Below are 112905 nucleotides of genomic sequence, written 5' to 3' on the forward strand. Positions count from 1 at the left end.
TTCGGCGATCTCCGGATTGTCGTGCAGTGGCCGCATGCAAGACTGCCCAGCCGAATTCAACGGCACCGGCGGGTGCGGCCCCGCCGTTCCATCGTCGACAATGATGTCAGGTCGTTTCGCGGCAAGTTCGTCTGTGAGTGAGGCGGTGTATCTTTCCCTGAGGGCGGCCAGATCCTGGCGTATCGCGGGATCTTGTTCCAGCCCCATCAATATCCCCGCGTCATTGACCATCCAGCCCGATTGCTGGCGTGCCACGAAACGGGCGCCCGTCATCCGGGTGAGCGGATTGCTGGACTGCAGTTGCGAAGCGATCGACATTATGGTCGGATGATCGGTAGCGCGCATAATCGCCGCCGTCGCGGCATCCAGATCGCGGCGCGACTCGGTGAAGGCCAGCCCCTGCTGCATTGCCGTCAAGAGCACGATTGAGAACAGGCCGAGCGCGACGCCTGCCCTGGCGAGCAGCAGTGGGCCCCGGAACGGTTTCAGCTTGGTATATTGCAACATCAATGCCAGGACGCCAAGCGTCAGGAAAGGCAATGCTTGATAGGTCCAGCCCTTGCCCATGATGACGAAAGCCGGAACGTAAGCGGCCCCTGCCAGCAGCATCGTCCTGGCGTCTTGATCGGGACGACCAGGATAGGCCATGGCCAGCGTGGCCACCGTCATGGCCACGAACATCGTGACCTGCCACAGCATCAGCACGTCAACCATCGGCATGCGCATGGGCAGATAGACTTGACGCAGCAGCGGCATCACATCGGTGAAAAACGGCTGCATGAAGATAGTGAGTGCAATCAGATAGGCGATGGTGAGACTGGCCCCGATCATATTCTCGGTGGTCAGAAGCGGATGAAATGAGCGCCGTTGCAGCGCGTTCACCAGGGCCGGCACGGCCAGGGCCAGGACGCTGTAGGGCGGCTTGATCATGACAAAGATGCCGGCGCCGACACCCGCGACAATCCGCTCGGCTGCGCTGCCGGCCCTGAAATCGACCGTCCTGTCGCGCAAGCAAAACAGGGCCAGCCACGGGAGCAAGGCGATGATGGCGATCTGTTCGCGCTCGCCGAAATGGGCCGGAAACAGGAACAGCACGGAAAACACCGCGGCCGGCACGATCCAGGGATGTCCTTTCAGCGTTTGATCCGCCCGCATGGCAATGCGTGCTGAAAACCAGACCGATGCGATCGCCAGCGCGGCCACACCGACACTCACCCAGAATTCGGCCGGGAGACCGGTCACGCGCTCGAGCAACACAAACGGCAGATACAGCCACACCGAAAAAGCTGGATTGACCTCGATGATATCTACCGAGAGGCGCTCGCCGTCGAGCACGCGCTCGCCGATCGTAAGCAGCCACGACACGTCGACATTGCTGGGCACAACAAGAAACGAGACAAGGATTGCATAGGCAGCAATCAGCAGCGTCGCTGCCACCGGCCAACCAGACCGGACTGCGGGTACGGCCGCGGCCGATCGCAAACCGACCGGTTCGTCGGAAGCAATGAATGGCGCGTCCATGCCAGTGGCCTCACCAAAGCAGTAATCGAGCAGGATTTGTAACAAGCCGGCGGTTAAGGGCGTTCTAACTTGCCGGGTAATCGCGGCGTCAGAGCTTCCTCAGCGCCACTTCCTCGACCAGGTGGTCGGCGCCTTTGCGCAGGATCAAGTCGGCGCGGGCGCGTGTTGGCAGGATGTTCTCGCGCAGGTTCTTCAGGTTGATGTTGGTCCACAGGCCTTCGGCAATCGCCCGCGCCGAATCCTCCGACAGCTGCGAATAGCGATGGAAGAACGATTCCGGATTGCGGAAGGCGGTCTCGCGCAGCCGCATGAAGCGGGAAATGTACCATTCGTGGATCAGCTTCTCGTCGGCATCGATGTAGATGGCGAAGTCGAAGAAGTCGGATAGGAAGGGTACGATCTTGCCGTCCTGCGGCAGCTTGCCGGGCTGGAGCACATTGATGCCCTCGAAGATCAGGATGTCGGGCCGGTCGATGGTGACGAACTCGCCGGGAATGACGTCATAGGTGAGGTGCGAATAGACCGGGGCGCGGATATCGGGCAGCGCCGACTTGATGCCCGATAGGAAGCGCAGCAGCGCGCCGACGTCGTAGCTGTCGGGAAAGCCCTTGCGCTCCATCAGGTTTTCGCGGCGCAGCACCTCGTTGGGCAGCAGGAAACCATCGGTGGTGATGAGATCGACCTTGGGGCTGGACGGCCAGCGCGCGAGCAGTTCCTTCAGCACGCGCGCCGTGGTCGATTTGCCGACCGCGACCGAACCGGCGATGCCGATGATGAAGGGCGTCTTGACCACGTCCGAGGCGTTGAAGAATGCCTGGCGCTGCCGGAACAGCAACTGGCTGGCCTCGACATGCGCCGACAGAAGCCGCGACAGCGACAGATAGATGCGCTTGACCTCTTCGAGATCGATCGGATCGTTGAGCGACCGCAGGCGGCGGAATTCATCCTCGCTCAGCGTCAGCGGCGTGTCGGCGCGGAATTGCGACCATTGCTCGGCCGAGAAGAAGCGAAAGGGGGAATATTTCTCGGTCGGTGCGAGCTGATCCATCGAGATTCCTGCCCTCCTCGCGGTCAGCGCTTGGACCGTGACGCCTTCTCGGCGATGCCCGAACGCCCGGTGCGGCTTTCGAGCTCCCTGAGCACGTCGCCCAACGGCACACCCGAAATGCCGAGAACGACGAGCCAATGATATATAAGATCGGCACTTTCCGAAACGAGGGCCCGTTTGTCGCCCTTGACCGCGGCAATCACCGTCTCGACCGCCTCTTCGCCGAGCTTCTGCGCCGCCTTCTCAATGCCGCGCGCGTAAAGCTTGGCGGTCCAAGAGTCCGGATCGCCGGAATGGGCGCGTTCGCTGATGATTGTCTCCAGGTCGGAGAGTGAAAACTCAGTCATGGCGCCTTGGCCCTGTTTCTTAGCCGCAAGCCTCTAGGGCCGATCGCCCGAGGAGTCCAGCCGCATCGGCAGGCCGGCTTGCGCCATATGGGCCTTGGCCTCGGCGATCGTATAGGTGCCGAAATGGAAGATGGAGGCCGCCAGCACGGCACCTGCATGACCGTCGCGAATGCCTTCGACCATATGGTCGAGCGTGCCGACGCCGCCCGACGCGATCACCGGGGCGCGCACCGCATCCGACACCGCGCGGGTCAGCGCGATGTCGTAACCGGCCTTGGTGCCGTCGCGGTCCATCGAGGTCAACAGGATCTCGCCGGCACCGCGATCGACCATTTTCCGGGCGAATTCGATCGCATCCATGCCGGTTTTTTCCCGTCCGCCATGGGTGAAGATCTCCCAATGGTCGGCCTCGCCGGCGCCCGACACTTTCTTGGCGTCGATGGCGACGACGATGCACTGGTTGCCGAACTTGTCGGCGGCCTCGGCAACGAAATCCGGGTTCTTGACCGCTGCCGTGTTGATCGACACCTTGTCGGCGCCGGCCAGGAGCAACTTCCTGATGTCGGCGACCTGGCGCACGCCGCCGCCGACGGTGAGCGGCATGAAGCATTGCTCGGCGGTGCGGGCGATGACATCGAAGATGGTCTCGCGATTGTCCGATGACGCGGTGATGTCGAGGAAGCAAAGCTCGTCGGCGCCAGCCGCGTCATAGGCCTTGGCGGCCTCCACCGGATCGCCGGCATCGACGAGATCGACGAAGTTGACCCCCTTGACGACGCGGCCGCCCTTGACGTCGAGACAGGGGATGACGCGAGCCTTCAGCATGTCAACGGCCCTCGATCGTGGTCAGGAGATCGTTCAGCAATTCGCCGACGAGCGGTGGCACATTGGCCTGCGCATCGAAGGCCGGATCGTAAGCGGAAATGGTGATGCCCGATATGGGAACGGAGAGCGCCATAGCGCAGACCGCCTGGCGCAACTGTTCCGGGCCAGGGCCGCCCGGCGTGACATAGCGGTTGGCTTGCAGCGCCTCGGGATCGTGCACATCAAGATCAAGATGCATGTGCGCCCGTTGAGCCCCCGCAGCCTTCAGTTTCTCGGTCGCCTCTGCCGCTCCGGGACATTCCGTGCGGATCACCGGCAATGTGTCGAGCAGCTGTTTTTCGGCCGGATCGAGATCGCGCGCGTTGACCAGCACGCAGCGCGACGGATCGACAGGCTTGAAACCGGGGACGGCCGCCGCCATCGGGCGCCAGCACAGGCCTAGAACGGTGGCCAGCGCCATGCCGTCGAGAAACCCGTATATGGATGTGTCGGGTGTGTTGAGATCGCCGTGCTGGTCGGCCCAGATGATCGCGTCGGCGCCTTCGCCGGCGACCGCGCCGGCTGATGTCAGGCAGTTTCCGGCCAGCACGATGGGAAAGCGTCCCCTGTCGCGGGCGATGCGGACCTCGCCCGAAACGGCATTGCAGACAGCGAAACCGGTGGCGATCTCACGCTCCTGGGCATCGCCGACCTTGCCGATGTCCTCGACCGCGACATCGTGGCCGGCCATGGTCAGGGCTTCGACCAATCCGCCCGCAATCAGCGCGTCCGGCCCCTGGCCCATGCCGCCATGATAATGGCCGCTGTCATAGGAGGCCAGGATTATCGAGACTTTCAAGATCGCATCTCCACCGGGGGCGCGCCTTTCAGGACCGCCAATGCTTCGGCCGGATCGATACGGCCGTCGTAAAGCGCACGGCCGGAGATCGCCCCTTCGAGCTTTTGCGCGTCGGGCATGGTCATGCGCACGATATCGGCGATCGAGGCGAGGCCGCCCGACGCGATGACGGGGATCGACACGGCGTCGGCGAGGCTGATCGTGGAATCCCAGTTGATGCCGGTCAGCACGCCATCGCGGTCAATGTCGGTGTAGATGACGGCGGCGACGCCGACGCCTTCGAATTTCCTGGCCAGTTCAACGACGCCGAGGCTCGACGCCTCGGCCCAGCCCTCGACCGCTACCTTGCCGCCCTTGGCGTCGATGCCGACGGCGATCTGGCCTGGAAAGGCCTTGCAAGCCTGCCTGACCAGGTCGGGGTCGCGCACGGCCACGGTGCCCAGGATGACACGGGCAAGCCCACGGTCGAGCCAGTCCTCGATCTGTTCGAGCGTGCGGATGCCGCCGCCGAGCTGCACCGGGTTCTTCGTCGCCTTGAGGATGGCGCCGACCGCGGCGCTGTTGACGCTCTGACCCTGGAAGGCGCCGTTGAGGTCGACGACATGCAGCCATTCGAAGCCTTGCTCTTCAAATGCCTTTGCCTGGGCGGCCGGGTCTTCGTTGTAGATGGTCGCGGTCGCCATGTCGCCGTGCTTGAGGCGCACGCACTGGCCGTCCTTGAGGTCGATTGCTGGAAACAGGATCATTCTTTCAGGCGCCTTCGACAATGACGAAATGACCTGATGAGGCGGCCAGCCGGAATTTCGAGGCCTGCTGATATTCCGGCGAATGATAGCATTCCAACGCCTTGGCGTAGGATTCGAACTCGACCAGGACGTGGCGGTTGCCGGTCGGCCCTTCAGGGCTCTCGTGGCGCCCGGCCCGCACGACGAATTTCGCGCCGTACTTGGCGAAGGCAATGGCATTCGCCTCGATATACCGCTTGTACAAATCGGGATCGCGAACATCGATCATCGCCATCCAATAGCCCTTCTTGCTCATGGCTCCTCAGGGCCTCCAGCGCAGGAAATTGGTGATCAGGGCGAGGCCCAGCGCCTGGCTCTTCTCTGGGTGGAACTGCGTGCCGACGAGATTGTCGCGGGCGACGGCCGCCGTTACCGGGCCGCCATAGTCGGCGACCGCCAGTACCTCGTCGGGCTTGCGCGCATCGAGATGATAGGAATGGACGAAATAGGCGTGCAGGCCGGTTGGCCCGGTTGCAACACCGGAGAACAGCGGATGCTTGCGCATCAGCTCGATCGTGTTCCAGCCGATCTGCGGGATCTTCAGTGCCGGATCGGCCGGTGTGATCTCCTTCACGTCACCTGATATCCAGCCAAAGCCATCGGTGATCGTCTTTTCGAGACCGCGCTGAGACATCAGCTGCATGCCGACGCAGATGCCGAGGAATGGACGTCCCTTGGCGATGGCGACTTCCTCGACAGCTTCCCACATGCCGGGGACGGCACGCAGGCCGGCCGCGCAATCGGCATAGGCGCCGACGCCAGGCAGCACGATACGGTCGGCCGTGCGCACCCGCTCGGCGTCGGCCGTCAGGTCGATGCCGGCGGCGATGCCCGCCTCGCGCGCTGCGCGCTCGAAGGCCTTGGTGGCCGAGCGCAAATTGCCCGAGCCGTAATCGATGATCGCAACGCGCATGTCAGCGTCTTCCTGGAATGTGGGTCAGCCCAAGCGCCATGCCCGGCTGCGCCGGGCGCGCCAGGGCTGCGTCCGGCACCAGGCGCGGCGCGGGCTCGGCTTCATCCGCATGCCGCTCGGCCTCCAGGGCAAAGCGCGCATCGGCATCATCGAGCCAACCGGCTTCGACCACCCCCCATTCGCGCCAGCCGCGGCGGCGGAGCGCCGCTATGCGCAGCGCCTGCCCTTCCAGGCCGACATAGAGCGAGACCAGCAGGGACAGCAGCGAGCCGGCCCACCCAAGACCGAGCCTTTCGCCAAGCACCGAAAGCACCGCCATGACAATGAAGGTGAGTGCAGCTTCGATCCACAGCCGATGCCAGGCGAACCACAGCGGCGGCACCAGCAGGCCGAGCCAGGTGAAGCCGTCGCGGACAAGGGCCGTCGCATCGGCCTTTTCGCCAAGGCCGGGCGGTTCCATCACGACATAGCTGGCCATGACGCTATCCCTTCAAAGACCCCTTGGTGGAGGGAACAGCGTCCGGCTGGCGCGGATCGCGTTCCAGCGCCGCCCGCAGCGCACGCGCCACCGCCTTGAAACAGGTTTCCGCGATGTGGTGATTGTTGGCGCCATAGTGATTGGTGACATGCAGCGTGATGCCGGCGTTTTGCGCCAGCGCCTGGAAGAACTCGCGCACGAGTTCGGTGTCGAAGGTGCCGATCTTGGGCGAGGAAAACGAAACGTTCCACACCAGGAAGGGACGGCCGGAGACGTCGATCGCCGCGCGCGTCAGCGTCTCGTCCATGGCAAGATCGATCGAGGCATAGCGCATGATGCCGCGCCGCTCGCCCAGCGCCTTGGCCAGCGCCTGGCCGAACGCGATGCCGGTGTCCTCGACCGTGTGGTGGTCGTCTATGTGCAGGTCGCCCTTGGCCCGAACGGTCATGTCGATCAGCGAATGGCGCGAAAGCTGGTCGAGCATATGGTCGAAGAAGCCGACGCCGGTCACGATGTCCGATTTGCCGGAGCCGTCGACATGGACCGACACGGCAATGTCGGTTTCCCTGGTCTTGCGGCTGATTTCGGCGGAACGGGGCGGCATGGCCTTGTCCTTGTCCGTGAGTTTAAGCGCTTCAGGCGTTCGCCTGTTTGAAAACGAAAGCCTTCTAGCAGCATGATCCGGCGATTGCCAGTTGCCATCCAGGCCGGTATCGAGCGTTTGCAATCACCGCCCCCATGCATACATATGGGCCGATCAAAGTCACTCGTACCGCGCCAATCGCCTTTTAGGGATGACGCGAATCGGAGCAGCAAATGTCCAATGAACTGACCATGCACGCCACGACCATCGTGACGGTGCGCAAGGGCAACAAGGTGGTGATCGCCGGCGACGGCCAGGTCAGCCTTGGCCAGACCATCATGAAGGGCAACGCCAGGAAAGTGCGCCGCATCGGCAAGGGCGGCAACGTGATCGCCGGTTTCGCCGGCGCGACCGCCGACGCCTTCACGCTTCTGGAGCGGCTCGAAGCCAAGCTCGAACAATATCCCGACCAGTTGACGCGCGCCTGCGTGGAACTCGCCAAAGACTGGCGCACCGACCGCTATCTGCGCCGGCTGGAAGCGATGATGCTGGTGGCCGACAAGTCGGTCTCGCTGGCGCTGACCGGCACCGGCGACGTGCTCGAGCCCGAGCATGGCGTCATGGCCATCGGTTCAGGCGGCAACTATGCGTTGGCTGCGGCCCGCGCCCTGATGGACACAGACAAGGACGCCGAGGAGATCGCGCGAAAGGCGATGCAGATCGCATCCGACATCTGCGTCTACACCAACAACAATTTCGTCGTCGAAACGCTCGATGCCGGCTGACCGGCCGGCCATGATCCTGATCCAAAGAACCGCGTAAGAGATCATGGCCAAACAAGACGATAGCTATGATTTTCGGCCGGTGACCACGAAAGACCTGCCAATGATCGCCGGCTGGCTCGCCGAGCCGCATATCGCTGAGTGGTGGGACGACACCGAGACGGAAATCGCCGAGATTCGCAATCATATCGATTCGATTTCGGTCGAGCCGCTGATCGTTGAACTCGACGGCAAGCCGATCGCCTATCTGCAGAGCTACGATCCGCATCTGGAGGACGACCATCCCTATGCCGACCAGCCATTCGGGACGCTCGGCATCGACCTGTCGATCGGCCGACCGGAGCTGGTCGGCATCGGCCATGGCTCGGCGATCGTGCGCCAGTTCATCGAGCAGTTGTTCGAGGAGGGCGTGTCGCGTGTCATCATCGATCCCGACCCATCCAATGGCCGCGCCATCCGCGCCTATGAAAAGGCGGGATTCCGGGCAATCGATCGCCGGCAATCCAGATATGGCGATGTCGTGCTGATGGCTATCGATGCGCACGAGACGCAAGCGGGCGACACGGAAACAGGGAACTGACGGATGAACGCAGTCGGCGAGGACAGAACGCTCTCGGCCTATGAAGACAGCTGGCGCATGGGACTCCTGCTCGTCCTTGGCCTGGTCATCTTCCAGGCCGGAGCCCTCTACGGCATGGGGCACCCGCCGATCTGCACCTGCGGTTATGTCAAACTTTGGCACGGCGTGGTGAACAGTTCCGAGAATTCCCAGCATATATCGGACTGGTACACGTTCTCGCACATCATCCACGGCTTCCTGTTCTATGCGCTGGCAAGGTTCCTGTTTCCGCGTTCGCCGGTCGGCTTGCGGCTGGCTTTCGCCGTCTTCATCGAGGGCGGCTGGGAGCTGATCGAGAACAGCCCGTTCATCATAGAGCGCTACCGCGCCGGCACCATCTCGCTCGACTATTACGGCGACAGCATCATCAATTCGGTGTCGGACACACTGGCCATGGTGCTGGGATTTGTGATGGCGCGAAGGCTACCTATATGGGTGATCGTCAGCCTCGCCATCCTCTTCGAACTGGGCACCGGCTACCTTATCCGGGACAATCTGACACTCAACGTGATCATGCTGCTGCATCCGTTCGAGGCCATCAAGCAGTGGCAAAGTGGAATTTAGTGATATGAGCACATTTTCTCCCCGCGAAATCGTTTCGGAACTCGACCGTTTCATCATCGGCCAGAAGGACGCCAAGCGCGCCGTGGCCATCGCCTTGCGCAACCGCTGGCGCCGCCAGCAGCTGGAAGGGCAGATGCGCGAAGAAGTGATGCCGAAGAACATTCTCATGATCGGGCCGACCGGCGTCGGCAAGACCGAAATCTCGCGCCGCCTGGCGCGGCTGGCCGGCGCGCCCTTCGTCAAGGTCGAGGCAACCAAGTTTACCGAGGTCGGCTATGTCGGCCGCGATGTCGAGCAGATCGTGCGCGACCTCGTCGAGGTCGCCATCGGCCTGGTGCGCGAGAAGATGCGCGAGGACGTCAAGGCGCGCGCCCATGTCAACGCCGAGGAACGCGTGCTGGAGGCGCTGGTCGGCAAGACCGCCAGCCCTGCCACGCGCGATTCCTTCCGCAAGAAGCTGCGCGAGGGCGAACTCGACGACAAGGAGATCGAGATCGAAGTAGCCGATACCGGCAATGGCGGCATGCCCGGCTTCGAGATTCCCGGCATGCCGGGCGCCAATATCGGCGTGCTCAACATCAACGACATGCTGTCGAAGGCGATGGGCGGCAAGAAGACCAAATTGCGCAAGACGACGGTGAAGGAATCCTACGACCTGCTGGTCAACGACGAGTCCGACAAGCTGCTCGACCAGGACGAGGTGGTGCGCCGGGCGCTGGACGCTGCGGAAAATGACGGCATCGTCTTCCTCGACGAGATCGACAAGATCGCGGCCCGGTCGGATATTTCGGGCGGGCCTTCGCGTGAGGGCGTGCAGCGCGACCTGCTGCCGCTGGTCGAGGGCACGACGGTGGCGACCAAATATGGGCCGTTGAAGACGGATCACATCCTGTTCATCGCATCGGGTGCGTTCCACGTCTCGAAGCCGTCCGACCTGTTGCCAGAGCTGCAGGGCCGCCTGCCGATCCGCGTCGAATTGCGCGCGCTGGAGAAAGAGGATTTCGTCCGCATCCTGACCGAGACGGAAGCGAGCCTCATCAAGCAATATATCGCGCTGATGAAGACCGAAGGCGTCGACCTGACCTTCACCGACGACGCCATCGATTCGCTCGCCGGCATCGCCGTTGATCTCAACGCCAGCGTCGAGAATATCGGCGCAAGGCGGTTGCAGACGGTAATGGAGCGCGTGCTGGACGATATCTCCTACGATGCGCCGGACCGCAACGGCACTGCGGTGACCATCGATGCCGCCTATGTGGAGAAACATGTCGGCGACCTGTCGAGGAACACCGATCTGTCGCGCTTCATTCTTTGAGCAGGCGCGCGCCGGATCGTTCCGGCGCCTGTCGGGCGAATGGATCATGTGTGGCCGGATGGTATCATTCGGCCACCTTTCGTTCTGCCGAGCGCAGGGCCGCTCTCGACTCGACCAAGAGCTTTACCTAGTTTGCGCGGCAATTCTCTAGGCGGCGGGCGCATGAAAAAACTGATCCTGGTCATTCTCGGCTTGACGCTGGCGGCAACGATGTTCGGCGCCGACGCGGCGACCATGGTGCCGCCGGGGAACCGCAATGCCGAGCAGCCCGGCATTCCGGGAGCCTCAAGCCGGCGCACGCAGGCCACCAACACCACGTTCCAGGCGAAGTACCGCAAGGTCTATGCGCTGCTGCAGAACGACGCCGACCTGCGCGGCAAGATCAAGAAGGCGGCAAGCGTCTACGGCATCGATCCAATGCACATTGTCGGCGCTATCGTCGGCGAGCACACCTACAATGTCGACGCCTACGACCGGCTGCAGACCTACTACGTCAAGGCGATCTCCTATCTCTCCAGCAAGCTGTCCTTCGCCTATGACGGCGAGGACATCACGGATTTCGTGCAGCGGCCGGAATTCAGGAAATGCACTGGGATGTCCGACAGTTACGATTTGTGGGAATGCCGCGAGCAGGTGTGGAACCGTTCATTTCGCGGCAAGACCGTCGGCGGCGAGGATTTCCCCAACGACCGCTTCGGCGCCACTTTCTTCCAGCCCTACTATGCCGGCCAGACCTTTGGTCTCGGCCAGCTCAATCCGCTGACCGCGCTCCAGATGAGCGATCTCGTGCACAAGGTTTCCGGCCTGCCGAAGCTCGACGTCGGCGATCCCAATGCGGTCTACAAGACCATCATGGATCCCGACCTCACGCTGCCCTACGTTGCCGCGACGATCCGGAAATCGATCGACGCCTATAAGAGCATCGCCGGCTTCGACATTTCGGGCAATCCGGGCCTCACCGCCACGCTCTACAATGTCGGCAATCCCGAGCAACGCGCCTATGCGCTGAAGGCGGAGAACGACAAGCGCAGCGCCGCCGGCGAGCCTGTGAAGCTGCCGGAAGAGAATTATTACGGCTGGCTGGTCAATGACAAACTGCCGGAGCTGAAGGCGCTGTTTTAGGGAGCTCAGGCGCGCTGACGTTGATTTGCCAACGCCTGCGCCGCAGACCCTGACAGTTGCCGTTGCGTCCTACGCCGCCAGCAGCGATTTCAATTTCACCGCCTGCGAACCGAGCGCTTCCGGCGCCGGCCTCGCCCGTTTGCCGATCAGCATTTCAGCCAACCGGATGTCGCGGGCGACGGCATTGCCGGGGCCGATGCCGCTGGCGGCCACCAGCCTGCCGTCCTCGGCAAGGTGAAAGAGGATGAAGGCGCCCTCGCCGAGATCGCGGCGCACCGTGCTGCGGCCCTCGTCGGAGAGCCCCGCGATCTGCAGGGACAGGCCATACTGATCCGACCAGAACCACGGCACCGCCGCATGTGCCTCTGCGGCGCCCAGCATGTTTCTTGCCGCCAGCGCGCCCTGCTCCTGCGCATTGCGCCAGGCCTCCAGCCGCACGCGGCGGCCGCCATAGACGGCAAGCGGGAACGAGCAGCAGTCGCCGGCAGCGAAGATGTCGGGGTCGGTGCTGCGCAGTTCAGCGTCGACCGATATGCCGTTGTCGATGGCCAGTCCTGCTTCGGCGGCAAGCGCCGTCACCGGCACGGCGCCGATGCCGATGATGGCGAGATCGGCGGCTATTTCGCGGCCGCCGGCAAGCGCGATGCGCACTTGCCTGCCGTCGTCGGCGATCGAGGCAATGCCTTCGCCGCACGCTATGTCGACGCCTTCGGCGACGTGGGCTTCATGGACGACCTTGGCGATCTCGGCCGGTACACCGCGCATCAGGATACGCGGCTGCGCCTCGATGACGGTGACCGCAGCACCGAGCTTGCGGGCCGCCGCCGCGAGCTCGAGCCCGATGAAGCCGCCGCCGATGACGGCAATGCGGTTACCCGCCTTGAGGTGGGCGCGGATGGCCAGCGCATCGGCGAAGGTGCGGAGGTAGACGCAGCGCCCGCCAAGGCCAGGCATCGACAGTTTGCGGGGCGTCGAGCCGGTCGCCAGCAGCAGCTTGTCGTAGGGCAGAACCGAACCGTCCGACAGGCGCACAGTATGCGCGGCGCGATCGATCGCTGAAGCCTGAACGGAATGGATATGCCGGATCGACTTTTCGGCGAGGATCTCATCGCTTGCGATCGCCCTGATCTCGGGCGCGCCGCCGGCCATTGCGTCCTTGGACAGAGGCGGCCGTTCATAGGGCAGATGCGGCTCGTCGCCGACCAGCGTCACCGGTCCCTCATAGCCGAGATCCCGCAATGCAAGCGCTGCCCGGCCGCCGCATTCGCCAGCGCCGATGACAACCATTCCCCGCGCCATGCCGGTCATCCGATCTGAACGAGGATGCTGCCGGCGTCGACCTTGACCGGATAGGTCCTGAGATTGACGCAGGCCGGCGCGCCTTTGGCCTGGCCTGTCTTGTAGTTGAAGCGGCCATTGTGCTTGGGGCATTCGATGATGTCGTCCATGACAAGCCCGTCGGCGAGATGCACCTTTTCATGCGTACACAGGCCGTCGGTGGCGAAATACTCGTCATCGGGGCTGCGATAGATGGCGTAGCTGCGGCCGCCGTGATCGAACCGCATCACGTCTTCCTCGTCGATGTCTCCCACGGCACAGGCCTCGACCCAGTCGCTCATACATTCTCCCGCAAAATTTCCCGATGGCGCCTCACGGGCGGCTGTCACTCCGCCGCGGCGTTGAAGGCAGCATTGTCGTTGTGCAGATCTTCGCGGTACGGCCTGGCCGTCGGCGGCAGCTCGCGCTTGAGGAAATAATCCTCGTTGCGCAACTGGCGCCAGAAGACAGGAAGCATCTCGCGATAGCCGGCCAGGATCGACGGCGTCGGGGCCGGCAAATCGTGCTTGATCAGTTCATGCAGCTTCGGCAGCGCATGGTAAGGCACCATCGGGAACATATGATGCTCGACGTGGTAGTTCATGTTCCAATAGATGAAACGGCTGACCGGGTTCATGTAGACGGTGCGGCTGTTCAGCCGATGGTCGGTGACGTTGTCGGCAAGGCCGCCATGCTGCAGCAGGCCGACCATGACGTGGTGCCAGGCGCCATAGAGCCTGGGCAGGCCGACCAGCATCAAGGGCAGGAACGAGCCGGTATAGAGCGCCAGCGCGATGGTTGCGGCATAGATCGCGGTCCAGATGCGGGCGATGCGGATCGCCTTCGGCTGTTCCTGCTCGGGAATAAAGGTCTTTTCGGCCGCGCTGATGTTGCCGGCGGCGTTGCGCAGCATGTCTGACATCGCATGCCAGGCGTCGAGCACGCCGACAAAGCCGAGGATGGCGCGCACCAGGTCGGGCGGCCGCATGACCGAGATTTCCGGATCGCGGCCGACGATGATGGTGTCGGTGTGATGGCGCGTGTGGCTCCAGCGCCAGGTCACCGGGTTGCGCATGATCATGAAGCAGGCGACCTGATAGACCACATCATTCATCCACTGCGTGCGGAAGGCCGTGCCGTGGCCGCATTCGTGCCAGCGGGAATCGGTGGACGAGCCGTAGAGCACGCCATAGGCGAAGAAGAACGGCACGCACCACCAGGTGCCCCAGAACCAGGCACCGCCGGCGCCGCTGACGATGAGCGCGGCGATCCAGATCGCCGTGTCGCGGATCGCGGGCGCGTCGGAGCGCTGCATCAGCTCCTTCATCTGCTTGCGGGGAATGTCGGTGTGATACCATTCGGCCGCCGACAGGCCGGTCTCGACGGCCAGCCTGGCGTCGCGGCCGATCAGGCTGTAGTCACGCCGGGACGGCGCAGCATGCATGGTTGCCTCCTCGGCAAAGGCATCCGCCACGCGAATGCCCGACATTTCCTGACTTCGAGGCTGAAAATAACGCTAGCTCATGATAGACTCAACGTCATAAAGATAGTTTCTATCATTTCCTATCATCAAGATGTAGGAAAGACGCGCAGTCAAATGAGGACAGACATGACGAAACGGCCGACGATCACCGATCTGGCGCGCATCTCCGGCGTCAGCGTCGCCACGGTGGACCGCGTGCTCAACAGCCGCCTGCCGGTGCGCGAGGAAACGGCGCGCCGCGTCTATGATGCCGCGACCGAGATCGGCTATCACGCGGCGGGGCTGATCAAACAGCGCATGCGTCAGGAATTGCCCGAGTATCGACTGGGCTTTCTGCTGCTTCGGGGCAATGACGTTTTCTATGGCGATTTCGCGCGGGAACTCGAACTGGCGGTGGCACAATCGCAGCGCTTCCGTGGCGTCGCAACCATCGATTTCGCCACTTCCCTGGCCCCCGATGAGATCGCCGCCCAGATGCGCAGGCTGGCGGCGAAATCGCGGGCCATCGCCGTGGTCGGCCCTGACCATCCGACGCTGACGGCGGTCGTGGAGGCGCTAAAGGCCAGGGGGCAGCCGGTCTTCTCCCTGCTGTCCGACTTCGCTGCCGGCATCCGCGAGGGCTATGTCGGCCTCGACAACCGCAAGGTCGGCCGCACCGCCGCCTGGATGATCTCGAAGGCTGCGAGGAAGCCCGGCAAGGTCGCCCTTTTTGTCGGCAGCCATCGCTTCCACGGCCATGAGCTGCGTGAGATCGGTTTCCGCTCCTTCTTTCGCGAGCATGCGCCGGACTTCAACGTGCTTGAGACGCTGGTCAATCTGGAGGCCAACCAAGTGACCCATGATGCGATGATCGATCTTCTGGCGCGATATCCGGATCTTGTCGGCTGCTACGTCGCCGGCGGCGGCATGGAAGGCGCCGTCTCGGCGCTGCGGACAGCGAAGCCCGCCGACATGCCGGTGGTCGTCTGCAACGAGATATCAGCCGAATCGCGCGCCGCGCTTGCCGACAACATCCTGACGATGGTGATCTCGACGCCCCTTGCCGCGCTCTGTCGCGAGCTCGTCGATCGGATGGCGCATGCCATCGAAACCGGCGCGGCCAATGCGCCGGGCCAGACGTTCCTCCCCTTCGACATCTATTTGCCGGAAAACATCTGAAGCCATTTCAGGAATGCGTGCAGCGGTTTTCCGTCCAGGTCGCGTCAGGACGGAGGTAGAGCGTTTCCATGAAACGATAAAATGCCCGGGCAGCCCGGTCTGCCGCAAACTGGCCGCCTGAAATGATAGAATCCATCAGAGACGGCCGAAAATCGCACGCCCGGATTCGGAATCTCCCTTGACGCCCCGTTCCGAAATGGAATAAATATTTCACTGGCTGTACATTTTGGTTCTTTCGTTCCGAGAACATCTGGTTCGGGGCAGGCAGTTCGGCGGTCCAGCCGGTGATGAACCGCCCTGGGACGAAATGATATCAGGGAGAGATTCCCCGGGGAGACCGGGGATTCCGGATAGATCGGTGCGACCGGACACCCAAAGTGGAGGAGAGATACAATGAAGAAAATAATTTTGGGCGTTGCCTTCGCGGCGCTGATGAGTTCGTCCGCCATGGCCGCCAAGATCGGCGTGTCGATGGCCAAGTTCGACGACAATTTCCTGACCGTGCTGCGCAACGGCATGATCGAGCAGGCCAAGGGCATGAGCGGCGTGGAGCTGCAGGTCGAGGACGCGCAGAACGACGTCGCCAAACAGCTCGACCAGATCAAGAACTTCGCCGCATCGGGCGTCGACGCCATCATCGTCAATCCGGTCGACACCTCTGCCACGCAGGCGATGTCGGATGCCGCGGCCGCCGCCAAGATCCCGCTGGTCTATGTCAACCGCGAACCTGTCAATGTCGACACGCTGCCTGACAACCAGGCCTTCGTCGCTTCGAACGAGGCCGATTCCGGCACGCTTGAAACCAAGGAAGCCTGCCGCCTGTTCAAGGAAGCCGGCAAGAAGGAAGCCAATGTCTATGTGATCATGGGCGAGCTTTCCAACCAGGCGGCCGTGCAGCGCACCAAGGACATCGAAGAGGTGATCGCGACGCCGGATTGCAGCTTCATCAAGATCATCGACAAGCAGACGTCGAACTGGAACCGCGACGAGGCCCAGAACCTGATGACCAACTGGCTGTCGACCGGCAAGCCGTTCGACGGCGTCATCGCCAACAATGACGAAAGCGCCATCGGCGCCATCCAGGCGATGAAGGCCGCCAATATCGACATGAAGACGGTTGTCGTTGGCGGCGTCGACGCCACGCAGGACGCGCTTGCGGCCATGCAGGCAGGCGACCTCGACGTCACCGTGTTCCAGGACGCGGCCGGCCAGGGCGCCGGTGCGCTCGACGCGGCACTGAAACTGTCCAAGGGCGAGAAGGTCGAACACAAGGTCTACGTGCCCTTCCAACTGGTGACGCCGGCCAACATCGACAAGTTCCTGAAGAAGAACTGAGCGGCGGAACGGTTCACCCCCGGGGCGGCGCTCAAAAGACCGGGCGCCGCCCCACCTCTCAGCGCTTTTCAGGCGCCAGGGGCGACCGTGGCTGACGGAGGATAGACGATTGGCACAGACATCTCATGGCGTCGGCGGGGTCAGCTATGATGCGAAGAAGCGCATATGGCCGGCGGAATTCAACGTCTTCCTGGCGCTCGTCATTCTTGTCGTCATCTTCGAATTGATCGGCCGTGTCTTTCTCGGCGACAGCTTCCTGTTCAACACCCGCAGCAATGTCGGCGGCCTCTTCAACGAGGCGCGGCTGCAGATCATCATCCTGCAAGTGTCGATCGTCGGCATCATCGCCATCGGCGTGACGCAGGTGATCATATCGGGCGGCATCGACCTGTCCTCGGGTTCGATCGTCGGCGCCACCGCGATGATCGCCATGAGCTTCGCGCAGGTGGCGACCGTCAACGGCAATCCCAATCCCAAGGCGATGTTCCTGGCGCAGGGCTGGACCGACCTGCCCGTCATCGTGCCGCTGCTGGTCGCCATCGGCTGCGGGCTGCTTGCCGGCCTGGTCAACGGCGCCCTGATCGCCTACACGCGCATTCCGCCCTTCATCGCCACGCTCGGCATGATGGTGACCGCGCGCGGCATCGCCAAATGGTGGTCCAAGGGCCAGCCGATCTCGTTTCCCACCGACAGTTTCGCCGCGATCGGCAAAGGCCTGATGCCCGTCATCATCTTCCTGTCGCTCGCCGTGCTGTTCCAACTGATCATGACCTACACACGATATGGCAAGCATTGCTACGCCATCGGCTCCAACGAGGACGCCGCACGCATGTCCGGCATCAAGATCGCCAACCACAAGATCCTGGTCTATGTCATCGCCGGCATACTCGCATCGCTCGCCGCGGTGGTGCTCTCTTCCAAGAACCTCACCGCCCAGGCCGGCATGGGCGTGATGTACGAACTCGACGCCATCGCCATGGCGGTCATCGGGGGCGTATCGCTGTCGGGCGGCCGCGGCTCGATCGTCGGCACGGTGATCGGCGCTCTGATCTTCGGCGTCATCATCTCCGGCTTCACCTTCCTGCGCCTCGATGCCTACTACCAGGAGATGGTCAAGGGCGTGATCATCGTCGGCGCCGTCGTTCTCGACCAGTGGCGCCAGCGCCTGCGGGCATTGAGGGCTTGACCATGTCAGACATCGTCCTGAAGACCGAAAACCTGACCAAGCGCTATGGCGGCGTGCAGGCGCTGGAAGGCGCGAATTTCGAGCTGCGCAAGGGCGAACACGTCGCCATCATGGGCGACAACGGTGCGGGCAAGTCGACTTTCGTGCGCCAGATCACCGCCGTCGAGCAACCGACCAGCGGCCAGATCTGGTTCGACGGCAAGCAAGTCAATTTTTCGGGCCCTATCGAGGCGCGCGAGGCCGGCATCGAGACCGTGTTCCAGAACCTGGCGCTGGCCGACGACCTCGACGTGCCGTCGAACCTGTTCCTGGGCCGCGAAAAAGTACTGTTCAATCTGGGACCGTTTTCGATCCTGGACCGCCGGGGGATGCGCAAGGCGACCGAAGCCGCGCTGGTGCGCACGGCGGTGAAAATCCCCAACCTGTCGAACACCATCCGCCATATGTCGGGCGGCCAGCGGCAATGCGTGGCGATTGCCAGGACCGCGACCTTCGCCTCCAAGCTGATCATCATGGACGAGCCGACGGCAGCACTCGGCGTGCAGGAGACCGCGCAGGTCGAGAACATCATCCGCACGCTGAAGGACAATGGCGAGCCGCTGATCCTGATCAGCCATAACATGCGCCAGGTGTTCGACCTTTGCGACCGCATCGTCGTCTTCCGGCGCGGCCGCATCGTCGCCAATCTGCGCAAGGAGAACACCGACGGAAACGATATTGTTTCCTACATCACCGGCGCCAAGACCGGAGAGGCCGAACTCGCGGCCTAGGCCGGGCGCGGAGGCGGCGGTCATCGCTTCCCCGTCGATCTCGTCTTGACCGGAAAATCAGCCGCGCGCATGACCGGCGCCTCGCCAGCTTCGAACCATCCCAGAGGAAATTTCCATGACTCTCCGCTTCGCCCTCCTCGGTGCCGGCCGCATCGGCAAGGTCCACGCCCGCGCCGTCGGCTCCAATCCGCAGGCCAAACTGGTCGCCGTTGCCGACGCTTTCGAAAAGGCGGCGAGCGAACTCGCCACGGCCTACGGTGCCGAGGTGCGCACGATCGATGCCATTGAGAAATCCGGGGACATCGACGCGGTCGTCATCTGCACGCCGACGGACACCCATGCCGACCTGATCGAGCGCTTCGCCAGGGCCGGCAAGGCGATCTTCTGCGAGAAACCGATCGACCTCGACGTCAAGCGCGTCGAGCAGTGCCTGGCCGTGGTCGAGAAGGCCAAGGCGACGCTGATGGTCGGCTTCAACAGGCGCTTTGACCCGCATTTCGCCGCGGTGCGCAAGGCGATCGATGACGGCGCCATCGGCACGGTCGAGATGGTGACCATCACGTCGCGCGATCCGGGCGCGCCGCCGATCGACTACATCGCGCGCTCCGGCGGCATTTTTCGCGACATGACCATCCATGATTTCGACATGGCACGCTTCCTGCTCGGCGAAGAGCCGGTGGCGGTCAGCGCGCATGCCTCGGTGCTGGTCGACAAACAAATCGGCGAGGCCGGCGATTTCGACTCGGTCAGCGTCATCCTGGAAACCGCGTCGGGCAAGCAGGCCGTCATCTCCAATTCGCGCCGCGCCACCTATGGCTACGACCAGCGCATCGAGGTGCATGGCTCGAAAGGCATGGTGGCGGCCGAGAACCAGCGGCCGGTGTCGATCGAACTGGCCAATGAGAAGGGCTATACGCGCCCGCCGCTGCACGATTTCTTCATGACCCGCTATCTCGATGCCTATGCCATCGAGATAGCATCCTTCATCGCCGCCGCGACCTCGGGCAAGAAGGCAGCACCGAGCGGGACGGACGGACTCATCGCACTTCGGCTGGCGGATGCGGCGCTGAAATCGGCGACATCAGGCCAGACCGTCCGCCTCGACAAGTAACGACTTAAAGCACAGGAGCAGAGCGATGAGCGCATCAGCCGGTCGCAATTCACAAACGCGCGCCATCGTCACCGGCGGCGCACAAGGCATAGGCTTCGCGGTCGCCGAGGCATTGGCGGAAGAAGGCTGCCGGGCGCTGGCGCTGATCGGCCGCTCGCAGGAGAAGGGCGACAAGGCTGTCGCCACGCTCAAGAAGTCGGGCGTCGATGCTATCTTCATCAGCGCGGACGTCTCCAAGGTGGCCGATTGCAAGCGCGCCGTCGCCACCGCGCTTTCGCATTTCGGCACCATCAATGCGCTGGTCAACGCCGCCGCCACGTCGGCACGCGGCTCGCTGGTGGAGACCAGCGAGGAGCTCTTCGACACCATCTTCGACACCAATGTGCGAGGCCCATTCTTCCTGATGCAGGGCGTGGTGACGCATCTGCTTGAGAAAAAGGCCCCCGGATCGATCGTCAACGTGCTGTCGATGTCGGCGCATACCGGTCAGTCGTTCCTGACGCCCTATTCGACCAGCAAGGGCGCGCTGATGACGTTGACCAAGAATGTCGCCAACGCCTATCGCTTCAATCGCATCCGCTGCAACGCCGTGCTGCCCGGCTGGATGGACACCGAGGGCGAGGATATCGTGCAGAAGAAATGGCATGACGCACCCGACGACTGGCTCGAGAAGGCCGAGGCCGCACAGCCGATGGGGCAGTTGGTGAAGCCGGACCAGCTTGCCCGGCTGATCAGCTACATGGTCAGCCCGCAATCCGGCGTGATGACCGGCTCGCTGGTCGACTACGACCAGAGCGTCGCCGGGGCGTCGCCGGAATAGCGGCATAACATCGCCGAAAGGCCCACCGCGTCGCGGGGGTTCGGCATATCCTGAAATGGCTCTCATCAGGGTACGTGACAAAGGCCGCCGCTTCGACTATATGAGCCGCATGATCCACCTGACCGCCACCTATTGGTACTTTAGCAGCTCGCTGGCGGCGGGAGGATTGCGCTCAATCTGAAGATTGCAGCAAACAGTCCGACAAGCCGCCAGACCTGGCGGCTTTTTTGTTTCAGCCGGCAGGTCTTCTCTAAATCAAAGAGGAGCAGGAAGCCGTGTTGACCACCACAGACGACCTTCGGGTCAAGGAACTGAGACTGCTGAGCACGCCGGAAGAGGTGATGCGGGAGATACCGCGCTCACTCACGGCGACGCGCACCGTTGCCGCCTCGCGCAACACCATCCACTCAATCCTGACGGGGGCTGACGACCGACTTGTTGTCATCGTCGGCCCTTGTTCCATCCACGATCCGGTCGCGGCCGTTGACTATGCCAGCCGTCTGGCGGCGCTGCGCGAGGCTCTGTCCGACCGGCTCGAGATCGTGATGCGGGTCTATTTCGAAAAGCCGCGCACGACGGTCGGCTGGAAAGGCCTGATCAACGACCCCGACCTCGACGGCAGCTTCAACATCGACAAGGGGCTGCGGATGGCACGCAACGTGCTGTCCGCCGTCAACAATCTCGGCCTGCCGGCGGCAACGGAATTCCTCGACATGACGACGCCGCAATATATTGCCGACCTTGTCGCCTGGGGCGCCATCGGCGCACGCACCACGGAGAGCCAGATCCACCGGGAATTGGCATCGGGCCTGTCCTGCCCGGTCGGCTTCAAGAACGGCACCGACGGCAATCTCAGGATTGCCGCCGAGGCGGTGAAGTCCGCCGCGCAACCGCATCATTTCATGGCGGTGACCAAGGGCGGACGCAGCGCCATCGCGGCAACGACCGGAAACGAGGATTGCCATGTCATCCTGCGCGGCGGCGTCCAGCCCAATTACGATGCGGCAAGCGTCGAAGCCGCATCGGTCGAACTCGCCCGCATCGGTATCGTGCCCCGCCTGATGATCGATGTCAGCCATGCCAACTCAACCAAGAAGCCGGAGAACCAGCCCAAGGTCGCGGCCGACGTGGCGGGACAGGTCGCGGCGGGGGATACGCGCATCATCGGCGTCATGATCGAGAGCAATCTCGTCGCCGGCCGGCAGGATGTCGTGCCCGGCAAGCCGCTCGTCTACGGCCAGAGCATCACCGACGGGTGCATCGACTGGGCAACCACGGAGACGGTGCTGCACGGCCTTGCCGGCGCCGTGGAATGGCGCCGATCGGCGCGCCGCGCCTCGATGGAGAGCCGGCAGGGCGCCGCCTGATCTGGTAGGAGCAAAAGGGCGGCGTTTCCGGTTTCCGCCCGGGACCACGCCGCCCTTAGACCCCGCAGCCCTCCACCTCCTTGCATGCCATCGATCCGCATGTTACATACTGAACCAGATGGTTCAGTATTCTCCGACCCGCCTGGACGCCTCGTTCGCCGCGCTTTCGGACGCCACCCGACGCGGGGTTCTGGAGCAACTCGGCCGTGCGGATGCTTCGATCACGGACCTGGCCCAGAAATTCCACATGACCCTCACGGGCATGAAGAAGCATGTCGGCGTCCTGGAGCAGGCGGGGTTCGTCACCACGCAGAAGGTCGGGCGCGTGCGGACCTGCAAGCTCGGCCTGCGCCGCCTGGAGGAGGAGGCGGCATGGATCGAGAGATACCGCCAGCTCTGGGCCGCACGCTTCGACGAGCTGGACAAGGTTGTCGAGGAAATGAAACGGAAGGAGGAAGCCGATGGACAAAACAAGAGCGAATGAGCCCACCCCCATGCAGAATCGCACGACGGTGGAACGGATGTCCGACCGGGAGCTGGTCGTTACGCGAAGCTTCGACGCGCCGGCGCGCATCGTGTTCGAGGCGTGGACCAAGCCCGAGCTGTTCAGGCGCTGGTGGGCGCCCAAGTCGATGGGCATGTTCCTGCGTTCCTGCGAGATGGATGTTCGTGTGGGAGGCGGGTACCGTTTGGTGTTCGGGCATGATGACTCGCAGCCTGCCGAGTTCTTCGGCAGGTATCTCGAAGTGACACCGCCCTCGCGCCTCGTCTGGACCAATGACGAAGGCGGTAACGGTGGGCCCGTCACCACGCTGACCTTCGAGGAAAAAGGCGGCAGGACGCTGCTGGTCATGCGCGAGCTCTATCCCTCGAAGGAAGCCCTCGACGCCGGCGCCGGGGCGGCGGATGCGATGTCCGAGCAATTCGAGCAGCTGGACGAGCTTCTCGCCACACTGTAGGGCGCTGCCTGATCCGGCCGGCGCCAGAAGGGCCGCAATTCGGTCTAACCGGAGACCAGAGCAGTTCACCGTTCACGGAAGCGGCGTACCGCTCTATCTCTTTGTTTTTACAGTTCTTAAGGGAAGGCGCTACGCGCTTCTCCCGGGAAAACCGCACACACTTTTCCTGGAATTGCTCTATGCCGCCCTCAACCCTTCCCATGCTGTGAACACGGAGACGGCGAAAAGCAGCAGCCCGGCCGCCCGGCCGGCAAGGATGGTCGCTCGCGGATTGGCGATCAGCAGCTTGCGGCTGCGGCCGGCTGATATCGCGAGCCCGCCATAGATCGCGGCCTGCGTCAGCACGGTCAGCAGGCCCATCACCGTCGCCTGCATCCAGATCGGACCGTAGTCCGGCTTCAGGAACTGCGGGTAGACGGCAAGCACGAAGAGATAGGCCTTCGGGTTGATCAGGCAGGTCACAAGGCCTTGGCGAAACGCCTTCCATGCCGAGCGGCTGCCGGCGGGCCCGTCGTGACCGACAGTGATGGAGCTGCGCATCAGCGTGACGCCGATGAAGGCCATGTAGGCCGCGCCGGCAATCAGCAGCGGCTTGAACAGGATCGGCATGAAATGCATCAGCAGGCCGACGCCGATCGCGCCGTTCAGCGTGTGCACCATGCCGCCGACCATGATGCCGCCGGTCGCGGCAAGGCCCCTGTCGCGCCCGCCGGTCAGCGCATTGGCCAGCACGAACAGCATGTCCATGCCCGGAACGGCGATGATGCCGAACAGGAGGATAAAGAACAGCCAGAGATTTTCAGCATAGCCCATGTCAGTTGCCTGTTGTCCCGCTCGGCCCAGCCGCAGCGGAACCTGTTGATTTTCAAACCGATAGGCAGTCCTATAGGCTGGTTCAACTGACGATGGTGTGTCAGTTGTGATCGGTACCGGGTCAGAAAAATGCGCAAGGCGTCACGCCTGTTCGAGATCATCCAGATCCTGCGGCTGGCGCGGCAGCCGGTGACTGCGGCAATGATCGCCGCGCAGTTGGAAGTGACGATCCGCTCGATCTATCGCGACATCGCAGCGCTTCAGGCGATGCGCGTGCCGATCGAGGGCGGGCGCGGCATCGGCTATGTCTTGCGTCCCGGCTTCGACCTGCCGCCGCTGATGTTCTCGATCGAGGAGATGGAGGCGATCGTGCTGTCGCTCGCCCTGCTGGAACGCACGGGCGACGACGAGCTCAAGCAGGCGGCCAAGCGCGTCGGCGCCAAGATCGCCGGCGCCGTACCGCCCCCTTTGCGCCAGACGCTCGACGCCAATGCGCTGCATGCGTGGGGGTTCGCCGCGCCCTCCGCAGGTGCGATCGATCTGGCGCTGGTGCGCCGCGCCATACGCGACGAGGAGAAGCTCGACCTCTCCTACCGCGACGAGCTTGGCCGCGCTTCCGAGCGTCTCATCCGCCCCATCGCGCTGATCTATTACGCCGAAACCGCCAACATCGTCGCCTGGTGCGAGCTGCGCCAGGCCATCCGCAATTTCCGCAGCGACCGCATCGAGGATTGCCAGCCGACCGGACTGCGCTTCAAGGGCGAAGGCGACCGGTTGCGGCAGATCTGGGTCAATGGATGGGAGATTCCTGCCGCCGGCGGCTGAGGCCGCCATTGCCAACCCGATAGCGGCAGAGACTATCTGACATCGACCCAGCGCTTCTCCTCGAAGGATCGCGCCATCGCATGCACGGTGCGCTCGATCTCCAGCCCTTCGGCGAATTCGATGAGCCGCGCCGGTTTGCCGGCGAGCCGGGTCAGCAATTCATGGCATTCGATGATCTTGAGATCGTTGAAGCCGAGGCTATGCCCGGGTGCCGGCACGAACAAATCATAAGGCTTGTGCTGTGGCGCTACCAGGATGGTGCGATAGCCCTGTTCGGTCGGGCGGTCCGATGTGAGGTAGAGCTGGAACTCGTTCATCCGCTCCTGGTCGAACAGGATCGAGCCCTTGGAGCCGAAGATCTGGACGGCGATGCGCCCCTTGCGGCCCCAGGCCGAGCGGTTGACCTGCAAAGTGCCGGCGACACCGTTCTCCAGATGCATCAGCACGCTGGCGATGTCGTAAGTTTCGACAGCGCGGCGGCCGCCGGCGGCCAGCTTGCGGTCGGCATAGGGCCTGGCCATGTCGCAGATGACGCTGGCGACGCGGCCGAACAGGGCTGACACCAGCGACAGCGGGTGCACGGCGAAATCGTCGAGCGCACCGTAGCCGGAAGATGCCTCGTGCTTCCAGAAGAACAGCGCCTCGGGATCGGCCATGAAATCCTCGTCCATCTCGATGCGCAGATGGTTGACCTCGCCGATGATCTTTTCGTCCAGCAGCGCGCCGATATGGCGGATGGCCGGGCTCTGGATGTAATTGTAGCCGAGCGCCGCGACCTTGCCGGATTTCTTCGCCGCTTCCGCCATCGCCTCGGCTTCGGCGAAGCTCGGCGCCATCGGTTTTTCGCACCACAAATGCTTGCCGGCCTGAAGAACCGCGATGGCCATTTCCGGATGGAACTGGTTGGGCGTGGTCAGCGAGACGACATCCACTTCGGGATCCTCGACGACGGCGCGCCAGTCACCGGACGCCCTGGCGAAACCGAACTCGCCGGCCTTGCGCCTGGCGAGATCCTCATTGACCTCGCCGAGATGGACAAGCCGTGGTTTGGTGACGTCGGGAAAGACGGCGCCGACGGCGCTCCACGCAATGGCGTGGCACTTGCCCATGAACCCCGTGCCGATGAGACCGACGCCGACCATTTCCGTTCCTCCACTGCCAGAAGCGTTGCGTGGATGAATTAGTCCATTTTTGTTCGGAATGGAATGTCTGCCTCATTTTTTATGGTGTTCTTGCGCAGCCTCGCTATGATGGGGCAGAGAGGACGCTTCACCGATGAGCTTGGACGGGCCGACGATGGACGAACGGGTACCTCGCGACTTCGAGACGCTGCGCGCCACGATCCTCGATCGGCGCGAAAGCCTGCCCAAGCGCATCGCCCAGATCGCCGCCTATGCGCTCGACAATCCCGACGATATCGCCTTCGGCACCGCCGCCAGCATCGCGGCCTCGGCCGGCGTGCAGCCCTCGACGCTGATCCGCTTTGCCCAGCAGCTCGGTTTTGACGGCTTCACCAGCCTCCAGCAGGTGTTTCGCGAGCGGCTGCGCGAGCGCAACTCCTCCTATGACGAACGGTTGCAGGCGCTGCGCGCCAAGGCGGAGGGCGGCGCCGGCCACCGGGCGATCTTCGACGGTTTTGTCGCCGCCGCCAGCACCTCGCTCAACGACATTTCGCGCACGCTGGACGACGCGCACCTGGAAGAAGCGATTTCCCTACTGGCCAAGGCGCAGACCATCTATGTGCTGGCCAAGCGGCGCTCCTATCCGGTGGCGTCCTACATCGCCTATGCGCTGGGCAAGTTGAAGATCCGCAACCAGCTGATCGAATCGGCCGCCGGCCTCAACGCCGAGATGGTCAGCTTTGCGACGCCGGCGGACGCCGTCGTCGCCATCTCCTTCTCACCCTATGCGCCGGCCACGATCGAGGAGGCGCGCACGATTTCGGAACAGGGCGTGCCGATCATTGCCATCACCGACAGCTCGTTCTCACCGCTTGCCCAGTTCGCCAGCGTCTGGTTCGAGGTTGCCGAGGCGGATTTCGCCGGCTTCCGCTCGCTATCGGCGACGATGGCGTTGGCCATGGCGCTGACCGTTGGCGTCGGCGAGAAGCGGCGCAACACCGGCAAAGGGCGTAAGGCCTGAGTGGCTGGCAAAAAGGCGATTCTGGCTCGGGGAATGCTCATTCCATATTGACTATGGATTGGAATTATTATTTCATATTTTTCGGCGCCACGCTGCCGCTCGCGCGTGTACCCCAACACAACAAGCCCGACGGGAGGTTCCAATGAGCGAAGCCGTGGACGCGAAATACGCTGCGCTCGACGTCATCACCATCGGTCGCGCTTCCGTCGACCTCTATGGCCAGCAGATCGGCTCGCGGCTGGAGGACATCACCTCCTTCGCCAAGTCGGTCGGCGGCTGCCCGGCCAATATCTCGGTCGGCACGGCGCGGCTCGGCCTGCGTTCGGCGCTGCTGACGCGCGTCGGTGACGAGCAGATGGGGCGCTTCATCCGCGAACAATTGAAGCGCGAAGGCGTCAACACCGACGGGCTGAAAACCGACAAGGAGCGGTTGACCGCATTGGTGCTGCTTTCGGTGGAGTGCGAAGGCGTCTCGCCGATGATCTTCTACCGCTCCGACTGCGCCGACATGGCGCTGGCTGAGGAGGACATTGACGAGGCGTTTATTTCCTCGGCTCGCGCGATCGTCGTCACCGGCACGCATTTTTCCCGCCCCAACAGCGATGCCGCCCAGCGCAAGGCGATCCGCATCATGAAGGCCAAGGGCGGCAAGGTCGTGTTCGACATCGACTACCGGCCGAACCTCTGGGGCCTGGCCGGCCACGCCGAGGGTTTTGAGCGCTACGTCAAGTCCGACCGCGTCTCGGCGCAGTTGAAGACGGTGCTGCCCGATTGCGACCTCGTCGTGGGTACCGAGGAAGAGATCATGATCGCCTCGGGCGCCGACGACTGCCTGAGCGCCCTGCAGACGATCCGTTCGCTGTCCTCGGCCACCATCGTGCTCAAGCGCGGCGCCATGGGTTGCATCGTCTATGACGGGCCGATCAGCGATGATCTCGAGGACGGCGTGGTCGGCAAGGGTTTTCCCATCGAGATCTACAATGTGCTTGGCGCCGGCGATGCCTTCATGTCGGGCTTCCTGCGCGGCTGGCTGGGCGGCGAAAGCCTTGCCACGGCGGCGACCTGGGCCAATGCCTGCGGTGCCTTCGCCGTGTCGCGGCTGTTGTGCGCGCCGGAATATCCGACCTTCGAGGAATTGCAGTTCTTCCTCGAGCACGGCAGCAGGCATCTGGCCTTGCGCAAGGACGAGGCGATCAACCACATCCATTGGGCAACGACGCGCCGGCACGACATTCCCTCGCTGATGGCGTTCGCCTGCGACCACCGGGTGCAGCTCGAGGACGTGGCGGCCAAGACCGGCGCTGACGCGTCGCGCATCGAGGATTTCAAGGTGCTGACGGTGAAAGCGGCGGCCAAGGTCGCCGCCGCGCGCGGCGGCTACGGCATGCTGCTCGACGAGAGACATGGCCGCGAGGCGATGTTCGAATTCGCCCGGCATCCCTTCGCCTGGCTCGGGCGGCCGGTGGAACTGCCGGGCTCGCGGCCGCTGCGCTTCGAATTCTCGCAGGACATCGGCTCCCAGCTCACCGAATGGCCGGTCGACCACTGCATCAAATGCCTGTGCTTCTATCATCCCGACGATCCACCGGACCTGAAGGAGGAACAGCAGCAGAAATTACGCGCTCTGTTCGAGGCCGCGCGGAAAGTGGGGAGAGAGCTTCTCATCGAGATCATCGCAGGCAAGCACGGCAAGCTCGACGACACGACCATCCCGCGTGCGCTGGAAGAACTCTATGCGCTCGGCATCAAGCCGGATTGGTGGAAGCTCGAACCGCAGGCGTCTAGCGGCGCGTGGACGAAGATCGAGGCCGTGATCCTGAAGAACGACCCCTGGTGCCGCGGCGTCGTACTGCTCGGCCTGGAGGCCCCGCAGGACGAATTGGAGGCCGCCTTCGCAGCGACGGCCAAGGCGCCTATCGTCAAGGGTTTTGCGGTCGGCCGCACCATCTTCATCAACGCCGCCGCACAATGGCTTTCCGGCAAGATGTCGGACGACGAAGCGATTGCCGACATGGCATCGCGCTTCGAGCAGCTGACCGAGGCATGGCTTGCCGCGCGCGGCCGTAAAGCAGCATAAGAAGGCACGGGCACAGGGACTGCGGAGGAAACCAATGAGCAAGACAATCCGCCTGACGATGGCGCAGGCGCTGACCCGTTTCCTGAGCAAACAGATGACCGAGATCGACGGCGCAAAGGTGCCGATCTTCGGCGGCGTCTGGGCGATCTTCGGCCATGGCAATGTCGCCGGCATCGGCGAGGCGCTCTACCAGGTGCGCGACGAACTGCCGACTTTCCGCGCCCACAATGAACAGGCGATGGCGCATGCGGCGATCGCCTATGGCAAGGCCAATTTCCGCCGCCGCTTCATGGCCGCCACCTCCTCGATCGGGCCCGGCGCGCTCAACATGGTGACGGCGGCGGCACTTGCGCATGTAAACAGGTTGCCTGTCCTGTTTCTGCCGGGCGACGTCTTCGCCAACCGCATTCCCGACCCGGTGCTGCAGCAGGCCGAGGATTTTTCCGACGGCACGGCGACGGTCAATGACTGTTTTCGTCCTGTGTCGCGCTATTTTGACCGCATCACGCGGCCGGAGCAGATCATCCCGGCGCTGAACCGCGCAATGGCCGTGCTGACCGACCCGGCCGAATGCGGGCCTGTGACCTTGTCGCTCTGCCAGGACGTGCAGGCCGAAGCCTATGACTATCCCGAGAGCTTCTTTGCCGAGCGGGTCTGGCGCCAGCGCCGGACGCGCCCGGATCGGGCTGAATTGGCGGCCGCAGTCGCGGCGCTCAAGGGCGCCAGCAAGCCGCTGGTGATCGCCGGCGGCGGCGTGCTCTATTCGCAGGCCTCGGACGAACTGGCGAAATTCGTCGAAGGCGCCGGCATTCCGGTCTGCGAGACGCAAGGCGGCAAATCCTCGCTGCCGGACGATCATCCGCTCAACATGGCGGCGGTCGGCGTCACCGGCACATCGGCCGCCAACCGGCTGGCGGAAGAGGCCGATGTCGTGCTCGCCGTCGGCACGCGCCTGCAGGATTTCACCACCGGCTCGTGGGCGCTGTTCAAGAATTCGGGCAAGACCATCATCGGCTTGAATGTGCAGCCTTTCGATGCCGGCAAGCATCGGGCATCGCCGCTGGTGGCCGACGCGGCCGAAGGTTTGGCTGAACTCGGTGCCGCGCTGAAGGGCTGGAAGGCGCCATCCGCTTGGACCGACAATGCGGCAGCCGGCAAGAAAGAATGGCAGGCCGAAGCCGCCAAGGTGACGGCGTCGACCAATGCCGCCTACCCTTCCGACGCGCAGGTGATCGGCGCCGTGCAGCGCGCCATGGGATCCGGCGTGACGCTGCTCAATGCCGCCGGCGGGCTGCCTGGCGAATTGCACAAGCTCTGGCAGGCAGGCGCGCCCGGCTCGTATCATGCCGAATACGGCTTCTCGACCATGGGTTACGAGATCGCCGGCGGGCTCGGCACCAAGATGGCCAAGCCCGGGGAAGAGGTCGTCGTCATGATCGGCGACGGCTCCTACCTGATGCTCAATTCCGAGATCGCCACCTCGGTGATGCTCGGCCTGAAGCTGACCATCGTGCTGCTCGACAACAGGGGTTTTGGCTGCATCAACCGGCTGCAGATGGCGACCGGCGGCGCCAACTTCAACAATCTCCTGAAGGATGCGCGCCACGAGGTGCTGCCCGACGTCGACTTTGCCGCGCACGCCGCGAGCATGGGGGCCATCGCCGAGAAGGTCTCGTCGATCGCAGGGCTGGAGACGGCGCTGGTTCAGGCGAAAGGCAACGACCGCACCACGGTGCTGGTCATCGACACCGATCCGCTGGTCTCCACCGATGCCGGCGGCCATTGGTGGGACGTGGCGGTGCCGGAAGTTTCCGAGCGCAGCCAAGTGAACGCGGCGCGCAAGGCCTATGATGAAAAACGGCGGATGCAGAGCGTCGGCGATTGATCTTGGCGCTGCCAACTCCCTACCTCCCCTTGTGGGGAGGTCGGACCGAAGGTCCGGGTGGGGGGCTGGCCCGCACCCCACCCACTGCTTCGCAGCGGCCCTCCCCACAAGGGGGAGGGTGAACAAGAAACCGGAGTGACGACTTGAAAGCCAAACTGGGCATGTCCCCCATCGCGTGGTGGAACGACGATCTTGCGGAACTCAGCGACGACGTGTCGTTGGAGGAGTGCCTGCGCCAGTCGCGCTCGGCCGGCTTCACCGGAATGGAGATGGGCCGGCGCTTCCCCAACGACCCTAAGGTGATGTTGCCGATCCTGAAGGCGGCCGACGTCACGCTGTGCGGTGGCTGGTTCTCGGGCACGCTGGTCGATGAGGAGATGAGCAAGAACAAGGATCGCATCCAGCCGATGATCGATCTGTTCAAGGCGGTGAACGCGCCCTGCATCGTCTATGGCGAGGTCGGCCGCTCGATCCAGGGCGACCGCTCGAAGCCGCTCGCCACCAAGCCGAAACTCTCGGGCGACGAGATGAAGGCTTATGCCAGGCGCCTGACCGAATTCGGCGAATGGTGCGCCGAGCAAGGCATGCCGCTTTCCTATCATCACCACATGGCGGCGGTGGTCGAGACCGAGCCGGAGCTCGACGCCTTCATGCGCCATTCCGGAACGGGCATTCCGCTGCTGCTCGATGCCGGCCATCTGGCCTTTGCCGGCGGCGACGTGCTGCGCGCCATCGACAATCATCACAAGCGCATCAGCCATGTGCATGTGAAGGATGTGCGCATGGGCGTGATCGAGAAGCTCGATCGCACGAAGCAGTCCTTCCTCGATGCGGTGGCGCTCGGCGCCTTCACCGTGCCGGGCGACGGCTCGCTGGATTTCGGCGCCATCGTGCAGCGTTTCGCCGACCATGGCTATGAAGGCTGGTTCGTGGTCGAGGCCGAACAGGACCCGAAGAAGAACCCGCCGCTCAAGATGGCGCAGGTCGGCCACAAGGAGCTGATGCGGGTGATGACGGCCGCCGGCTACACGGTCGAGACGCAGGGCTTTCCCGATGTCTGATCGGGTTCTCGCCAGGCCGGGCTTGCTGTAGGTTGCGGCGATGAAAGATTCCGAGCACCCCTTCTTCCGGCCATTGTGGCGGCGTGTCGCCGTCGTCGCGGTCTGCGTCATCTGGTCGATCATCGAGTTCGCGAGCGGCACACCGTTCTGGGGCGTGATCGCGCTGGGCTTCGCCGGCTATGGCGTCTGGCAGTTTTTTTATCTCTATAAGCCGGCCGACGAGAACAAGGCGCCCGCCGAGGTCGAACCGAAGGAGTAATCGGATGTCGAAGCTGCTGGTGAAGGCCGACAAGGGCCATGGCCGTGTCGCCCATGTGACGCCAAAAAGCGCCGGCTGGACCTATGTCGGTTTCGACCTGCATCGGCTGAGGCCAGGCGAAAGTACATCGGGAAAGACGGACGATCGCGAAGTCTGCCTGGTGTTCGTCACCGGCAAGGGCACGGTCAAGGCCGGCGGCAAGGATCTCGGCCTGCTCGGCCAGCGCATGTCGCCCTTCGAAGGCAAGCCATGGTCTGTCTATGTGCCGCAGGGATCGGATTGGTCGGTGACGGCCGATACCGGACTGGAACTCGCGGTGTGCTCGGCGCCCGGCCTCGGCGGCGGCCTGCCGGTTCGCGTGATCGGACCCGACGATCTCGGCCAGGAGGTGCGCGGCAAGGGCACCAATACGCGCTACGTGACCAATATCCTGCCCGAGGGCAAGCCGGCCGATTCGCTGCTGGTGGTCGAGGTCATCACGCCCGGCGGTCACACGTCGAGCTATCCGCCGCACAAGCACGACCAGGACAATCTGCCTGCCGAGTCCTATCTCGAGGAGACCTACTACCACCGCCTCAACCCGCCGCAGGGCTTTGCCTTCCAGCGGGTCTATACCGACGCCGACAAGGACGGCTCCCGCGATCTGGACGAGGCGATGGCGATCGAGGACGGCGATGTCGTGCTGGTGCCCAAGGGCTATCACCCCTGCGCCGCTTGCCATGGCTACGACCTCTACTACCTCAACGTCATGGCCGGCCCGAAGCGGACGTGGAAATTCCACAATGCGCCCGAGCACGAATGGCTGATGAAGGCCTGACCGGCCCGCGGTTGCGGCTGAACCTGTTGGTCCAGATCAGAAAAATCGCCGGCTAAGGACCGGCGGGGTCGATTTGCCTTCGAAAACCCTTCAAAGCTTCGTCAATCCGTCATGGAAATCACCTATGGCAACGGGCTGACGAGGATTTTCGATGCGCTACGCCATCTACTTCACCCCCCGGCAGGACGAAAAATTGGCGCGGATCGCCGCCAACTGGCTGGGCCGTGACCCTTTCGGCGCCGCGACGCGAGCGGTGGAGGCGGTGGGCGATTTGTCGGCGGCGGAAGTCGCCTTCCACACCGCTTCGGCACGGCGCTATGGTTTTCATGCGACGCTGAAAGCCCCTTTCCGGTTAGCGGCCAACGAAACCGAAGCCTCGTTGCGCACAGCGCTCGACGCCTTTGCCGAGGCGACGCCGGTTGTGATGATCCCCCGTCTCGTCGTCAGCCAGATCGACGGTTTCTTCGCGCTGGTGCCGGAGGCGCCATTGCCTCCGCTCAATCGCTTCGCCGATGACGTGGTGCGCGATTTCGACCGCTTTCGCGCGCCGTTGACGGAGGCCGAGATCGAGCGGCGCAACCCGGACTCGCTGAAGCCGGGCGAATTCCGCAATCTCTGCCAATGGGGCTATCCTTACGTCTTCGAGAGCTTCCGCTTCCATATGACGCTGTCCGGCAGGGCCGGGCCACAGGAAAGCCCTCGTCTTCGCCTGGCGATCGAGGGCCTGTTCGCCGAGGTGCTGCGCCAGCCGGTGCCTGTGGACGGGTTGACGTTGTTCATCGAGCCCGAACCCGGCGCCCCGTTCATGGTGCTTTCCCAGCACGCGCTCGGGCGCCGTCCGGCTAGAAAAACCGCCTGAAGCAACAAGCCGTAAGGCCAGAAAAAACCAAGGACTGCCTGAAATGACCGCCGAGACCATTCTGAGCAACGCCCGCATCGTTCTTGCCGACGAGATCATCGACGGTTCGCTCGTGATACGTGACGGTCTGATCGCCGACATATCCGCCGGCGCCGTCCGAGCCGGCGAGGACATGGCTGGCGATTTCATCATTCCGGGGCTGGTCGAGCTTCACACCGATCATCTCGAAGGCCATTATGCGCCGCGGCCGAAGGTGCGGTGGAACCCGATTGCCGCCGTGCTTGCCCATGACGCGCAAGTGGCGACCGCGGGCATCACCACCGTGCTCGATGCCTTGCGCGTCGGCATGGACGAGGATGCCGATCTCAACGCCGCCGACATCCGCAAGCTCGCCGATGCGATCGAGGACAGCGTGCGGATGGATCGATTGCGGGCCGATCATTTCATCCACCTGCGCTGCGAGGTCTCGGCGCCGGATTGCCTCAGGGCCTTCGCCAATTTCGAGACGGACGAACGGGTGAAGCTCGCCTCGCTGATGGACCATGCGCCGGGTCAGCGCCAGTTCGTCAACCTCGAAACCTACGCCTACTACTACCAACGCAAGCTGAAGCTGACCGATCACGATTTCCAGAAATTCTGTGAGAAGCGGATGGGCGAATCTGCGCGGAATTCGGGGCCGAACCGCGTCTTCATCGCCGCCGCCTGCCACGAGCGCGGCATCGTGCTTGCGAGCCATGACGATGCGACGACGGGCCATGTCGACGAAGCCATCGAGCAAGGCGTGCGCGTTGCCGAATTCCCAACCACCGAGGAAGCCGCCAGAGCTTCGAAGGATGCCGGGCTCGGCGTGCTGATGGGCGCGCCCAATGTCATGCGCGGCGCCTCGCATTCCGGCAACGTCTCGGCGCGCACGCTGGCCAGCGACGGCCTGCTCGACATATTGTCGTCCGACTACATCCCCTTCAGCCTGATCCAGTCCGCCTTCTTTCTCGGCGACGTCGTCGATAGCATTTCCCTTCCGCAGGCGGTGGCGATGGTGTCGAAGAACCCGGCCGAGGCCGTCGGTCTTTCCGACCGCGGCGTCATCGAAGAAGGCCGCCGGGCCGACCTGGTGCGCGTGCGCCTCGACGACCACGTTCCGGTGGTGCGCACGGTCTGGCGGCAAGGGCGACGGGTCGCATGATGGTGTCGGCGTTGATCGAGCGTGAACTGTCGGCCGAGGCGTTTCCGATACGCGACGGCGTCTTCGTTGCCGTGGTGGGCCCGAGCGGCGCCGGCAAGGATACGATCATCGGCCATGCCAAGGCGCTTTTCGCCGACGAGACGCGGCTGGAATTCGTGCGCCGCGTCATCACGAGACCGAGCGATACGGCAAGCGAGGATCACGACACGCTGGCCGATGCCGCCTTCATCGAGGCCGAAGCCGACGGCGCCTTCGCCGTTTCCTGGGAAGCGCACGGCCTGCGCTACGGCCTGCCGGCCGAGGTCGATTGGGCAGTGGCCAACGGCCATGTCGCTGTCGCCAATGTATCGCGCGCGATCATCCCTGCCTTGCGGGAGCGCTATGCCAACCTGGCCATCGTCGAGATCACCGCTTCGCCCGATGTGCTGGCCGAGCGGCTGGCGATGCGTGGCCGCGAGTCGCGCGGGGAGGTTCTGGCACGCCTGGCGCGCAGCGCCCCTGTGACACTGTCCGGACCCGGCGTCACCTCGATCGACAACAGCGGTTCGCGCGAGACGGCAGGCGAGCGCTTTGCCGAGGTGCTGCGCAAGGCAATGGCGTTCTCCGACATGTCGGGGCTGATCGACTAAAAGTGTTGGTGTTCAGGTGGCGCTCGCCTGACCTGAACATCGAAACACCTTCCCTTTATGCCGCGTGCCGGTCGTGATCGGCACGACGCGCGCTGGCCGACGGCGTTGCCGACGGTTGTGTCGGCGCGTCCAGAACCGCGACGTGATGGCGGTACACCATCTCCCAGCCTTTCCAGCCAGTAAACAGCAGGATGCAGACAACGATCAATGAAAGCAGCACTCCCCAGGGGCGAACTGCTGCTTCGGCGCCTTGGCTGTAGCGAAGATAGAAATTGATCAGCGCCAGAACGACGGCGGTCAAATTACCGACCATGTGATACCAGGCGCCCGTCAGGGCGCGGATGCGCGGCTCGCTCAGGAAATCGATAAAGCCGGCAATCGCCGCCAGGAGAGCCATGACGATGGCTGCTCCAATCAGCCACATCGACGCGCGTGCCCAAAAGACGTCGGCGGTGCCCCAGAACATCAAATCGGTAAGAAACGCGCCGACAAGGAACGCGACAGGAAAGGGAATGAGCATCGGATGGATGGGATGACCTCCCACCTTGGCGGTGCTTAGCGGATTCGCGGCCATGACAATGCCTCCGAACAGAAAAGCTTTGAACAACGCCCAGACAAGGGTTTCGTTCCAATCCGGATGGAAGCTCGCAAGACGTTTTCGCGACGCTGCCCCTCCTTGCACCCAAGTCACTTGGGGCCGCACAGATACGGCCGACGATAGATCGAGCGGAATTGCGGGTCGGGCGAGATGGAAGCGGCGTTATCCTTCTACGGTCACGGCGGACGCCGCTTTATGCCTCCGATTATTCCGCGGCCGCGCCCACCGCACCCTTGCGGGCGGCGTCGACCATGCGCCGCCGCGCGCGGAACACGCCCCATTGCTGGTCGATCAGCACGCCGATGAGGATGACGCCGCCCATCACCGCGAAGTTGAGCGAGGACGGGATGCCGAGCAGGTTGACGAGGTTCTGCAGCTCCTGCAGCAGCACAGTGCCGAGGATGACGCCGATCAGCGAGCCCTCGCCGCCGCGCAGGGAGAAGCCGCCGAGCACGGCCGCGGCAATGGCGTAAAGCTCGTAGAACTGGCCGTGGCTGGCCGGCGAGATGGAGCGCGTGTACATGGCGAAATAGATCGCCGACAACGCCGTCAGCACGCCGCAGATGACGTAGGCGGCCATGACGACACGCCCGGTGCGGATACCGGAATATTTCGCCGCTTCCTCGTTCTTGCCGATGGCGTAGAGATAGCGGCCGAACACCGAGCGGTGCAGCACCACCCACATGACGATGGCGATGACGATCAGCGCGAAGAAGGAGTTCGGCACGCCCCAGGAGCGGCCGGCGGTCAAGAATTCGAGCTCCGGGAAATTCTGGCCGAAGGCGAAACCGGCGGTGCCGTCGGCGGTGTAGAAGCGGGCGACGCCGCGATAGATCAAAAGGCCGCACAAGGTCACCACGAATGGCTGCAGCTTGAGCCGCGTGATCAGCCAGCCATGCGCCAGGCCGATGATGGCGCCGAGCACCAGGATGAGCACGAAGGCCAGCGGCCATTCCATGCCGCGCACGGCGATGAAGTCGATGAACAGCGTGCCCAGGAGCGCGACCAGCGAGCCGACCGACAATTCGATGCCGCCGGTGATGATGACGAAGGCCTGGCCGATCGACAGGATGCCGAACAGGCCGATGAGGTTCGAGGTGTTGGCGAGGTTGATCGGCAGCAGGAAGCGGGGATTGATGATGGCGACGATGGCGCCGACCACCAGGATCAGGATCAGCAGGCCGAGATCTTTCTTGCTCATCGTCTTCTCCCCAATGCCTGCCTGCGCGGCCATCCAGCCACGGCGGCAAAAACTATTTCGGCTGCTTGCCCACCGCCAGCAGCAGCACGTTTTCCTGGCTGAACTGGTCCTTGTCGAGAATGCCCGAGATCTGGCCCTCATGCATGACGGCGATGCGGTCGGACACGCCGATCACCTCCTCCATGTCGCTGGAGATCATCAACACGGCGACGCCGGCGTCGGCCAGCGCGCGCATCAGCCCGTAGATCTCCGCCTTGGCGCCGATGTCGATGCCGCGCGTCGGCTCGTCGAGGATCATGACCTTGGGGTTCATCGCCAGCCATTTGGCCAGCACGACCTTCTGCTGGTTGCCGCCCGACAGCGTGCCGGTGCGCGTCTGCACCGACGGCGCCTTGATGCCGAGATCTTTTTTCTGCTTCTCCGCAGTGGCGGTCTCCGCGTTGGCCGAAACCAAAGAGCGCTTGGCATGCGCCGGCAGGTTGGGCAGCGAAATATTCTGGGCGATCGACAGGTCGAGCAGGATGCCGGTCAGCTTGCGGTCCTCCGGCACCAGGAAGATGCCGTGCGCGACGGCATCGGCCGCCGAGCCCAGGGCCAGCGGCTTTCCGGCGAGCTCGAGCGTGCCGCCAAGGCTGTTTTCGATGCCGAAGAACACCCGCGCCAGCTCGGTGCGGCCGGAACCGACGAGGCCGGCAAGGCCGAGGATTTCACCGCGCCTGACGTCGAGATCGACTGGCCGGCCGGGATAGGTCGGGGTACGGATGGCCTTGGCCGACAAGGCGACGGCGCCGGGGGCGCGGGCCGCCTCGGAGGCCTTCTCGCGCTCCTTCAGCATGCGGCCGATCATCAGCTTGACCATCTGGTCGTGGTTGATGTCGCGCTTGGGCAAGGTGCCGGCCAGCATGCCGTCGCGCAGCACGATGACGCGGTCGGCGACGCGCTCGACCTCGTGCAGGCGATGCGAAATGAAGATGACGCTGATGCCGTCGGCCTTCAGCGCCTTGATGACGTCGAGCAATTTGTCGGTCTCGGCGATCGGCAGGCTGGAGGTCGGTTCGTCGAGGATGACCAGCCTTGCCTTGATCGACAGCGCCTTGGCGATCTCGACCATCTGCTGCTGGGCGAGCGACAGTTCGGCGACAGGCGTGTCGGCGGAGAAATTGGCGCCGACGCGTTTCAGGAGCGGCGCCACCATGGCGCGCAGCCTTGCGCGGTCGACAAGCTTGAGCGGCCCGGCGCGCAGCGGTTCGCGGCCGAAGAAGATGTTGGCTGCGACATCGAGGTTCTCGAAGAGGTTGAGTTCCTGGTGAACGAAGGCGATGCCGGAGCCAAGGCTGCCCTCGACGCTCAGGCCGTCATGGGCGGTGCCGTCGACAGTGACGGTGCCGCTGTCCGGCCGCGTCACGCCGCCGAGGATCTTCATCAAGGTGGATTTGCCGGCGCCGTTTTCGCCGACGAGGCCGATGACCTCGCCCGGCCTGACCTCCATCGAGAAGCCGTCGAGCGCGACGACGCCCGGATAGGTCTTGCGCACGTTCTCGAGGCTGAGGAACGGGGTGGTCGCGGCGATGGATGTGTCGGAATAATTCATCATGCCTGACAGCGTTGGCGGGCCGACCTCTTGGCAGACTGACTGGCCTCGAAGGCTTCGTCAATGCGAGAGCAGCCGGCCCAAGCGACGTTGAGCCGGCTGAACTGCCTTCGGTCTTAATTTCCAGCCATCGCCTTCAGATTGGCGGCGTAGGCGTCGACGTCATCCTTGCCGATGATCTTGGTCGGGATGATGATGAGGCCGTTGGCCGGGATGCCCGACTTGTCGCCCTTGAGGTAGGACGCCATCAGCTTCATGCCCTGATAGGCCCACTCGAAGGGTTGCTGCACGACGGTGGCGGCAATGGTGCCTTCCTTGACGCCGCCCAGCGTGATCGGATCGTCGTCGAAGCCCACGACGGTGATCGAGCCGAGCTTGCCGGCGTCGCGCAGCGCTTCATAGATGCGCGGCGTGTTGTAGGAGTAGAAGCCGACCATGCAGGTGACGTCGGGGCTGGCGACCAGCGCGTCCTCGACATTCTTCTTGGCGCGGGCCTGGTCGATGTCGTCGCCGCGCACGTCGACGAGTTCGATCTTGGTGCCGGCCAGGCCATCCTTCATGCCCTGGATGCGCTCTTTGGCGTTGTCGGCGCCGAGCAGGCCGACGAAGCCGAGGCATTTGCCGCCGTTCGGCATCGCCTTCTTGGCGATCTCGGCCGCCTGCTTGCCGGCATCGACATTGGACGAGCCGATATAGGCGACGCGCTTGGTCTGCGGGGCGTCGGAGTCGGTGGTGAACAGCGCCGTTTCCGACGCGATCTTGTTCAGCCCGTCGGTCGAGGTCTTGGGGTCGACGGCCGAGACCATGATGCCCTTGACGCCGGCGGTGACCAGATCGTCCATCAGCCGCTGCTGGATGGCGACCGAGGACTGCTCGGGATATTTCAGCTCGAGATTGTAGTCGGGCAGTTCGCCCTGCGCCTTCTTGACGCCGGCTTCGGCCGCCTTCCAGAAGTCGGAAGCGCCGTTGACCACGAAGGCCAGCGTCGGCTTGTCGTCGGCGCGCGCGATCGTGCTCGCCGTCAGGCCAAGCAGCAGCGCCGCGGTGGCCACGGATGCATTGCGTATCAAGGATTTCATGTTCAACCTCCCGTTTTGGCCGGTCGTCGGACCGGCCGATCCTGCACTTGTCTGATTTGCCGTTCGCGGCTTGGACGCCCTCCTCCTCAAGGGTTCCCGGCACTGAAGATGGCGTCGTTCCAGCCACGGCGACGGACTTTAGAGACTCATCCCCCGTTCGTAAATAGTCCGATTTGTCTGACATATCACATGTCCGCGACAAGGCTTCGCGGGGTACTATCCGCTTGCCATCGGGCCATTCGCATGCACCGCGCCCCAGGGAAATCGAACGCGACGGACCGACGTTACAGCGCATTTTCGTATTAGTAAACGGTATTAGTTGGGCTGGCGATGGCGACCGCGCCGGCGGTGCCGGCGCCGGGTTTGCCGAGAACGCAATGGCTTGGCGCAAAAGGGGTAAGCGGCGCATATGCTGTGATTTAAGCTAACTGAGCCGCCTAGCCAGTAGACCGGTCGCACGCTAATAGATATAAGTCAGGCGATATTTCTATAAACCGACGCGGCCTTGATGGTCGCCGGGCAGGCCGGACAGGCCGGGGAACACGAACAGAATGAGCGAGACCACTGATATCGCGACGGCAAGGCGCCGCAAGGCGCCGGTGAAGCCCAAGGGCCGGGTCACCATGACCGACATTGCGCGCGCCGCCGGCTGCTCGCAGGCGACTGTTTCCTTCGTGCTCAACAATTCGCCTGGCATAAAACTGTCGCGGCAGACCCGCGAGCGGGTGATCGAGGCGGCTCGCACATTGGGCTACAGCGCGCCGGCCTTCTCGGCGCTGAAGACGCCGGCTGCCGCCTTTGACGGGCTGGACGGGGTGATCGGCTTCGCCGTCGACCAGCTCGCCACCAGCCCGGAAGCCGTCGTCGCCATCGAGGGCGCGCGCCAGGCCTCGTGGAACGCCGGCAACGTGCTTCTGGTGGCGCAGACGATGGGCGACGCCGTGATGGAGCCGCGCGCCATAGAGGCGCTGACCCGGCGGGGCATTTCGGCGCTGATCTACATGACCATCTTTACCCGCGAGATCACGGCGCCCGATTTCCTCTACAGCCTGGACATCCCGGTGATCCTGCTCAACTGCTACACGTCGGATTATGCCTTCCCCGCCGTGGTGCCCTCCGAGATCGCCGGCGGCCAGAGCTCCACCCGGCACCTGATCAGCCACGGCCACCGCCGCATCGCCACCATCACCGGCGAGCCCTGGATGCAGGCGGCACAGGACCGCCTGAAAGGCTACCGCCGCGCGCTCGCCACCGCCGACATCCCCTTCGATCCCGAACTGGTGGTCGAGGGCGACTGGTCGGCCAGCGCCGGCTATGCCGCGACCGTCAAGCTCCTGGCGCTCAAGGACCGCCCGACCGCCATCTTCTGCCAGAACGACCGCACGGCGATCGGCTGCTACGAAGCCCTGAAGGAAGCCGGCCTGCACATCCCGCAGGACATTTCGGTCGTCGGCTATGACGACGAGGAAATCGCCAGGCATCTGTTCCCGCCGCTCACCACCTCGATCCTGCCGCATATGGCGATGGGCCAATGGGCGATCGAACAGCTCGAAGCGCCGGCAGCGGTGGGACGGGGGCGCTATCCGATCACCAAGCTGGAATGTCCGCTGGTGGAGAGGGAGAGCGTGCGGGCCGTGGCAGGCTGACCGCCCGACCGACAAGGCAGACATTCGGACCATGAAAACCGGCGCCGCGAGCGCTGGCCGGCCATGGGATTCCCGCCGGACTTTCTCGCTGTCGGGGCCAGCCAGGCATGTCCTTTCAATTGGCACAGCAAGCGGTCGGGCCGCCGGCCCCAAGGCCGCGAAGGCGTGAGAAATGCCGGCCGGCGACGCCGCGAGTGCCCTATTGCGCCAAGGTTCGAGGACATTTGTTCCAAGCGCGGCGTGTTGGTTGAACAGGCTGGGCTGGAGGCATAGCCTTGCCTGGTCCACCGGGCTCGCCTCGAGCTTGCGGCGGCAACAGGCGGCATGACGGATCGCGGCGTGCCGCCGATCGAGGAGACGAACATGCAGCTCGAACAATCCCTTGCCGGCATGCGCCGGCGCGACCTTCTCAAAATGATCGGCATCACGGCGGGCAGCGCCGCAATGTACCAAGCCATGACCAGCATGGGACTGGCGGCAGAGTCCGATTACAAAGGACCCATCAATCTCGAAGGCGACCCGAAGGGCGCTTCGGTGCTTGTCCTGGGCGCCGGCCTGGCCGGCATGCTGGCGGCGCTGGAACTGCGCCAGGCCGGCTACAAGGTGAAGATCCTCGAATACAATGCCCGCGCCGGCGGCCGCAACTGGACGATACGCGGCGGCGATACCGTCACCGAACTCGGCGGCTACACACAGAAATGCGAGTTCGACGAGGGGCTCTACCTCAATCCCGGCCCCTGGCGCATCCCTTACCATCACAACGGGCTGTTGGCCTATTGCCGGAGGCTCGGGGTGACGCTTGAGCCGTTCCAGCAGACCAACCACAACGCCCTGCTGCATTCGACGGAGGCCTTCGGCGGCAAGCCGAAGCGCGTGCGCGAGATCCAGACCGACTTCAAGGGCCACACTTCGGAGTTGCTGGCCAAGGTGGCCAAGAAGGGCCAGCTGGAGGGCCTCGTCTCCAAGGAGGACCAGGAGGTGCTGCTCGAGGCGCTGCAGTCCTGGGGGGCGCTGGACAAGGACTACAGCTATAAATCCAGCCTCGCGACCGCCGAGTTCCGCGGCTACGAGAAGGAGCCGGGCGGCGGCATCGGCGCCGAGCCGGTGGCGGGTCAGGTCCTCAGCGCGTCCGACGTGCTGAATTCGCGCCTGTGGGGCAGCCTCGCCAACTTCTCGCTCTACGAATTCCAGACGACCATGTTCCAGCCGGTCGGCGGCATGGGCAGGATCGGCGAAGCCTTCGCCAAGCAGGTCGGCGACCTCATCACCTACAATGCCAAGGTCACCAAGATCGCCCAGAACGACAAGGGCGTGACGGTGACCTATGAGGACGCGAGAAACCCCGGCACCACCCAGGAGGCCAGCGCCGACTGGTGCGTATGCACCATTCCGCTCACCATCCTCAGCCAGATCGAAATCCAGGTCGGCGGCGCCATGCAGGCGGCGATCAGGGCGGTGCCCTATGCGTCCTCGGTCAAGGTCGGCCTGCAGATGAAGCGCCGTTTCTGGGAGGAGGACGAATCGATCTTCGGCGGCGTCAGCTATACCAACTTGCCGATCTCGCAGATCTCCTATCCCAGCACCGGCTTCAACGCCGGCGGCAAGGGCGTGCTGCTCGGCTGCTACACGTGGAACGGACCGAACTCCTACGAATTCACCGCCATGACCCCGCAGGAGCGCGTGCAGAAGGCGGTGGAATACGGCGCGCAGCTTCACCCGCAATACAAGCAGGAGTTCGAGACCGGCGTTTCCTGGGCATGGCACCGCTCGCCCTTCACGCTTGGCTGCGCGGGCGACTGGACCGAAGAGGCGCGCAAGGAGCATTACGACAATCTGTGCCAGATCGACGGCCGCATCGTGCTGGCCGGCGAGCATGCCTCCTACATTCCCGCCTGGCAGGAGGGCGCGATCCTGTCCTCGCTCAACGCCATCACCCGCCTGCACCAGCGCGTCATGCAGGGATGAGGCCATGCCGGTCCCTTCGTTCACCCCGTATCCCGCGAGGCATCCCATCATGAGCAGCTCCTTCAAAAGACCCAGCGGTTTCATCGCCATGGCCGCCGCCATGGCGTTCACGGCCCCCGGCGCGTTCGCCGATTCGGCGGGCGTCACATTCAGCCAGGGCGATAATTTCACCGAAAAGGATGGCGCGGCGCTCTATGCCAATGTCTGCGCCGCCTGCCACCTGGACAAGGGGCAAGGCGCGGTCGGCGCCGGCCACTATCCGGCGCTGGCCAAGAACAAGAACCTGGAGGCGGGCGGCTATCCCGTAACCCTTGTCCTGCACGGGCAAAACGGCATGCCGCCGGTGGGGCAGATGATGAGCGACGACCAGGTCGCTGCCGTGGTCAACTATGTCAGGACGCATTTCGGCAACGACTACAAGGATGCCGTGACGGCGCAGGACGTGAAGGATGTCCGCTGATTGGCGGATGCCGCCCGCATATGCGGCAACGCAAACCGCGTGGCGGGCATTCCGGCGCCCGCCGTCCTCTCGAACAGAAGGAAACAGGTCATGAAACCATCGATCGGGAAATCATGGATCGGGGCCGCCGTGCTGGCGGCGGGAATGCTGGCGGCAGGCGCCGCGCTGGCCGACGACGTCGTTCGCCACAAGATTCCGAATTCGGATTTTCCGATCCTGCGCGCCGTCGAGGTGCCGGCCGGCAAGACCACGGTCTATCTCAGCGGCGCCGTGCCGTCGGTCATCGACGAGAAGGCCGACAAGGCAACGGTCGCGGCCTATGGCGACACCGAGGCCCAGACCGGCTCGGTGCTGAAGTCGATCGACAAGACGCTGGCCGATCTCGGCCTGAAGATGGGCGACGTCGTCAAGATGCAGGTCTTCCTGGTCGGCGATCCCGCCAAGGGCGGCAAGATGGATTTCGCCGGCTTCATGAAAGGCTACACGAAGTTTTTCGGGACCAAGGACCAGCCGAACCTGCCGACGCGTTCGGTGGTGCAGGTCGCGGGCCTCGCCGGCCCCGGCTTCCTGGTCGAAATCGAAGTGACCGCCGTGCGGCCTTGAAGCCGGGGCGTTCGGCCGGCCCGTTGCGCCAGGATGCCGAACGGGCTGGGGAGGCGCGGATCTGGCGGGCCGGGAACCGGCGCGGTCGAAGCGGCCTCGCTCGCCCAGGCACCCACCGAAAGGCGGAGCTGGGCGATGTTGACCCGCCAGTGAGGGCTAACACGCGCGGAGCCCACGCCCAAGCACTAGCCATTCGTCGAAGGGAGGTCGCGCGACCGCGGACGGAAAACCGCCTCACGCTTTTCTCGGAATTAGCCTAGCCTCTCCTCTTCAGCGCAGGGAGAGCGAGATGACCTCAAGTTTCACCGTTCACGATGCATCCGGATATGAGCAGCTCATGGGCCGCTGGAGCCGCAAGCTCGCGCCCAAATTCATCGACTTCGCCGGGCTTGCCGGTGGCGAAAAGATCCTCGACGTCGGCTGCGGCACCGGCAGCCTGACGTTCGAGCTGGCGAAATCCGCCGACCTCGCGGCGATCACGGCGATCGACTTTTCGCCTGTCTTCGTCGAGGCGGCACAGCGGCGCAACAGCGATCCGCGCATCGAGATCCAACAGGCCGACGCCACCGCCTTGCCGTTCGCCGACGATCGTTTCGACCGCGCGCTGGCGCTGCTCGTGCTCCATTTCGTGCCGGAGGCCGGCAAGGCGGTGGGCGAAATGCGCCGCGTGGTGCGGCCGGGCGGCGTGGTCGCGGCCGTCGTGTGGGACCATCTCGGCGGCATGCCCGGCATGCGAATGATGATCGACACGGCGGCCGCGCTCAGCGAAGGCGGACGCCAGATGCGCAGCCGCTATTGCTTCCAGCCGATGATGCAGCCGGGAGAAATGAAGCGGACTTTTATCGAGCAGGAGCTGGCCGACGTCACCGAAACCGAGCTGATGATCCGCATGGACTATCGGGATTTCGACGACTATTGGGCGCCGATCGGCGCCGGCGAAGGGCCGCTCGGCAGATACATGATGACGCTCGACCCAGCCGAGCGGTCGCGCACCGAGGCCGCCGTCCGCGATGCCTACGAGGCAGGCCGGCCGGATGGGCCGCGGTCGTTCGCCAACGTGGCCTGGGCTTGCAGGGGCGTGGTGCGGTAAACGGACCGAGAGCCGCCCTATTGCGGCAAACCGGCGGCCTGCAGCGCCTCGCCGAGGCATTGCGCGAGCGCCGGGGCGCAGTGTACGGCGGCGAACTGCCGGCTGTAGCGAAACGTCGGATGCAGCTCACGCACCCGCGCCGCTGCCGCCGCCGCCTCTTCCAGCCGGCCGAGCTTGGCCAAAGCGGCGGCCAATTGCACATAGGTGATGCTGTGGGCGGGATTGGCCTGAACGGACCTGTATGCGGCGCGGCAGGCCTCGTCGTAGCGGCCGCGCAGCAAATGGCTCATCGCCTGGGCATCGAAGGCGGCGAAGGCCCATGGATCAAAGGGGCTTAGCCGCATCCCGCGCTCGCTCCACTCGATGGCTTGCTCGGCTTCGCCGCTCCAGCCGAGGATGACGCTGCCCAGAATGTAGGTCAGGGCGGATGACGGGCTGACGGCGAGCGCGGCTTCCAACGCGGTGAAGGCGGCCTTGCGGTCATGTCCATCCATGCCGATCGAAAACCCCGCAAGGGTAAGCGCCGATGCGTCGTCCTGTCCGTGCAGGATGGCCAGCCGGGCATGGCGGATCGAAGCCTCGCGATCGGCTTCCCGCAGGCCGGCGCGAAGGAACAGGCAATGGTGGCACATGGCGGCATTGCCGTGGGCAAGCGCATAGGTCGGCTCCAGTTCGATGGCGCGTTCGAGCAGCACAAGCGCTTGCGCAACCCGCTCGGGCATGCCGGAATCCACGTCCGGCTGGGCCCGCAGCACGAGGTCGTAGGCATCGAGACTGTCGGGGCGCTTGCGCTTCACCCTCTCGATTTCGACACGCCGCAGGCTCGGCGCGATCGCGCCGACGGCCGCAAGGGCGATCTCATCCTGCAGCGCGAAAATATCGGCGGAGGCCCGGTCGAAGCGCTCGGCCCATATGTGGGCGCCGGTCGAGGTGTCGATCATCTGGCCGGTCACGCGCACGCTGCCGCCGGCCCTGCGCACGCTGCCTTCGAGCACGTAGCGGACACCGAGCTCGCGGCCGACCTGCTTCACGTCCACAGCGCGCCCCTTGTAGGTGAAGGAGGAGTTGCGGGCGATGACGAACAGCCAGTTGATGCGCGCCAGGCCGGTGATGATGTCGTCGACTATGCCGTCGGCGAAATAGTCCTGCTCAGGATCGCCGCTCAGGTTCGAGAACGGCAGAACCGCGATCGAAGGCTTGCCGGGCCATGTCAGCGTGGGTGCCTCCGGACCGAGACCACCAATCGCGACCTGTGGCCCGACATAACGATAGCCGTGCCGCGGCAGCGTCTCGATCCAGCTTCCGCCGCCGGCCGCGTTCTCGAGCATGCGCCTGGCCGCCGCGATCTGCACCGTCAGATTGCTGTCCTCGATCGCTTGCCCGGGCCATACGGCCTCGATCAGCGCCTGCTTCGAAACCGGCTTGCCCGTGCGTTCGACAAGCAGCGCCAGCAGCGCGACGGCGCGTTGGCCGAGCGGCGTCGGCTGGTCGCCGTGGAACAGGATCCCGGCTCCGCCGTCGATGCGAAAAGGGCCAAAGGCGAGGCTCGTTGCCATTTTCCGGAGGAGATACCGTTTGCAATCTTTTCGCAATGATTTCGCAACGGCTTCACGACTGGCCGGCCGGGTAGAGGCATTCTGTGCCGGTGCTGCGGGAAAACGCAGCGAACCGATGGAGGATCAAATGAGCGCCGCCCCTGTCATCCGGATGCCCGACGAGAACAAGGGGGTCATGCTGCGTGGCCAGCCGATGGTGTTCCTCGTCACCGGCGAGGATACCAGGCACACGAGCATGTTCGACTGGACCATACCGGCCGGCTTCGCCACCGGCCTGCATGTGCATCGCGTGCAGGAAGAAACCTTCTATGTGCTGGACGGCGAATGTGTCTGGCACGTCGGCGAAAAGGTGATCCGGGCGACCCCGGGCACCTTCCTGTTCATTCCGCCTGGCGTGCAGCACAACATCACCAATGTCGGCGAAAAGCCCGCCCGCGTGCTGATGACCGTCTCGCCGCCCGGCCACGAGCATTATTTCGAGGAACTCGCCAGGCTGGCCGCAAAGGGGTCCCCCGATCCAAAGGCGCTTGCCGAGCTGCGGGACCGCTACGACACCGACCAGATTTCTACCCTGACGGCGAGTGCATAGGCGTCGTTGGTAGATGGGCGCAATCGGCCTGCCTGCGGCGCGAGCGCGGCTTCCCGGTGCCTACGGTGCCGGGACGCGGCAAAGATGATGTAGACGGCCGAGAGGGCGGCCGTCCAATGCGGAGAATCCTGCATCTGGATAAAAGCGCGCGGTGGTCTAAGGTGTCTCCGGGGCTCCCGACGTCTTCCGCAAAAGGTTTCCGAATGGCACTCACCGGACCGCGCCCGACCTGGCTTACTTTCGACTGTTATGGAACGCTGATCCAGTGGGATGAGGGACTGATGGCCGCGATGGAGACGATCCTGTCGCGCAAGGGCCGCAGGATCGAGGCTGAGACATTCATCCCGGTCTACGACCGGCACGAACACCAGCTCGAGCATACGAAGCCGCACCTCTCCTTCGCCGAGGTGACGGCCAAAGCGCTGCATCTGGCGATGCGGGACTTTTCGCTGGAAGCGGAGGCCGGCGACGCCGACCTGCTGACATCCTCGATCGGCCGCATGCCGCCTTTCCCGGAGGTCGTCGCGACGCTGCAAAAGCTGAAGCAGGCCGGCTTCAGGCTGGCGATCATCTCCAACACCGATGACGCCATCATCGCCGGCAACGTCGCGCAGCTGGGCGGCGCCATCGACCGGGTCATCACGGCGCAACAGGCGCAGGCCTACAAGCCGTCGCGGCAGATCTTCGAACACGCCTGGCGCACCCTCGGCGTGACCAAGGACGAGCTGGTCCACATCTGCGCCAGCCCGCATCTCGACCTGACCGCCGCCCGCGACCTGCATTTTCGCGCGGTGTGGGTCGATCGCGGGACGGGACGAAAGCCGCCGGCGGACTATGAGCCGGACGCGGTGGCACGAGGGCTGGACGACGTGCCGGGGTTTTTCGAGGAGGCTGGGTGGGTTTAGGATATCGGAGGGTTGGGCGCGCAGGCTCGAACCACTTCAACATCTTTTCGGCCGAAGTGTTACCCCATGTCTCCGGTATAAACCGTAACCTATGTCTCCGGGTTGTACACTGATGCCGTTGGCGCACCCGACAGGATTCGAACCTGTGACCTCTGCCTTCGGAGGGCAGCGCTCTATCCAGCTGAGCTACGGGTGCTTCCCGGCGATCCGGAAAACGAACCAGCCGATGAACCGGCAAGTCACGGCTTCTTAGCGGAACCAGGCGCGGGCTTCAACGGGCAAGTGCGTTTTGCGAAATCGAAAGGGCTGGCGCACAGAACCAACGCGAGAGCGTCGATCACGATCCTTCATATGCTCTCATGAACAACGGCTGCGCCTTCTGGAAATCAGCCATTGACCTGATTGAAACTTGCAGATTGCCAGTTCCGTAGTGGCCAATTTTCGTCACATCGCGGGTGAAGCCCTCCTCAATCTCGATTGTCCGTGGATCTAGCTTCAGGTAGACGACGGCAACCTTTGGCTGAGGGTAGACTTCAAGGCAGGCGAAGTTTTTTATGCGCTTAAACGCCGTATATAGCTTTAGTTCCTTGACCTGAACGTCGTCTCCAAGGCCGATCAGAAAGTCCCGGATGGCGTCGTGGAGATCGCGCAAAGCCGGGCTCGCTTGCGACAGACGATACGCCATGCGGTATGTGGCATAAGGGTCTTCCGAGTCTTCGTTCGGGGTGGCCATCGTGGTGTCGCCGGCAGTGCTCTTTATGTCGGGTGCGGCTGAAAATGTGTTTACCTTGGCCAGCTTGGGTGCGTGAACGAGTTCCAACATGAGCATGGATTCACCAAACTGCCGATATCTTATCAACTCAATGTTCCGGGCGATCTGCTTGACAGCGTGCTGGTCATAGCGGGTGAAATCGCCAGCAATACATAGCAATCTTGGAGCCGAGAAATCGACATTCTTAGCGGCCTCAGGACCAAGCTTTTCCAGGACAAGCCATTGAAATTCTTTTCGATGATCGAGAAGCCAATCAAGGTAAAATAGGCCCTGATTGATGACGTTCTCGTTTACCGCACGCTTATACTCAATGATCACGGGACAATCGTCTTCATCGAGCCCCAACGTGTCGATGCGGCCGCCATGGACTGATCCGGTTGAGTGCTGGCTTGCAAGGAATCGAACACCTAACAGCGCCTCCAGATTTGCCTCAAAAATATGCTGAAGCGATTTTTCGACCTGCATGGCAGAGCCGGCCAATTCCTGAATCTGCCCATGGTTGAATTGAAACAGTTTAATATCGCTCAAAAGCGTACCCACCCGATGAATGCGTGGCGCAGACTGTCTTGAATTTCCAGCTCAATGTCCAGTTGGAGCGGCCGCTCGCGATGTAATGGATCCTTTATCGACGGCTCCCGCACGTCACGCCTAGATGGTCGTCATCAACTTCGCACACACCACGCCTCACCCGCCCGCCTCACCCTTCACCGCCCGCCTCCTCCGCACCGCGCGCTTGGCCTTCTTCGCGCCCGTCAGCTCGTGCATGGCGTCGAGCTGCATCTGCTGCATTTCGGCCAGGCGCGTCCATTGGCGCGAGATGAGGTAGTCGAGCTTTTCGTGCAGATGGCGCACTTCGAGCTCGGCCTTGAGGTTGACGCGGTAGTCGTTGAAGGAGCGCAGGCGGTCTTTCACCTCCTGGCGCTTCTGGCTCATCATGATGATGGGCGCCTGGATGGCGGCGATGCAGGAGAGCAGCAGGTTGAGCAGGATGAAGGGGTAGGGATCGAAGGCGCGGTTCAAGCCCTCGAATAGATTGATGGCGATCCACACCAGGAGCACGCCGGCGAACGAGATCAGGAACCACCAGCTGCCGCCGAAGGCGGCCATATTGTCGGAGACGCGGTCGGCGAACGAGCGGTGCTCCTCGAACTCCTCTTCCGAGTTTTCCGAAATCGTGTCCTGCCGGGCGATCGATTCCACCACCTGGCGGTCGAGCTCGGAGAATTCGCCATGCTCCTGCTGGAGCAGCTCCTCCATGTAGCGCATGCGGTAGCGGCCGAGCTCCTCGCGGCTGATGCGGGCGCCATGCGGCAGGCCCGGATGGTCGGAGCGGATGCGGTCGGCGAGGCTCGGGCGCAAATCGTCGATGCGCACCAGGTCGCGCTTGCGGAATTTGCGGCCCGAGATCGCCGACGGTCTTTTCTTGGGCTTGGCCCGCGAGGCGCCGGGGCCCGCCGGTTCGGAGTCGGGCACCTCGGGCGTGTCGAAATGCTCGTCCGAAACGCCGTGCAGGTCCTCCCCGGTGGTCGGCGCCTCGAAATATTCGCCGCCGCTGTCATTGTCCGCCGCCTGCTGCTCGGACGCCTTGGGAACGGTGCTCATGATGCGGGCTCCTGCCGTGGTGGAAGATTGATAGACCGAGGGGGCGATGCTTAGCCAGCATCGCGGCGGATTTGAGCAGCCCTATGCCATGCCTTGCGGACGATTGCGTGACAGGAAGGGGGCAGCGGGCCGCCTTTCGGGGCTCGCCTGGTAGAGAGACATTCGAGGTTGGCCGACGGCAACAAAAAACCCGCCTTGCGGCGGGCGGCTGGCGCAAATCAGCACCATAGCGAGAACAGTAGCATAGTGGCCCTCACCCTGTCAAGAAAAAATTCCTATCGGAGACAACTGGCGGCAGATTGCAGGTTTCGGCGCTGGCGTCCGCTTTCGAGCGCCGGCGCCGCCCCTCATTGCCCTGCCGGGCATTTCTCCCCGTATAGTGACGGCGAGAAAGGAGCGCCGCGACGCCGGCGCTATCCTCGCGACGCTGGTGATTGGCGAAAGCGGCGACGACAGCTCGCCCGCTCACTGCTGTTCGGCGTACATCACCCTTGTCGGGGCGTCCGCTATCGCCGGCGACAGGCTGCGCTGGATCAGCGCCTCGACATGGTCGTTGCGCTGGCGGGCGCTGTCGGCACCCATCACCACCACGATCAGCTGGCGGCCGTCGGCTTCGTAGGAGGTGACGATGTTGAAGCCGGAGGCCCTGATATAGCCGGTCTTGATGCCGTTCACGCCGCGCACGCGGCCGAGCATGTCGTTGTGGCCGCGCACCAGCCGACCGCGGAACATGAAGTCGCTTTCGGAGAAATAGTGGAAATGCTGGGGGAAGCGCTGGTGCAGCGCCATGCCGAGCACCGCCATGTCGCGCGCGCTGGTGACCTGGCCGCCGTCGGGCAGGCCCGAGGCGTTGCGGAAAACGGTGCTGGTCATGCCGAGCTGGCGCGCCTTGGATGTCATCATGGCGGCGAACTGCTCCTCCGAGCCGCCGAGATATTCGCCCACCGCCACCGCCACGTCATTGGCCGATTTGACGACGATGGCGCGGATGGCGGAATCGACGTCGATCGTTTCCCCGCGCCGGAAGCGCAGCTTGGTCGGCGGCTGCGAGGCGGCGTGGTCGGAGACCGGGATCTGCGTTTCCTTGGAGACGCGGCCGCTCTCCATCGCCTCGAACAGCAGGTAGAGCGTCATCATCTTGGTCAGCGAGGCCGGATAGCGCGGCGCCCTCGAATTGACCTCGAACAGCTGCTTGCCGCTTCTGATATCGACGACGATGGCCGCGTATTTCTGCGGCGGCGCCGGCACGGCCAGCACAGAGTCCGGCGGCGTCGTGGTCGAGCAGCCCGCAGCCATCAGCAACAGGCCAAGGGCGACGAAAAGTCTCTGGACGAGCGGAAGGCGACGCTGGTGGGACAAGGGCAAGTCTGTTCGGGTCAGGCTGTTGCTGAGATGCGGCGAAGCTAACGTAACCTGCCGGCTGCGTCCATTTGGTTAATGGCGGTAGCCCCAGCTTTGTCTGCTTCAAGCTTGGGTTTCCTCGCCCCCAGAAAGTGGGGGAGAGGTGGCTCGGCGAAGCCGAGACGGAGCGGGGGCAGCGCCGACCATGCCGTATGATCTGGAGACATTGCAGGTCTGCGCCCTACGAAAGCCCCCTCTCCGGCCGCTTCGCGGCCACCTGTCCCCCGCCTTTCGCGGGGGCGAGGAACCCAAGCCTTCCAACGCTGATGCGAAATGCCGGTCGCGGTGCTTGCGCATCCGGTGGCGAACGGTTCTTGTTGCGCTTTCGGATTCGATGAGAGCGCAATGGATACGGTCACCCTCAAGGCACGCGGCATTTCGGTTTCGCTCGACACCACGGTCGGCCATATCGCCGACATGGTTGTCGAGGATGGCGGGCGCCAATTGCGGCCGCTGCACCGCGCGCCCTGGGTCGGCGCGCCACGCGATACGCTGCCGGCCGACTTGCCCGAGGGCACGGTGCGGCTGTCCGGCGATTTCCTGTGCGCGCCGTTTTCGCGCAGCGACGTCGACGAAGCGCCGCTGCATGGCTGGCCGGCCAACAGCGCCTGGGACGTCACCGAAAGCAGCGCCGTGGACGGCGGCTGGCGAGCCGTTTTCCGGCTGCGCCGCAAGGTGATGGGCGCGAGTGTCGACAAGATCCTGACGCTGCGCGACGGCCATGCCTTTCTCTACCAGGAACATGTGTTTTCCGGCGGCCACGGCGCGATCTCGGTCGCCCATCATCCGATGACGGCGATGACGGATGGCGGCAGGCTGGCCTTTTCGCCAAAACGCTTCGCCGCCTCGCCCGCCGATCCGCTGGAGCCCGATCCCACGCGCGGCCGCTTCCTGCTCGCCTATCCCGGACGCACCAGCGATCTCGGCCATTTTCCCGCCGCCGGCGGCGGGACGCTCGACCTGACGGATTACCGCATGGACGACCGGCGCGAGGATTTCGTCACGCTGGTCGAGGCCGATCATGGCGGGCCGGGCTGGACGGCCCTGGCGCGCCGGGCAGAGGACGACCTGGTTCTGGTGCTGAAGAACCCGGCCGAGCTGCCGGTCACCATGCTGTGGTTCAGCAATGGCGGCCGCGACTACGCGCCGTGGAGCGGCCGGCATCTCGGCGTGCTCGGCATCGAGGACGGGCGCACAGCCGTCGGCCATGCCGCCTCGATCGGAGACAACTGGCTGACGCGCGAAGGCGTGGCGACCGCGTTCGCGCTCGGCGAAGGCTCCAGCGTCTCCTTCCGCCATGTCATCGGCGCCCTGCCGCTGTCGGGCACCGAGCCGCCGCAAGAGGTCACCACGGCGGACGGCCGCATGCGGCTCTTGGGCGGAGGCCCGGCGCGGGAGGTGCCGTTCGACAGCGATTTCCTGCGCATCGGCCAGGCCGCGGCTGGCTGAGTGGATGCTTCGAACGCCCCGCTTTTGACATTCGACCGCCGTTCCTTACCCAAAATGCCGGTTTGAAATTTCCGCCGAGTGCCGCCAGAATAGCGGTCGCGCCAACCATCAGGGCACGCGAGGCTGCCATGTCCGAAATCGCCCATCTCGCCGCCACCATCTTCAAGCGCGCCGGCAAGGCAAAGCGCTTCATCGTCGCCATTGCCGGACCGCCGGGGGCCGGCAAGTCGACATTGTCGGCGAGCCTGCACGATCTGTTGCCGGAAGGCGCCGTTGAGGTCGTGCCGATGGACGGCTTCCACTATGACGACATCGTTCTCAACCGGCGCGGGCTGCGCGCGCGAAAGGGGGCGCCGGATACGTTCGACTTCGGCGGCTTCGAGACGCTTCTGAAGCGCATCCGGGCGGGAGAGCCCGACATCGCCATCCCGGTGTTCGACCGCACCATGGAACTGTCGCGCGCCGCGGCCGCGATCATCGGCGCGGAGACCAAATTCATCCTGGTCGAGGGCAATTATCTGCTGCTCGACGAGGAGCCGTGGTCGCGGCTGGCGCCGCTGTTCGATTTCTCGATCTTCGTCGAGGTGCCGCGCAACGAGCTTGAGCGCCGGCTGATGGAGCGCTGGCACGAACATGGCCGCTCCGAGGAGGATGCGCGCGCCTGGATCGCCTCCAACGACATGCCCAACATCGAACGCGTGCTGGCGCGGCGCCGGGCGGCCGATCTGGTGATTGGTTAACCTGTTTAATTGTCGATATTTGGAGGCGGGAACCTTAAGGGGTTTCGCACCGTTATGACCGCGAACCCGATTGTCCGGCGTAAGGGGATTTTGCAATGGCAACCAAGGCAAGAAAACCGGCGGCCGCCAAGACCAGGACGGCGAAGACGACGCAGGCGAAAGCCGGCGCTGGTCCGGCGATCGCCGAACGTTCGAAGGACGCCAAGCCCAGCTTCGGCAAGGCCGCACCTCGGAAAGTCGCGGCCGCGGCCGCAAGGCCGGCCAGCGCGCGCAAGCCGGCGCCAGACAAGCCCGGCGCTTTTCGCACGGCGGCGAGCGTTGCAGCCGGCGCGGTGGTGGCGACGGCGCGCGGCGCCGCTTCGCTGGCGGCTTCCGTGATGGGCAAAGGCGGCTCGAAAGCCAAGGCGAAATAGCCGAGCCTACGACATTCCGCCGCCCAGGGCGGCGGGAGCTTTCAGCCCTTTGCCGGAATGGTCAGGCCTTTCTGCACCGCCGGCCGCGCCAGGCTGCGCTCCAGCCATGCCGCCAGGCTGACGAAATCATCGAAGCCAACGAGGTCGCGCGCCTCATAGAAGCCGATCAGGTTGCGCACCCAGCCGATGAGCGAGATGTCGGCGATGGTGTAGTCATTGTCCATGATCCATTTGCGGCCCTGCAGCCTGCCGTCGAGAACGCCGAGCAGGCGGCGCGATTCATCGCGGTACCGCTCCAGCGGCCGCTTGTCGGCGATCTCACGGCCGGCGAATTTGTGGAAAAAGCCGACCTGGCCGAAGATCGGGCCGACGGCGGCCATCTGGAAGAACACCCACTGGATCGTCTCGTAGCGCCGCGCCGCGTCCGCCGGGACGAGCAGGCCGGTCTTGTCGGCGAGGTAGAGCAGGATGGCGCCGGACTCGAACAGGCCGATCGGCTTGCCGTCGGGACCGTTCGGATCGATGATCGCCGGTATCTTGCCGTTGGGATTGAGCGACAGGAATTCCGGCGTCCAGCTTTCGTTTTTGCCGATATCCACATAATGCGGCTCGTAGGCCAGGCCGATCTCTTCCAGCGCGATCGATATCTTCACCCCGTTCGGGGTCGTCGCGGAATAGAGCTGGATCCGGTCCGGATGCCTGGCCGGCCAGCGGGCGGTGATCGGAAAGGCGGACAGGTCGGCCATCGAGAACTCCTGGGCGGGAATCGCACCGAGCGGCGCGGTCGTGGTGGGCAAAGGATTAGGCGTGGGCCCTGGCATGATCAATGCGGCGGCAGACGTTTGGCCGTGCACGCACAGTCAACAAATCGAAGGGTGCCGGCAGATGGAGACCTGCAGGGAAGACCATGATCGCCGGGATCAGATCGCCTTGAAGGCCAGCACCGCATTGGTGCCGCCGAAGGCGAAGCCGTTGCTGATGGCGGCACGCACCTTGCGCTCGCGCGCGACGTTCGGCGTCACGTCGAGATCGCAATCGGGGTCGGCCTCGCGGAAATTCGCGGTCGGCGGCACCACGCCCTCGCGGATCGCCATGACGCAGGCGATCATCTCCAGCCCGCCCGAGGCGCCAAGGCAATGGGCATGCATCGACTTGGTCGACGAGACGGAAAGCGAGCGCGCGTGCTCGCCGAAGACGCGCTTGATCGCGGCGGTCTCGATCTGGTCATTGGCCTTGGTACCGGTGCCGTGCGCATTGAGATAGTCGATATCCTCGGGGTTCAGCCCGGCGTCCGCCAGGCAGAAACGCATCGCCGCTTCCGGCCCTTCTATGGTCGGCGCAACGATATCGGAGGCATCGGCCGAGAGGCCGGCGCCGACGATTTCGGCGAGGATGTTTGCGCCGCGCGCCACCGCATGGTCGTAGCTTTCCAGAACCGCCATGCCGGCGCCTTCGCCGAGCACCAGGCCCTGGCGATCGGCCGAAAACGGCCGGCAGGTGTCGGGCGACAGCACGCGCAGCGCTTCCCAGCCCTTCAGCACGCCCCAGACCAGCGGCGCCTCGGTGCCGCCGGCGACCATGACGTCGGCGCGGCCGAGCCGGATCTGGTCGACCGCCGATGCGATGGCGTGGTTGGCCGACGAGCAGGCCGAAGTGACCCCGAACACCGGTCCACGCAGGCCGAGATGCATGCTGACCTGGCCGGCGGCGGCACCCGGCATGACCTTCGGCACCGTGAAGATGCCGGCGCGATTCTTGCCCTCGATCAGGATGGCGCGGTAGTTCTCCTCGACCGTCTCGAAGCCGCAGACGCCGATGCCGATGACGGCGCCCATGCGGTAGGTATTGTCCGCATGGGGGGCCAAGCCGGACTGCTGTAAGGCTTCGCGGGCGGCAATCACCGCCAACAGGCTGAAACGGTCCATCGACACCAGCTGCTTGCGCTCGATGCCATGGTCGGGCAGGGCCTTGATCTCGCAGCCGATCTTGACCTTCAAATCGTGCAGGAACGGGTTGTCGATGGGACCGATCGCCGAGCGCCCGGCCCGCATCTCGGTCCAGATGGCCTGCACATCGGTGCCCAGACCACACAGCCCGCCGATGCCGGTAATGACGACGCGCTTGTGCATCCGGTCAGGCTTTTTTCGCGATCAGCGCGCGAACGGCCTCGACCATGTCGCCAACATTCTTCAGGTTGCTCCAGGCATCGACCGTGTTCATCTCGATCTCGATGCCATACTGCTCCTCGAGATCGAAGATGATCTCGGTCAGTTCCAGCGAATGGATGCCGAGCGCCGTCAATTCGGTGCTGGTGGTGATCTCCTCGCCGCCCGGCTCGGCATGAGCCTTGATCTTTTCGATGATTTCGGTCGCCAGTTGGTCAGCCATTCGGTCTCTTCCCCACTTTGTCGTTTCCCGACGCCAACTGAACAGCGCCTTTTTGTCCTCGATATCAGGCCGCGACCGTCGCCTTAGACCCCCGCCAGGCGTCGCATGAGCGTACCAAGGTGGCTCCCTCTATAGAAACGGAAACGCCATCAAGCAACAAGCTATATATCGACAAAACCGCCGCGGTGCTTAACCTGACGGCGTGGATACGATCGTAGATACCGGATTTTCGGCCCCGCCGGCGCAGCGGGCGGCCGGTCTTGCGCAGCTCGTCTGCGCCAGCCAAGACGGCCGCACAAGGCTGCGCCGCCTCTATCAGGACGGTTCCGCCAAGATAAGGATGCCGGCCGTTTCCGGCGGCCCGCTGGAAGCCGTGCTGATCAACACCGCGGGCGGGCTGACCGGAGGCGACCGCCTCGGCTGGGAGATCGACGTCGGCGCGCATGCCAGCGCCACGATAACGACCCAGGCATGCGAGAAGATCTATCGCGCCGCGTTCGACAGGGCCGAAGTCGGCGTCCGGCTAAGGGTCGGCGAAAACGGCCGCATCGCCTGGCTGCCGCAGGAAACCATCGTTTTCGACCGATCGGCCTTTGCCCGCACGCTCGACCTCGAGCTTGCCGCCGGCGCCGAGGCGCTGGTGCTGGAAGCCACCATCTTCGGCCGGACGGCGATGGGCGAACGCGCGGTCCAGGGCGGCTTTCACGACCGCTGGCGCATCCGCCAGGGCGGAGCTCTCATCCATGCCGAGGATTTCCGCATCGGGCCCGACATCGCCGCGATCCTGGCGCGCCCGCCGATCGCCGGCGGCGCCGTCGCGATGGCGACGGTGCTGCTGATCTCGCCGCGGGCGGAAGCGCTTCTCGATCCGGTTCGGGAGATCATTGGCGGCCAGGGCGGCGCCAGCGCCTGGAGCGTGCAGGAATCTGGCAAGCTTCTTGCGAGGCTTTACGCCGGCGACGGCTACCGGCTGCGCCAGCATCTGGTTCCGCTCGTCGGCTTGCTCAACGGAAAGGCGGGACTGCCCAAAATATGGTCACTGTGATCGTGTCCGCATCATTCCAGGGAAACGCATGAACCTGACGCCGAGGGAAAAAGACAAGCTGCTGATCGCCATGGCGGCGATCGTGGCGCGCAAGCGGCTGGAGCGCGGCGTCAAGCTCAACCATCCGGAGGCGATCGCGCTGATCACCGACTTCGTCGTCGAAGGCGCCCGCGACGGCCGCCCGGTCGCCGAGCTGATGGAAGCCGGCGCCCACGTCGTCAGCCGCGCCCAGGTGATGGATGGCATCGCCGAGATGATCCACGACGTGCAGGTGGAGGCGACATTCCCCGACGGCACCAAGCTGGTGACCGTGCATGAGCCGATACGGTGAGGACAAACATGCTTGAGCTGCGCCCGAACTGCGAATGCTGCGACAAGGACCTGCCGCCGGAAGCGACGGATGCGCTGATCTGCACCTTCGAGTGCACCTTCTGCGCCGATTGCGTGCAAACCGTGCTCGGCGGCACCTGCCCCAATTGCGGCGGCAATTTCTCGACACGGCCGATCCGTCCGCCGGCAATGCTGGAGAAATATCCGGCGTCCACCAGGCGCGTCCTCAAAGCCGAGGGCTGCGGTCCGGCCAAGGCCGCGTGACCTCTGCGCTCACAAACGAAAGGCAAGTAGAATGATCCAAGCCAAACGCCTGTGCCTCTCTGCGATCCTGCTCCTGGCTGCCGCAATGCCCGCCTATGCCCATGTCGGGGCAGGCACGACCTCCTCCTTCACCGCCGGCTTCATGCATCCGCTCTCCGGCCTCGATCATATGACCGTGATGGTCGCGGTCGGCCTGTGGGCGGCACAGAAAGGCGGCAAAGCCATGTGGGCCTGGCCGGCCGCGTTCGTGGGCGTGATGCTGGCCGGCGGCGCGCTCGGCATGCTGCATGTGCCGCTGCCCTTTGTCGAGCCGGGCATACTGGCGTCGGTGGTGGCGCTCGGATTGTTCGTGGCGCTGGCCGTCGATCTTCCTGTCTCGGCCGGCGTCGCCATCATCGGCGCGTTCGCGCTGGTTCATGGCCACGCCCATGGCACCGAAGTGCCGGAAAATGCCGCAGGGCTTGAATATATGGCCGGCTTTGCCGTCGCCACGGCGCTGCTGCACGCCGCCGGCATCGCCGCAGGGCTTGGCCTCGGCACCCGGTTTCGCGTGCTCGTGCGGACCGCGGGTGCCGCCTGCATGGCGATCGGGCTCGGCCTCGTCTTCGGCGCCGTGTGACGAACGATGATACCAGGTGAAATCATTCCCGCCGACGGCGACATCGACCTGAACAAAGGCTTGCCGACGGCTACGCTCAAAGTGGCCAACAGCGGCGACCGGCCGATCCAGGTCGGCAGCCACTATCATTTCTTCGAGACCAATGAGGGCTTGAAATTCGACCGCGAACGGGCGCGCGGCATGCGCCTCGACATCGCCGCCGGCACCGCCATGCGCTTCGAGCCCGGACAGGAGCGCGACGTCACGCTGGTGCCGCTGGGCGGCAAGCGCGAGGTCTATGGCTTTCAGCAGAAGGTGATGGGTAAACTGTGAGGCCGATGGCGCCTCATGCGCGGCGTGCAAAGACCGCAAAGGGCTTTCGGGCGAGCATGAAAGCGAGCTGTGCTCTCGGCTCAATCGGACGGCTTGGCCGCCGCATAGATAACGATCTTTCCGGGATCGTCGAATTCCACGGCGAGAACGTCCTGCGCAAGCACGCGTCGCGAGTCGATGGCATTGAACAGCAGCGCGTTGGCCTCGATCTCCTTGCGCAGCTCCGCAATGTCGTCCTGATGCTGCTTGACCTTGGTCTCGATCGCCGGCGGCGGGCCGCCTTCGGTGCGCGCGGCATCGGTCAGGAAGACGATATCGACCTTGTCGAGCTTGGATGTCTTGCGCACCGTGCCGATGTTTTCACGCGTCCGGTCGATCGCCCTGGCGACTTTGCCCGCTTCGGCATCGCTCCTGGTTTCTTCCTGCTTGACGTCGGAACCGATGATCCGGTTGACGGTCTCCGGACTTTCAAGCCCTTGCGCGTGAAGGGAGGCTCCGGGGCTGCCTGCCACCAGGAATGCCATCGAGGCGAAGGCACAGAGCCGTCTCTTGCCGGGGTTGATCGCCATCGCTCGCTCCTGGACGGGTTCATTTCGCGGCGCCATTCAGCGCCGATGAAACGAAACGGCTCCTGCCCGGCCAAGGTTCCCTTCCAGATAGCGCGGGCGGACCGGACGACGGCCCGCCGCGCAGGCGCGCCGTCAGCTCGCCTTCTTGGTGATCAGGGTCAGGGCGCCGTTGGGCTCCATGCTGGCCGCGACCACCTGCGCCGAGGTCATACCCTTGGCCTCGAGGGCGGATTTGACCTTGGGCGTGGCGTCGATCGAGCTGCGCAGCTTTTGCAGGCCAGCATCGCCGCGCTGGGCGATCACCTGGTTGACCTGCGTCTGGGTGTCCTTCGGCAGTTCGGTGATGTCGACGATGTTGACGCTCTGGATCGTCGGCGCGGCCTGCTGCCCGCCGGGGGCGGGCGCGGCCGGCGCTGCTGGAGCGGGCTGTTGCGCGGGCTGCTGCTGGGCACTGGCGGCGCCTGCCAGCATCAGAGTGGCGGCAGCGGCGAGAACTATCGTTTTGCGCATGGATTTTCCTTCCATCGATTTGGCAAACGGTCGTTTTGGGGTGACCTGCCAACCTCAACCGCCAAATGGGATCAGAAGGTGTCGGCCAGCGGGTCATTGCGTGACCATTGGATGGCGGCAATGTGCAGCCCGGCTTCACCAGCACCGCAATTCGGGAGCAATCACTGATGGCCAGAATAACCCGCGCCGCCTATGCGCAGATGTACGGCCCGACCGTCGGCGACAGGGTGCGGCTTGCCGACACCGAACTCATCATCGAGGTCGAGAGGGATTTCACCATTCATGGCGAGGAGGTGAAATTCGGCGGCGGCAAGGTGATCCGCGACGGCATGGGCCAGAGCCAGGTCTCCCGCGCGCAAGGAGCGGTCGACACCGTCATCACCAATGCGCTGGTGATCGACGCCAACGCCGGCATCTTCAAGGCCGATATCGGCCTCAGGGACGGCCGCATCGCGGCAATCGGGAAGGCCGGCAATCCGGACACGCAGGATGGCGTCACCATCATCATCGGCCCCGGCACCGAGATCATCGCCGGCGAAGGCAAGATCCTTACCGCGGGCGGCTTCGACGCGCATATCCATTTCATCTGTCCGCAGCAGATCGAGGAAGCGCTGATGTCGGGCATCACCACGATGCTCGGCGGCGGTACCGGCCCGGCACATGGCACGCTCGCCACCACCTGCACGCCCGGGCCATGGCACATGGCGCGCATGATCCAGTCCTTCGACGCGTTCCCGATGAATATCGGCCTGTCGGGCAAGGGCAACGCCTCCCTGCCCGAGGCGCTCGAGGAGATGGTGCTGGGCGGCGCCTGCTCGCTGAAGCTGCACGAGGACTGGGGCACCACGCCGGCCGCGATCGACTGCTGCCTGTCGGTCGCCGACGACCATGACGTCCAGGTGATGATCCACACCGATACGCTCAATGAATCCGGCTTCGTCGAGAACACGGTGGCGGCCATCGGGGGCCGCACCATCCATGCCTTCCACACCGAGGGCGCCGGCGGCGGGCATGCGCCCGACATCATCAAGGTCTGCGGCCTGCCCAACGTCATCCCGTCCTCGACCAACCCGACGCGGCCCTACACGGTCAACACGCTGGCCGAGCATCTCGACATGCTGATGGTCTGCCATCATCTGTCGCCGTCGATCCCGGAAGACATCGCCTTCGCCGAAAGCCGCATCCGTAAGGAGACCATCGCGGCGGAAGACATTTTGCACGACATCGGCGCCTTCTCGATCATCTCCTCGGACTCACAAGCGATGGGCCGCGTCGGCGAGGTGGCGATCCGGACCTGGCAGACCGCCGACAAGATGAAGCGCCAGCGCGGTTCTCTGCCGCAGGAAACCGGCGACAACGACAATTTCCGCGTCCGCCGCTACATCGCGAAATACACGATCAACCCGGCCATCGCGCACGGACTGTCGAAGGAGATCGGTTCGGTCGCCGTCGGCAAACGCGCCGACCTGGTGCTGTGGAACCCGGCCTTCTTCGGCGTCAAGCCTGATATGGTGCTGATCGGGGGCATGATCGCGGCGGCGCCGATGGGCGACCCCAACGCCTCGATCCCGACGCCGCAGCCGATGCACTACCGGCCGATGTTCGGCGCCTACGGCAAAGCGCGGACCAATTCCTCGGTGACCTTCGTCTCGAAGGCGGCGCTGGAGTCCGGTCTGCACGGCCGGCTCGGCATCGACAAGCAGTTCGTCGCGGTGGAAAACACGCGCGGCGGCATCGGCAAGCATTCGATGGTGCTCAACGACGCCACGCCGCATATCGAAGTCGACCCCGAGACTTACGAGGTTCGTGCCGACGGCGAACTCTTGACTTGCGAACCGGCGACGGTGCTGCCGATGGGGCAGCGGTATTTTCTGTTTTGATAAGATCGCCGCGAGCCATTGCCCTCGTCAAATGCGGCGATGAGTGGGTTGTGCCGGGCTGCCCGAATGGGCCCACTCGTTCTCCGCGGACTTGGAAATTGTGCACTTTGGGAGCAATATCTCCTCAATGAACAAGATATTTCGCAAACAGCAATTGACGCCCTACGAGGCCGACTATGCTCAGTGGTGCGCCGAGCAGGGCGCGTTGCTGCGCGAAGGTCGTCTTTCCGACCTCGATCGTGAGAATGTTGCCGAGGAGATCGAGAGCTTGGGGCGGAGCGACAAAAGGGAAATTGCGAGCAGGCTTGGCACTTTGGTCCTTCACTTGCTGAAATGGGAGTTTCAGTCTGAGCAGCGCAAAACGGGCTGGTTGCTGACAATTCGGGAGCAACGGCTTCGGATTGAGGGCCTGCTTGATGAAAGTCCGAGCCTCAAAAAATATCCTGCGCAGGTGCTCGATCGAGAGTTCAAGATAGCAAGATTGAAGGCATTGGACGAAACAGGCCTGAGAGATCGGGATTTCCCTGTCCATTGCCCCTATGGGATCAAGGAAATCCTGGACGATGACTATTTCCCAGGATCACCGTGGTCTTCAGACAACCTTATGCGCGAATAGACTGACGGTGGTGTGTTGACGGACGTTCCATCACCTGGCGAGCATTCGGCATGGCCACCGAAATAGCTTCGCCCCACGACATCTTCCCGCATATCCGCATCGTCATGGGCATGGTGATCGGGCTCGGCGTCGCGCGCCTGCTGTCGGGGGTGGCGCGCATCGTCCAGCATCCCGGTCAATACCGGCTCTATACGGTGCATCTGGCCTGGGTCGCTTCGGTGCTGTTGATGCTGGTGCATTTCTGGTGGTGGGAGTTCGGCCTCTACGCCATCGAAACATGGACCTTCGGCAAGTACCTGTTCATCATCTTCTACGCCATCACCCTGTTCCTGCTCTGCGCGCTGCTGTTTCCGGATTCGATGCTCGACTACACCAGCTATGAGGATTTCTTCTATTCGCGCCGCGCCTGGTTCTTCGGCCTGCTGGCCGCGACCTACCTGCTCGACGTGATCGACACGCTGCTGAAGGGGCCGGAGCATTTCGCCCGCTTCGGCAGCGAGTATCTGTTCCGGACGCCAGTCTTCGTCGCGTTGTGCATCGTCGCGATCCTGGTGCGCGACCGCCGGTTCCACATCGCCTTCGTCGCGGCGGCGCTGATCTATCAGATATCGTTCATCCTGCGGCTCTTCGACACGATCGTATGACGGCCGCGGATGCTCTAGGCTGACCGGGAAAGGCAGGGTTCAACCATGTACAAGGCCGTCGGATCGCGTGGATCCCGGGTCAGCCGTGTTCTGTGGATGCTCGAAGAACTCGGGCAGGCCTATGAATTCGTCGAAATTCCCCTGCGCTCGCCCGAAGCCTATGCGCTCAATCCCTCGGGCAAGGTGCCGATCCTGATCGACGGCGAGCTGACGCTGACGGATTCGGCGGCGATCTGCGTCTATCTCGCCGATAAGCACGCGGATAAGGGCATGGGCGCCAGTCCCGGCCTCGCAGGCCGCGCCGAAATGGATTCCTGGATGCATTTCGCCCAGTCCGAGCTGGAAGCGCCATTGTGGAACAAATTGCGCCACCGTTTCCTGCTGCCCAGAGAGGTCCGGGTCGATGTCGGCCCCGCGGCCGCTTACGATTTCGCCTCCGAGGTCAAGGCGCTGGACCGCCGGCTGGGCGACAAGCCATTCGCGCTCGGCGACCGGTTCTCGGCTGTCGACGTGCTGCTCGGCGACATGGGCGGCTGGGCCAGAGCCGGCCGCTTTCCAATAGAATCCGAACGCGTCAACACCTATTTCGACCGCGTGCTTTCACGCCCTGCCCGTGCCCGGGCGCAAGCCAATGGCGGAGCCATGAAATGAAGCTCAACCTCAACACCGACTTCACCAAGTTCCCGCGCGCCATCTCGGTGCTGACCTCTGGCAATGCCGGCACCACGGCGCCATCCGGTCGTGCCGTTCTTGCCCATGACGAGCGGCATCTGCGCCGCCGGGCGATCGAATTGTCCGACGGCAGCAAGGTGCTGGTCGACCTGCCGGAGCCCGTCGCGCTCGACGACAGGGACCGGCTGGTGCTGGAAGATGGCCGCCACGTCGAGATCATCGCGGCGCCGGAGGAGGTCTATGACATCCGCGCCCGCGACGCCGTGCATCTGGCGGAACTGGCCTGGCATATCGGCAACCGCCATCTCGCGGCGGCGATAGAGGCGGAGCGCATCCTCATCCTGCGCGATCATGTCATCAAGGCGATGCTGGAGGGGCTCGGGGCCACGGTGCGCGAGGTTTCCGAACCGTTCAAACCGGTGCGCGGCGCCTATTCCGGCGGCCATGACCACGGCCATGCGCATGCCCATAGCCACGCCGAAGCGCATTCGCACAGCCATTCGCACGACCACCACGATCATCACCATGATCACCATGATCACCATGACTGACCAGCCATCCGGCATCGCCCTGCTGCGATTGATGGCGTGGCTGTCGCCGGCCTTTCCGGTCGGCGGCTTTTCCTACAGCCATGGTCTCGAGCGCGCCGTGCATGATGGGCTGGTGACCGATGCGGCGGGCCTGGCCGCATGGCTTGAAACGCTGGTCGAGAGAGGCTCCGCCTGGAACGATGCCGTGCTGTTCGCCGAGAGCTGGCGCAAAGCCCGCGAAGGTGACGATCCGGCCGAAGTCGCCGCACTGGCCGAGGCGTTGGCCGGGTCGCGCGAGCGCCATGCCGAGACCATGCTGCAAGGTGCGGCTTTCCTCAAAGCGGCCGCCGCCTGGCCCACTCCCGTGCTGGAGCGCTTGCCCGCCGATTGTGCGTACTGCATCGCCGTCGGCGCTGTTGCCGGCGGCAATGGTATCGCGCTTCAGGACGCGCTGTGCGCCTTCCTGCAGGCCTTCTTCTCCAACCTCGTCCAGGCCGCGATCCGGCTGGGTGTCGTCGGACAAAGCGGCGCGACCAGTTTGCTCGCCGGCTTCGAGCCGCTGGCCCTAGCGACCGCCGCCCGCGCATCCCGCTCGACATTGGACGATCTCGGCGGTTGCGCCTTTGTCTCTGACGTCATGGCGATGCACCACGAAACCCAGTATTCGCGATTGTTCCGCTCATGATCGTCCTTGCCTTCGTCCTCTCCTTCGTCCTGCTGGTGATCACCGCGTTGCATGTCTATTGGGGCATTGGCGGGATATGGCCGGGCAAGGATGCAGCGTCCTGCGCGCATGCGGTGGTCGGCTTTCGCGGCGTCGACGAGATGCCGGCGCCGTTCGCCTGCTTTGCCGTCGCCGCCTGCCTGGCGCTGGCGACGCTCTGGCCGATGGCTCTGGAGGGCGTGTTTGCCTCGCCCTTTCCCAGGGAAGGCCTCGCCGCCACCGCGCTGCTGATCGGATTGGTGTTCCTCGGACGCGGCATTGCCGGCTTCACGCCCTGGTGGCGCCGGCTGGCACCGGAACAGCCTTTCGCGCGGCTCGATATCAGGCTCTTTTCGCCGCTGTGCCTGCTGATCGGGCTCGGCTTCGCAGTCCTCGCCATTACGGAGTTCCCGACATGACGCAGCCCAACGGTCCCCTTCGTATCGGCATTGGCGGCCCCGTCGGTTCGGGCAAGACGACGCTTACCGAAAAGCTGTGCAAGGCGCTGCGCGATGAACTCTCCATCGCCGTCGTCACCAACGACATCTACACAAGGGAAGACGCCATCATGCTGGCGCGGCTGCAGGCGCTGCCGGAGGAGCGCATCGTGGGCGTCGAGACGGGCGGCTGCCCGCATACCGCCATCCGCGAGGACGCCTCGATCAATCTGCAGGCGATCGCGGAGCTCAACCGCAAGTTCCCCGATCTCGACATCATCTTCATCGAATCCGGCGGCGACAATCTTGCCGCCACCTTTTCGCCGGATCTCGCCGACCTCACGCTCTATGTCATCTCCGTGTGCCAGGGCGAGGAGATCCCGCGGAAAGGCGGTCCGGCGATCACCCGTTCCGATTTCCTGATCATCAACAAGAGCGACCTGGCACCCTATGTGAACGTCAATCTCGACGTGATGGAGAGCGACGCCGCCCGCATGCGCGGCAAGCGGCCGTTCGGCTTCACCGACCTGTCGCGCGGCAAGGGGTTGCGGGAGGTCATCGATTTCATCGTCGAGCATGGCGGCTTGAGGGTCGGGGGCGCCGCAAGCACGGCGGCGTGAGCCGGCTGCACCAACCGAAACCGGTTGCGGGCTCGAACAGGGCACGGCATTGTTGCAAAAAACCGGAGGATTTTCGATGAGTATCGCCCGCCTGCAAAAGGAACCGCTGACCAACCTGCCCTTCTATGAAGAGCGCGTCGATCTTGCCTGCGCTTTCCGCTGGACGGCGCGGCTCAACATGCACGAGGCGGTGGCCAACCATTTCTCGCTTGCGGTCAACGAGGACGGCACGCAATTCCTGATGAACCCCAACCAGGTGCATTTCTCGCGCATCAAGGCGAGCGATCTTTTGATGATCGACGCCAACGATCCCGAGACGCTGTCCGGCCCGAATGCGCCCGACCCGACTGCGTGGGGCCTGCACGGCGCCATCCACCGCAATGTCCGCCACGCGCGCTGCGTCATGCATGTGCATTCCATCCATGCCACCGTGCTGGCCTCGCTTGCCGATTCGAGGCTGCCGCCGATCGACCAGAATTCGGCGATGTTCTTCAACCGCCATGTGGTCGACGCCCATTATGGCGGGCTGGCCTTCGAGGAAGAGGGCGAGCGCTGCTCGCAGCTTCTGACCGACCCCAAGGTCAAGGTGATGGTGATGGGCAATCACGGCGTGCTGGTCATCGGCGACACGGTGGCCGATGCCTTCAATCGCATGTTCTATTTCGAACGCGCCGCCGAGACCTACATCAAGGCGCTGTGGACCGGGCGTCCGCTGCGCACGCTGTCCGACGCCATCGCCGAGAAGGCCGCAAGCGAGATGGACGACTATCCCGGCCAGGCCGAACGCCATCTTTCCGAGTTGAAGGCGATTTTGGACGAGCAGGAGCCGGTTTATCGGAATTAAAGCCGGACTCTTCCTTCTCGCCGTTTACGCTACGCTATCCATCTTTTGTGACTGGCGTGAACGACCGGCCCGAGGCTTGATTGCCAGGTGGTTCCCCCAATCCGTCGCTGCTTCGCAGCGCCACCTTTCCCCCCTCCGGAGGGAAAGGAAGGGAGCGTTGCTAGACGAGCGTTGATGACAAAAAGCTTGGCTTCCTTCCTCTCCCCCGTCGATCGGGGGAGAAGTGGCTCGGCGAAGCCGAGACGGAGTGGGGGTCGACCAGCGCTTAGCTCAGAGCCCCAGTTCTCTGCGCAATTCCTCGGCGCTGTTGATGACCACAGCTCCGGGCGGTCCTTCCATCGGTTTTTCCGGCCAGAAGATCGTCTTCATGCCAGCCGCCAGCCCGGCCATGGCACCCGGCCAGCTGTCGTCGATCGCCACCGCGTTCGCGGGATCGACATCGGCGAGATACGCGGCGCGCAGGAACGGCTCGGCGTTCGGCTTGCCTTCGCGCACGTCGTTGCGGCTGATCGTCTTCATGCCGGGATAGGTCAGGCCGACCATGCCCAGATTGGCGTCGACGATCATGCGGTCGGAATTCGAGACCACGGCCTGCTGCACGCCAAGCGTGCGCAATTCGTTGAAGATCTCGATAGCACCGGGGCGCGGCTTCAATGTCGCGACAAGCGGCAGATAATGCTCGTATTTGTGGACGATCCACTCGTCGAAGGGCAGATCCAGGCCGAACTCGTCGCGCATCATCAGATAGACCGGCCAGGCAGCGACCCCGAGAACGCGCTCATGCAGGTCGGCCGGGGGCGTGAGGCCGACATTGCGCATCGCCGCCACCAGGGCTGCCTCGTGCAGCGGTTCGCTGTCGACCAGCGTGCCGTCCATGTCCCAGAAAACCGCTTTCGGTGTCATGCAACGCTCCTTTTGGCGTTCCCTTAAAGGGTTTACCCCGCGAGATAAACCATCCGGACGGCAGAACGTGCCGCCTGCCGGAACGGAAATCCTCCTTCTGCGTGCCGCGCAACGCGCAGTCCGACGATGGTCCGGCCGATCCCACGCCCGCAGGCGCAAGCAATTGCCCTGGCGATTGACAATTGCGCAGCGCACGGTTCCCTGCGAAAGTAGGCGCGGACCGCTTCCATGACCGGCGGTTTCGGGAGGCAGGACGTGAACAACCGGCAGGAGGGCGGCAGCAACAGGTTGGACGATGCCGCCCGCGCGGGCTGGCTTTATTACGTTGCCGGCAACACGCAGGACCAGATCGCCGCCACGCTCGGCATCTCGCGGCAGACTGCGCAGCGGCTGGTGTCGCTGGCAGTGTCGGAAGGCCTGATCAAGGTGCGCGTCGACCATCCGATCGCCAACTGCCTCGACCTCGCCGCCCGCGTGAAGTCGCGCTTCGCGCTCGATCTGGTCGAGGTGGTGCCGAGCGACCCGACCTCCTCGTCGACGACGATCGGCATCGCCGAAGCCGCCGCCGCGGAAATCGAGAGGCGGCTGAGATCGCCGGCCCCGATCGTGCTGGCGATCGGCACCGGCCGTACGCTAAAGGCGGCGATCGAGCAATTGCCGCCGATGGAGTGCCCACAGCACAAGGTGGTGTCGCTGACCGGCAATATCTCGCCCGACGGATCGGCCGCTTTCTACAACGTCATCTTCACCATGGCCGACAGGGTCAAGGCACGGTCCTTCCCGATGCCGTTGCCGGTCATCGCCTCCTCGCCGCAGGAACGCGAGATGCTGCTCAGCCAGCCGATGATCCAGCCGACGCTGGCGCTGGCCGCGGAGGCCGACGTCACCTTCGTCGGCATCGGCGACCTCGGCCCGAAGGCGCCGCTCTACGAGGACGGCTTCATTTCCGACGCCGAGCTGAAGGCATTGCAGAAAGCGGGCGGCGTCGCCGAAATCGTCGGCTGGGTGTTCGATCGCGACGGCCGCATGGTCGAGGGCATCACCAACGACCGGGTGTCGTCGGCGGCCCTGCCGTCACGCGAGAAGTCGCTGGTCATCGCGCTCGCCATGGGTGAACGCAAGCTGCCGGGCATCCTGGCGGCCGTGAACCGCCGGCTGGTCAACGGCCTCATCACCGACGAACGAACCGCCGCCGCCCTGCTGGCGAACGGATGAGCCGAAAGCCTCGAAGCAACATCGATTTGCGATAAAATCCGGGCCTGCTATCCATGCCGTCCGAAAGGATCGTTGCCGTCGAGAAAGCCAAGGTCCCGCTGCAAGTGCGGCGACAGGTCCCTGATGTCGAGATGCGCCTTTTTCCTGGTCGCGAACCAGCCGAATCCGTCCGCAAGCCATGAAATCCAGCGATGATCCGGAGCGGGAGTGCTTTTTTGCTGCGCCATGGTCATGATCGTCAACCTTCGCTATCTTCAACCCGAGTGACGGGCTGAGGCTGAATGTCGGTCGTGCCGGCCGTCTTTGCCAATCGAACGTCGATAAGGATCCATAAGGAGGCTTTATGCCGGACCTCAGTTCGCGACAGGTTTCGCAGCTTCCGCCGCTGCAGGCGATCCGGGTGTTCGAGGCGGTGGCACGGCATCTGTCCTTCACAAAGGCGGCCGAGGAACTGGCGATGACGCAAGCAGCGGTCAGCTATCAGATCAAGGTGCTGGAGGAGCGGGTCGGCGCGCCGCTTTTCCTGCGCCGGCCGCGACAGATCGAACTCACCGAAGCCGGGCAGCGCCTGGCGCCGGCGGTCAGCGAGGCCTTCGCCATACTCGGCCAGGCCTACGCGGCGGCGCGCGGCGGGGCCGACGGTCTGCTGTGCGTCACCACGGTACTGACCTTTGCCTCCAACTGGTTGGCGCATCATCTGGGTTCGTTCCAGATCGCGCATCCCGCCCTTGCCGTGCGGCTCGATACGTCGAGCCGGCTGACGGATTTCGCCCGCGAGGATGTCGACCTTGCCATCCGCTCGGGCGGCGGCAAATGGCCGGGGCTGGAAGCCTACAAGCTGCTCGACGCCGATTTCACGCCGATGCTCAGCCCCAAGCTCGCGGCGAGCATCGGCGGCGTCAAGGAACCGGCCGACCTGTTGCGGCTGCCGATCCTCGATCCCGGCGATATCTGGTGGACGCAATGGTTCGAGGCTGCGGGCGTACAAAGCCATGACCTCGCCAAGCGCCCCGGCAGCAGCATGGGCGCGCAGGCCTATGAGGCCAATGCGGCCATCGCAGGCCATGGCGTGGCGATCCTGACCAGGGCGCTGTTCAAGGCGGAACTCGCCGACGGCCGGCTGATCCAGCCCTTCGACCTGGTCGGCGACGACGGCCACGCCTATTGGCTGGTCTATCCGGAGGCGCGCCGCAACGTGCCGAAGATCCGCGCTTTCCGCGACTGGATCCTGGCCGAGATCGCCTGCTGACCGGCTAACTCCACGATCAAAACCGCGCCCATCCAGATCGCCGGTCCGCGCCTGCGGGACGGCCATTTGCAACGTGTCATGTCGGCGCTCCTCCATCGAGTGTGCGCTGCACCATCGAATCTGCCTTGACATAATTCATTCTTAGTGAGTAATTGCTCACAGCCAAGGCAAATGCTCATCTTGGTCCATGGGAGGAATTTGATGAAACTTCGTACGCTCATCCTGGGCTTGTGCTCGGCCAGCGCGCTCGCGTTCGCGGCACATGCCGAATCCATCACCATCGCCACCGTCAACAATGGCGATATGGTCCGCATGCAGAAGCTGACCGACGACTTCACCAAGGCGAACCCCGACATCCAGCTCAACTGGGTGACGCTGGAAGAGAACGTGCTGCGCGAGCGCGTCACCACCGACATCGCCACCAAGGGCGGCCAATATGACGTGATGACCATCGGCACCTACGAGGTCCCGATCTGGGCCAAGCAGAGCTGGTTGTTGCCGCTCGACAAGCTCGGCGACGACTACGACGTCAAGGACATCATTCCGGCGATCGCCGGCGGCCTCTCGGTCGACGGCAAGCTCTATGCCGCGCCCTTCTACGGCGAAAGCTCCTTCGTCATGTACCGCAAGGACCTGATGGAGAAGGCAGGCCTGAAGATGCCCGACGCGCCGACCTGGGACTTCATCAAGCAGGCCGCCGACAAAATGACCGACCGCGCCAATGGCGTGAACGGCGTGTGCCTGCGCGGCAAGGCCGGCTGGGGCGAGAACATGGCCTTCCTGACCGCCATGTCGAACTCCTTCGGCGCGCGCTGGTTCGACGAGAACTGGAAACCGCAATTCGACCAGCCCGAATGGAAGAACACCTTGCAGTTCTATGTCGACCTGATGAAGGCCGACGGGCCGGAGGGTGCGTCCTCCAACGGCTTCAACGAGAATTTGGCGCTGTTCCAGCAGGGCAAGTGCGGCATGTGGATCGACGCCACCGTCGCCGCCTCCTTCGTCTCCGATCCCAAGGCCTCGCAGGTCGCCGACAAGGTCGGTTACGCGCTGGCGCCCGACAATGGGCTGGGCAAGCGCGGCAACTGGCTGTGGGCGTGGTCGCTGGCCATTCCCGCCGGCACGCAGAAGGCCGATGCGGCCGAGAAGTTCGTGTCATGGGCAACCAGCAAGCACTATGCAGAACTGGTCGCCTCGAAGGAAGGCTGGGCCAACGTTCCGCCGGGAACGCGCTCCTCGCTCTACGCCAATCCAGAGTACCAGAAGGCGGCTCCGTTCGCCAAGATGACGCTGGACTCCATCAATGCCGCCGACCCGACGCATCCGACCGTCAAGCCGGTGCCCTATGTCGGCGTGCAGTTCGTCGCCATCCCCGAATTCCAGGGCCTCGGCACCACCGTCGGCCAGCTGTTCTCGGCAGCCCTTGCCGGCCAGTCGAGCGTCGACGACGCGCTGAAGCAGGCCCAGGACGCCGCAACCGCGGCGATGACCGAGGGCGGCTACATCCAGTAAGGCTCCTCCCGGTGCCTAAGGCCGGTCGCCGACCATGGCCGGCAACGGCCGCCCGAAACCCAGTTCGGGCGGCCACCTTCGACAGCTCGAGAAAATTTCCGTCCGATCCTTGAAGGGTGACCGTCATGGCTACTCAGCAGACCCGTTCGCTTGCCCGTTTCATGATGGCGCCATCCGTCGTCCTGCTGCTCGTCTGGATGGTCATTCCGCTGGCGCTCACGCTCTGGTTCTCCTTCCAGCAGTACAATCCGCTTAATCCGATCCGCGACGGCTTCGTCGGCTTCTCCAATTACGCGCTGTTCTATTCCAACCCGGCCTTCCTGCAGTCGATCCTCAATACGCTGCTGATCGTCGTCAGCGTGCTTGTGATCACCGTGGTCGGCGGCATCCTGCTGGCGCTTTTGATCGACCAGCCGATGTGGGGCCAGGGCATCGTGCGCATCCTCGTCATCTCGCCGTTCTTCGTCATGCCGCCGGTGGCGGCACTGGTCTGGAAGAACATGATCATGCATCCGCAATACGGCGTCTTCGCCGACATAGCGCGGTTCTTCGGCCTCCAGCCCATAGACTGGTTCGGACAATATCCGCTGACCGCCATCATCATCATCGTCGCCTGGCAATGGCTGCCTTTCGCGACGCTCATTCTTTTGACTTCGCTTCAGTCGCTGGACGGCGAGCAGAAGGAAGCCGCCGAGATGGACGGCGCCGGCTTCATCAGCCGCTTCATCTACCTGACGCTGCCGCACATGTCGCGGGCGATCACCGTTGTCATCCTGATCCAGACGATCTTCCTGCTTTCGGTCTATGCCGAGATCCTCGTCACCACCAATGGCGGTCCGGGATACGCCTCCACCAACCTCCCCTTCCTGGTTTACCAGAAGGCGCTGCTGGAGTTCAAAATCGGCCAGGCCTCCGCCGGCGGCATCATCGCCGTCATTCTCGCCAACATCGTCGCCTTCTTCGCCATGCGCGCCGTCGGCAAGAACCTGGACAGATAAGGGAGGAAAAGATGGCACGCGCAGTCACAACCCGGCACAAGACGATCGCGACGGCGGCCGCCTGGATCGTCGCCTTGCTGATCTTCTTCCCGATCCTCTACACCATCATCACCTCGTTCAAGTCGGAACAGGAGGCGATCCAGGGCTTCAACCTGTTCCCGTCGGGAACCACGGAAAGCTATTCCGAGGTCCAGGCGCAGAGCGGCTATTTCAAGTTCTTCCTGAATTCGGTGATCCTGTCGGTCGGCTCGACCATCCTGGCCCTGCTGGTCGCCATTCCGGCGGCCTGGTCGATGGCGTTCTCGCCGACCAAGCGGACCAAGGACATTTTGATGTGGATGCTGTCCACCAAGATGATGCCGGCCGTGGCCGTGCTGTTTCCGATCTACCTGATCTTCCGCGACACCGGCCTGCTCGACAGCCGCATCGGCCTGATGGTGATGCTGATGCTGATCAACCTGCCGATCGTGGTGTGGATGCTCTACACCTATTTCCGCGAAATCCCCGGCGAGATCCTGGAAGCGGCGCGCATGGACGGCGCCTCGCTGTGGAACGAGATCATCTATGTGCTCACACCCATGGCGGTGCCGGGCATCGCCTCGACCATGCTGCTCAACATCATCCTGGCCTGGAACGAAGCGTTCTGGACGATCCGGCTGACCACGACGAAAGCAGCACCCTTGACGGCCTTCATCAGCTCCTTCTCCAGCCCGCAAGGCCTGTTCTGGGCGAAGCTCTCGGCCGCCTCGACGCTGGCGATCGCGCCGATCCTGATCATGGGCTGGTTCAGCCAGAAGCAACTGGTGCGCGGCCTGACCTTCGGTGCGGTGAAGTAGGGGCGCCGTGAAGTAGCAGCGTGCGCCAGGCGGCGGACGGAAATCCACCGGGAGGAAAGCATGGGAAATATCACGCTCAAGAACGTCTCCAAGTCCTTCGGCTCGACTTCGATCATTCCTAACATCGATCTCGTCATCGAGGACGGCGAGTTCGTCGTCTTCGTCGGCCCGTCGGGCTGCGGCAAGTCCACATTGCTGCGCCTGATCGCCGGCCTGGAGGACACCAGCGGCGGCACCATCAACATTGACGGCCGCGACGTCACCGGCGAGGCGCCGGCCAAGCGCAAGCTTGCCATGGTGTTCCAGTCCTATGCGCTCTACCCGCACATGACGGTGGCCAAGAACATCGCCTTCCCGCTGAAGATGGCGGGCGAAGACCAGGCGACCATCGACAGGAAGGTGAAGGACGCCGCGCGCGTGCTCAACCTCACCAACTATCTCGAGCGCCGCCCCGGCCAGCTTTCCGGCGGCCAGCGCCAGCGCGTCGCCATCGGCCGCGCCATCGTGCGCCAGCCTTCGGCCTTCCTGTTCGATGAACCCTTATCCAACCTCGACGCGGCACTGCGCGGCACGATGCGGCTGGAGATCAGCGAACTGCATCACCAGCTCAAGACGACGATGATCTACGTCACCCACGACCAGGTCGAGGCGATGACCATGGCCGACAAGATCGTCGTGCTGAATGCCGGAAATGTCGAGCAGGTCGGCTCGCCGATGGAGCTCTACAAGACGCCGAAAAACCTGTTCGTCGCCGGCTTCATCGGCTCGCCGAAAATGAACCTGATCGAAGGCGCGCCGGCGGCGAAGTACGGCGCCAGGACCATCGGCATCCGGCCCGAGCACATGGCCATCTCGACCACGGCGGGCGACTGGAAGGCGACGGTCGGCGTCGCCGAACACCTGGGATCCGACACCTTCCTGCATGTCCAGGCCGACGGTGTCGGTCCGCTGACGGTGCGCGCCGACGGCGAACTCAGCGTCCACCACGGCGACAGCATTTATCTCACGCCCGACAAGGCCAAGCTGCATCGCTTCGGCCCCGACGGCAAGGCATTGGCGCCGTGAGGCTTAAAGGCAAATCGGCGCTGATCACCGGGTCGGCGCGCGGCATCGGCAAGGCCTTCGCCGAAGCCTATGCCCGTGAAGGCGCCGTGGTGGCGATTGCCGACATCGATCTCGAAGCCGCCGAGAAGACGGCCGCCGGGATCGGCGGCACGGCCTACGCCGTGAAGCTCGACGTCACGGACCAGGCCTCCATCGACGCCGCGGTGAAGGCGGTGGAAACCAGGACCGGCGGCCTGGACATACTGATCAACAACGCCGCGATCTTCGACCTGGCGCCAATCGTCGAGATCTCGCGGGCAAGCTACGATAAACTGTTCTCGGTCAATGTCGCCGGCACGCTGTTCATGCTGCAGGCGGCCGCGCGCTCGATGATCGCGCGGGGAAAGGGCGGCAGGATCATCAACATGGCGAGCCAGGCCGGGCGGCGCGGCGAGCCGCTGGTCGCGGTCTATTGCGCCAGCAAGGCGGCGGTCATCTCGCTGACCCAGTCGGCCGGGCTCGACCTGATCAAGCACGGCATCAACGTCAACGGCATCGCGCCGGGCGTCGTCGACAGCGACATGTGGGATCAGGTCGATGCGCTGTTCGCCAAATACGAGAACCGGCCGAAGGGCGAAAAGAAGAGGCTGGTCGGCGAAGGCGTGCCCTATGGCCGCATGGGCAGACCGGAAGACCTCGCCGGCATGGCCGTGTTCCTGGCCAGCGATGAAGCCGAATACATCGTCGCCCAGACCTACAATGTCGATGGCGGCCAGTGGATGAGTTGAGGGCGGGGGCGGTCTCTTCTCCCCGTGCCTCCCGCGGGGAGAAGAGGCCAATATCAAGGTGGCGGCCGCATCGCCTCGGAGGACATGTGCCGCTCCCTACCCTCTCCCGGTGAAGGGGAGAGAAGGGTAACGAAGGCCGCAACCCGGCCAAAGGGTAAATAGATGACCGTGAAACTCTCTTCCGCCAATCTCGCCAACCTGCCCGCCAGCGTCGCCGGTCCGAAATACGACCGCGCGGCGCTGAAGGCCGGCATCGTGCATTTCGGCGTCGGCAATTTCCACCGCTCGCACCAGGCCGTCTATCTCGACGAGCTGTTCAATTCGGGCGTCGGCCATGACTGGGCGCTGGTCGGCGCCGGCGTGTTCGAGGGCGAGAAGATCGGCCGCGGCAAACTGGAAGAGCAGGACTGGCTGACGACGGTGGTCGAGCAGGATGAGGGGCATATGAGCGCCCGCGTCACCGGCGCCATGATCGACTTCCTGACGCCGGGCGATGCCGCCGCCATCATCGAACGGCTGGCGGATCCGGCGATCAAGATCGTATCGCTGACCATCACCGAAGGCGGCTATTTCATCGACCCGGCCTCCGGCGTGTTCAACCCGACGCATCCCGATATCGTCGCGGATGCGCAGCCGGGCGCGACGCCGAAGACGGTGTTCGGCATCATCCTCGCCGGGCTGGTGCGGCGGCGCGGCGACGGCATCGTGCCGTTCACGGTGATGTCCTGCGACAACATTCCCCACAACGGCCATGTCACGTCGGATGGCGTCATCGGGCTGGCCCGCCTGATCGACGAGGATCTGGCGGCCTGGGTCGGCGGCAATGTCGCTTTCCCGAACGCGATGGTCGACCGCATCACGCCGGCCACGTCGGACCGCGAACGCGCGATCCTGGCCAAGGATTTCGGCGTCGAGGACAATTGGCCTGTCTTTTGCGAGCCGTTCCGGCAATGGGTGCTGGAAGACAATTTCACCGATGGCCGTCCGCCGCTGGAGAAAGTCGGCGTGCAGTTCGTCAGGGATGTCGCCCCTTATGAGTTGATGAAGATCCGCATCCTCAATGGCGGCCATGCAGCAATCGCCTACCCGGCCGGGCTGATGGACATCCATTTCGTGCATGAGGCGATGCAGGAGCCGCTGGTGCGCGGTTTCCTCGACAAGCTCGAGCACGACGAGATCATTCCGACCGTGCCCCCGGTGCCGGACACGGTCCTGGAGGATTATTACCAGCTCATCGAAAAGCGCTTTTCCAACCCCAAGATCGGCGACACGGTGCGCCGGCTTTGTCTCGACGGTTCCAATCGCCAGCCGAAATTCATCATCCCGACCATCGCCGACCGCTTGAAAGCGGGAAAGAGCGTCGCCGGGCTGGCGCTGGAATCAGCCTTGTGGTGCCGCTACTGCTTCGGCACGACGGACAGCGGCGCGGTCATCGAGCCCAACGATCCGAGCTGGGACCGCTTGCAGGCGACGGCAAAGGCAGCGAAGGAGGCGCCCGCCGCCTGGCTTGCGATGGACGACATCTATGGCGATGTCGGCCGCGCCACCGCGTTCGTCGAGGCTTTCGCGCATGCATTGAACGTGCTGTGGACGGATGGCACGCGCGCCACGCTGACGCGCTACCTCGCCGGCAAGCTCTGACGCGGGACCATGGCGCCGGAACTGGTCATCTTCGACTGCGACGGCGTGCTGGTGGACAGCGAGACGCTGTCGGTCTCGGCGCTGCTCGGCATGATCGCGCTTGCCGGCGGCAGCATTGGCGAAGACACGGCCTACGAGCATTTTCTCGGCAAGAGCATGAAGAGCGTGCGCGAGATCCTCGCCCGCGACTTCGGCCTTCCCATCACCGATCAGCACCTGATCACGATGCGCGTCGAATTGATGCGCAAATTCCGCGAGGAGCTGAAGCCGATCGCCGGCGTCAAGGAAGTGCTGCCGAGGCTCGGCTTGCCGTTCTGCGTCGCCTCCTCGGGCACGCTCGACCGCATCCGCTACGCGCTCGACGTCACCGGATTGCTCGGATTGATGGAGCCGCATCTGTTCAGTGCCGGCATGGTGGCCAGGGGCAAGCCGGCGCCCGACCTGTTCCTTCATGCCGCCGCCACGATGCGGGCGCATCCGCGCAAATGCCTAGTGATCGAGGACAGCCCCGCCGGCGTCGCGGCTGCGCGGGCGGCTGGCATGCGCGTCTTCGCCTTCACCGGCGGCGCGCACGCCGGCAACCCTGCCCTGAAAGCGCGGCTTGCGTCGAGTGAGCCGGACTTTATATTCGCTGACATGCTGCAATTGCCCGATCTGATTGCAGGCCTGGGAGCGAGAGACAGAGCATCTTGACGAAACAGTTCGTTTGCGCGGTCGATGTCGGCACCGGGAGCGCCCGCGCGGGCATTCTCGACACCAGTGGCACCTTGCTCGGCCGCGCCGAGCACCCGATCGCCATGCACCAGCCGAAGGCCGATCACGCCGAGCATGATTCGCGCGATATCTGGTCAGCCGTGTGCGCCGCGGTGCGTGCGGCCCGCGAAAAATCCGGTGTTGCCGCCGAGGACATTGCCGGCATTTCCTTCGATGCCACCTGCTCGCTGGTCGTGCGCGACAGGCAAGGCGGCCAGCTCAGCGTTTCGGTGACCGGAGAGGAGCGCTGGGACACCATCGTCTGGCTCGATCACCGCGCCATCGCCGAGGCCGACGAATGCACGGCGAGCGGCCATCAGGTGCTCGACTATATCGGCGGCGTCATGTCGCCGGAAATGGCGACGCCGAAGCTGATGTGGCTGAAGCGAAACCTGCCGAGGACCTGGAATGAAGCCGGCTATCTATTCGACCTCACCGACTTCCTGACCTGGCAGGCGACGGGGTCGCTGGCCCGCTCGCAGTGCACGCTGACCGCCAAATGGACCTATCTGGCGCACCGGGAACCCGCATGGCAGCGCGATTTCTTCGAACTCGTCGGCCTCGGCGACCTCTTCGAGCACGGCAATCTGCCCGAAAAGGCCAGTCCGGTCGGCGCTTACATCGGCTCTTTGAGCGCGCAAGCAGCGGCGGATCTCGGCCTGACGGAAAAATGCCGGGTCGGCGCCGGGGTGATCGACGCCTATGCCGGCGCGCTTGGCGTGCTCGGCGGCTTTGCCGGCGACGAGCGGAATATCGGCCGTCATCTGGCGCTGATCGCCGGCACATCCTCCTGCGTCATGGCGATGTCACCCGATCCGCAGCCTTTCGCCGGGGTCTGGGGCCCCTATTACGGGGCCGCGCTGCCCAAGCTGTGGTTGTCGGAAGGCGGCCAGTCGGCCACCGGCGCCCTGCTCGACCACATTATCCGCTGGCACGGCGCCGGCGGCGAGCCGAACGCGGCCATGCATGCCAGGATTGCAAGCCGCGTCGCCGAGCTGCGCGCCGCGGAGGGCGATGCGCTTGCCGGCCGGCTGCATGTGCTGCCCGACTTTCACGGCAACCGCTCGCCGCTCGCCGACCCGCATGCGGTCGGCGTGGTCAGCGGGCTTACGCTGGATTCCTCCTTCGACAGCCTGTGCCGACTTTACTGGCGCACCGCCGTCGGCATCGCGCTCGGCGTGCGCCATGTGCTGGAAGCGCTGAACGAGAACGGCTATCTGATCGACACGCTGCATGTCACCGGCGGCCACACCAAGAATCCGCTCTTGATGGAACTCTATGCCGACGCCACCGGCTGCACGGTGGTCGAGCCGCTGGCGGACGAGGCGGTGTTGCTTGGCACCGGCATGGTGGCGGCGACCGCGGCCGGGCTTTTCCCCGACCTCAACGCGGCCTGCCTTGCCATGCAGCAGGGCGGCAGGACGCGCGCCGCCAACCCGGCCGCCGGCGCCCGCTTCGATCGCGACTACCGGATTTTCCTGGAGATGCACCGGCAGCGCCAGGCGCTCGACGCGATACGGTAGAGCGCCTCGAGCAATCCCAGGAAAGTATGGGGCGGTTTCCGTCCGGAATTTGCCTCAAAACAACAGATAGACCAGCTCGCCGTTCGGAACCGGTGAGCTGCTCGAGGGCCAAGGCGCTTAGTCTACTGTTTGCGTAATGATGCCCCTGACGTCGCGTCGAACAGGTGGATGCTTTCCTCCTCGAACGCGTAGCGCACAGGAGCATGCAGCGCCGGGCATTCGCGTGCCGGAACCAGCGCGCTGATCTCCTTGCCGCCGGACCCGAATGTCACCAGGGCGTCATTGCCATGGAATTCGATGAGATCCGCTGTGCCTTGCAGTATGCTGGCCTCACCGGCGACGGCCGTCTTCAGGTCCGGAGGCCGGATGCCCAGCACGGCGCGATCACCGTGCTGGAGATGGAAGCCCGAGCCGTCCATCGAAAGCACCGTTCCGGCGCCAGTCAGCGTCCAGCCATTTCCTTTCCGAGCCACCGTCACGTCGATGAAATTCATGTTCGGCGTGCCGATGAAGCCGGCCACGAACATGTTTCGGGGCCGACGGTAGATTTCCGCCGGCGAGCCGACCTGCTCGACGACGCCGTCCTTGAGCAGCACGATGCGGTCGGCGAGCGTCATCGCTTCGAGCTGGTCATGGGTGACATAGACCGTGGTGGTCTTCAGCGACTGGTGCAACCGCGCGATCTCGACGCGCATGTGGTTGCGCAGCTTGGCATCGAGATTGGACAGCGGCTCGTCGAACAGGAAGACTTTCGGCGTCTTGATCATGGCACGCGCGATCGCAACGCGCTGCTGCTGGCCGCCGGAAAGCTCGGCCGGCTTGCGGCCGAGATAGGGTTCCAGCCCGAGCGTCCTTGACACCGCTTCGACCCGCTTCCGGATCTCGGCCGCCGGCACTTTCTGGCGCCGCAGCCCGAAGGCGATGTTGTCGAAGATCGTCATGTGCGGGTAAAGGGCATAGTTCTGGAACACCATGGCGATGCCGCGGTCGCCCGGATCGAGATCGTTGACCACCTTGCCGCCGATCGAGACCTCGCCGCCGCTGATGTCCTCCAGCCCCGCCAGCATGCGCAGCAAGGTCGACTTGCCACAGCCGGACGGGCCGAGGAACACGACGAACTCGTGCTCCTCGATCGAGAGGTTGAGATCGCGGATGACCGTCGTGGCACCATAGGCCTTGTCGACATGGGAACAGGTGATCGCGGACATGGTCAGCCCTTTTCGCCGCTGAGCAGGATCTGCAGCTTGACGTCCTGCGGGTGCGCTGCCGCCGCCCGCTCGAAAGCCTCGATGCTGTCAGAGAAATCATAGGTGCCGGTGATCAGCGGCTTGAGATCGACCTTGCCGGAGGCGATCAGCTGCAGGGCGCGGTCGAAAATGTTGGCATAGCGGAACACGGTTTCGATGCGCACTTCCTTCGATATGGCCGCCGGCACGTTGAGCGCCACCGGCTCCACCGGCAGCCCGACGAGCACCACCGCGCCGCCGGGGCGCACGACGTCGAACAGATCAGCGAAGGCCTTGGGGCTGCCGCTGGCCTCGAAAACGATGTCCGCACCCCAGCCGTCGGTGGCCGCGCGCACCGCATCGACCAGCGGCTGCTCGCGGATGTTGACCGGGACGATTCCTGGATAGCGCCCGGCAATTTCGAGCTTGGGCGCGGAGAAGTCGGAAATCAGCACTTTCGAGCAGCCACCGGCCAGCGCGGCCAGCGCGATCATGATGCCGATCGGGCCACAGCCGACCACAGCCGCCACGTCACCCGGAACGATGCGCGCGCGCGCCGCCGCCTGCATGCCGATGGCGAAAGGTTCGACCATCGCGCCTTCGGCGAACGAGACATTGTCGGGCAGCCTGTAGGTGAACGCCGCCGGATGCACGGCTTGCGGCGCCAGAATGCCGTGCACCGGCGGTGTCGCCCAGAAGGTGACGTCCGGATCGACATTGTAGATGCCGAGCTTGGTTGCCCGCGACGACAGGTTCGGCACGCCCGGTTCCATGCAGACGCGATCGCCGACCTTCAGGGTCCGGACATTGGCGCCGATCTCGACGATCGTCCCGGACGCTTCGTGGCCGAGCACCATCGGCGCGCGCACGACATAGCTGCCGATGGCGCCATGGGTGTAGTAGTGCACGTCGCTACCGCAGACGCCGACCGTGTGGATGGCGATCCTGACGTCGTCCGGGCCTACGTCGAGCGGCAACGCGATCTCGCGCAGGGCCAGTTCGCCCTTTTTCTCAAGCACCAGTGCCCGCATCGTGTCGTCCTCGCTTCAAGTCTTTTTTTGCCGGAAAACGGAATTCAGGAAGCCGCTGAGCACGCCGAGAAACAACAGCGGCGGCAGCGACAAAAGCACGACCGAGGCGTTCAGGATCCCCCACGGCACGTTCATGCCCTGCTGGGAGAGTTCCGAGGCGACGATCGGCAAGGTCTTGGCATTGGAGCTCGACAGCATCAGCGCGATCAGGAACTCGTTCCAGACCAGAACGAAGCTGAAGGCGACCGCACCGATCAGCGAACGCGCCGCGACCGGCAGCGCGATCATCCAGAACACCGAATAGGCGTCGTAGCCATCGACGAAGGCCGCTTCCTCGACCTCCTTCGGCACGGCCTGGAAGGCGGGAATGGCGAGCCACATGATCACCGAGATGGTGAGCAGCGAATAGGTGACGATCAGCGCGGCAATCGTGTCGTAAAGCCCGAGCTGCAGCCAGATCACCATCAGCGGAATGGCAACCGCCACCGGCGGCAGGAAACGCAGCGACAAAACGAAGAACTGGATGTCGCCGGCCCAGCGGTTCGGGTATCGTGCCACGGCGTAAGCCGCCGGCAGGCCGAGCACCACGCCGATCAGCACCGCGCAACCGCAGGCGACGACCGAATTGTAGAGGCCGGTCATGACGCTGTCGCGGCCGACGATATAGCTGATGTTGGCCAGCGTCGGCGTGAACACCAGGCGCGGGACGCGGGTGATGATGTCGACATTGTTCTTCAGCGAATTGAGCGCCGTCCACAGCAACGGAAACACGGCCATGAAGCCTGCAAACGCCAGCACGGTCTTGCCGATCAGGCGGCCGGGTCTCATCCGATATGGTCTCATGCCTGCACCCGCTTCCACAGCATGGTGAAGGTAATGACCGTGGCGATCATCATCAGCACCGCCATCGCCGAGGCGTAGGAGACCTTGCCGGACTCGATGAAGCCTTGCGAGAAGGCGTACATGTCGAGCGTTTCGGTCGCCACGCCCGGGCCGCCGCGGGTCATCACATAGATCAGGTCGAAGGAGCGCAGCGATTCGATCATCTTGACGAACATCAGGCTGATCAGCGGCGCCTTGAGCATGGGCAAGGTCACATAGGCGTGGATCTGCCAGCGTTTGGCATGGTCGAGCCGGGCCGCCTCGATCGGCTGCGGCGGCAGCGTTTCCAGGAGCTTGAGCACGATGACGGCGAAGAACAGGCCCCATTGCCAGACATCGACCGATGCGACCGCGAACAACGCCGTCGACGGCTTGGACAGTGGATCGAAGATCAGCCCACCGGTCAGCAGCCGGTAGGGGTAAGTGGCGATGCCGTAGAGCGGATGGTAGGCGAACTTCCAGACGAAGGCCGCCGACACACGCGGCAGCAGGACCGGGATGATGAAGAGCAGGCAATAGAGGTTGCGCAGGCGCGGCGAGGCGACTTCGAACATCAGGACGCCCAGTCCGACGGCAACGGTCATCGTCGCGATGACCGTGACGAATTCCCATTTCACCGACACCCAGACGGCGTTGAGAAAGCGGCGGTCGACGAACAGGTCGGCGAAATTCGAGAACCAGACATAGGAATAGGCTGTCGAGCTGAGTTCACGATTCTGCAGGGCGATGACGACCGCGTAGAGCGTCGGCACCATCGACAGCACCAGAAGGATGCCGAGTGTCGGCACCACGAAGGTGACCGGCAGGGATGAGCGTCGAGGCATCCATCTATCCCCGTTTGCGTCTCGAGCGGTTGAACATGTCTGGACCCTCTTTGCGCGATGGCTGGCTCAATGGCGGTGGACAGAGACCTGCGGCGCACAGGCTCCGGCGCTCCACCGAATGCCGTGGACCGCACGCCGCAGGGGGAGGATGGCTTATTTCTTCACCAGATCGTTGGCATAAGCCTCGAGCTCGTTGAGGCCGCCCTTGATGTCGGTGCGGGTACCGGTGACCAGTTCCTCAAGGATGATGCCCCAGCGGTCGCCGAGATCGGGCCAGCGCGGGTCCTGCCAGAAATTGACCGCCGTGACCTTGCCGGTTTCGGCCAGTGCCTGGCCGAGATCGGCGCCGTAGATGTCGGCGAATTCCTTGCTGGCGAGGATGCTGGTGCGGTTCAGCTCACCGAACTGGTGGGCGTCGAGCCGGCGCTTCTCGTTTTCCTTCGATGTTGCCCAGGCGATGAACAGGCCGGCGCATTTCTTCGACGCGTCGTCGGCATTGGCCTTGGCCGCGATGGCAAGGCCATGGCCGTAACCGCCGCCGGGCAGTGGCGACGGCGGCGGCAGGAAGCCGATGTTGCCGACGACCTGCGAGGTCTTCGGGTCGACCGCCATGCCCGACAGCGGCGTCGATTCGACGAGGATCGCGACCTGGCCCGACAGGAAGGCGCCGGTCGATTCATCCCAGCTGCCGGTCTGCGTGCCGGGCGCCGAATCCTTGAACAGCTTCAGGTAGGTCTCGGTCGCCTTGACCGCGGCATCCGAATTGAAGACCGGCTTGTCGCCGTCGAACCACTGGCCGCCATAGGCCTTGAAGAAGGGCATCCAGCGCCAGACATTGGCGCCCGAACCGCGCGCGCCGCGCAGCGCGATGCCATACATGCCCTTGTCCGGATTGGTCAGCTTCGGCACGTCGGCGATCAGCTCGTCGAGTGTCTTCGGCGGCTGGATGCCGGCTGCCTCCAGCACGTCCTTGCGATAGACCATCAGGTCGCCGCCGCCGGTCAGCGGCGCGAACCAGACCTTGCCGTCATAGGTGGCGACCTTCTGGCGGCCCGGATCGAAATCGGCATAGTCGTAGTCGGCCGGATAATAATCGGCCAGCGGCACGATCCATTTCGAGGACGCGAACAACGCGACATTGGCTTCGTCGACATAGTAGACGTTGTAGTTGCCGACCGTGGACGCATCGGCGCGCGATTTTGCGCGGCGGTCGTTCTCGTTGAGGTAATCGATCTGGAAGCCGGCGCCGGCAAGCTTCTCGAACTCGGCCTTGGAGTCCTCCAGAAGCGTCAGGCCGTCACGTGGCTGCGCCAGCACCTTGACCGGCGCCGAGCAGACCGGCGCCTGCGCCAAAGCGATGGTGGAAACGGTAGCGGAAAGCATGAAAGCTGCACCAAGGCTGGCAGCGAGCCGAATTGGTTTCATTATTTTCTCCTCCAGGAACACGTCGCAGGAAGCGGACGCCCTCGGGTTGCGCGATCCTCACCATCGCCCGAGCGACTTGCCACCCATCGCCAAAATGCGGCGTTGCAGCGGGTCGCGCTAGAAGCCCCGTTGCAGAAGACCTGTACTTTTATGCATTGTGCGGCGCAAAAACCGGCATCCGGTTGCGGCCAATCTCACATGAGTATCGATCGGACTCGGGAGCGGTGGTTTTAGGGCGTGCCTACGCGCGCATCGCCAGCCGCTGCCGCGACAGCTTGCGATAGGATGACGGCGTCATCTTGTGCTTGCGCATGAAGGCGCGGTTGAAATTGGAGATGTTCATATAGCCGACTTGGAAACAGATGTCGGTGATCGGAATATCGGTATCGGCCAGCAGCTTGCAGGCCTGCCACAGCCTCAGCTTGGCAAGGTGGTCACTGAAGGAATTGCCGGTGTTCTTCTGGAAGAAGCGCGAGAACGTGCTCTCGGTCATTCCCGCCAGCGCCGCCACATCAGGCAGCTTCAGATCTTCGGCGAAATGCTGAAACAGATAAGTCAGCGTGCGCTGGATGATGTCGAGCGAGGCGGCATCCAGAACAGGGGAGAAATCCGGCGAAGACAACAGCTCGTATTCGTCGGTCCTGGCGAGGAGATCGACGAGATTCAGGAACAGGCAGAACCTGGTTAGCCCGCTGACGTCCCCCATCCGTTCCATCAACTCGGCGCCTTCCAGTGCCGTACGGCCATGAAAAACCATGCCGCGCAGCGACCGCTCCAGGAACGGCTCCAATTCGCGTAGTTCGGGCAACAGGCCAGCCGACCCGCGCAGCCTCTCGGCATCGAACTGGAGGACGATGTCGCGGCCTTCGATCAGCTCGCCCGGCTGCACCGCCGTCACCCAATCATGCGGCAGCCCGCCGCCGACGATGGTGAGATAACCCGGTCCGAATTCGCCGATGTGGTCGCCGACCAGCACGACGCCGGAAGATTTTCGCAAGAGGTGGATTTCGTACTCAGGATGGAAATTCCAGACATTGCGCTCCCAGGGATAGTCGTCCAGCCGCCACAGGAAACTGTCGCTCGCCTCGGTGACGATATGTTCGAAGGCCGGCGCCGTGCGAAGCGTCGCAACCGGATTCCTTCTGCGCCTGAACTGCATCCCGCCTCCTGCAAATTGGGGTTCCGTGGCACCTCGTTCGTCCTTGCAATGCGTAGCAGCCTTGGGAGCATGTGTGAAATGGGCCGTCGGAGAGCGTCGGTCACAAGCCTTCGGCGTCATCGGCGATCCGACTGGATCAATCTGTTCCCGCCCCTCTTCCCTTGCCTTCATGTCGCGTTTCGTACAAAAGCTGACGTAAACGCCGCGAAACCGAGGGTCTCGCCGTTTGCAATGCGGCTTCCGGCTTTTTTGCCGATGCGCCGCAACCTTGAAAGAGCGGAACAATGTCTGCGATCGAAGCCGGCGCTCGCGCGCCGGAAAATCTTTGGCGTCAGGAAATCAGGGCGACTTTGGCGCTCGCCTGGCCCATGGTGCTTACCAATCTCGGCCAGACCGCCATGACAGCCACCGACGTCATGATGATGGGCAGGCTGGGGGCGGACACGCTCGCCAGCGGTGCGCTTGGCGCCAATCTCTATTTCATGCCGCTGATCTTCGGCCTCGGCCTGATGCTGGCGACCTCGCCGATGATGGCGACCGAGCTCGGCCGCCGACGTCATTCGGTGCGCGACCTGCGCCGCACCGTGCGCCAGGGCCTGTGGCTGGCGATCCTCATCTGCATCCCGATCTGGATCGTGCTTTGGCACGGCGAGCCCATTCTTTTGGCCATGGGCCAGGAGCCGGCACTGGCGCATCAGGCCGGCATCTACCTGCGCTGGCTGGAATGGGCGGTGCTGCCCTTCTACGGCTATATCGTGCTGCGTTCCTTCATCTCGGCGCTGGAGCGGCCGGGCTGGGCGCTGATCATCGTCTTCGTCGCGGTCGCCTGCAACGTCTTCTTCAACTGGGTGTTCATGTTCGGCAATCTCGGCGTGCCGGCCATGGGCATATCAGGCTCGGGCCTTGCCACCTCGCTATCCTCAACGCTGATGTTCGTCGGCATGGCCGCCGTGGTGATGTGGGAGAAGAAGTTCAGGCGCTATCGCCTGTTCGGCCGGTTCTGGCGGTCCGACTGGCCGCGCTTCAAGGGCCTGCTGCGGCTCGGCCTGCCGATCGCCGGCATCCTTGCCTTCGAAGTGACGATCTTCAATGCCGCGGCGCTGCTGATGGGGCTGATCGACGCGGATTCGCTTGCCGCGCACGCCATCGCCATCCAGATCGCGTCGATCTCCTTCATGGTGCCGCTCGGCCTCAACCAGGCGGTGACCGTGCGCGTCGGGCTTGCGCATGGCGCCGGCAATCGCGAAGGCGTTTCGCGCGCCGGCTGGACCGCCTTCGTCATCGGAGTCTCGTTCATGGCGCTGATGGGCCTGGTGATGATCCTGTGGCCGCATCTCCTGATCAGCGCCTTCATCGATCTGGCCAACCCCGCCAATACCAGGGTGATCACGCTTGCCGTGTCGTTCCTGGTCTTCGCGGCCCTGTTCCAGGTCTTCGACGGCGCGCAAGCGGTTGCCGCCGGCATGCTGCGCGGCCTGCACGATACCAAGGTGCCGATGATCTATGCCGCGATCGGCTATTGGGGCGTCGGCCTGCCGCTGGGCGTGCTGCTCGCCTTCCCTTTCGGCTTCCACGGCGTCGGCATCTGGATCGGCCTGTCCAGCGGACTGGCGGTGGTGGCGGCGTTGCTTCTGGCGCGCTGGCTGCGGCGCGACCGCCTGGCTCCGCCTCTGGTGTTCGAACACTGATGCAGAGGGCCGTCTGGTTGTCCGGCGGCCTTTCCGTCCTTGTCGGCGTCAGCTGTTTTTGAGCGCAGGGCTGAACACCATCAGGCTCAGTATCTCGAACAGAACCTGGGCGCCGGCATGCGCGGTGTTGGTGGTCGCGTCATATTGCGGCGCCACCTCGACGACGTCGCCGCCGACGATGTTGAGGCCTTTGAGACCGCGCAGCAGTTCCAGCACTTCCCGCGTCGTCAGGCCGCCGACTTCCGGCGTACCGGTGCCCGGCGCGAAGGCCGGATCGACGCTGTCGATGTCGAAGGAGACATAGGTCGGGCCGTCGCCCACGATCTTGCGCGCCTTATCGATGATGGCCGGGATGCCAAGGCCGGTCACTTCCTCCGCATGGACAACGGTCATGCCGGACTCGTAGGTGAACTCCCACAGATATTCGGCCGAACCGCGGATACCGATCTGGATGGTGCGCGTCGGATCGAGCACGCCATCGAGCACCGCGTTGCGGAACGGACCGCCATGGTGGAACTTGGTCATGTCGAACAAGCCGCTGGTATCGCAATGGGCGTCGATGTGGATCAGGCCGACCGGCGCCTTCTTGCCGACGGCCTTCAGGATCGGATGACTGATCGAATGGTCGCCGCCGACCGACAGGGGAATGACGCCGGCATCGACGATCTGGTTGGTGCGGCGCTCGATGTCCTCATGGCTGGTCTCGAGCCGGTAGCGGCTTCGGAACGGCACGTCGCCGATGTCGGCGACCCTAAGCTCGTGCGTCGGCGCGCATTCCAGCACGTGATTGTAGGGGCCGATGCGCTCGATGGCGCGCAGCGCCCGCGGCCCGAAGCGGGCGCCCGGCCGGTTGGTGACGCCGAGATCCATCGGCACGCCTACCATCGCCACCTGCAAATCGCCGAAATCCGGGTTGTCGGCCGATATTTCACGATAGGGCGCGGCGAGGAAGGTGGGGATACCGGAATAGGGCGCAAGCCGCGTGCCCGACTTGGAGAATATCTTGTCGGCGACCTTGCGGAACTTCGGGTCGAACATTTCGCCGCCATGGCTCTCGCCATATTTGCGGCGCAACGCGTCGAGCTTGCCGCTGTCATAACCCATGTCGGTTTTCTCCTGTCTGTCTTCTCCGGAGTGTCCGGTAGCGCCTTGGAAAAATCAATTGCGTTCGGACGGGTCCGCTGCCGCAGGCCTTTCTTTTTGTCGGGCCAGCCTGAAACCGGGCAGCGTTTTTGCAAATTCGATGCTATTAGGCCTGTCGCGATGATGGGTGGTAGGCAGCGAAGGCGGTACGAGACATGGCCAGGACCGATATTGCGCGGCGCGTCTACAACCATACCTGGAAGCTCGATCCGATCGTGCGCAGCCTGCTCGACACGGATTTCTACAAGCTTCTGATGCTGCAGATGATCTGGGGCATGTATCCCAAGGTCGACGCCACCTTTTCGCTGATCAACCGCACCACTTCGGTGCGGCTGGCCGAGGAGATCGACGAGGGCGAGTTGCGCGAACAGCTCGACCACGCCCGCACCTTGCGCTTCTCCAAGAAGGAGATGATCTGGCTGGGCGGCAACAAGTTCTATGGCCGCAAGCAGATTTTCGAGCCTGAATTCCTGGCCTGGCTGGAGAATTTCCGGCTGCCCGATTACGAGCTTTCCAGGCGCGGCGGCCAGTACGAGCTCTCCTTCAGCGGCCCGTGGATGTACACCACGCTGTGGGAAATTCCCGCGCTCGCCATCATCAACGAGCTGCGTTCCCGCGCGGCCATGCGGGCTTTCGGACCGTTCGCGCTCGATGTGCTGTATGCCCGCGCCAAATCCAAGATGTGGGCCAAGACCGAACGGCTGAAAGCGCAGCCCGGCATCCGCATTTCCGACTTCGGCACACGCCGGCGCCATTCCTTCCTGTGGCAGCGCTGGTGCGTGGAAGCGCTGAAGGAAGGCATCGGCGAGGCCTTCACCGGCACCTCCAACGTGCTTCTGGCCATGGACAACGACCTCGAAGCGCTGGGCACCAACGCGCATGAACTGCCGATGGTGCTCGGGGCGCTGGCCAATTCGGAAAAGGAATTGAAACAGGCGCCCTACAAGGTGCTGCAGGATTGGCAGCGCTACTATGGCGGCAATTTGCTGATCGTGCTGCCCGACGCCTTCGGCACGGCTTCCTTCCTGCGCGACGCGCCGGACTGGGTGGCCGACTGGACGGGCTTTCGTCCCGACAGCGCGCCGCCCATCGAGGGCGGCGAAAAGATCCTGTCCTGGTGGCGCGAGAAGGGCAAGGACCCCAAGCAGAAGCTGCTGATCTTCTCCGACGGGCTCGAGGTCGAGACCATCGAGGAGACCTATCGCCACTTCAAGGGCAAGGTGCGCATGTCCTTCGGCTGGGGCACGAACCTGACCAATGATTTCGAGGGCTGCGCGCCTACGGCAACCGACAGCCTCGACGCCATATCGCTGGTCTGCAAGGTGACCGAGGCCAACGGCCGGCCAGCGGTCAAGCTCTCCGACAATCCGGCCAAGGCGACGGGTGACCTCAAGGAGATCGAGCGGTATCTGCGCATCTTCGGTGAAAAGGACCGGGTGGAGCAGTTGGTCAAGGTGTGAGTCGAGATCGGACTCATGGATAGTTCGAGTTCCTTCACGCCCCCCTCTGTCCTGCCGGACATGTCCGGCAGGACAGAGGGGGGCGCCGTAAAGTGCTGTCTCTCGCAAATTCTGCTCGTTTGCCTTGCGGCCTCGGCGCTATCCCTCCCAACCCCCGCCTTCGCGCACGCCTCCGACCGGGGCCATGTCCTGCTTCTGCCGACCGGCTACTATCTGGTCGGCGGCGCTTTCGCCGTGGCTGCCAGTTTCCTCGTGCTGGCGCTGCTGCCGGCGGATCAGCTCGGTCGCTTCTGGCGGCGGCGCCTGCCGCTGTTCACACTGGGTGACGGTGCGCGTGCCGCCCTCAGCCTGATATCTTTTGCCGGCTTTGCCTCTCTCATCGCCGCCGGCTTTCTCGGCAGCCGCGATCCGCTCTCCAACCCGCTGCCTTTGGTGATCTGGACACTGCTGTGGGCTGGCTTCACGCTGCTGCAAGGTTTCCTCGGCGATCTCTGGTCTTGGCTCAATCCCTGGTACGGCCCGGTGCGTCTCCTGTCGCGCCTGGCCGGCCGAGGCGGTGAAGCGGCCTGGCGCCTTCCACCATGGCTCGGCTGCTGGCCGGCTGTTGTCCTGTTCTTCGCCTTTGCCTGGTTCGAGCTCATCGATCCGGCGCCCGACGATCCGACACGGCTGGCCTGGGCCGCCGGCCTCTACTGGTTGTTCACCTTGCTGGCGATGCTGTTGTTCGGTTATGGGGCGTGGGCTCGCGGCGGCGAGTTCCTCACCGTCTTCTTCTCGATGGTGGCACGCTTCGCGCCTGTCGTGCGCGACGAGCGCGGCCGGCTTGCGCTATGCTGGCCGGGCGCCAAGCTGCTGACCGCCGCGCCTTTGCCGGCAAGCGGCGTAGCCTTCCTGCTGCTCGCCCTGTCCTCGGTTTCCTATGACGGCCTGTCGAAGACCTTCTTCTGGCTGGGCCTGTTCGGCATCAATCCGCTGGAATTCCCAGGCCGCACGGCGGTGATCGGCAGCGGCAGTTTCGGCCTCGTCCTGACATTCGCGTTGCTTGCGGCCGTCTTCCTGCTTGCGGTGGCGGTCGGCCAGGCCCTCGCCGGCGGCGGCCACAGGCTTGGCAAGGCGGCGGGACTACTGGTCTGGTCGATCGTGCCGATCGCGCTCGCCTACCATGTCGCGCACTACCTGACGGCGCTGCTGGTCGACGGCCAATATGCGCTTGCAGCACTTTCCGATCCGTTCGCGCTCGGCTGGAACGTTTTCGGCACCGCCGACATGCAGATCGAGGCAGGGATCGCCGCCGGCGCGGGCTCGGCATGGTGGCTGTGGAACATCCAGGCCGGCGCCATCATTCTCGGTCACCTGCTTGCCGTGCTCGTCGCCCACGGCTTCGCCGCGCGCCTGCATCCGGTTCCCGCCCGCGCCGTGCTCAGCCAGTTTCCGCTCACCTTGCTGATGATCGCCTACACCGTCTTCGGCCTCTGGCTGCTCGCCACGCCGACCGTTGGATAGTCGTGGCGGAAATAAACCGGGATCCTCCCGGGGAAACGGCATTGCCGTGTCCGGACTTTGGTGATTTAGTTTGTACACATGCAATTTCGGCCGTCCGCAGGAGGCGGCCTGCTACGTTCCAGCCATAGGTCAAAACTCAAAAACAGGGGAACTGCCGTGACTGACAAGAAAGTGTTTTTCGATCTCTCCAAGGCCGGTCTCACCCGCCGCACGGCGCTGAAAGGGCTGGCCGCCGGAGCCGGCCTGGCCGTCGCGCCCGGTTTCGTCCGCTACTCCCAGGCGCAAAGCTCCGCCCCGATCAAGATCGGCTTCCAGTCGCACCGAACCGGCATCGGCGCCGCCTATGGCCGCTGGTATGAGAAGACCACGGCCGCTGCGGTCAAGGCGATCAACGCCGCCGGCGGCATCAATGGCCGGCCGGTCGAAGTCATCATCGAGGATGACGGCACCGATCCCGGCCGGGGCGCCGAGGTGGTCGGCAAGTTCGCCACCCAGCACAAGACCGACATCGTCTTCGGCACTTTGTTCTCGCATGTCGTCATCGGCTCGGCGCCCGCCGCCGGCGAAGCCAAGATGCCCTATTTCGTCGTCAGCGAAGGCCACCATGTCGCCTCGACCAAGCTCAACCGCTATGTCTTCCAGCCCGGCATCACCGATGTGAAGAGCCAGATCCAGTCGATGGCGCCGTGGATCGCGGCCAATGCCGGCAAGAAGGTGACGCAGATCTTCCCCGATTTCGCTTTCGGCTACGACCACCGCGACTACCTCCCGCCGGCGTTGAAGGCGCAGGGCGCAGAGGTCATCGCGCAGATCGCCATCCCGCCGACGGAGAGCTCCTTCACCAAATATTTCCCCCAGATCCCGGCCGAGACCGAGGTGATCTACCATGTCATGGTCGGCCCGGCCGTGCTCACCTTCGTCAAGGAGCTCGGCGAGTTCTACGGCTCCAACCGGCCGCAGCTGTTCGGCTTCATCGATTCGCTCGAAGCCGTCGACATCAACAGCCCCGGGCTCGAATTCCTGGACGGCAGTCATTTCTGGGAAGGCTCGCCGCGTTACGCCCAGGCCAACGATTCCGAGGCGCAGAAGGCCTATCGTGCCGCCGTCGGCATCGACGACAATGGCGCGGCCGTCGGCGACCCCAAGGATGTCTCCACCGCCGCGCATATGTTCGGCTGCTGGGAGACGCTCTACGTCGTCAAAAAGGCGATGGAGGATGCCGGCTACAAGGGCCCGGAGGACCGGGCCAAGCTGGTCGAGGCGACCGAGGCATTGACCGAATTCGCCGAAGGGCCCGAGCATCCGCAGGGGCCAAAGACCTTCAACGGCAAGATCCACCAGTGCTTCGGCATCCAGAACATCTCCAAGGTCGAAGGCGGCAAGCTCAAGGTCGTGCACAAGACCAAGATCGAGGACGGGCTTTACGAGCCGGAAGGGGATTACACGACGCAGGCGCTCTAGGTTGGCTTCTCCAGCGAGCGTGAGTGCGAGGCGCCGCCTCGCGCCTGCCTTGGGTATTTAGCCCATGCACTTCGGACCCCACCTCCTCCTCGCCGCCCTAGAAGGCCTCGTTACATCCGCCGTGCTGGCGCTGACGGCGCTTGGGCTGTCGCTGGTGTTCGGCGTCATGCGCGTCGTCAATGTCGCGCATGGCGAGTTCTTCATGCTGGGAGCCGTGCTGGCCTGGGCGATCACGACTGCGATCGGCGGCCATCCGGCGTTCGGTTTCCTGGCGGCGCTCATCATTGCACCGCTGATCGTCGGCGCCATTGCGCTGGTCGCCGAGCGGTTGGTGCTGCGCCGGCTGAACTACAATCCGGAAGCCACCATCGTCGCTACCATCGGCATGCTCTACATCATCCAGCAGCTGGCGCTGACCTTCTACGGGCCGGAAGCGCGCCCGGTAGAGCCGCCCTTCAGCTACCGCATCCTTCTGCCGTGGTTCGGGTATTCCGGCTACAAGCTGTCTGTTATCGCGGCGTCCGTCCTTCTGCTCGTCATCACATGGCTGGTGCTGACCCGCACCAGGGTCGGCCTTGTCATGCGCGCCACGCAGTATGACAGCGAGACGGCGCAGGCCTTCGGCATCCCGGTCGACCGAGTCTATGGCGGCGTCTTCGCGCTCGGCGCCATGCTGGCGGCGATCGCCGCGGTTCTGATCGTGCCGATCAGCCAGGCGCATTATCTGATGGGGCAGGATCCGCTGCTGCTTTCCTTCATCGTCGTCATCATCGGCGGTCTCGGCTCGCTGCGCGGAACCGTCATCGCCGCCGTGCTGATCGGCCTGTCGGACGGCATCATCTCGATGTTCTTCTCGCCGACGCTGGCCAAGATCATCGCCACGCTGCTGGTCGCCATGGTGCTCGTGTTCCGGCCGCAAGGCCTGTTCGGGACGGCGACGCGATGAGCGAGGCCTCGCCGGCAAAAGCCTATGGCTTGCATCTCGGCGTCATCGCGCTGCTTTTTGTCCTGAGCTTCGTGCTGCCGGATTATCATCACGGCCTCGTCGCCCGCATCATGGTGCTGGCGGTGTTCGCCATGGGCTACAACATGCTGTTCGGCTATGTCGGGCTGCTCAGCCTCGGCCATGCCATGTTCTTTGCCGCCGGCCTCTACGGCGCCGGCCTCGGCGTCATCCAGCTTGGCTGGAGCGTACCGGCGGCCTTGTTGAGCGGCATCGCCTGCGGCGCGGTGCTGGCACTGGTGATCGGGCTGCTGGCGCTGCGCACCACGGGTGTCGCCTTCATGATCGTCACCATGATGTTCGCGCAGATCTTCTACCTCCTCATCCTTTATTTTGCCGCGTGGACCGGCGGCGATCAGGGCATGGTGGTGCCGCAGCCGGCACGTGTCCTGAATTTCGGCGCGACCTCGCTCGATCTCACCAATCCGACGGTGCGCTATATGAGCGCGCTGGGGCTGTTCTCGTTCGTGCTTCTGATCACGCTGGCCGTCGTCCGCTCCCGATACGGCCGCGTGCTGGTCGCCATCCGCGAGAACGAGGAGCGGACAAAGATGCTGGGCTACGACACCTTCTCCAACAAGCTCGTGGCCGTGGTCGTCTCCGGCGCGATCTGCGCGGCGTCGGGCGCCGCCTATGCGCTGCTGTTCGGCTATGTCGGATCGAGCTTCGCCTCGATACAGTACTCGATCCTGCCGCTGCTCTGGGTGCTGCTCGGCGGCGCCGCCACAACGCTCGGGCCGCTGATCGGCACGTTGTTCATGTACTATGTCATCGACGTCACCAGCGGCTTCACCTCCGCCTATCTGCTGATCGTCGGCGTGGCGCTGATCCTGCTGGTGCTGTTTTTCCCGAAAGGCATTCTCGGCACCACCCGCCAGCGCTGGCTCGGGTGGCTGCCATGACGCCTCTTTTGACCACCAAGGGCCTGTCGCGCAATTTCGGCGGCCTGCGCGCCGTCGACAATGTCGATTTCACGGTGGTGCCGGGCGAGATCCGCGCCGTGATCGGGCCCAATGGGGCTGGGAAGACCACCTTCGTCAGCCTGATCAGCGGCCGCATCCAGCCGTCTTCGGGGGCGATCATCTTCGACGGCGCCGACATTACCGGCCTGCCGGCCTATGCCAGGGTGCGCCGCGGCATCGCCTACACCTTCCAGATCACCAGCGTCTTCGCCAATCTCAGCGTCTACGACAATGTCGCGCTGCCGGTGCAGCTCACGCTGAGCGACGGCCTTTCGAAGGGCGCGATCAAGGCAGGCGTCATGTCGGCGCTCGAACGCACCGGCCTGGCCGACCGCACCCATATGCCGGCCGGGCAGTTGTCCTATGGCCACCAGCGGCTGCTGGAGGTGGCGATGGGCCTGGCGCTGAAACCGCGCCTGCTGATCCTCGACGAGCCGACGCAGGGGCTGGCCGACAGCGAGATCGACAATTTCATCGCACTCGTGCGCGACATCGCCGACAGCGCCACGGTGCTGCTGATCGAGCACAACATGCCCGTCGTCATGCAACTGGCCGACCGCATCACCGTCTTCAACGCCGGCAAGATCCTGGCCGAAGGCACACCCGAGGCGATCCGCGAAAACGCGGCGGTGCAGGAAGCCTATCTGGGGACGGCCCCATGATCGCGGCAAACTCCGAAGCGCTCACCATCTCGGGGCTGGACTGTTTCTATGGCGAGGTCCAGGTGCTCTACGGCCTCGACCTGGTGCTGAACAAGGGCGAGGTGCTGTGCCTGTTCGGCCGCAACGGCGCCGGCAAGACGACGACACTGAAGGCGATCATGGGCCTTGTCCCGGCCAGCGCCGGTTCGATCAAACTCGCCGGCCAGGAATTGACCGGCTTGGCCGCCCATGAGGTACCGAAGGCCGGCGTCGCCTATGTCCCTCAGGGCAGGCGGCTGTTCGCCGACATGACGGTGGCGGAGAACATCGAGATCGGGCTGATGGCGCGCGGCAAGGGCAAGGCCGTACGGGAAAACGTGCTCGACCTTTTTCCATTGCTGCGCCAGCGGCTGCGGCAGCGCTCCGGCACCTTGTCCGGCGGCGAGCAGCAGATGCTGGCCATGGCGCGTGCGCTCTGCCTGGAGCCCCAGGTGCTGCTGCTCGATGAGCCGACCGAAGGGCTGATGCCGTCGATGATCGCAAAAATCCGCGAGACGGTGGCGAAGCTGCGCGAACTGGGCGTTTCCACCATCCTGGTGGAGCAGCGGGTCGACGCCGTGCTGTCGGTCGCCGACCGCGTCGCCTTCATCGAGAACGGCCGCAACCGCGAGACGGTCGATGTCGAGGCGTTGCGCGCCGACCCGTCGGCGGTCAGGCGCTATGTCGGCGTAGGCTGAGCACTACCTCCCCTAGTAGCCGTTCCGCGTCGACCCGCCTGGCGCCATCGTGGGCTTATCCAAAGAACAAAAACCCGGCGATTAAAAACGTCGGGATCAGCACCGCGCCCGACCATGCCATGTAGCCGAAGAAACCCGGCATGTTCACGCCGCGATGCCGGGCTATGGCGTAGACCATGAAGTTCGGCGCGTTGCCGATATAGGTGTTGGCGCCCATGAACACCGCGCCCGCCGAGATCGCCGCCAAGGTCGAAGCGAGCTCCGTCATCAGATGCCGGGGAGCGCCGCCGGCGAGCTCGAAGAACACCAGGTAGGTCGGCGCATTGTCGAGGAAGGACGACAGCGCTCCGGTCAGCCAGAAATAGGCGAGATCGTTGGGCATGCCCTGCGCCGACGTGACGAGCGCGACCAGCGGCGCCAGCGCGCCTTCATGGCCGGCCCTCAGGATGGCGACCACCGGCACGATGCAGATGAAGATGCCGGCGAACAGTTTCGCCACTTCCGCGATCGGACCCCAGTTGAAGCCGTTGGCCTCGCGATACTCCTTGCGCGAGACGGCCAGCGAGACGAAGGCAAGCGCCAGGATGACGGCGTCGCGCACAAGGTTCTGCAGCTCGAGGTCCACCCCCTGGATGGAAAGACCGATGCCGGGCTTCCAGGTGGCGGAAAGCAGGATCGCGCCGATCACGCCGGCAAGCAGCGGCAGGTTGGGCAGGCCGCGGATGCGCACCTTCGTGTCCGGCGTCGGGTCCTTGATCTTTGGCGCGCCCCTTTCGCGGCGATGCAGCGTCATGTCGATCACCAGGAAGACGGCGAGCACGACGCCGCCGACGAACAGGGTCTCGCGCCAGAGGTTGGCGGTGGTCCAGAAGAAATCGACGCCGCGCAGGAAGCCGACGAACAGCGGCGGGTCGCCGAGCGGCGTCAGCGAACCGCCGATGTTGGACACCAGGAAGATGAAGAAGATGACGACATGGGCGTTGAACGGCCGGTTGTCGTTGGCGCGGATGAGCGGCCGGATCAGGATCATCGAGGCGCCGGTGGTGCCGATGACGGAGGCGAGCAGGGCGCCGATGAGCAGCAGCCCGGCATTGACCAGCGGCGTGCCGTGGATGTTGCCGGCCACGAGAATGCCGCCCGAAATGGTGAACAGCGCGAACAGGAGAATGATGAACGACATGTATTCGGTGAGCAGCGCATGCAGCACCGCTTCCGTTGCCAGCGTCGTGCCGAAGGCCGATGCGAGCGGCACCACCACGAGAGCCGCCCAAAGCGCTGTTATCTTGCCGTAGTGATGCTCCCAGACATGGTGGAAAAGCAGCGGTCCGGTGGCGATCGACAGCAACAGGCCGGCAAAGGGCAGCGCCCACCACAGCGACATCGTCCGGCCTGGCAGGCCGTGCTCCTCCGCGGCGAAGACCGTTTCTGGAAACAGCATCGCGACAGCCGCCACGGCGCTTGCCGTCAAAGCTGTCGCTACCCGGATGGACCCCCTCTTTTCCCCCACGATGCAATTAGTCCGCCGCGTGGTCTTCGAGCGTCACGCCTGCTTGGCGCATCCTCGCCAGCATCGTCTCGACCGAACCGTTGAGATCGATGCCGCGGCAGGCATCGAGCCTGACCGTGGTCCTGAACCCTTGTTTGACCGCGTCGAGCGCCGAGAAGGCGACACAGAAGTCGGTCGCCAGGCCGACCAGGGTCAGCGTGTCGATGCCGCGCTCCCTGAGATAACCGGCAAGACCGGTCGGCGTCGTGTGGTCGTTCTCGAAGAAGGCCGAATAGCTGTCGATACCAGGCCGAAATCCCTTGCGGATGACGAGCTCTGCCTTGGTCCAGGCAAGACCCGAGTGAAAATCCGAGCCGAGGCTGCCCTGGATGCAATGGTCCGGCCACAGCGTCTGCTGCCCGTAGGGCATCTCGATGGTTTCGAAAGGCTGGGCGCCCAGGTGGCTGGAGGCAAAACTCGAATGACCGGCGGGGTGCCAGTCCTGCGTCAGCACGACGTGGTCGGTTCGGCGGATCAGGTCGTTGACCAGCGGCACGATCTCGTCGCCGCCGGCCACCGCCAGCGCGCCGCCAGGGCAAAAATCGTTCTGCAGGTCGATGACGACAAGCGCTTCGTCGGCCATGGGGGTTTCCTTCCTGTCGGTCTCGGGCACGGGCTCCCAGGGGGATCCCGGCGAAAGAAAGCCGCTGGCGCGACCGGACGGAGAAACTTGACCAGATGGCGGGCCGCGTCAACCATTACAGCGTCGCGCGCACGCCCTCACGCGTAAAGGGTGCTGCGACGCCTTGATCTTGCGCAGAACAAATGCGCGGCACCGGCCTCCAGACGAGGTGCCCGGCAAACTCCGGCTTTGACAATTTCCGCCGACTTGATATCATTTGCATACGAATGAATTCGAGCCGGCCCGAACGCCGGCAGGTTCCCTCGGAAAGGCCCTTTTTCTGGGAAGGCAAAGCGTGATCCGTTACGCGAAACCCACCACGGTCGACGAGGCGCTCGCCCTGCTTGGCGAAGCTTCGTGGCGCATCCTTGCCGGCGGCACCGACTTCTACCCGGCGCAAGGCAGCAAGCCTTTCCGCGACAATGTGCTCGACATCAACGGGCTGGCGGCCCTGCGCGGCATCGCGGAGACCGAAACGCATTGGCGGATCGGCGCGCGCACCAGCTGGACCGACATCGTTCGCCACCCCTTGCCGCCGGCCTTCGATGCGCTGAAGGCGGCCGCGCGGGAGGTCGGTTCCGTTCAGATCCAGAATGTCGCCTCGATCGCCGGCAACCTCTGCAACGCTTCGCCGGCCGCGGATGGCGTGCCGGCGCTGCTGGTACTCGACGCCGAGATCGAACTGCGCTCGGCGCAGGCGGTGCGCTACCTGCCGCTCGGGGAATTCATCCTCGGCAATCGCCGCACGGACCTGCGGCCCGGCGAGATGGTCATCGCCATCCGCGTGCCGAAAACGGCCGGCACGGGTATGTCGGCTTTCGTCAAGCTCGGCGCGCGGCGCTATCTCGTCATCTCCATCGCCATGGCGGCGGCACGCCTGATGGTGCAGGACGGCGTCGTCACGCAAGCGGCGGTCGCCGTCGGTTCCTGCTCGGCTGTCGCAAAGCGGCTCGGCGGGGTCGAGGCGGCCCTGCGCGGACTGGCGGCGGATCATGGGCTGGCCGCCGCGGTGCTGGCCGCGCCGATGGACGAGTTGTCGCCGATCGGCGACGTGCGCGGCAGCGCCGAGTACCGGCAGGACGCGGCGCGCGAGATCACTGCCCGCGCCGTGCTTGCGGCTGCCGGGCCGGTGAGCGGCGACAGGGTGGCGGCATGAACAAAGCTCAGCCTGACATCAGCCTGGGTCGATCCCGCGGAACCCTATCCGACGGTGACGCAGGTCAGCCCAGCCTGGCGCGCGCCGAGATCGCCTTCGCGGTCAATGGCGCCGCGGTCTCGGTCAACGTGCCACCGCTGCGCCGGCTGTCCTTGGTGCTGCGCGACGAATTGCTTCTGACGGGCACCAAAGTCGGCTGCGACGCCGGCGACTGCGGCGCGTGCACGGTGCTGGTCGATGGCGATCCGGTCTGCGCCTGCCTGATGCCGGCGGCGTCGGTCGCCGGGACGTCGGTAACGACGGTCGAAGGGCTCGCCAATGGTCGGCTGTCGGCACTACAGGCCTCCTTCCTGGCGCATGGCGCGGCGCAGTGCGGCATCTGCACGCCGGGCCTGCTGGTGGCCGCGACGGCCCTGCTGGAGAAGAAAGCCAGCCCGAGCGAGATCGAGGTGCAGGACGCGCTGGGCGGTGTTTTGTGCCGCTGCACCGGATACCGCAAGATCGTCGCGGCGGTGATGGAGGCCTCCGTCCAGGCTGCAAGTCTGGATTACCGTCTGCCTCGGTCCGGCCACGCCATTGGCTCCTCCCCGATCCGGCTCGATGGCGTGCCGAAGGTAACGGGCGGTGAGAAATTCGGCGGCGATTCCTTCCCCGCCGATGCGCTTTCCGTGCTGGTGGTCCGCTCGCCGCACTACCATGCCAGCTTCGCCTTCGGCGACCTCGATGGCTGGGCAAAAGCGCATCCCCGCATCGCCGGCGTCTTCACGGCGGCCGATATCCCGGGAAAGAACTGTTTCGGCGTCATCGGTCCGTTCGCCGACCAGCCGGCTCTCGCCGAAGGCAGCGCGCGGTTTCGCGGCGAGGCGGTGGCCGTGGTGGCCGGCGAGCGCGAGGCGATGCTCGATCTGGATTTGTCGGATTTCCCGATCCGCTGGACCGAATTGCCGCACCTGTCGCAGCCTTGCGAAGCACGGGCCGAAGGCGCGGCACTGATCCATGCGAACCGTCCAGGAAATCTTCTGACCAAGGGCTTCGTCGAACGCGGCGATCCCGAGGCGGCGCTTGGCGATGCCGCCGTCACGGTGACCGGCGCGATCGAGACGTCCTATGTCGAGCATGCGTATATCGAGCCGGAAGCCGGCCATGCCTATATGGATGGCGACACGCTGGTCATCGTCGCCTGCACGCAGGCACCCTATATGGACCGCGACGAGACGGCGAAGGTGCTGGGCCTGCCCGTCGACAAGGTGCGCATCGTGCCGACCGCGACCGGCGGCGGCTTCGGTTCCAAACTCGACGTTTCGCTGCAACCTCTGATCGGCCTGGCGGCGATGAGGACCGGGCGGCCGGCCGCACTTGCCTACACGCGCAACGAATCGATGATGTCGACCACCAAGCGCCATCCGGCGCAGATGCAAGCGACCATAGGCGCCGATGCCGGGGGTCATGTCACCGGCATGATTTTTTCGGGCGATTTCAACACCGGCGCCTATGCCAGCTGGGGACCGACAGTGGCCAACCGCGTGCCGGTGCATGCCTCCGGTCCCTATGCGACGCCGAACTACCGCGCCGAGGGGCGCGCCATCCATACAAATGGGCCGATTTCCGGCGCCTTTCGCGGCTTCGGCGTGCCGCAGGCGACAATCATGCAGGAGACGCTGTATGACGAGCTGGCCGATAAGCTCGGGATTGACCGACTCGATTTTCGCTTGAAAAACTGCCTTCGGAACGGCTCCGAAACGGTTACAGGACAGCTTCTGGAGTCCGGCGTCGGCATTGCCGAGTGCCTCGATGCCCTGCGGCCGCATTGGTTGCGTGCAACGGCTGACGCGGATGCCTTCAACAGTGCCAGCGCGGATAAAAAGCGCGGCGTCGGCATCGCCTCCTGCTGGTATGGCTGCGGCAACACCTCGCTGCCCAATCCGTCGACCATCCGGGTTGGCATTGCGGCGTCAGGCGAGATCATCCTGCACCAGGGCGCCGTCGACATCGGCCAGGGCTCCAACACCGTCATCACGCAGATCTGCGCCGACGCTCTCGGCCTGCCATTGGAAAAATTCCGGCTCAAGGGCGCCGATACCGCGATCACTCCCGATGCCGGCAAGACCTCGGCGTCGCGCCAGACCTTCGTCACCGGCAGGGCGGCCGAGAAGGCCGGCCGTGCCTTGCGCGATGAGATCCTGCGTTTTGCCAATGTCTCGCAAAAGGCGTCGCTTCAACTCGACGGCCCGGCGATCGTCATCCGCGAGGGCGAGGCGACCCGCCGCATCGATCTCGGCTCGCTCGATGAGGATGGAGACGGCTTCGTCTTCCGCGCCGAGGAGACCTACGATCCGCCGACCTTGCCGCTCGACGCCAAGGGCCAGGGCAAGCCCTATGCGGTCTATGGTTACGGCGCGCAGATCGCCGAGCTTGAGGTCGACCTCAAGCTCGGCACGATCAAGCTGGTCAAGATCACCGCCGCGCATGACGTCGGCAAGGCGATCAACCCGCTGCTGGTCGAGGGCCAGATCGAGGGCGGCATCGCGCAAGGCATCGGCATGGCGCTGATGGAAGAGTATATTCCCGGCCGCACAGAGAATTTACACGATTATCTCATTCCGACCATCGGCGACGTGCCGCCGATCGAGACGATATTGATCGAGGTGCCAGACCCGGAAGGGCCATTCGGGGCCAAGGGCCTGGGTGAACATGTGCTGATTCCGACGGCGCCGGCGATCCTCAATGCCATCCGCCATGCGACCGGTATTGCGATCACCAAAGTTCCGGCGACGCCGACTCGCATCCGCGCCGCCATCCGCGAGAAGGAGGCACGCAGATGAGCGAGCTTGCCGAACGCTTCGAAACCCATGATCCCGGCGAGAAGCTGGTGGCGGAGAAGATCCGCTGCGATGCCTGCCCTGTCATGTGCTACATCGCCGATGGCCGCACCGGCGCTTGCGACCGCTACGGTAATGCCGGCGGCCGGATCGTGCGCATGGACCCGCTGACCATTCTAGATCATACCGCCGAGATCGGCGGCGCTGTCGTGCCCTTCGTCGCAGAGGGCGAGGCCTGGGACGGCGAACTGGTCAACACCGGCCGCCGCTTCGTCACGGCGATCGGCGCCGGAACCACCTATCCCGACTACAAGCCGGCGCCCTTCATCGTCAGCCAGCAGGTCGAGGGCGTCGATCTCGTCACCGTGGTCACCGAAGGCATCTTCTCCTATTGCGGCGTCAAGGTGAAGATCGACACCGACCGTCATATCGGACCCGAAACGGCTGTCGTACGATCGCAAAGCGAGGCGATCGGCCATGTCACGACGGGCGAATATGGCTCGCAGATGTTGTCGCTGGGCGGTGTGCATCATCTGACCGGTGGCTCCAAGGCTGAAGGCCGCGCCACCTGCGATGCGCTGCTCGATTTGTGCAACCGCAAGCCGGTTGAACTGACCATCGACGGCGGCGCGACCGTCATCGTCGAAGCCGGCAAACCGCCTGTGATCGACGGCAAGCAGGAGCACCGCATGCGGGTCGGCTGCGGCTCGGCGACCATCGGCATGTTCGCCACTCAATGGCGCGGGCTGGTCGACGAGGTGGTGGTGGTCGACGATCACATCACCGGCGTCGTCTCGGAGCATCAGGCCGGCAAGGTGCTGGGCTGGCAGGACACGGGGATAAAGATCATCGGCCGCCGCTCGACCCCCGGACGCTATTTCAAGGTGTCCGAGCCTGGCCTCGGCTGGGGCGGCACCAGCATATCCGACCCGCTGTCGATCCTGGGCGAATGGAACGCCAAGAAGGGCGCGCGGCCGGGCCTGTCGCTGCTGATGGTTTCGACCACCGGCGAACAGTTCGCCTATTACGAGCTCGACGACCAGTTGAAGCCGGTCGAAAAACCTTTTCCCGAGCGGTTGCAGAAATCCGTGGGACTGATCGAGGACAATTGCGAACCGGCGCGGTGCACCGTGCTGTTCATCGGCGGCGCCGGCGGCTCGCTGCGCGCCGGCGTCACCGAGAATCCCGTCAACCTGACGCGTTCTGTGCAGGGCCTGACCACCTATGTGACGGTCGGCGGTGCGCCGGTCTATGTCTGGCCGGGCGGCGGCATCACGCTGATGGTGGATGTGATGCGTGTGCCGGAAGGCGCCTTCGGCTACGTGCCGACGCCGGCGCTGGTGGCGCCGATCGAATTCACGCTGCGCCGCGACGATTATGTCCGGCTCGGCGGTTACGAGGCCGAGATCCGCAGCGTCGAGGACGTCATCGCCAAGGGTGGCGAGTATCTGAACGCGCGCCGGGGCGACGGTGCGCCGGCCCGCAACCCATGGCCGCCGCTGGCGCAGTTAAGGCGCGCCGCGTCGAACGGAGCCGGATGATGTCAGGCTCGCAAGCGATGCCCGGCCCGCAGGCGCATTGGCTGCAGGACGGCAAGCGGCTGCACCTCAACCACGGGCCGATCGACCTGGTCGTCGAGGTCTTCGGCGAGGCGGATGAGCGTCGCGCCGCCTACGCGCAGGCCGTCGCGCGTTTCCAGACGATCCTGACTGAGTTGGTCGAGGAGCTTCCCGAATTGCGCCTCCCGGCATTTTTCCTGGCGCCGCGCAGCTTCGCCGGCCCGACGGCGCGCCGCATGGAAGCAGCCGTCATGCCCTTGGCGGAATGCTTCATCACACCGATGGCTGCTGTTGCCGGATCGGTAGCCGACGAAGTGCTTGCCGCGCTGCTCGTCGGTCGCAAGCTCGATCGCGCCTATGTCAACAATGGTGGCGATAGCGCCCTCCATCTTGCCAAGGGCACATCGATCGGCCTGATCATTGCCGGCACCGGCAACGGCATGGACGACCGGATCACGATCCGCGCGGAAGATGGGGTGCGCGGTGTCGCCACCAGCGGCTGGCGCGGCCGTTCGTTTTCCTTGGGCATTGCAGACGCCGTCACCGTGCTGGCGCGGACCGGCGCCGAAGCCGATGCGGCGGCGACGCTCATTGCCAACGCAGTGGATCTGCCCGGCAATCCTGCGATCAAGCGCATTCCCGCACTCGACCTGTCGCCCGACAGCGATCTGGGCTCGCGGCTGGTGACGCAAGGCGTCGGTCCGCTTGCCCCTGGCGAGGTGGCGCGCGCACTGGACAATGGCCTTGCCGTCGCCGAAGATTTTCGCCGGCGCGGCCTAATTGCCGGATCGGCGCTGTTTCTCGGTGGCGAGGCCCGCATCAGCGGCTCCGTTGCACTCGCTGCGCCCAACAAGCACGAACTGGAGGAAGTTGCCCATGCCTGAGTTTCCGGTCCGCAAGATCGCGGTTGTGACCGAAGAGATCTTTCATGAGGGCGGGCCGGTGGCCAAGGTGCCGCGCCGTCGCGCTGCCGCTCTCGCCGTCGTCAAGAACCCGTTCGCCGGGCGCTATGTCGAGGAGTTGCAAAGCGCCATGGACGATCTGAAGCCGCTCGGGCTGACGCTGGCCGACCGGCTGATCGCGGCATTGGGTTGCGACGTGAAGCAGATCGACGGTTATGGCAAAGGCGCCATCGTCGGCACATCGGGTGAACTCGAGCATGGCGCGCTTTGGCATGTGCCGGGCGGCTACGCGATGCGCGAGCGGCTCGGCGACGCCAAGGCGATCGTGCCGTCGGCGAAAAAGGTCGGCGCGTTCGGTTCGCGGCTGGACGTGCCGCTCGGCCACATCAACGCCGCCTATGTGCGCAGCCATTTCGACGCCATGGAAGTCGGCGTCAGCGACGGCCCGCGTTCCGACGAGATCCTGTTCTGCCTCGCCATGACCTGCGGCCCGCGCATCCACAATCGCATGGGTGGGCTCGCGGCCGACGACATCAAGGCCTGGGACGGGCTGCGGTGAGCGGCGAGGACAATCTGCTCAAGCTGGTCGAGGCCGAAGAGGCCGACGATCAGGACTACCACCTGCAGGAGCAGGTCGGCTTCATCCTGCGCAAGGCGCACCAGCGCCACGTCTCGATCTTCGCCGCGCGTATCGGCGACCTGACGCCGCCGCAATTCGCGGCACTGGCCAAGCTGCGCGATGTCGGCGAGACTTCGCAGAACCAGCTCGGCACGCTGATCGCCATGGATGCGGCGACGGTCAAGGGCGTCATCGACCGGCTGAAGGCGCGCGGCCTCGTCGAGCTCTCCAAGCACGAGGGCGACAAGAGGCGGCTGCTGGTCAATTTGACCGCCGAAGGGCGCGAGGCGATCGAACGCCTGATCCCGCTGGCGCGCGAGATTACGGAGGAAACCTTGGCCCCGCTCACGGCCAAGGAGATCGCCACCTTCATGAAGCTTCTGGCGAAATTGGCGTAGGGCCGGCGGCGAGGTCCTTTCCTCTCCCTCCGGACGGGAACCATCTGGCCCGCCGCCGACGGATATTGAAAGGGGCCAGGGCGCGCGCCACGCGTCGACCCCCACTCCGTCGAGCTGCGCTCGACGCCTCTCCCCCGATCGACGGGGGAGAGGAAGGGCCGAAGACCTGGACCTTGGGCCGACGCTTATCTCCGGCGAAAACTCACAGGCCGTTGTCCTTCAGCACTTGGGCGGCGTTTTCCTTGGTGATCTTCTGCGTCGGCAAGGTGATGGTCTTTTCGACCTTCTCGCCGTTGAGGAACTTGATCGCCTGCCGAAGGCCCTCGGCGCCCGGGGTGACATAGGTGAAGGTCGCCGTCAGTTCGCCCTTGTTCACCATCTGCACGCCTTCGTTCGGCAGGCCGTCGATGCCGATGAACTTGATGTCCTTCTCGCGGCCGACATCCTTGGCGGCGAGATAGGCGCCGTAGGCCATCGGGTCGTTGTGGCCGTAGACGAGATCGATCTTCTCGTTGCTCTTCAGCGCGTTGGCCATCAGATTATAGGCCTGGTCCTGCTTCCAGTCGCCCGACTGCTGGTCGAGCAGGTACTTGATGCCCGGCTCCTTGTCGGTGAACTCATGGAAGCCGTCATGGCGGTCATGCGCCGGCTGGGTGCCCATGCCGCCCCAGATCTCGACGACATTGCCCGCCGCCTTGCCCTTGCCGCCGAGCAGCTCGACGGCATATTCGCCGGCCGCGCGGCCGATCAGCTTGTTGTCGCCGCCGACGAACTGGGTGTAGTCCTTGGTGTCGACATTGCGGTCGAGCACGAAGACCGGGATCTTGGCGTCGATCGCCTGCTGCACGACGCCGGTCAGGCCGGCCGATTCCTTCGGCGACACCAAGAGCGCATCGACCTCCTGGCGGATCAGGTTCTCGACATCGGCGACCTGCTTCTCGGTCTTGTCCTCGCCGTCGGTGATGATCAGCTCGACCTCGGGATGCTTGGCGGCCTCGGCCAGTATGTCCTTGTTGAACTGCGCGCGCCAAGGCTCGATGGTCGTCACCTGCGAGAAGCCGATCTTCCACTTCTTGTCCTGGGCCAAGGCGTGGCCGGTGGAGAGCAGCGCGGTGGTGGTCAGCAATGCCGCGCCAAGGGCGGCAAGCTTCAGCGTGTCACGTCGTTTCATTTCTTGTTTCCTCCGAGATTGAGAGACCGGGTCTCTTGCGACGGCCGTTTTGCCGCGGCCGTTTCCTTGTGCGCCGTTCCGGGCAGGCGCAGATAGGCTAGGAGATCACCGGCGTTGCGCTCCTGCACGAGCACCGTGCCGATGATGATCATCCCTTTCAGCACCAGCTGAAGGTTCGAATTGATGTTGTGGAGCTGCAATATGTTGGACAGCAGCCCGAAGATCAGCACGCCGCAGAAGGTCCCGGTGAGGCTGCCTCGCCCACCCATCAGGCTGGTGCCGCCGATGACCACGGCGGCGATGGCGTCGAGCTCCAGGCCGGCGCCGGCATCGGGCTTGCCTTGCCGGTACTGAGCGACATAGAGCACCGCGGCAATGCCGGCGAGCAGGCCCGAAACGGCGTAGGTGACGATCTTGACCCGGCCGGCGGCGATGCCGGAAAGCCTGGCCGCCTCCTCGTTGCCGCCGATGGCGTAGACATAGCGGCCGAACGGCGTGAAGCGCAGCACCGCGCCATAGATCAGGATGGCGCCGAGGAAGAACAGGCCGGGCATCGGGACGACGCCGAACACCATCGAGCGCAGCAGCTCGAAATCCTCGGTGGCGTTCGAGCCGGTATAGACCGGCAGCACGGCATTGTTCTGGCCGGCGGTCAGCCGGGCGATGCCCAACGCCGTCACCATCATCGCCAGGGTTACGATGAAGGGCTGCAGCCGCCCGGCGACGATGATGAAGCCGTTGAGCGCACCGAACAGCAGGCCCACGCATGGCGCGACCAGCAGCACGCCGAGCACGCCGAATTTGGGCTCGACCTGCGGCAGCAGGTACCACAGGGAAAGACAGCACAGGACCACGCCGACGATTGCCGGCGTGACCAGGCCGCGGGCGCGGTCCAGCCTTGCGTCGCGCGAGGCATCGGCGCCGGCGCGCGACTTTTCGAGATTGAGGAAGACGAAGCGGGTGACGATGAAGCCGAGACAGAGTGCCACCAAGGCGACGGTGGGCACGCCAAGCACCACTCCCGGCGTCACGCCCGGAACCGTCAGCAGCATGGCACAGACCACCGAACAGATGGCCATCAGCGAACCGACGGAAAGGTCGATGCCGCCGGTGATGATCACCGCGGTCATGCCGGTGGCGATCAGGCCGGTGGTCGACACCTGGCGCAGCACGTCGAGCAGATTGCCGTAGGACAGGAAGATGTTGTTGCCCTTGGAGCTGACCGGCGAACCCAGCACGCCGATCAGGAAGATGGCGATCAGGCCCCAATAGAGCTTGGTGCGGGACAGGAGTTTCAAGGCGGTCATGCGGCTGGTCTCGAAATCGTGCGGCGCGGTGCTGCGAGACGCATGATGGCCTCCTCGCTCGCCGCATCGCGGGAAAGGATGCCGGTCTGGCGGCCATCGGCCATCACCAGGATGCGGTCGGAGAGGTGCAGCAGTTCCGGCAATTCGGAGCTGATGACGGCAATCGCCAGCCCGTCGCGCGCAAGCTTGAAGATGAGGTCGTAGATCTCCCGCTTGGCGCCGACGTCGATGCCGCGCGTCGGTTCGTCCAGAAGGAGCACGCGCGGCCGCGTCGCCAGCCATTTGCCGATGACGACCTTCTGCTGGTTGCCGCCCGACAGCGTGCCGGCTGGCTGGTCGACGTCCTCGCAGCGTATGCCGAGCGCCCGGACCGCGTGGCGCGCCAGCCCTTGTTCGCCGGCCAGCGAACGGATGCCGAAGCGCGCCAGCGATCCGACCAGCGGCAATGCGACGTTGTCTGTAATGGAAGCCTGGAGATGCAGGCCTTGCGTCTTGCGATCCTCGGTCACCAGCGCAATGCCGAGGCGCCTGGCATCGCGCGGCGAGCGGATCTCGACCGGCGAGCCGTCGAGCCGGATCTCGCCGCCGGTGCGGCCATCGCTCGAGCCGAAGATCGCCTCCAGGATCTCGGTGCGGCCTGAACCCAGCAGCCCGCCGATGCCAAGGATCTCGCCTGCGGCGAGTTCGAAGTTGACGCCGTCCATCACGGTGCGCCAGCCATGGGCATCGGGTTTCGTCAGCGACAGGTTCTCGACGGAAAGCACGACTTCGCCGCCGGAACGGCGCTCCTCTTCCGAGGAGGCCAGCAGATCGCGCCCGACCATCGCCGAAATGATGGCGTTCTCGTCGAGCTCGCCCATCGGCCGCGTCAGCACGTGGCGTCCGTCGCGAAACACGGTGACCCTGCCCGCCAGGTGCATGACCTCGTCGATGCGATGCGAGATGTAGACGATGGCGACGCCGCTGTCGGCAAGCTGGCGGATGATGCGGAACAGCCTCTGGCATTCGGCTGGAGAAAGCGCCGATGTCGGCTCGTCCATGATCAGGATGCGCGCCGACATCGACAGCGCCTTGGCGATCTCGACCAGTTGCTGTTCGCCGACGCGCAAGGTGCCGACACGGGCTTCCGGGTCGAGCTCGATGCCCAGCCGCTGCAGAAGGGCGCTTGCGGCGCGGCTGCTCGCCTTGCGGTCGACGATCAGCCCGGCGATCAGCTTCTCGCGCCCGAGAAAGATGTTGTCGGCGACGCTGAGTTCGGGAACTAGGTTGAGCTCCTGGTGGATGATGGCAATGCCGGCGGCCTCGGCGTCGCGCACGCCGGCGAAATTCGCGGCCACGCCGTCGACGCGAACCGTGCCTTCATAACCCGTGTAGACACCGGAAAGGATTTTCATCAGCGTCGACTTGCCGGCGCCGTTCTCACCCATCAAGGCATGGACTTCGCCGCGCCGCAGCTCGAAACCGACATCGACCAAGGCGGCAATGCCGCCGAAGCTCTTGGAAACGCGTTCGGCGCTCAGGACGACATCCGAACGGTCCGCCGCCGCAACATCCCCACGAGCGATGGAATTTCCCTGCTCCATGACAAAGGCGGCCTCCCTTCCGTCGTCGTCTGACACGTGAACGCTATTCTAAACGTTTCGATCCTGTCAAGCTTCTATCTGGTCACGCAGGATTGCCTCATTTCAATTCTTGCGAAAAACCGCGATATTCCGTAGGTATGATGCATCGAGCAGCGGCGAAACGTTTCGAAATGGCAAGGTCAAGGCAGACAAGGCAGCGAAAATCGACGGCGCCGACCATGCTTCACGTGGCCGAAGCGGCGCGCGTGTCGGTCGCCACGGTCTCGGCGCTGATCAACGGCACGGCGACCGTCAGCCCGGAGCTCAGCCAGCGCATCGAGCAGGCGATCCGCGATATCGGCTACAAGCGCAATGCGATCGCCCGCAGCCTGAAAATGGGCACCACGCGCACCATTGGATTGACTGTCCCGCACATCACCAATCCGTTCTTCACCGATGTCGTGTCAGTCATCCAGCAGGCCTTCGACCGCGCCGGCTATGCGGTCATGCTGTGCTGCACGGACGAGGACCTCAACACCCAGGACGACCAGATCAGGCTGCTGCTCGACCGCATGGTCGACGGGCTGATCGTGGCGCGCGTCGGCGATGGGGCAATCCTCAAGCGCATCGTCGACGACGCCAACGTGCCGGTCGTCCTGCTTGACCGCATCTGCGAGGGCGTCGACACGGATGCCGTGGTGCTCGACAACCAGCGCGCCGTGTTCGACGCCATCACCTACCTGATCCATCTCGGGCACCGGCGCATCGGCTACATCACCGGAACATCGGATATCTCACCGATGCATGATCGCATGGCGGGATATCGCGAAGCGCTTCAGGCAGCCGGCCTGCCGGTGGCCGAAGAGTTGGTGCGTTCCGGCAATTTTCATGAGATCGACGGCTATAACGCGGCCATGCAGCTGTTGTCGCTGCACGACAGGCCGAGCGCGATCTTCTCCGCCAACAATCCGATGGTGATCGGCACCATGAAGGCGATCCGCGATATCGGCCTGTCCTGCCCGGAAGATGTTTCGATCGCCTGTTTCGACGATTTTCCGTGGTCGGACGTGTTTGTCCCGCAACTGACCACGGTGGCGCAGCCGGTGCAGGCGATCGGCGAACAGGCGGCCAATTTGCTGCTCGACCGCCTTGCCGGAAATCGCGACGCGCCGCCGCGCAAGCTGGTGCTCAAGGGCCG

The 112905-nt window shown here is 64.3% G+C and carries 115 protein-coding genes and 1 tRNA gene (2 of these 116 only partly in view); 73 read left to right on the top strand and 43 right to left on the bottom strand.

The annotated features are described in order from the left end of the window. From LB566_RS20175 to hisB, 10 genes are all read right to left on the bottom strand, one after another. A protein-coding gene (locus tag LB566_RS20175) for a hypothetical protein (RefSeq protein WP_224626072.1) crosses the window boundary here: on the bottom strand, nt 1–1521 show its 5' portion. Its footprint begins 81 nt before the window's first position; only the first 1521 of its 1602 coding nucleotides appear in the window; its start codon is at nt 1519–1521; its stop codon lies off the left edge, out of view. Nucleotides 1522–1609: 88 nt separating this feature from the next. Further along, complete coding sequence (gene coaA, locus LB566_RS20180) at nt 1610–2569, bottom strand: type I pantothenate kinase (RefSeq protein WP_140491197.1); 960 nt, start codon at nt 2567–2569, stop codon at nt 1610–1612. A 23-nt stretch (nt 2570–2592) separates the two neighbouring features. Next, complete coding sequence (locus tag LB566_RS20185; RefSeq protein WP_140550432.1) at nt 2593–2916, bottom strand: phosphoribosyl-ATP diphosphatase; 324 nt, start codon at nt 2914–2916, stop codon at nt 2593–2595. A 33-nt stretch (nt 2917–2949) separates the two neighbouring features. Next, nucleotides 2950–3741 (bottom strand): imidazole glycerol phosphate synthase subunit HisF, encoded by a 792-nt coding sequence (gene hisF / locus LB566_RS20190; protein ID WP_224626075.1) that lies wholly within the window; start codon nt 3739–3741, stop codon nt 2950–2952. A gap of 1 nt (nt 3742) precedes the next feature. Beyond that, nucleotides 3743–4579 carry an arginase family protein gene (locus tag LB566_RS20195; RefSeq protein ID WP_224626077.1) on the bottom strand — a complete coding sequence of 279 codons (837 nt, stop codon included), beginning with the start codon at nt 4577–4579 and terminating at the stop codon, nt 3743–3745. After that, nucleotides 4576–5325, bottom strand: coding sequence for a 1-(5-phosphoribosyl)-5-[(5-phosphoribosylamino)methylideneamino]imidazole-4-carboxamide isomerase (gene hisA, locus LB566_RS20200; protein ID WP_224626088.1), 750 nt, complete (start codon nt 5323–5325; stop codon nt 4576–4578). Before hisA ends, LB566_RS20195 begins: the two co-directional genes overlap by 4 nt. Before the next feature lie 4 nt (nt 5326–5329). Next, the gene (locus LB566_RS20205; RefSeq protein WP_224626098.1) at nt 5330–5620 is read right to left on the bottom strand and encodes a DUF1330 domain-containing protein; all 291 of its coding nucleotides are present in this window, start codon (nt 5618–5620) and stop codon (nt 5330–5332) included. A 6-nt stretch (nt 5621–5626) separates the two neighbouring features. Then, nucleotides 5627–6277, bottom strand: coding sequence for an imidazole glycerol phosphate synthase subunit HisH (gene hisH / locus LB566_RS20210; protein WP_224626100.1), 651 nt, complete (start codon nt 6275–6277; stop codon nt 5627–5629). A 1-nt stretch (nt 6278) separates the two neighbouring features. Further along, nucleotides 6279–6755, bottom strand: coding sequence for a DUF2628 domain-containing protein (locus tag LB566_RS20215; protein ID WP_224626102.1), 477 nt, complete (start codon nt 6753–6755; stop codon nt 6279–6281). Between the two features lie 4 nt (nt 6756–6759). After that, nucleotides 6760–7359 carry an imidazoleglycerol-phosphate dehydratase HisB gene (hisB, locus tag LB566_RS20220; RefSeq protein WP_224626104.1) on the bottom strand — a complete coding sequence of 200 codons (600 nt, stop codon included), beginning with the start codon at nt 7357–7359 and terminating at the stop codon, nt 6760–6762. Nucleotides 7360–7571: 212 nt separating this feature from the next. Between hisB and hslV the strand changes: the two genes are divergently transcribed. The 5 genes from hslV to LB566_RS20245 all read left to right on the top strand — a co-directional run bounded on the left by hslV (nt 7572) and on the right by LB566_RS20245 (nt 11740). Beyond that, complete coding sequence (gene hslV, locus LB566_RS20225; protein WP_140531019.1) at nt 7572–8123, top strand: ATP-dependent protease subunit HslV; 552 nt, start codon at nt 7572–7574, stop codon at nt 8121–8123. Nucleotides 8124–8166: 43 nt separating this feature from the next. Then, nucleotides 8167–8700 carry a GNAT family N-acetyltransferase gene (locus LB566_RS20230; protein ID WP_224626107.1) on the top strand — a complete coding sequence of 178 codons (534 nt, stop codon included), beginning with the start codon at nt 8167–8169 and terminating at the stop codon, nt 8698–8700. Nucleotides 8701–8703: 3 nt separating this feature from the next. Continuing rightward, nucleotides 8704–9303: a DUF2585 domain-containing protein gene (locus LB566_RS20235; RefSeq protein ID WP_224626109.1), complete on the top strand. Its 600-nt coding sequence runs from the start codon at nt 8704–8706 to the stop codon at nt 9301–9303. Between the two features lie 4 nt (nt 9304–9307). Continuing rightward, on the top strand, nt 9308–10618 hold the full coding sequence (gene hslU, locus LB566_RS20240; RefSeq protein ID WP_140550442.1) for an ATP-dependent protease ATPase subunit HslU: 1311 nt from the start codon (nt 9308–9310) through the stop codon (nt 10616–10618). 162 nt (nt 10619–10780) lie between these two features. Further along, on the top strand, nt 10781–11740 hold the full coding sequence (locus LB566_RS20245; RefSeq protein ID WP_224626112.1) for a DUF1402 family protein: 960 nt from the start codon (nt 10781–10783) through the stop codon (nt 11738–11740). Nucleotides 11741–11809: 69 nt separating this feature from the next. On the opposite strand, the gene LB566_RS20250 is transcribed toward LB566_RS20245, so the two are convergent. Genes LB566_RS20250 through LB566_RS20260 form a run of 3 tightly spaced genes read right to left on the bottom strand, consistent with a single transcriptional unit; the run spans nt 11810 to nt 14501 of the window. Further along, nucleotides 11810–13048, bottom strand: a complete 1239-nt coding sequence (locus LB566_RS20250; protein ID WP_224626113.1) for an NAD(P)/FAD-dependent oxidoreductase — start codon at nt 13046–13048, stop codon at nt 11810–11812. Then, a complete protein-coding gene (locus LB566_RS20255) occupies nt 13045–13359 on the bottom strand; it encodes a MocE family 2Fe-2S type ferredoxin (RefSeq protein ID WP_224626116.1) in 315 nt (104 codons plus the stop codon). The genes LB566_RS20250 and LB566_RS20255 overlap by 4 nt, the downstream gene beginning before the upstream one ends. Nucleotides 13360–13403: 44 nt before the next feature. Next, nucleotides 13404–14501, bottom strand: coding sequence for a fatty acid desaturase family protein (locus LB566_RS20260; RefSeq protein ID WP_140550501.1), 1098 nt, complete (start codon nt 14499–14501; stop codon nt 13404–13406). Between the two features lie 165 nt (nt 14502–14666). Between LB566_RS20260 and LB566_RS20265 the strand changes: the two genes are divergently transcribed. The 9 genes from LB566_RS20265 to LB566_RS20305 all read left to right on the top strand — a co-directional run bounded on the left by LB566_RS20265 (nt 14667) and on the right by LB566_RS20305 (nt 23246). Next, nucleotides 14667–15698, top strand: coding sequence for a LacI family DNA-binding transcriptional regulator (locus LB566_RS20265; RefSeq protein ID WP_224626119.1), 1032 nt, complete (start codon nt 14667–14669; stop codon nt 15696–15698). A gap of 393 nt (nt 15699–16091) precedes the next feature. After that, nucleotides 16092–17033, top strand: a complete 942-nt coding sequence (locus LB566_RS20270; protein WP_140550447.1) for a sugar ABC transporter substrate-binding protein — start codon at nt 16092–16094, stop codon at nt 17031–17033. A 109-nt stretch (nt 17034–17142) separates the two neighbouring features. Beyond that, on the top strand, nt 17143–18219 hold the full coding sequence (locus tag LB566_RS20275; RefSeq protein WP_224626123.1) for an ABC transporter permease: 1077 nt from the start codon (nt 17143–17145) through the stop codon (nt 18217–18219). A gap of 2 nt (nt 18220–18221) precedes the next feature. Further along, nucleotides 18222–18989, top strand: coding sequence for an ATP-binding cassette domain-containing protein (locus LB566_RS20280; RefSeq protein WP_140491237.1), 768 nt, complete (start codon nt 18222–18224; stop codon nt 18987–18989). A 115-nt stretch (nt 18990–19104) separates the two neighbouring features. Then, a complete protein-coding gene (gene iolG, locus LB566_RS20285; RefSeq protein WP_224626125.1) occupies nt 19105–20100 on the top strand; it encodes an inositol 2-dehydrogenase in 996 nt (331 codons plus the stop codon). A 25-nt stretch (nt 20101–20125) separates the two neighbouring features. Further along, on the top strand, nt 20126–20920 hold the full coding sequence (locus LB566_RS20290) for an SDR family oxidoreductase (protein ID WP_140550450.1): 795 nt from the start codon (nt 20126–20128) through the stop codon (nt 20918–20920). 275 nt (nt 20921–21195) lie between these two features. After that, nucleotides 21196–22287: a 3-deoxy-7-phosphoheptulonate synthase gene (locus LB566_RS20295; RefSeq protein ID WP_224626128.1), complete on the top strand. Its 1092-nt coding sequence runs from the start codon at nt 21196–21198 to the stop codon at nt 22285–22287. A gap of 118 nt (nt 22288–22405) precedes the next feature. Next, complete coding sequence (locus LB566_RS20300) at nt 22406–22771, top strand: ArsR/SmtB family transcription factor (RefSeq protein ID WP_224626131.1); 366 nt, start codon at nt 22406–22408, stop codon at nt 22769–22771. Between the two features lie 10 nt (nt 22772–22781). Then, complete coding sequence (locus tag LB566_RS20305; protein WP_224626134.1) at nt 22782–23246, top strand: SRPBCC family protein; 465 nt, start codon at nt 22782–22784, stop codon at nt 23244–23246. Between the two features lie 177 nt (nt 23247–23423). Here the strand turns inward: LB566_RS20305 and LB566_RS20310 are convergent, their stop codons facing one another. Beyond that, complete coding sequence (locus LB566_RS20310; RefSeq protein WP_224626137.1) at nt 23424–24059, bottom strand: LysE family translocator; 636 nt, start codon at nt 24057–24059, stop codon at nt 23424–23426. 129 nt (nt 24060–24188) lie between these two features. Here LB566_RS20310 and LB566_RS20315 point away from each other — a divergent pair, with 129 nt between their 5' ends. After that, complete coding sequence (locus LB566_RS20315; RefSeq protein ID WP_224626140.1) at nt 24189–24884, top strand: helix-turn-helix transcriptional regulator; 696 nt, start codon at nt 24189–24191, stop codon at nt 24882–24884. 32 nt (nt 24885–24916) lie between these two features. On the opposite strand, the gene LB566_RS20320 is transcribed toward LB566_RS20315, so the two are convergent. Next, nucleotides 24917–26026, bottom strand: a complete 1110-nt coding sequence (locus LB566_RS20320) for a Gfo/Idh/MocA family protein (RefSeq protein ID WP_224626144.1) — start codon at nt 26024–26026, stop codon at nt 24917–24919. A gap of 154 nt (nt 26027–26180) precedes the next feature. On the opposite strand from LB566_RS20320, the gene LB566_RS20325 reads away from it, so the two are divergent. From LB566_RS20325 to phnN, 9 genes are all read left to right on the top strand, one after another. Next, nucleotides 26181–27026 carry a MurR/RpiR family transcriptional regulator gene (locus LB566_RS20325; protein ID WP_181172439.1) on the top strand — a complete coding sequence of 282 codons (846 nt, stop codon included), beginning with the start codon at nt 26181–26183 and terminating at the stop codon, nt 27024–27026. 142 nt (nt 27027–27168) lie between these two features. Further along, on the top strand, nt 27169–29103 hold the full coding sequence (locus LB566_RS20330; protein WP_224626147.1) for a bifunctional 5-dehydro-2-deoxygluconokinase/5-dehydro-2-deoxyphosphogluconate aldolase: 1935 nt from the start codon (nt 27169–27171) through the stop codon (nt 29101–29103). A 34-nt stretch (nt 29104–29137) separates the two neighbouring features. Next, on the top strand, nt 29138–30988 hold the full coding sequence (gene iolD, locus LB566_RS20335) for a 3D-(3,5/4)-trihydroxycyclohexane-1,2-dione acylhydrolase (decyclizing) (RefSeq protein ID WP_224626148.1): 1851 nt from the start codon (nt 29138–29140) through the stop codon (nt 30986–30988). A 143-nt stretch (nt 30989–31131) separates the two neighbouring features. After that, nucleotides 31132–32049, top strand: coding sequence for a myo-inosose-2 dehydratase (gene iolE, locus LB566_RS20340; RefSeq protein ID WP_224626151.1), 918 nt, complete (start codon nt 31132–31134; stop codon nt 32047–32049). 40 nt (nt 32050–32089) lie between these two features. After that, complete coding sequence (locus LB566_RS20345) at nt 32090–32308, top strand: DUF3329 domain-containing protein (protein ID WP_140491266.1); 219 nt, start codon at nt 32090–32092, stop codon at nt 32306–32308. A 4-nt stretch (nt 32309–32312) separates the two neighbouring features. Next, nucleotides 32313–33125, top strand: a complete 813-nt coding sequence (gene iolB, locus LB566_RS20350) for a 5-deoxy-glucuronate isomerase (RefSeq protein ID WP_224626166.1) — start codon at nt 32313–32315, stop codon at nt 33123–33125. 151 nt (nt 33126–33276) lie between these two features. Beyond that, nucleotides 33277–33984, top strand: coding sequence for a DUF1045 domain-containing protein (locus LB566_RS20355; protein ID WP_224626168.1), 708 nt, complete (start codon nt 33277–33279; stop codon nt 33982–33984). A gap of 43 nt (nt 33985–34027) precedes the next feature. Next, nucleotides 34028–35167: an alpha-D-ribose 1-methylphosphonate 5-triphosphate diphosphatase gene (locus tag LB566_RS20360; RefSeq protein WP_224626170.1), complete on the top strand. Its 1140-nt coding sequence runs from the start codon at nt 34028–34030 to the stop codon at nt 35165–35167. Then, entirely contained in the window at nt 35164–35796 is a 633-nt protein-coding gene (phnN, locus tag LB566_RS20365) for a phosphonate metabolism protein/1,5-bisphosphokinase (PRPP-forming) PhnN (RefSeq protein WP_224626174.1), read from the top strand. The genes LB566_RS20360 and phnN overlap by 4 nt, the downstream gene beginning before the upstream one ends. Nucleotides 35797–35851: 55 nt before the next feature. On the opposite strand, the gene LB566_RS20370 is transcribed toward phnN, so the two are convergent. The 4 genes from LB566_RS20370 to LB566_RS20385 form a co-directional block, all read right to left on the bottom strand. Further along, nucleotides 35852–36370 carry a DUF2231 domain-containing protein gene (locus tag LB566_RS20370; protein ID WP_224626177.1) on the bottom strand — a complete coding sequence of 173 codons (519 nt, stop codon included), beginning with the start codon at nt 36368–36370 and terminating at the stop codon, nt 35852–35854. Between the two features lie 229 nt (nt 36371–36599). Then, the gene (locus tag LB566_RS20375) at nt 36600–37595 is read right to left on the bottom strand and encodes an ABC transporter permease (protein WP_140550465.1); all 996 of its coding nucleotides are present in this window, start codon (nt 37593–37595) and stop codon (nt 36600–36602) included. Between the two features lie 52 nt (nt 37596–37647). Beyond that, nucleotides 37648–39186 (bottom strand): sugar ABC transporter ATP-binding protein, encoded by a 1539-nt coding sequence (locus LB566_RS20380; protein WP_224626663.1) that lies wholly within the window; start codon nt 39184–39186, stop codon nt 37648–37650. Nucleotides 39187–39302: 116 nt separating this feature from the next. Continuing rightward, nucleotides 39303–40265, bottom strand: coding sequence for a sugar-binding protein (locus tag LB566_RS20385; protein WP_140550466.1), 963 nt, complete (start codon nt 40263–40265; stop codon nt 39303–39305). A 551-nt stretch (nt 40266–40816) separates the two neighbouring features. Here LB566_RS20385 and LB566_RS20390 point away from each other — a divergent pair. The 5 genes from LB566_RS20390 to LB566_RS20410 all read left to right on the top strand — a co-directional run bounded on the left by LB566_RS20390 (nt 40817) and on the right by LB566_RS20410 (nt 46029). Continuing rightward, nucleotides 40817–41911 carry a LacI family DNA-binding transcriptional regulator gene (locus tag LB566_RS20390; protein WP_181172432.1) on the top strand — a complete coding sequence of 365 codons (1095 nt, stop codon included), beginning with the start codon at nt 40817–40819 and terminating at the stop codon, nt 41909–41911. Nucleotides 41912–42301: 390 nt separating this feature from the next. Next, nucleotides 42302–43876, top strand: coding sequence for a flavin monoamine oxidase family protein (locus LB566_RS20395; protein WP_224626666.1), 1575 nt, complete (start codon nt 42302–42304; stop codon nt 43874–43876). 49 nt (nt 43877–43925) lie between these two features. Then, nucleotides 43926–44336, top strand: a complete 411-nt coding sequence (locus LB566_RS20400) for a c-type cytochrome (protein WP_224626180.1) — start codon at nt 43926–43928, stop codon at nt 44334–44336. A 90-nt stretch (nt 44337–44426) separates the two neighbouring features. Beyond that, complete coding sequence (locus LB566_RS20405) at nt 44427–44939, top strand: RidA family protein (protein ID WP_140550467.1); 513 nt, start codon at nt 44427–44429, stop codon at nt 44937–44939. Between the two features lie 289 nt (nt 44940–45228). After that, nucleotides 45229–46029: a class I SAM-dependent methyltransferase gene (locus LB566_RS20410; protein WP_224626183.1), complete on the top strand. Its 801-nt coding sequence runs from the start codon at nt 45229–45231 to the stop codon at nt 46027–46029. Between the two features lie 17 nt (nt 46030–46046). Here LB566_RS20410 and LB566_RS20415 read toward each other — a convergent pair whose 3' ends face one another. Beyond that, nucleotides 46047–47585: a winged helix-turn-helix domain-containing tetratricopeptide repeat protein gene (locus LB566_RS20415; RefSeq protein WP_224626184.1), complete on the bottom strand. Its 1539-nt coding sequence runs from the start codon at nt 47583–47585 to the stop codon at nt 46047–46049. Between the two features lie 127 nt (nt 47586–47712). Here LB566_RS20415 and LB566_RS20420 point away from each other — a divergent pair, with 127 nt between their 5' ends. Both LB566_RS20420 and LB566_RS20425 read left to right on the top strand, forming a co-directional pair. Continuing rightward, nucleotides 47713–48174, top strand: coding sequence for a cupin domain-containing protein (locus LB566_RS20420; protein WP_224626187.1), 462 nt, complete (start codon nt 47713–47715; stop codon nt 48172–48174). Nucleotides 48175–48377: 203 nt separating this feature from the next. Next, nucleotides 48378–49079, top strand: a complete 702-nt coding sequence (locus LB566_RS20425) for a haloacid dehalogenase type II (protein ID WP_224626204.1) — start codon at nt 48378–48380, stop codon at nt 49077–49079. 119 nt (nt 49080–49198) lie between these two features. Here LB566_RS20425 and LB566_RS20430 read toward each other — a convergent pair. The 4 genes from LB566_RS20430 to LB566_RS20445 form a co-directional block, all read right to left on the bottom strand. Then, a tRNA-Arg gene (locus LB566_RS20430) sits at nt 49199–49275 on the bottom strand. A 141-nt stretch (nt 49276–49416) separates the two neighbouring features. After that, nucleotides 49417–50379, bottom strand: coding sequence for a DUF5655 domain-containing protein (locus tag LB566_RS20435; RefSeq protein WP_224626206.1), 963 nt, complete (start codon nt 50377–50379; stop codon nt 49417–49419). Between the two features lie 156 nt (nt 50380–50535). Further along, nucleotides 50536–51453, bottom strand: a complete 918-nt coding sequence (locus LB566_RS20440; protein WP_224626209.1) for a DUF1003 domain-containing protein — start codon at nt 51451–51453, stop codon at nt 50536–50538. A gap of 465 nt (nt 51454–51918) precedes the next feature. Continuing rightward, entirely contained in the window at nt 51919–52812 is an 894-nt protein-coding gene (locus LB566_RS20445) for a D-alanyl-D-alanine carboxypeptidase family protein (protein WP_140551557.1), read from the bottom strand. Nucleotides 52813–53199: 387 nt separating this feature from the next. Between LB566_RS20445 and LB566_RS20450 the strand changes: the two genes are divergently transcribed. The 3 genes from LB566_RS20450 (at nt 53200) to LB566_RS20460 (ending at nt 55456) form a co-directional block, all read left to right on the top strand. Continuing rightward, nucleotides 53200–54303: a hypothetical protein gene (locus tag LB566_RS20450; protein ID WP_224626211.1), complete on the top strand. Its 1104-nt coding sequence runs from the start codon at nt 53200–53202 to the stop codon at nt 54301–54303. A 128-nt stretch (nt 54304–54431) separates the two neighbouring features. Further along, nucleotides 54432–55043 carry a nucleoside triphosphate hydrolase gene (locus tag LB566_RS20455; protein WP_224626214.1) on the top strand — a complete coding sequence of 204 codons (612 nt, stop codon included), beginning with the start codon at nt 54432–54434 and terminating at the stop codon, nt 55041–55043. A gap of 95 nt (nt 55044–55138) precedes the next feature. Next, nucleotides 55139–55456 carry a hypothetical protein gene (locus LB566_RS20460; RefSeq protein ID WP_224626216.1) on the top strand — a complete coding sequence of 106 codons (318 nt, stop codon included), beginning with the start codon at nt 55139–55141 and terminating at the stop codon, nt 55454–55456. 41 nt (nt 55457–55497) lie between these two features. On the opposite strand, the gene LB566_RS20465 is transcribed toward LB566_RS20460, so the two are convergent. The 3 genes from LB566_RS20465 to LB566_RS20475 form a co-directional block, all read right to left on the bottom strand. Then, nucleotides 55498–56202: a glutathione S-transferase family protein gene (locus tag LB566_RS20465; RefSeq protein ID WP_224626218.1), complete on the bottom strand. Its 705-nt coding sequence runs from the start codon at nt 56200–56202 to the stop codon at nt 55498–55500. A gap of 174 nt (nt 56203–56376) precedes the next feature. Beyond that, nucleotides 56377–57585: a beta-ketoacyl-[acyl-carrier-protein] synthase family protein gene (locus tag LB566_RS20470; protein ID WP_224626221.1), complete on the bottom strand. Its 1209-nt coding sequence runs from the start codon at nt 57583–57585 to the stop codon at nt 56377–56379. Between the two features lie 4 nt (nt 57586–57589). Further along, nucleotides 57590–57844 (bottom strand): acyl carrier protein, encoded by a 255-nt coding sequence (locus LB566_RS20475; protein WP_140491308.1) that lies wholly within the window; start codon nt 57842–57844, stop codon nt 57590–57592. Nucleotides 57845–58046: 202 nt separating this feature from the next. Between LB566_RS20475 and LB566_RS20480 the strand changes: the two genes are divergently transcribed. Genes LB566_RS20480 through LB566_RS20500 form a run of 5 tightly spaced genes read left to right on the top strand, consistent with a single transcriptional unit; the run spans nt 58047 to nt 60414 of the window. Beyond that, nucleotides 58047–58889 carry an urease accessory protein UreD gene (locus LB566_RS20480; protein ID WP_224626224.1) on the top strand — a complete coding sequence of 281 codons (843 nt, stop codon included), beginning with the start codon at nt 58047–58049 and terminating at the stop codon, nt 58887–58889. Between the two features lie 28 nt (nt 58890–58917). Then, nucleotides 58918–59220, top strand: coding sequence for an urease subunit gamma (locus tag LB566_RS20485; protein ID WP_056254120.1), 303 nt, complete (start codon nt 58918–58920; stop codon nt 59218–59220). Nucleotides 59221–59228: 8 nt separating this feature from the next. Continuing rightward, entirely contained in the window at nt 59229–59483 is a 255-nt protein-coding gene (locus LB566_RS20490; protein ID WP_224626227.1) for a DUF1272 domain-containing protein, read from the top strand. Nucleotides 59484–59514: 31 nt separating this feature from the next. Then, nucleotides 59515–60102: a HupE/UreJ family protein gene (locus tag LB566_RS20495; RefSeq protein WP_224626229.1), complete on the top strand. Its 588-nt coding sequence runs from the start codon at nt 59515–59517 to the stop codon at nt 60100–60102. Between the two features lie 6 nt (nt 60103–60108). Then, nucleotides 60109–60414 carry an urease subunit beta gene (locus LB566_RS20500; RefSeq protein ID WP_224626274.1) on the top strand — a complete coding sequence of 102 codons (306 nt, stop codon included), beginning with the start codon at nt 60109–60111 and terminating at the stop codon, nt 60412–60414. Between the two features lie 80 nt (nt 60415–60494). On the opposite strand, the gene LB566_RS20505 is transcribed toward LB566_RS20500, so the two are convergent. Then, complete coding sequence (locus LB566_RS20505; RefSeq protein ID WP_140551569.1) at nt 60495–60983, bottom strand: hypothetical protein; 489 nt, start codon at nt 60981–60983, stop codon at nt 60495–60497. Nucleotides 60984–61115: 132 nt separating this feature from the next. Continuing rightward, nucleotides 61116–61493 (bottom strand): hypothetical protein, encoded by a 378-nt coding sequence (locus LB566_RS20510; RefSeq protein WP_140514392.1) that lies wholly within the window; start codon nt 61491–61493, stop codon nt 61116–61118. Between the two features lie 167 nt (nt 61494–61660). On the opposite strand from LB566_RS20510, the gene ureC reads away from it, so the two are divergent. The 9 genes from ureC to LB566_RS20555 all read left to right on the top strand — a co-directional run bounded on the left by ureC (nt 61661) and on the right by LB566_RS20555 (nt 68439). Further along, complete coding sequence (gene ureC, locus LB566_RS20515; RefSeq protein ID WP_411910495.1) at nt 61661–63373, top strand: urease subunit alpha; 1713 nt, start codon at nt 61661–61663, stop codon at nt 63371–63373. Nucleotides 63374–63500: 127 nt separating this feature from the next. After that, complete coding sequence (locus LB566_RS20520) at nt 63501–63989, top strand: DUF29 domain-containing protein (RefSeq protein ID WP_140491324.1); 489 nt, start codon at nt 63501–63503, stop codon at nt 63987–63989. A gap of 50 nt (nt 63990–64039) precedes the next feature. Continuing rightward, nucleotides 64040–64633 carry a hypothetical protein gene (locus LB566_RS20525; protein ID WP_140551572.1) on the top strand — a complete coding sequence of 198 codons (594 nt, stop codon included), beginning with the start codon at nt 64040–64042 and terminating at the stop codon, nt 64631–64633. Between the two features lie 45 nt (nt 64634–64678). Further along, nucleotides 64679–65284, top strand: a complete 606-nt coding sequence (locus tag LB566_RS20530) for a glutathione S-transferase family protein (protein WP_224626277.1) — start codon at nt 64679–64681, stop codon at nt 65282–65284. Further along, nucleotides 65281–65856: an urease accessory protein UreE gene (locus LB566_RS20535; protein ID WP_224626279.1), complete on the top strand. Its 576-nt coding sequence runs from the start codon at nt 65281–65283 to the stop codon at nt 65854–65856. The genes LB566_RS20530 and LB566_RS20535 overlap by 4 nt, the downstream gene beginning before the upstream one ends. After that, the gene (locus LB566_RS20540; RefSeq protein ID WP_224626689.1) at nt 65849–66520 is read left to right on the top strand and encodes an urease accessory protein UreF; all 672 of its coding nucleotides are present in this window, start codon (nt 65849–65851) and stop codon (nt 66518–66520) included. Before LB566_RS20535 ends, LB566_RS20540 begins: the two co-directional genes overlap by 8 nt. Then, nucleotides 66517–66957 carry a DUF3995 domain-containing protein gene (locus tag LB566_RS20545; RefSeq protein ID WP_224626282.1) on the top strand — a complete coding sequence of 147 codons (441 nt, stop codon included), beginning with the start codon at nt 66517–66519 and terminating at the stop codon, nt 66955–66957. Before LB566_RS20540 ends, LB566_RS20545 begins: the two co-directional genes overlap by 4 nt. Then, complete coding sequence (gene ureG / locus LB566_RS20550; protein WP_224626285.1) at nt 66954–67595, top strand: urease accessory protein UreG; 642 nt, start codon at nt 66954–66956, stop codon at nt 67593–67595. The genes LB566_RS20545 and ureG overlap by 4 nt, the downstream gene beginning before the upstream one ends. A 76-nt stretch (nt 67596–67671) precedes the next feature. Next, nucleotides 67672–68439: a class II aldolase and adducin N-terminal domain-containing protein gene (locus tag LB566_RS20555; protein WP_224626288.1), complete on the top strand. Its 768-nt coding sequence runs from the start codon at nt 67672–67674 to the stop codon at nt 68437–68439. Between the two features lie 270 nt (nt 68440–68709). Here the strand turns inward: LB566_RS20555 and LB566_RS20560 are convergent, their stop codons facing one another. Then, complete coding sequence (locus LB566_RS20560) at nt 68710–69342, bottom strand: HAD family hydrolase (protein WP_224626292.1); 633 nt, start codon at nt 69340–69342, stop codon at nt 68710–68712. Between the two features lie 255 nt (nt 69343–69597). Between LB566_RS20560 and LB566_RS20565 the strand changes: the two genes are divergently transcribed. Further along, nucleotides 69598–70557, top strand: coding sequence for a sugar-binding transcriptional regulator (locus LB566_RS20565; RefSeq protein WP_224626310.1), 960 nt, complete (start codon nt 69598–69600; stop codon nt 70555–70557). A gap of 47 nt (nt 70558–70604) precedes the next feature. On the opposite strand, the gene LB566_RS20570 is transcribed toward LB566_RS20565, so the two are convergent. Continuing rightward, nucleotides 70605–70790: a hypothetical protein gene (locus LB566_RS20570; protein WP_224626313.1), complete on the bottom strand. Its 186-nt coding sequence runs from the start codon at nt 70788–70790 to the stop codon at nt 70605–70607. A gap of 110 nt (nt 70791–70900) precedes the next feature. Here LB566_RS20570 and gcvA point away from each other — a divergent pair, with 110 nt between their 5' ends. From gcvA to LB566_RS20615, 9 genes are all read left to right on the top strand, one after another. After that, nucleotides 70901–71806, top strand: a complete 906-nt coding sequence (gene gcvA / locus LB566_RS20575) for a transcriptional regulator GcvA (RefSeq protein WP_140551580.1) — start codon at nt 70901–70903, stop codon at nt 71804–71806. A 201-nt stretch (nt 71807–72007) separates the two neighbouring features. Beyond that, complete coding sequence (locus tag LB566_RS20580) at nt 72008–73318, top strand: ABC transporter substrate-binding protein (RefSeq protein ID WP_140551581.1); 1311 nt, start codon at nt 72008–72010, stop codon at nt 73316–73318. A gap of 125 nt (nt 73319–73443) precedes the next feature. Next, nucleotides 73444–74316: a carbohydrate ABC transporter permease gene (locus LB566_RS20585; protein WP_224626316.1), complete on the top strand. Its 873-nt coding sequence runs from the start codon at nt 73444–73446 to the stop codon at nt 74314–74316. Between the two features lie 11 nt (nt 74317–74327). Beyond that, complete coding sequence (locus LB566_RS20590) at nt 74328–75152, top strand: carbohydrate ABC transporter permease (protein ID WP_224626319.1); 825 nt, start codon at nt 74328–74330, stop codon at nt 75150–75152. 60 nt (nt 75153–75212) lie between these two features. Continuing rightward, entirely contained in the window at nt 75213–76217 is a 1005-nt protein-coding gene (locus LB566_RS20595) for an ABC transporter ATP-binding protein (RefSeq protein ID WP_224626323.1), read from the top strand. Beyond that, on the top strand, nt 76214–76984 hold the full coding sequence (locus tag LB566_RS20600; RefSeq protein ID WP_224626324.1) for an L-iditol 2-dehydrogenase: 771 nt from the start codon (nt 76214–76216) through the stop codon (nt 76982–76984). The genes LB566_RS20595 and LB566_RS20600 overlap by 4 nt, the downstream gene beginning before the upstream one ends. A 162-nt stretch (nt 76985–77146) precedes the next feature. Beyond that, nucleotides 77147–78625, top strand: a complete 1479-nt coding sequence (locus tag LB566_RS20605) for a mannitol dehydrogenase family protein (protein WP_224626342.1) — start codon at nt 77147–77149, stop codon at nt 78623–78625. A gap of 9 nt (nt 78626–78634) precedes the next feature. After that, entirely contained in the window at nt 78635–79318 is a 684-nt protein-coding gene (locus LB566_RS20610; RefSeq protein WP_224626345.1) for an HAD-IA family hydrolase, read from the top strand. Next, a complete protein-coding gene (locus tag LB566_RS20615) occupies nt 79315–80901 on the top strand; it encodes an FGGY-family carbohydrate kinase (RefSeq protein WP_224626349.1) in 1587 nt (528 codons plus the stop codon). The genes LB566_RS20610 and LB566_RS20615 overlap by 4 nt, the downstream gene beginning before the upstream one ends. 122 nt (nt 80902–81023) lie before the next feature. On the opposite strand, the gene LB566_RS20620 is transcribed toward LB566_RS20615, so the two are convergent. From LB566_RS20620 to LB566_RS20645, 6 genes are all read right to left on the bottom strand, one after another. Beyond that, nucleotides 81024–82109 (bottom strand): ABC transporter ATP-binding protein, encoded by a 1086-nt coding sequence (locus tag LB566_RS20620; protein ID WP_224626367.1) that lies wholly within the window; start codon nt 82107–82109, stop codon nt 81024–81026. A 2-nt stretch (nt 82110–82111) separates the two neighbouring features. Continuing rightward, nucleotides 82112–83158, bottom strand: a complete 1047-nt coding sequence (locus tag LB566_RS20625) for an NAD(P)-dependent alcohol dehydrogenase (protein WP_224626370.1) — start codon at nt 83156–83158, stop codon at nt 82112–82114. Nucleotides 83159–83173: 15 nt separating this feature from the next. After that, nucleotides 83174–83986, bottom strand: a complete 813-nt coding sequence (locus tag LB566_RS20630; RefSeq protein WP_224626374.1) for a carbohydrate ABC transporter permease — start codon at nt 83984–83986, stop codon at nt 83174–83176. A gap of 11 nt (nt 83987–83997) precedes the next feature. Continuing rightward, the gene (locus LB566_RS20635; protein ID WP_224626377.1) at nt 83998–84864 is read right to left on the bottom strand and encodes a carbohydrate ABC transporter permease; all 867 of its coding nucleotides are present in this window, start codon (nt 84862–84864) and stop codon (nt 83998–84000) included. 153 nt (nt 84865–85017) lie between these two features. Beyond that, the gene (locus LB566_RS20640; protein WP_140551593.1) at nt 85018–86289 is read right to left on the bottom strand and encodes an ABC transporter substrate-binding protein; all 1272 of its coding nucleotides are present in this window, start codon (nt 86287–86289) and stop codon (nt 85018–85020) included. 241 nt (nt 86290–86530) lie between these two features. Beyond that, entirely contained in the window at nt 86531–87448 is a 918-nt protein-coding gene (locus LB566_RS20645; RefSeq protein WP_140524196.1) for an AraC family transcriptional regulator, read from the bottom strand. 284 nt (nt 87449–87732) lie between these two features. On the opposite strand from LB566_RS20645, the gene LB566_RS20650 reads away from it, so the two are divergent. Next, nucleotides 87733–89136, top strand: coding sequence for an MATE family efflux transporter (locus tag LB566_RS20650; RefSeq protein ID WP_140551595.1), 1404 nt, complete (start codon nt 87733–87735; stop codon nt 89134–89136). Between the two features lie 48 nt (nt 89137–89184). Here the strand turns inward: LB566_RS20650 and speB are convergent, their stop codons facing one another. Beyond that, nucleotides 89185–90240 (bottom strand): agmatinase, encoded by a 1056-nt coding sequence (gene speB / locus LB566_RS20655; protein WP_224626381.1) that lies wholly within the window; start codon nt 90238–90240, stop codon nt 89185–89187. Nucleotides 90241–90434: 194 nt separating this feature from the next. On the opposite strand from speB, the gene pncB reads away from it, so the two are divergent. From pncB to LB566_RS20690, 7 genes are all read left to right on the top strand, one after another. Then, nucleotides 90435–91739, top strand: coding sequence for a nicotinate phosphoribosyltransferase (gene pncB, locus LB566_RS20660; RefSeq protein WP_224626382.1), 1305 nt, complete (start codon nt 90435–90437; stop codon nt 91737–91739). 60 nt (nt 91740–91799) lie between these two features. Continuing rightward, nucleotides 91800–93242: a hypothetical protein gene (locus tag LB566_RS20665; protein ID WP_224626692.1), complete on the top strand. Its 1443-nt coding sequence runs from the start codon at nt 91800–91802 to the stop codon at nt 93240–93242. Between the two features lie 156 nt (nt 93243–93398). After that, the gene (locus tag LB566_RS20670) at nt 93399–94703 is read left to right on the top strand and encodes an ABC transporter substrate-binding protein (protein ID WP_224626385.1); all 1305 of its coding nucleotides are present in this window, start codon (nt 93399–93401) and stop codon (nt 94701–94703) included. 64 nt (nt 94704–94767) lie between these two features. Then, nucleotides 94768–95649, top strand: a complete 882-nt coding sequence (locus LB566_RS20675; protein ID WP_224626387.1) for a branched-chain amino acid ABC transporter permease — start codon at nt 94768–94770, stop codon at nt 95647–95649. After that, entirely contained in the window at nt 95646–96608 is a 963-nt protein-coding gene (locus LB566_RS20680; RefSeq protein ID WP_224626391.1) for a branched-chain amino acid ABC transporter permease, read from the top strand. The genes LB566_RS20675 and LB566_RS20680 overlap by 4 nt, the downstream gene beginning before the upstream one ends. After that, nucleotides 96605–97330 carry an ABC transporter ATP-binding protein gene (locus LB566_RS20685; RefSeq protein WP_224626394.1) on the top strand — a complete coding sequence of 242 codons (726 nt, stop codon included), beginning with the start codon at nt 96605–96607 and terminating at the stop codon, nt 97328–97330. Before LB566_RS20680 ends, LB566_RS20685 begins: the two co-directional genes overlap by 4 nt. Beyond that, nucleotides 97327–98046 (top strand): ABC transporter ATP-binding protein, encoded by a 720-nt coding sequence (locus LB566_RS20690; RefSeq protein WP_140551602.1) that lies wholly within the window; start codon nt 97327–97329, stop codon nt 98044–98046. Before LB566_RS20685 ends, LB566_RS20690 begins: the two co-directional genes overlap by 4 nt. A gap of 55 nt (nt 98047–98101) precedes the next feature. On the opposite strand, the gene LB566_RS20695 is transcribed toward LB566_RS20690, so the two are convergent. Then, nucleotides 98102–99484 (bottom strand): sodium:proton antiporter, encoded by a 1383-nt coding sequence (locus tag LB566_RS20695; RefSeq protein ID WP_224626397.1) that lies wholly within the window; start codon nt 99482–99484, stop codon nt 98102–98104. 76 nt (nt 99485–99560) lie between these two features. Beyond that, a complete protein-coding gene (gene pncA / locus LB566_RS20700; protein ID WP_224626414.1) occupies nt 99561–100175 on the bottom strand; it encodes a bifunctional nicotinamidase/pyrazinamidase in 615 nt (204 codons plus the stop codon). Nucleotides 100176–100509: 334 nt separating this feature from the next. On the opposite strand from pncA, the gene LB566_RS20705 reads away from it, so the two are divergent. Genes LB566_RS20705 through LB566_RS20730 form a run of 6 tightly spaced genes read left to right on the top strand, consistent with a single transcriptional unit; the run spans nt 100510 to nt 107667 of the window. Then, nucleotides 100510–101370: an FAD binding domain-containing protein gene (locus LB566_RS20705; RefSeq protein ID WP_224626418.1), complete on the top strand. Its 861-nt coding sequence runs from the start codon at nt 100510–100512 to the stop codon at nt 101368–101370. Next, nucleotides 101367–104192: a molybdopterin-dependent oxidoreductase gene (locus LB566_RS20710; protein ID WP_224626433.1), complete on the top strand. Its 2826-nt coding sequence runs from the start codon at nt 101367–101369 to the stop codon at nt 104190–104192. Before LB566_RS20705 ends, LB566_RS20710 begins: the two co-directional genes overlap by 4 nt. Next, nucleotides 104189–105730 carry a 6-hydroxynicotinate reductase gene (locus LB566_RS20715; protein WP_224626436.1) on the top strand — a complete coding sequence of 514 codons (1542 nt, stop codon included), beginning with the start codon at nt 104189–104191 and terminating at the stop codon, nt 105728–105730. The genes LB566_RS20710 and LB566_RS20715 overlap by 4 nt, the downstream gene beginning before the upstream one ends. Nucleotides 105731–105747: 17 nt before the next feature. Further along, nucleotides 105748–106632, top strand: coding sequence for a UPF0280 family protein (locus tag LB566_RS20720; RefSeq protein ID WP_224626695.1), 885 nt, complete (start codon nt 105748–105750; stop codon nt 106630–106632). Then, a complete protein-coding gene (locus tag LB566_RS20725; protein WP_224626439.1) occupies nt 106625–107209 on the top strand; it encodes an amino acid synthesis family protein in 585 nt (194 codons plus the stop codon). Before LB566_RS20720 ends, LB566_RS20725 begins: the two co-directional genes overlap by 8 nt. Next, nucleotides 107206–107667, top strand: a complete 462-nt coding sequence (locus LB566_RS20730) for a MarR family winged helix-turn-helix transcriptional regulator (protein ID WP_224626443.1) — start codon at nt 107206–107208, stop codon at nt 107665–107667. The genes LB566_RS20725 and LB566_RS20730 overlap by 4 nt, the downstream gene beginning before the upstream one ends. Before the next feature lie 202 nt (nt 107668–107869). On the opposite strand, the gene LB566_RS20735 is transcribed toward LB566_RS20730, so the two are convergent. From LB566_RS20735 to LB566_RS20745, 3 genes are read right to left on the bottom strand one after another with little or no spacing between them, the layout of a single operon-like run. Next, nucleotides 107870–108838: a substrate-binding domain-containing protein gene (locus LB566_RS20735; RefSeq protein WP_224626446.1), complete on the bottom strand. Its 969-nt coding sequence runs from the start codon at nt 108836–108838 to the stop codon at nt 107870–107872. After that, entirely contained in the window at nt 108835–110145 is a 1311-nt protein-coding gene (locus LB566_RS20740) for an ABC transporter permease (RefSeq protein ID WP_224626448.1), read from the bottom strand. Before LB566_RS20740 ends, LB566_RS20735 begins: the two co-directional genes overlap by 4 nt. Next, the gene (locus tag LB566_RS20745; RefSeq protein WP_224626698.1) at nt 110142–111728 is read right to left on the bottom strand and encodes a sugar ABC transporter ATP-binding protein; all 1587 of its coding nucleotides are present in this window, start codon (nt 111726–111728) and stop codon (nt 110142–110144) included. The genes LB566_RS20740 and LB566_RS20745 overlap by 4 nt, the downstream gene beginning before the upstream one ends. A gap of 218 nt (nt 111729–111946) precedes the next feature. Here LB566_RS20745 and LB566_RS20750 point away from each other — a divergent pair, with 218 nt between their 5' ends. Continuing rightward, nucleotides 111947–112905, top strand: partial view of a LacI family DNA-binding transcriptional regulator gene (locus LB566_RS20750; protein WP_224626451.1) — the 5' portion only. Its footprint extends 61 nt past the window's final position; 959 of the gene's 1020 nt are visible here — the first part of the coding sequence; the start codon lies at nt 111947–111949; the stop codon falls past the right edge of the window.

The sequence above is a fragment of the Mesorhizobium sp. CA13 genome (assembly GCF_020165235.1).
In the GTDB taxonomy this organism is placed as follows: Bacteria; Pseudomonadota; Alphaproteobacteria; order Rhizobiales; family Rhizobiaceae; genus Mesorhizobium.

Coding starts and splice junctions, on each gene's coding strand:
- LB566_RS20450 (WP_224626211.1), top strand. CDS start 53,200: ATGGATACGGTCACCCTCAAGGCACGCGGCATTTCGGTTTCGCTCGAC.
- LB566_RS20725 (WP_224626439.1), top strand. CDS start 106,625: ATGCCTGAGTTTCCGGTCCGCAAGATCGCGGTTGTGACCGAAGAGATC.
- LB566_RS20630 (WP_224626374.1), bottom strand. CDS start 83,986: ATGAGACCCGGCCGCCTGATCGGCAAGACCGTGCTGGCGTTTGCAGGC.
- ureG (WP_224626285.1), top strand. CDS start 66,954: ATGACGCAGCCCAACGGTCCCCTTCGTATCGGCATTGGCGGCCCCGTC.
- LB566_RS20360 (WP_224626170.1), top strand. CDS start 34,028: ATGACCGCCGAGACCATTCTGAGCAACGCCCGCATCGTTCTTGCCGAC.
- LB566_RS20235 (WP_224626109.1), top strand. CDS start 8,704: ATGAACGCAGTCGGCGAGGACAGAACGCTCTCGGCCTATGAAGACAGC.
- LB566_RS20590 (WP_224626319.1), top strand. CDS start 74,328: ATGGCACGCGCAGTCACAACCCGGCACAAGACGATCGCGACGGCGGCC.
- LB566_RS20470 (WP_224626221.1), bottom strand. CDS start 57,585: ATGCACAAGCGCGTCGTCATTACCGGCATCGGCGGGCTGTGTGGTCTG.
- LB566_RS20395 (WP_224626666.1), top strand. CDS start 42,302: ATGCGCCGGCGCGACCTTCTCAAAATGATCGGCATCACGGCGGGCAGC.
- LB566_RS20330 (WP_224626147.1), top strand. CDS start 27,169: ATGAGCGAAGCCGTGGACGCGAAATACGCTGCGCTCGACGTCATCACC.
- LB566_RS20375 (WP_140550465.1), bottom strand. CDS start 37,595: ATGAGCAAGAAAGATCTCGGCCTGCTGATCCTGATCCTGGTGGTCGGC.
- LB566_RS20580 (WP_140551581.1), top strand. CDS start 72,008: ATGAAACTTCGTACGCTCATCCTGGGCTTGTGCTCGGCCAGCGCGCTC.
- LB566_RS20540 (WP_224626689.1), top strand. CDS start 65,849: ATGACTGACCAGCCATCCGGCATCGCCCTGCTGCGATTGATGGCGTGG.
- LB566_RS20490 (WP_224626227.1), top strand. CDS start 59,229: ATGCTTGAGCTGCGCCCGAACTGCGAATGCTGCGACAAGGACCTGCCG.
- ureC (WP_411910495.1), top strand. CDS start 61,661: ATGGCCAGAATAACCCGCGCCGCCTATGCGCAGATGTACGGCCCGACC.
- LB566_RS20270 (WP_140550447.1), top strand. CDS start 16,092: ATGAAGAAAATAATTTTGGGCGTTGCCTTCGCGGCGCTGATGAGTTCG.
- LB566_RS20205 (WP_224626098.1), bottom strand. CDS start 5,620: ATGAGCAAGAAGGGCTATTGGATGGCGATGATCGATGTTCGCGATCCC.
- phnN (WP_224626174.1), top strand. CDS start 35,164: ATGATGGTGTCGGCGTTGATCGAGCGTGAACTGTCGGCCGAGGCGTTT.
- iolD (WP_224626148.1), top strand. CDS start 29,138: ATGAGCAAGACAATCCGCCTGACGATGGCGCAGGCGCTGACCCGTTTC.
- LB566_RS20530 (WP_224626277.1), top strand. CDS start 64,679: ATGTACAAGGCCGTCGGATCGCGTGGATCCCGGGTCAGCCGTGTTCTG.
- LB566_RS20245 (WP_224626112.1), top strand. CDS start 10,781: ATGAAAAAACTGATCCTGGTCATTCTCGGCTTGACGCTGGCGGCAACG.
- LB566_RS20320 (WP_224626144.1), bottom strand. CDS start 26,026: ATGGTCGGCGTCGGTCTCATCGGCACGGGGTTCATGGGCAAGTGCCAC.
- LB566_RS20310 (WP_224626137.1), bottom strand. CDS start 24,059: ATGGGCTATGCTGAAAATCTCTGGCTGTTCTTTATCCTCCTGTTCGGC.
- speB (WP_224626381.1), bottom strand. CDS start 90,240: ATGGGTTATGACAGCGGCAAGCTCGACGCGTTGCGCCGCAAATATGGC.
- hisH (WP_224626100.1), bottom strand. CDS start 6,277: ATGCGCGTTGCGATCATCGATTACGGCTCGGGCAATTTGCGCTCGGCC.
- LB566_RS20695 (WP_224626397.1), bottom strand. CDS start 99,484: ATGCTGTTTCCAGAAACGGTCTTCGCCGCGGAGGAGCACGGCCTGCCA.
- LB566_RS20500 (WP_224626274.1), top strand. CDS start 60,109: ATGATACCAGGTGAAATCATTCCCGCCGACGGCGACATCGACCTGAAC.
- LB566_RS20675 (WP_224626387.1), top strand. CDS start 94,768: ATGCACTTCGGACCCCACCTCCTCCTCGCCGCCCTAGAAGGCCTCGTT.
- LB566_RS20230 (WP_224626107.1), top strand. CDS start 8,167: ATGGCCAAACAAGACGATAGCTATGATTTTCGGCCGGTGACCACGAAA.
- LB566_RS20425 (WP_224626204.1), top strand. CDS start 48,378: ATGGCACTCACCGGACCGCGCCCGACCTGGCTTACTTTCGACTGTTAT.
- LB566_RS20300 (WP_224626131.1), top strand. CDS start 22,406: ATGGTTCAGTATTCTCCGACCCGCCTGGACGCCTCGTTCGCCGCGCTT.
- LB566_RS20555 (WP_224626288.1), top strand. CDS start 67,672: ATGAGTATCGCCCGCCTGCAAAAGGAACCGCTGACCAACCTGCCCTTC.
- LB566_RS20475 (WP_140491308.1), bottom strand. CDS start 57,844: ATGGCTGACCAACTGGCGACCGAAATCATCGAAAAGATCAAGGCTCAT.
- LB566_RS20290 (WP_140550450.1), top strand. CDS start 20,126: ATGAGCGCATCAGCCGGTCGCAATTCACAAACGCGCGCCATCGTCACC.
- LB566_RS20690 (WP_140551602.1), top strand. CDS start 97,327: ATGATCGCGGCAAACTCCGAAGCGCTCACCATCTCGGGGCTGGACTGT.
- hisB (WP_224626104.1), bottom strand. CDS start 7,359: ATGCCGCCCCGTTCCGCCGAAATCAGCCGCAAGACCAGGGAAACCGAC.
- LB566_RS20570 (WP_224626313.1), bottom strand. CDS start 70,790: ATGACCATGGCGCAGCAAAAAAGCACTCCCGCTCCGGATCATCGCTGG.
- hslU (WP_140550442.1), top strand. CDS start 9,308: ATGAGCACATTTTCTCCCCGCGAAATCGTTTCGGAACTCGACCGTTTC.
- LB566_RS20640 (WP_140551593.1), bottom strand. CDS start 86,289: ATGAAACCAATTCGGCTCGCTGCCAGCCTTGGTGCAGCTTTCATGCTT.
- LB566_RS20720 (WP_224626695.1), top strand. CDS start 105,748: ATGCCCGGCCCGCAGGCGCATTGGCTGCAGGACGGCAAGCGGCTGCAC.
- LB566_RS20535 (WP_224626279.1), top strand. CDS start 65,281: ATGAAGCTCAACCTCAACACCGACTTCACCAAGTTCCCGCGCGCCATC.
- LB566_RS20410 (WP_224626183.1), top strand. CDS start 45,229: ATGACCTCAAGTTTCACCGTTCACGATGCATCCGGATATGAGCAGCTC.
- LB566_RS20685 (WP_224626394.1), top strand. CDS start 96,605: ATGACGCCTCTTTTGACCACCAAGGGCCTGTCGCGCAATTTCGGCGGC.
- LB566_RS20260 (WP_140550501.1), bottom strand. CDS start 14,501: ATGCATGCTGCGCCGTCCCGGCGTGACTACAGCCTGATCGGCCGCGAC.
- LB566_RS20710 (WP_224626433.1), top strand. CDS start 101,367: ATGAACAAAGCTCAGCCTGACATCAGCCTGGGTCGATCCCGCGGAACC.
- LB566_RS20595 (WP_224626323.1), top strand. CDS start 75,213: ATGGGAAATATCACGCTCAAGAACGTCTCCAAGTCCTTCGGCTCGACT.
- LB566_RS20390 (WP_181172432.1), top strand. CDS start 40,817: ATGAGCGAGACCACTGATATCGCGACGGCAAGGCGCCGCAAGGCGCCG.
- gcvA (WP_140551580.1), top strand. CDS start 70,901: ATGCCGGACCTCAGTTCGCGACAGGTTTCGCAGCTTCCGCCGCTGCAG.
- LB566_RS20650 (WP_140551595.1), top strand. CDS start 87,733: ATGTCTGCGATCGAAGCCGGCGCTCGCGCGCCGGAAAATCTTTGGCGT.
- LB566_RS20355 (WP_224626168.1), top strand. CDS start 33,277: ATGCGCTACGCCATCTACTTCACCCCCCGGCAGGACGAAAAATTGGCG.
- LB566_RS20585 (WP_224626316.1), top strand. CDS start 73,444: ATGGCTACTCAGCAGACCCGTTCGCTTGCCCGTTTCATGATGGCGCCA.
- LB566_RS20605 (WP_224626342.1), top strand. CDS start 77,147: ATGACCGTGAAACTCTCTTCCGCCAATCTCGCCAACCTGCCCGCCAGC.
- iolG (WP_224626125.1), top strand. CDS start 19,105: ATGACTCTCCGCTTCGCCCTCCTCGGTGCCGGCCGCATCGGCAAGGTC.
- LB566_RS20380 (WP_224626663.1), bottom strand. CDS start 39,186: ATGAATTATTCCGACACATCCATCGCCGCGACCACCCCGTTCCTCAGC.
- LB566_RS20610 (WP_224626345.1), top strand. CDS start 78,635: ATGGCGCCGGAACTGGTCATCTTCGACTGCGACGGCGTGCTGGTGGAC.
- iolB (WP_224626166.1), top strand. CDS start 32,313: ATGTCGAAGCTGCTGGTGAAGGCCGACAAGGGCCATGGCCGTGTCGCC.
- LB566_RS20440 (WP_224626209.1), bottom strand. CDS start 51,453: ATGAGCACCGTTCCCAAGGCGTCCGAGCAGCAGGCGGCGGACAATGAC.
- LB566_RS20715 (WP_224626436.1), top strand. CDS start 104,189: ATGAGCGAGCTTGCCGAACGCTTCGAAACCCATGATCCCGGCGAGAAG.
- LB566_RS20415 (WP_224626184.1), bottom strand. CDS start 47,585: ATGGCAACGAGCCTCGCCTTTGGCCCTTTTCGCATCGACGGCGGAGCC.
- LB566_RS20495 (WP_224626229.1), top strand. CDS start 59,515: ATGATCCAAGCCAAACGCCTGTGCCTCTCTGCGATCCTGCTCCTGGCT.
- LB566_RS20255 (WP_224626116.1), bottom strand. CDS start 13,359: ATGAGCGACTGGGTCGAGGCCTGTGCCGTGGGAGACATCGACGAGGAA.
- LB566_RS20325 (WP_181172439.1), top strand. CDS start 26,181: ATGGACGAACGGGTACCTCGCGACTTCGAGACGCTGCGCGCCACGATC.
- LB566_RS20305 (WP_224626134.1), top strand. CDS start 22,782: ATGCAGAATCGCACGACGGTGGAACGGATGTCCGACCGGGAGCTGGTC.
- LB566_RS20740 (WP_224626448.1), bottom strand. CDS start 110,145: ATGACCGCCTTGAAACTCCTGTCCCGCACCAAGCTCTATTGGGGCCTG.
- LB566_RS20265 (WP_224626119.1), top strand. CDS start 14,667: ATGACGAAACGGCCGACGATCACCGATCTGGCGCGCATCTCCGGCGTC.
- LB566_RS20665 (WP_224626692.1), top strand. CDS start 91,800: ATGTCCGGCAGGACAGAGGGGGGCGCCGTAAAGTGCTGTCTCTCGCAA.
- LB566_RS20465 (WP_224626218.1), bottom strand. CDS start 56,202: ATGGCCGACCTGTCCGCCTTTCCGATCACCGCCCGCTGGCCGGCCAGG.
- LB566_RS20370 (WP_224626177.1), bottom strand. CDS start 36,370: ATGGCCGCGAATCCGCTAAGCACCGCCAAGGTGGGAGGTCATCCCATC.
- LB566_RS20250 (WP_224626113.1), bottom strand. CDS start 13,048: ATGACCGGCATGGCGCGGGGAATGGTTGTCATCGGCGCTGGCGAATGC.
- LB566_RS20635 (WP_224626377.1), bottom strand. CDS start 84,864: ATGCCTCGACGCTCATCCCTGCCGGTCACCTTCGTGGTGCCGACACTC.
- LB566_RS20385 (WP_140550466.1), bottom strand. CDS start 40,265: ATGAAATCCTTGATACGCAATGCATCCGTGGCCACCGCGGCGCTGCTG.
- pncA (WP_224626414.1), bottom strand. CDS start 100,175: ATGGCCGACGAAGCGCTTGTCGTCATCGACCTGCAGAACGATTTTTGC.
- LB566_RS20400 (WP_224626180.1), top strand. CDS start 43,926: ATGAGCAGCTCCTTCAAAAGACCCAGCGGTTTCATCGCCATGGCCGCC.
- LB566_RS20510 (WP_140514392.1), bottom strand. CDS start 61,493: ATGCGCAAAACGATAGTTCTCGCCGCTGCCGCCACTCTGATGCTGGCA.
- coaA (WP_140491197.1), bottom strand. CDS start 2,569: ATGGATCAGCTCGCACCGACCGAGAAATATTCCCCCTTTCGCTTCTTC.
- LB566_RS20560 (WP_224626292.1), bottom strand. CDS start 69,342: ATGACACCGAAAGCGGTTTTCTGGGACATGGACGGCACGCTGGTCGAC.
- LB566_RS20745 (WP_224626698.1), bottom strand. CDS start 111,728: ATGGAGCAGGGAAATTCCATCGCTCGTGGGGATGTTGCGGCGGCGGAC.
- LB566_RS20280 (WP_140491237.1), top strand. CDS start 18,222: ATGTCAGACATCGTCCTGAAGACCGAAAACCTGACCAAGCGCTATGGC.
- LB566_RS20215 (WP_224626102.1), bottom strand. CDS start 6,755: ATGGCCAGCTATGTCGTGATGGAACCGCCCGGCCTTGGCGAAAAGGCC.
- LB566_RS20545 (WP_224626282.1), top strand. CDS start 66,517: ATGATCGTCCTTGCCTTCGTCCTCTCCTTCGTCCTGCTGGTGATCACC.
- LB566_RS20185 (WP_140550432.1), bottom strand. CDS start 2,916: ATGACTGAGTTTTCACTCTCCGACCTGGAGACAATCATCAGCGAACGC.
- LB566_RS20645 (WP_140524196.1), bottom strand. CDS start 87,448: ATGCAGTTCAGGCGCAGAAGGAATCCGGTTGCGACGCTTCGCACGGCG.
- LB566_RS20735 (WP_224626446.1), bottom strand. CDS start 108,838: ATGAAACGACGTGACACGCTGAAGCTTGCCGCCCTTGGCGCGGCATTG.
- hslV (WP_140531019.1), top strand. CDS start 7,572: ATGTCCAATGAACTGACCATGCACGCCACGACCATCGTGACGGTGCGC.
- pncB (WP_224626382.1), top strand. CDS start 90,435: ATGGCCAGGACCGATATTGCGCGGCGCGTCTACAACCATACCTGGAAG.
- LB566_RS20345 (WP_140491266.1), top strand. CDS start 32,090: ATGAAAGATTCCGAGCACCCCTTCTTCCGGCCATTGTGGCGGCGTGTC.
- LB566_RS20405 (WP_140550467.1), top strand. CDS start 44,427: ATGAAACCATCGATCGGGAAATCATGGATCGGGGCCGCCGTGCTGGCG.
- hisA (WP_224626088.1), bottom strand. CDS start 5,325: ATGATCCTGTTTCCAGCAATCGACCTCAAGGACGGCCAGTGCGTGCGC.
- LB566_RS20620 (WP_224626367.1), bottom strand. CDS start 82,109: ATGTCCGCGATCACCTGTTCCCATGTCGACAAGGCCTATGGTGCCACG.
- LB566_RS20455 (WP_224626214.1), top strand. CDS start 54,432: ATGTCCGAAATCGCCCATCTCGCCGCCACCATCTTCAAGCGCGCCGGC.
- LB566_RS20315 (WP_224626140.1), top strand. CDS start 24,189: ATGCGCAAGGCGTCACGCCTGTTCGAGATCATCCAGATCCTGCGGCTG.
- LB566_RS20525 (WP_140551572.1), top strand. CDS start 64,040: ATGGCCACCGAAATAGCTTCGCCCCACGACATCTTCCCGCATATCCGC.
- LB566_RS20420 (WP_224626187.1), top strand. CDS start 47,713: ATGAGCGCCGCCCCTGTCATCCGGATGCCCGACGAGAACAAGGGGGTC.
- LB566_RS20460 (WP_224626216.1), top strand. CDS start 55,139: ATGGCAACCAAGGCAAGAAAACCGGCGGCCGCCAAGACCAGGACGGCG.
- LB566_RS20680 (WP_224626391.1), top strand. CDS start 95,646: ATGAGCGAGGCCTCGCCGGCAAAAGCCTATGGCTTGCATCTCGGCGTC.
- LB566_RS20505 (WP_140551569.1), bottom strand. CDS start 60,983: ATGGCGATCAACCCCGGCAAGAGACGGCTCTGTGCCTTCGCCTCGATG.
- LB566_RS20485 (WP_056254120.1), top strand. CDS start 58,918: ATGAACCTGACGCCGAGGGAAAAAGACAAGCTGCTGATCGCCATGGCG.
- hisF (WP_224626075.1), bottom strand. CDS start 3,741: ATGCTGAAGGCTCGCGTCATCCCCTGTCTCGACGTCAAGGGCGGCCGC.
- LB566_RS20625 (WP_224626370.1), bottom strand. CDS start 83,158: ATGCGGGCACTGGTGCTTGAGAAAAAGGGCGAACTGGCCCTGCGCGAG.
- LB566_RS20520 (WP_140491324.1), top strand. CDS start 63,501: ATGAACAAGATATTTCGCAAACAGCAATTGACGCCCTACGAGGCCGAC.